The sequence below is a fragment of the Verrucomicrobiota bacterium genome (assembly GCA_016200005.1).
GTDB lineage: Bacteria > Verrucomicrobiota > Verrucomicrobiia > Limisphaerales > PALSA-1396 > PALSA-1396.
Genome location: JACQFP010000086.1, coordinates 1 through 115,343 on the forward strand (window position 1 = coordinate 1; position 115,343 = coordinate 115,343).

A 115,343-nucleotide genomic window follows, 5' to 3' on the forward strand; every position below is an offset into this window, starting at 1 on the left:
CTGGCTCAGCGCCGCCGGCGCCGAGCCGAAAATAAAAAACAGAAAACCGCCAGACCAATAACAAAAAACAACATAACCATGACCGCCCCTTTGTAGTGTAATTAAACCGCGGCTGAGGTCATTGATTCAAAAACGCGCCGTTATCCACCGATCGATCAGCAATTCGACGTAACAACAGACCTGTCACAGTCGATTCACACTTCAATTTTGCAACGTGAAAACCACGAGCCAGTCCTCTTTCACGACGCGGCAACATCTTTCGCACAAATGTTTCTGAAACCCGGTGTAGTGCTCAAGCCACCAAAACGCCGGCCAGGCAAAAGCAATGTATTGCGCGCCGGACTTGCGCAATCGCTCCAGCTCGCGGATCGCAATCGCATCATCTTCTGGTGGACCCCAATAGTTTCCGTTTTTTTCCAGAAAAGGAATCAAGCGTGTGTGTGGCAATTCTGTGCGCAGTTGCTCGTCATCCACAAGTATGAACGGCACCGAGGTTGGAATCAGTCGGACCAATGCCTCGCGGCATTTTTGCAAGCGACGGGTGTTGGTTTGGTTCATCGGCATCGGTGGCGTACAGACTGGCACCGGCACGCTGGCTTTCACGATCACTGCCAGTAACGTCGCACGGTCGATTACTTTCACCGTTGCATTGTCGAATTGATGAAAATCCTTCGCTGCCCATAAGCTGCGATGTCGCTCTAGTTCATTGCCGCACAAATCCTCCTGCCAGGTTTCGTATTTCGGTGTAGTGACGATGACGGCCTTCCGGGCTTTCTTCAGCGCCGCGCGTAACAACTGGAACCCTGCTGGCTTTGTGAAGTGTTCGATCACATCGCCAATGAACACGAGGTCGTATGGAGGAAGTTTTTTCATCAGCGCGCGCGCGTCGCCCACAAAAATGTTGTTATAGAGATAGCGGTGCATCGGCGTCAGATAATCGGCATGCCCTTCAATACCATCAATCCGCACGCGCCAATTTCGGCGCTGGTATCGCGCGGGATCTTTCTCAGCTTCGTTGATGTCGGTGTATTCCCGAAACAGGTGGCCCCATTTGCCGAAACCCACGCCGACATCCAAAATTGACTTAGGGTTGAATTGGCGAATCAGATGGATGACGGTCGGAATTGTGTTGGGACGACTGCTTGGCATTGGAGTTGAATTTATTCCAACATGAATTCAGTGGCAATTCATTAACGGAGGAAACTCACTGGCGATTGGATCGAAACGACTCAACCACGCGCTCATAAAGTTCGACGAGCTGTCGGTTCAACTGAAGAATGTCGTAGCGTGCCCCGACAAACGCCCGGCCCGCCCGGCCCATTTCTGGCCAGACTTCCGGATGCGCAACGAGAAATTCGATCCGCTCCGCCATTGCGACGACGTCGCGCTCCGGCACGAGGAATCCGGACTTGCCCGGCAACATTCCTTCCGGCAACGCGCCGTGTTGAGTCGCGATGACCGGCAGACCGCAGGCTTGGGCTTCTTGCATAAACAAACCTTGACCCTCTTGATCGCCTTCGACGCTAACGCTGCCGAGCAACGCGAGATGAGCCTCGCGCAGGAGGTCGCGAATGAACGCGCCGTCGCGCGCACCGTGCATTATCACCACGTTCCTCAACCCAAGCTCGGCGATGAGCTGCTCCAGCTTGTTGCGCAACGCGCCTTCACCGACGATGTCGTAGCGTAATTCAGGATGGCGCTCGCGGACCTTGGCGACGGCTCGCAACGCGAACTCGTGCCCTTTGATCTCGACGAGCCGCGCGACCGTGAGCAACCGCACGGGCTCATTCGGGCGGCGCGTGCGTTCGGAAAACGGAAATGCTGCGAGATCCAACCCGACTGGCAGCAGTTTCAATTTGGAAAGCGGACAACCGAGTTGCGCCACCCGATTGTGCGTGAACTCGCTGTTTACCGTCACGGCATCGGCGGTGCCAAAAAGTTTTTCATACACACCCACGCCCTGTTTACGCGGAAACGTGGTGAAGTCATAGCCATGAAAGCTCACCACGAACGGCGCGCGCCAGAGTTCACGCGCGAAACGAAAGCTGTTGCCATTCGGCCCGAAGTGGGCGTGCAGCACGTCGTAAGGGCCGCGCTTCCCCAAAAGTTTCGCCAGGCGATACAAGATCGAAAGACTCGCGGCCTGAAAACCGTATTCCGACCAGCGCAGCGTTTGAAGGGCGAGTCCGGGTTTGCGCGCCAGGCAGCCCAACAGCGGCCAGAGAGCGCGTGCAGCGCGAACTGAGTTGTGAACCGAAGTGCTCGCGCCCGGAATCCAGATCCTGCCCGTCAACGGCCAGACCGGCAACTCCCAGGGAGCGCACTCAGGCGGCAGGTCCATGAAGGTCGTTCGCTCCAACAAGCGGTGGCTTGCGACCTCGGGTTGCGCGGGTGTGTCGTTCGGCGCACGAGTGTCCGCGAAGATTTCAACCTCGTGACCGAGATCGAGCAACCCGGTGATCTGCCGCAAGATGAAGGTCTCCGAAATGACGGGAAAACTGCCGACAAAGAACGCGATGCGCAACGGGCGGTCCATCACGTTGCCTTCAACTGAATCGACTGAAACACTTCCGCGTAACGGCAGCGGCCCGCCAGCGCACCGCGAAACTGGTTCAGTCCGATCACGGCCCGTTCGTAATCGAACTCATTCAACTGCGAGCGATGCGCCCTCAAAGCGCGCAGCTTGCGCGGCATGACCGCTGTGATGTCTTCCACTTGGTCAAATTCCGCGAGTGGCGTCCAGACTTCGTAAGCGCGCAACTCCGGTTTTGAAATGCGACAGCGTTTTAACGCGACCTTCAGCACCGGGAGCGCGGCTTGGTGATCGGGATGTCCATCTTGGGGATGTGGCAGGTAGATGAGTTTTGGCTTCTCCTGTTCCAACACCAGACGCAGCGCCGCCGCAACTTTGACGAGATGCTCGCCCAACATCCAGTCCGGCTGGCGCAAAAAAAACAGTTCTTCCAGCCCCAGCATTTTCGCCGCTTTACGCGCCTCGGCTTCGCGGATTCTCCAGGCTTCTTCCCGCGGCAAACGTTTGAGGCCGAGTTCACCCGAAGTCAAAAACACGGCTGACACGCGATTGCCCTGGCGCACATGCAGACAGACAGCGCCGCCGCAGCCGATGACTTCGTCGTCCGGGTGAGGCGCGATGATCAGAACGTTCATGACTTTTTCTTCGCCGCCAACTGCGCGTAAAGCGCCACGTATTCGCGCGCCATGCGTTCCGCCGAGAAACCATGCATCGCCCGGTCATGAATTCTCCTCCGGTCGAGCGCGAGGCAATTCGGAATCACCGAAACGAATTCCTCCCTCGTCGCGGCCATGCAGCCCGAGACACCTTCCTCCACAATTTCCGGCACGGCACCGAGTTTCATGGCGGCGACCGGCGTGCCGCAAAGCATCGCTTCCACGAGCACCAAACCGAAGGCTTCGGGGTATTGAATCGGGTAGAGCAAAGCCCGTGCGCCACCGAGCAAACAATCGCGTTCCTTGCCGGTCACATAGCCGACATAGTCCACGTTCTTGCCGTCCACGAGCGGCTGAATGTTTTCGCGGAAGTAGGGATTTGACGGCCCAGCCATCACGAGGCGTAACCCGAGTTTCCGCGCGGCTTCGATGGCCAGCAACGGGCCTTTGCCTGAAACAAAACGACCTAGGTAGCACACGTAGTCCTCCGGTTGTTCACGCAAGGTGAACTGCGCCGTATCCACGCCGTGCGGAATTATTGCCGACGGCTTGAGCGCAGGAAATGCGCTCCATTGATGACGCGAAATCGCCGTCACGCACGACTGCGGCGCGGCGCACCAAAGCTTCGCCGAATCATCATCCGGCACGATGTGCGTGGTGTGCACCATCGGCGCGCGCGCGAATGGTTGCAGCGGAATCCCCCAGAGATACGCATGACTGTGCAGCACGTCGAAGCGATCCGATTGTTCAACGGCCTTGCAGAGATTCACCCATTCGCACAGATGCCAGTCCTCCAGCGCTCCTTTTTGCGCGTAAGGACCAGGCATCGTGACCACCACTTCGCCATCCGCCTCTGAACCCGCGATGCCGAAGACGGTGACTTCGTGGCCGAGTCGCGTGAGTTCACGCGTCAGCAGCCAGATCAACGACTCGACGCTGCCCCCGGTTTCCTGGCGGACCGGAGCTGACAGCGTGGAGATTTGGGCGATGCGCATGTTCAGTTCATGGCCGCGTCCAGCAACTGCGGCAAGATTTTTTCCGTCGCGAATAATTCCTCCGCCAAGCGACGCGCGGCGCGGCGGTGCTTTTCGTAATCGGCGTTGGTCGTCTCGATACAGCGCAGCGCGGCATCCGGATCCGTGAACGTCAGCAGCCCCTCGCCCACGGGCAACCAGTCGGCCAATCCCGTGTCCTCGATCAACACCGGCCGCCCGCTGGCAAGGTAGCACACACTGCGGTCGCTGAACCAGCCGCCGCGCATGGCGACGTAACCGTTCTTCGGCACGCTGAATTCGCCACGCGATTGCTGAATGAACTCGCGATACGATTGCGGCGTGCGCGAAACGATTTCGCCGTGAACGGTTTCCCAGCCGTGACTTGTGAGCGTTTCCGGCTTGATGCCCATTTGCGCGATGCAAAACTTTTGCGCCGTGCGTTTTGGCAAATCGAAATAGCGCGGGAATTCCTTGTCGCGCTGGCCGTAGCTGACTCCTCGATGCGCGACTTCCTTGAATCCCTGCCAACGCATGACCGAGGTGAAATGCGTCGCCGACGTGTCCACCACCGGCCACTCGGGCAGGTAAACAGGCGGAAGCGTTTTCAACCACGGGCCGCCGTCGTTTGGGATCGCGCAGTCTGGTGCGCCGAGGCGTTGCGCGTATGTGAACCGACGTTCCACATGCGCAATGCCTTCGGCCAATCCTGCGTCACCATTGGCGATGGCGATTTGCGTGAAGCCCGGGTCAACATCAATGAACGCGCGGCGCCGCGGCAGCTCGTATTCCTTGCGCCAGTTCCAAAACGGAGCGGCCCGCATGATGAGCAGATCAGCGCGGGAACAGATTTCCTGGAACTGATCGAGCGGCATGCCGACCGAGCGGTAGTTGTCGCGATAAATCCAGCGGTCACCGAAACCGAACGGTTCGAGACAGGCACGCACGTAGGCAGCGGGATAATCGAGTTCGTGCGTCCAATCCTCCTTTTCCCAGATGTAAACCCACGAGGACTTGCCGCAATCTTCGAGATAAACCACGTCGTGTCCGAGCGCGCGCAATCCGAGGAGGTATTGCAGGCCGGCCCACGCCTGCCCGCCGAGGCCGGAACGACCAATGGTGCCTGCAAAAATAATGGTCATGAGCAGTTAGAGATAATTCTCCGGCAGATCGAGCACCACGCGGCGCCGGGCCAATTCACGCAATTCTTCTCCAACGCCACTGCCGTTCAAGCCCTTCACCTGCGACTCCGTCAACGTCAGTCGTTCGGGCAGGTAGCGCCGGCAGGCGGCGAATTCTTCCGCGTATTCCGGTGAAGGGAACTGGAGCGTCCAGGAATTCGCCGAGCCGTTGTCCGCGCGCCGATAAAGCGGGTTCAACACCGGCCGCCGTACGAACGGATAGTCGCCCGGCAATTGGTAGTCACGAAACAAACCTTCCAACTCGCTCGCAATGGCGATTAGCGTCGGCTCAGTAGCCAGCTCGGCATCGGCATGATCCAGTGACAGCGCAATCGGACGATCGGCCAGAATCGCGTTGAGCACGGCACTCTCCGCGAAAAGCCGCGCGGGAATTTCCTCGAAAAGACCTCGCCAGTCCGCCGGTTCGAGCGGCGATCCGGCGGAGGCGTTTTCACAAAGCGCGTTGTGCAAAGCAGTGACCACGATCGCGCCCTCGCGACCGACGAGCCGGGTCATTTCGCCAGCCGCCAGCCGGCGCGGCCAGACGTAATGGAGCGCGTCCGCGCAGACGATGAGCGAAAAACTTCTGCGCGCGAATGGCAGCGGCAGGGCGGCATCGCAACAAATCGCGCGGCATTCTGGAGCGACAAACTGCTTTGCCAGCCAGAGCTTCCAGAACTCCAGGTCAGCCAGCCAGACTTCGCCGTCTGGAGCGAGGTTGCACAGCGTGCGGGTGAGATGACCGGCCCCGCCGCACAAATCGAGCATTCGTCCCTCGGTGCAGCGCGTGTCCTGGCTGAGCGCGTACAACAGACTTTCACTCACCAGAAAAGTCGGGTCGGAAAAACGGTAGAGGAAATAGTTGCCCTCGGGATTGGGGCTGAGAATTTCCAGCGCCTGCTGGCAGGTGAACGACCTCGTGTCGCGACGCAAGGCTTCAAATTGTTCCCGTCGCCGCCCTTCCAAGCCAAGCAGTGTGAAGAGCGCCTCATCCGCCTTGCCGACGTCCAACAAACCGAGCGCCGCCCGTGCCGTCTGCCCGGTCCGCAGGTAAGGAATGCCGGCCACGACCGGATAAGCGCAGCACGCGCAGCCGAGCAGGCCCGTCTGCAACCTGCCTTGCACCATCTCCAGTGCGGCGCTTTGCTCCAGCTTCAATTGGCCGCCGCAGAAAGGGCAGTGCAATAATTTCAAAGAGGCGAGTTCCATCAGTTCCTTCTCACAACCCGGCGCGCTTCATCAGGCTGTCCAACACCTTCTCCGCGGCGAAATATTCCGTCGCGATTTCGGCGGCGGCACGGCAGTTGCCCTCGTAGTCGCTTTCAACGGCATCCACGGCGGCGAGAATATCGTCCATCGTTTTGAAACCAAACAAACCTTTACCACTCGGCAGGAACTTGCTGAAGCCGGTTTCTTGCGTGATTACGGGCCGACCCGCGGCAAGATAACATGCGGTGCGATCACTGAACCATCCGGTGTTTGGGCGGACATACTGATCACGCGCCACCGTGAATTCACCGCGCGATTGCTGGATGTATTGCCGGTAGAGATCAGCGTCACGTGAAATCTCCACCGAGCCGGTCTGCCGCCAGCCGTGGTCGCGCAAAAGCTTTTGCACGTCCTCGCCCACGCTGGTCGCCAGTTCAAAAGATTGCGAAGGACGGCGTCGCGGCAAGTCCAGAAACTTTTCGAACTCGCGATCCTTCGTCCAATGCCACGTGTCACCGCGCCATTCCAGATTCTTGCCCTTGTTGTGCCACGTTGTGATCGTGGTGTAAGCCGACCCGCCCGTTGGACCGCCCGCGTTCCAAAGTTCAATCGCCACCGGCTGGCGCGTCGGCAGCCACTTGAATTTCTCGATTGGCGTGTCGCAATCCGGCGCGCCGAGGTTTTCGCCAAAGCTGAAGTGCGTGTCATGCGCGGCCAGCATGTCAATCATTCCCTGATCGCCTTTCGCGACCTTGACCTGGGATGCGAACGGGTCGGACTCCACGTAGATGCGGCGTTTGATGACGCGATGTTCGTCGCGGATTTCCTGCGCGCCGGTGACATTGAGGAATGCGTCGGCTTCGCGATAAAGCTGGAGGATTTGCGCTTCCGTCATGCCGTAACATTTGCCGTCAGGATATTTTCCGCGAAACGCCCAACGACCCGCAAATCCATGCACTTCGAGGTAGGGCAGGACCATTTTCAGATTACCGGTCACGTCGGGACTGAACTCGTTGAGGACCGGGTCGTAAATCCAGCGGCCCGAATCCTCGACGTAGTAAACATCGTAGCCCAGTTTGCGCAGGCCGATCAGGTAATGGAGAAACTGGTAGGCCACGCCCGCCAGCGGATACCAGAACAAGATGCCGAATACTATGATTTTGCCTTTGCGTGGAGTGGTAGTGGGCATCGGATCGTGAAAAATTAAGTCGTTGAAGTGCTGGTGGGCGAATCGGGATCGAGTTGGCGAATGACCCGGGCCGGATTACCCGCGACAACCGTGAAAGGCGGCACGTCGGTCGTCACTACCGAACGCGCCCCCACCACGGCGCCTTCGCCGATTGTCACGCCCGGCAGAATGCAGGAATCAAATCCGACCCAAACTTTGTTGCCGATGCGGATCGGTTGGGTGGGAGCATAGTTGACCGCATGGCGTGGTTTCCGGGTGTGCACGCGTTCCAATTCTCGTCGCCTCGCTTCCGTTTCGAGCGGCAGCCGTCTCGTGTCCATTAACACAACATTCCAGGAGATGAGGCAATAGTCGCCGATGGATATTTCCGAGTCGCAAATGATGCGTGCGCCGTTCATGAGCGTGAACTCGCCGACGCTCACTCGCGCCCGCGGACCGAGGTCGAACATGACGCCAAGGTAAATGGATGCCCCGCGCCCGATGCGAACGGCGTCGCTCGCCGCACTGCGGCAGAGTTGGAAACTGTAAGTCGTCTCCAGGTAAGCCTCGGCGTCCACGGACACGTTTTCGGGGACTCGCCCCGGAAACCAATCCCACGGCAATGTGCGGTCAGCGTTCAAGTGTTTTGGCCGATGATTTGCGCCGGGTTGCCCAGGACGCGGGCACCCGGCGGCACGTCGCGGGTGATGAGCGAACCGGCTTCGATGAAAGCTCCCGCGCCGATGTTCACGCCTTTGAGGATCGTGGCGTTTGGTCCGATCCACACGTCGTCACCGATGATTACCGGCTTTTTGGCAATTGCTGGCCGTGGCCGTCCCTTGCCGAGAGGGGAACAAGCGATGGCGTCCGCCACGCGTTCGGCGGGCGCAAGCGGATGAAAATCCGTGTCGGCCAACGTCGTGTTCCAACCGATGACGACGTAGTTGCCGATCCGCAACTCCAATTCACAGAGCAACACCGCGTTGGTGAAGTAGCAATAATCCCCAATGCTGACGCGGCCTTCGCGCCCGATGGCAAAGTGGACACCATCCATCGTGCAATGCGCGCCGACGACGAGCGCTGGATCCTGTTTGCTCAGGAAACGTTTGAACGCGTAATCGGCGGTGACAAGGGAATTGAGCCCGAGGCGAACATTTGGGGGCAGCGGGCCGTGTGTCCAACCGGTCGTGATGGGTTGTGGTTCGCTCATCGGTTATCCGCTGTCACTGGTTGCCTGATTGAAGCTCGTGAAACCGCGCATACACGCCGCCGCGGGTGATCAATTCCGCGTGCGTCCCGCTTTCCGTGATCTGTCCATCCTTCAATGCCACGATGTGATCCGCGCGCCGCACCGTAGAGAGCCGATGCGCGATGATAAACGTGGTGCGATTGCGGGTCAACCGCTCCAGCGCCTCCAGCAAGCTGCGTTCAGTCTCAACGTCAAGCGCGCTCGTCGGCTCGTCGAGGATCAGGATGGGCGCGTTCTTGAGCAACGCCCGCGCGATCGAGAGGCGTTGCCGCTCGCCGCCGGACAACGTGCCACCACGTTCGCCAACGACCGTGTTGTAACCATCGGGCAATCGCAGGATGAACTCATGTGCATTCGCGGCCTGGGCGGCGGCTTCGATCTGCTCAAAGCTGGCGTGCGGGCATCCATAAGCAATGTTCTCAGCCACCGTCATCGGAAACAAAAATGGCTCCTGCAAAACAAGGGCGACCTGACTCCGCAAGCTTTTCAACTGGACATCACGCACATCATGTCCGTCCACCAGTACCCGCCCCTCCCACGGATCAAAGAACCGCGGAATCAGGCTGACCAGACTACTCTTGCCTGCGCCCGTTGCGCCGACGAGTGCCAGCGTCTGGCCGGGAAGCACGTCGAGCGAAATGTTCCGCAGCACAGGGCGCCCAGGCTCGTAGCCGAAAGTGACGTTTTCCATCTGCAGATGGCCGCGCGGCGCGCTGAGCGGCGTGGCCCCCGGTTTATCGGCGACTCTGGTTTCAGTTTGCAGCACTTCCCAAACGCGCCGCGCACTGCCGGCCGCACCCTGAATAGTCGAACTGGTGTACATGATTGATTCCAACGGCGCGTATAGAGAACCGAGATAAGACAGGAAGGCAATGATCGCTCCCACGCTCAGTTGTCCAGCCAGAGCGTGCTGCGTCCCGAACCACAAAATCCCTGCCGTTCCCAACGCAGTAGCCAGACCGATCAAAATCTTGAACTGCATCTGCACGCTCGTCAGTGTGAGTGTCGCGGCGATCGTATCGCGGGTGGTCTGCGCGAAGCGCTGGTCATCGTATTCTTCACGGCCGAATGCCTGCACGACCGGAATGGCAGCGAACGTTTGCTCGACCACTTCATACATTTTGCCCTCCACTTCCTGTTGCTTATAGCTGAGGTCCATCATCGGGCTGGCGTAGCGATGGAACACAAACATCATGCAAGGCGCAACCGCCAGCGACAGCAACGCGAGCGTGGCATCGATGTGCCAGAGAATCCAAAACATGGCCGCAAGGCTGACGATGGATGACGCCACCGGCAGCAACGCGTCTTTGACGATGATCGAGGCGCAGGCGCAATCGGAGGTGACGCGACGGATGTTGTCGCCAACCGATTTCCGCGCGTGAAAGTGAAGCGAGAGTTGCTGAAGCTTGGCGAACAAATCACCGGCCAAATCATAAGTCATCCGCTGGCCGAGGCTGATGTTGCCGTAGGCCGTTGCCAGACCGACCGCCCAACTCAACAGAAAAATCAAGACGGTGGCAGCGACGCTCCAGCCAATCAGATTGAACGGTGTCGCAGCACCAGGCAGCGACTCAACAAAACCAGCCAATCCTGGCGGCATCACTTTCCCCTGTAGCACATAGTCGATGAGGAAAACCATCGGCCACGGTTTGAGCACATCCAGACCAACTTTGAGGAGCAGACTGCCGATTACCGCTACCAGCGGTGTCCAACGGCGCAGCGCATAACCCATCGCCCAGCGGCACAAGCGCAGCAGCGTCAGATCAGCATTGGAGATGTTGTGAGTCATGATTCCAGCGCCACGGCTGCGATTGGCGCTCCGGCTTCGTTTTGAATTTGGTGGAGATGCGCGTAGTGGCCCTGCTGCGCGAGCAATTCACCATGCGTCCCGCTCTCTACAATGTGACCCTGCCCGATCACGGCAATACGATCCGCGAATCGCACGGTCGAAAGTCGATGCGCGATGAGGAAAGTGGTGCGGCCATTCATCAAGCGCCGTAACGCTCCGATGATCAACCGCTCCGTCTCCGAGTCGAGCGCGCTGGTCGGCTCGTCCAGAATCAGAATGGGCGGGTCCTTCAATAAAGCGCGGGCAATCGCCAGGCGCTGCCGTTCGCCGCCGGACAGCGTGGTGCCGCGCTCGCCGAGCACCGTGTCATAGCCTTGCGGCAGAGCGGCGATGAATTCGTGGGCATTGGCGGCGCGCGCAGCCGCTTCAATCTCCGCGCGGGTTGCGCCAGGACGTCCGTAGGCAATGTTCTCGGCGACTGAAATTGGAAACAGAAATGGCTCCTGCAACACGATGCCAACCTGGTCGCGCAAGCTCTTGAGCCTGACGTTGCGCACGTCGTGACCATCAATCAACACCCGTCCTTCCCACGGATCGTCGAAACGCGGTACCAGGTTCACCAAAGTCGTCTTGCCCGCGCCAGTCGCCCCGACGATGGCAAGGGTTTGCCCGGCTGGCACGTCGAGCGAAATGTTTTTGAGCACGGGCCGGCCCGGCTCGTAGCCGGCGGTCACGTTTTCCAATTGCACCCGTCCGCGCACGGGCGCCAGCGGCTCGGCGTCCGGCGTTTCAGACACTTCGGGCGCTGTGTCGAGCACCTCCACGACGCGCTGCGCGCTCGCGCTCAAGCCCTGGAGCGTCGTATAAAGATTGGCGAACACTTTCATCTGGGTCTGTAAAGAATTCAGATAAACAAGAAATACCAGAATGCTGCCGAGGCTGAGCGTTCCGCCGAGCACATGGCGCGCGCCAACCCAGAGAATCACACCCGTGCCCAGCGTGGTGATGAGGCCGGAACTCAGACTGTTGACGCTGCCGATCAACGCGCTGCGCTGTTGTGACCGGATGGCCGCATCAGCAAATCTCTGAAAGCGGGAACTCTCCCGTTCCTCCTGGGCGAAGGCCTGCACCACCGGAATGCCGGTCAAGGTCTGCTGGATGTGCGCCTGAATGCGGCTCTCAATCTCCCGTTTCAATCTGGCGGCGGCCCGCAATGGTTTTCCGACAAGGAACGAAACTCCGACCATGAACGGCGCGGTTGCCAACGCCAGGAACGTGAGCGTTACATCCAGTTGCGCCATGAGGAAAATCATCGCCGCCATCGTGAGGACTGCATGGGCGGGAGCGAACAGGAGCGTATCGACGACTTGATACACACACCAACTGTCCACGGTGACGCGGCTCATGTGATCTCCCACCGCCGTGCGCTTGTGGAAAACCAGTGAGCGGCGTTGAAGTCGCGCAAAGAGGTCTTCGGCCAGGTCGTACACCATGCGGCGGCCCGCGGCGATCCAGGCCCAGGTGAGCGCCGCGTCCACCGCGCAGTTCAAAGCGAACAAGGCAAGCCCGCCAACGACGATCACCACCAACAGAACCGTAGGCGTGGGACTGAGATTTAATGTGTGAAAGCCATTTTCCAGAACGACTGGCAAAGGAGTTGTCCCCAGCACATGGTCGATGAGCAGTTTCATCGGCCAGGGTTGCACGGCGGCGAGGGCGGCCGCCGAGAGCGTGAGGACGAAAATCCGGATCAAAGAGGCCCGCTGTCGCCGCGCATATTGGAGAAGCCGCAGGTAATTATGCATGTGCTGTCTGCGGTCGGTTTAACATGGGCCGGCCAAAGGAACAAGCGCGCGCGCGTTGAGCGCCCGGCACGTCTCCCTGAGTTCACTGTGTTTGCACGCGATAGAATCTTTGCCCAGAACCAACGTTTAGGTTCGTTACACTGACCGTCGCGCCGGTGCCCGGCAAGTTCGTAACGGTTCCCCAAGTGGACGCCGGCAAGGCATCGGCGTACTCGACAATGTAGTTGTGACCGGACTGGGTCAGGAAGGAGAATACAAAGTCACTCCCGGTTTTCATTGGATTAGTGATGGTAACAGGCAGGGCGTCTGACGCGCCACCTTGGAGCGTGGCCGACTGCAAGGTGACGTTGCCAAAATCTTGATCGTAAAGAAACAACGACCGGTATTGGACGATGAGACTTTGACCAGATGAAGCAGCCGAGTAATCCAGCGTGTAAACCACATAGTTATCGCCATAAACATTACTCACCGAGGTGTCAGTGTAGGCTTGCGCACTGAAGTCGCTCAAATAAGCCTGAAAATTACCCTTTGCTCCATACAATCCCGCATAAATCTTCAATCGACGGGGTGTCGTATCGGCAGGTGCTATGATTTTGAACCCATTCCCAACTCCCGTGATGAAGACTCCCGTCGGTGTGTCCGTTGCGCTGGCAGTGGGGGTTCCGTCGCTCCAGGAAAAGACAGTGTAGTTATTGGAATATTGCTGCGCAGCATTTGTGCCCAACACGGTGAAGTCGCTGATTTTTTGCGTCACCACGCTCTTGTGATCAAAACTGTTGGAAGCGACCAATCCCCAATGGGACCAGTCCGCTGTGCCTTCAGACGTCAGATTCACAGCGCCTGGCGGCACGGCGTTGCTTCCCGAAAGAGAGCCGCCCGAGGTGTTCACAAATATTTCCACGGGTTGGGAATACGAAAAGTCTGCTTGATTGTCCGTGGCCACAGCCGTCAACACATGATAGCCGGCTGGAACGTTGTTCCACGTAAAGCTGTAAGGACTACCGGTCATGTCTTCGCCCAATTTGTTGGCCCCGTCGTAGAATTCAACCTTGGTCACTGATCCATCCAAATCGGAGGCATCCGCGTTGATGGTGATGTTGGCTCCCGCAGTGTAAGTGGCATTGTTCGTCGGACTGGTGATGGAGACAATCGGCGGGTTATTGGCCCCCACCGCAGTCAGAGCAGCCGACTGCAGGGTCACGTTGCCGGACGGATCGAAGAAAGTATTGAGCTTCCATCTGATGGTCAGGGTCTGGCCGGCTGAATTGGCGGCATACTCGATGGCGTAAACTGCGCTCTGACCACTGCGAACATTGCTCAATGACGAATTGCTGTAGGCCGTGGCGCTTCCATCGCTCAGACTGGCTTCAAATTGACCCTTGGCCGCGTAGGCTCCGACATACACCTTCAAGGTACGGATGTTTGTATCAGCCGGGACAGTGATTTCAAATCCGGTGCCAATTTGAGGTGTTCCATAAGCCCAGACTCCGGTGGTTGTGTTTGTAACACTGGTCGTGGGCGTGCCATCACTCCAACTATAGCCGTTGGCATTATCACCGAATTGATAAACAAAGACAAAAGCATTGGTCTCGTTGGTCGGGTAGAGAGCCGTGAAGTCGCTGATCAGCGGCGTCACCCCCGTCTTTCGATCCAGGCTGGTTTCGGTGTAAAGGCCCCAGTGCACCCAGTCCAACGGCCCGGCGGCACTGAGATTGATGTCCGCTCCAGCCGCGATGTCAGCGAACGTCCCGGTGAGCGTTCCTCCGGGGAGTTCATTGGCACAATACCAAATGAGTGCGGCAATCGCTAATGCCTTGAAAGAGAATCGTGGCTTGTGAAACATACGAGTCTAAGAAACTTAAACTGCGGAAAGTCCGGGCTACCACTTCACCGCTTGCACGTGCCAGTCGAAGAACAGCTTGTTGCGCACGGCACCATGCACCGGTTTGTTTGGCAAGTCGGTCCACCAGGTCACGGAGGGATTCAAACTCGGCACGGCCTGATCCACGTCCGTGATTGCGAATATCTGGGACGGCCCTACGTAGGTGTCCAAGTCCGAGTATCTCACAGGCGGAATGGCCGGAGCACCGCCCACTTCCGGATAGCCAAACGGCGGCACCCGGTTCAGCGGGTTCGGATCGAGATCATCATTGAGAAGATAAATCTTCCGGCCCATCAGGGAACTCGCATCCGGTGCAAAATGCGCGTAGCCCGGACAGACAAAGGTCTTGGCGATGACGGTCTTGCCGGACGGCACCGGCTCGCCGAGGTACGTCGCGATGTAATAGATCAGTTCATCGCCTGAATTCTTGTCGTAGCTGGCCCGCGCTCCCGCCCAAACCGGGCCGGGCAGTTTTTGCTGGCTGTCATCGACGTAAAGTTGCAGCGCGATCCCGACCTGTTTGAGGTTCGACATGCAATTGATCGCGTAGGCTTTTCGCTTTGCGCTGGCCAGCGCCGGCAGCAGCAACGCCGCCAGAAGGGCAATGATGGCGATGACCACCAGGAGTTCAATCAATGTGAATGCAAAGCGCCTGCGCGAAGAACCAAACCGAGCCTTCCTTGATAATGTTCTCATAAACACAGTGTGCTTTTGCAGCTCTCTCCTTATTACTTATCAATTCCTGCTTACACCCGATACAACGAGCTTCTTGCGTGAAACAAACAACGCATACTATTTATCACAAAATCCCGGCCGCGCAAATCAGAATTGAGTGAAAGTTTCCAACGCTTCAAAAAGATTTGCCGCGCAGGAGGCTTTGGCGTAAACAACCGCCATGCGATTCCTTCGCCGAAATCAGTATCTGCTCTGCTTTCTGGCCGTGCTGGTTTTTTCCTGCGTGATGGTGCTCAGGCAGCTTATGGCCAATCAGTCGGCGCATGTTGAAATGCGCGAAGATTTCCTACTGCTTCACGATCGGGGCGAAGCAAAAGCATCCGAACGGCTCTACCAGTTGCTGATCCAACAACTCCCCGACTTGAGCGACAAGAGCCTGGTGGACGACCTGCAACGCACCAGCCTGCTGGTGGATTTGAAAACCCCTGACCTCCAAAATTTGGTTTGGAAGTATGGCGTGAGCGTGAAAAGGGAGTTGCAGAAAAGATCGGAACGACGCCTCTCCCGCGCTCTTGAGCGCGCGGAAAAGCAGTAGGACGGGTCGCCGCCGTCGCGGCCGTGAATTGGGGAATTTGAATGTCCGGTTCAACTGATACCTCGGCGAGAGTGAGCGTGGACGGAAAATTCTTTCGTCTCGGCCCTCGCAAATTCCACGCGAAAGGAATCACCTATGGGCCTTTTGCGCCAAACGCGAATGGGGAAATGTTTGCGACTCCGCAGCAGACCGCGCGCGACTTCAAGCTGATCAACGAACTCGGCGCCAACTTTCTCCGCGTCTATTACGTGCCGCCCATCTGGTTTCTCGATCTGGCAGCGGAACACGGACTCAAAATTCTGATCGACATTCCCTGGCCGAAGCACCTCTGCTTTCTCGATTTGGAACGCTCCCAGGAAGAGGCTCGCCAGACGGTTCGCCAGGCGGTGAGCGTCTCCAAAGGTCATCCGGCCGTCTTGGCTTACAGCGTCGTGAACGAGATCTCTGCCGAGATTGTGCGTTGGAGCGGCGTGGCTCGCGTGGAGAAATTCATCGATGAACTGGTTGACGAGGCGAAAGCAGTTGACCCCGGCTGTCTATGCACTTTCACCTCGTTTCCGCCGACGGAATTTTTGCGGTCGGAGAACATCGACTTCGTTTGTTTCAATCTCTATCTGCACGAGCGAAAACCTTTTGAGGGTTACCTTGCGAGACTGCAAACTCTTGCTGGCGCCAAGCCGCTGCTCCTGGGAGAGTTTGGGATGGATTCCATCCGGGAAGGCGAAACCGCAAAATGCGACTTCCTGAACTGGCAGATTGAACTGGCTTTCCGCGCGGGTCTGGCCGGCACCGTCGTATTCAGCTTCACTGACGATTGGTTTCGCGGCGGCCTGCAGATTGAAGATTGGGGGTTCGGTGTCACCACGCGCGAGCGACAGCCCAAGGAATCCTTTCATGCCGTCCAGCGTCAGTATCACCTCGCACCGCATTATCCGTCGGCGCGAACGGTCAAGGTTTCGGTCGTCGTGGCCACCTTCAATGGCGCCCGCACGCTGCAGAATTGTCTCGCCTCACTCACCCGGCTGAATTACCCGGACTACGAAGTCATTCTCGTGGACGACGGTTCGACGGATCGGACGCCGGACATTGCGGCTGCGTTCCCTTCGGTCCGCTACATCCGGCAAACCAACCAGGGTCTCTCCGCGGCGCGCAACACCGCCATCCAGGCGGCCACCGGGGAGCTTGTGGCTTTCACCGATGACGATTGTCGCGCCGATGAAGACTGGCTTTATTATCTGGTCAACGATTTATTGCGCGGCGATTTCGTGGGAATTGGTGGTCACAACTTTCTGCCGCCGGAAGACTCGTATGTGGCCGCCGCCGTCGTGGTGTCACCGGGCGGGCCGGCGCACGTCATGTTGACCGATCGCGAAGCCGAGCACATACCGGGATGCAACATGGCTTTTTACAAATGGGCCCTGGAACAGATCGGAATGTTTGATCCCCAATTCCGAAAGGCCGGGGACGACGTGGACGTCTGCTGGCGTTTGCAGGACAGCAATTTCAAAATCGGATTCAGCGCCGCCGGGTTTGTCTGGCACTACCGCCGTTCCACGGTAAAAGCCTATCTCAAACAACAAACGGGTTACGGTGAAGCCGAGGCGCTCCTCATTCGCAAACATCCGGAACACTTCAATTCGTTGGGCGGCGGCATCTGGCGGGGGCGCATCTACGCGCCGTCGTATTCTGGTCTGCTCCTGCGCGGCGCGGTAATCTATCACGGCGTTTTCGGGAGCGGCTTTTTCCAACGCCTCTATGCGCCGGACCCGGTGCAACCGCTCTTGTTTTGCACTTCGCTTGGCTACCAGGTTTTCCTCAACCTCCCGCTCTTGCTCCTGGCGATTTATTTTGACGCGTTCCTGCCGCTGGCGGGCGTCAGCCTGGGACTTTCGATCGGCGCCTGCGCATTGGCCGCCGGACAGGCGAAATTGCCCAGACAAAAACGGCGGCTTTGGTCCCGCCCCCTGGTGGCGCTCTTGTTCTTCCTCCAGCCCGTGGTTCGAGGGTGGGCACGCTTCAAGTGGAGCTTCAATCTTCTCTCGGGACAGAAGCCCGTGCCGATTCAACCGACTCAGCCAGCCCGGGCCTGGGAAACGCCGGAAACCACCGTGTATTGGTCGAAGGGCGACGTGGACCGTTACCGCTTCCTTGACGGCATCTTGTCGAAACTGGAGCAGGCCGGTTGGAGTTTCAAGACCGACACCGGCTGGACCACCTACGACGTGGAAATACCCACCAACCTCTGGACCCGCTTGAGACTTACGACGGTCGGAGAAGAATTGGAACAGCATAAACGAACCCTGCGTTGTCGCGTTCGCGGCCTCTGGTCATTGCCGGCGAAGCTCGTCTTTGGGATTGCGACTTCCGGCGTGCTGGCACTCATCGCGATGTTTGCCGGGACGAATCCATGGATGTGGATGAGCTTGACGGCGTTGCCGTTGATCGGTTGGTGGTTTGAAGATGAAAGGCAGGAGTATGAAAGGGCTTTGACGGTATTGATCGACGCGGTTGCCCGCGAACAGGTGCTGGTGAAACTCGAACCGACGAATCCGGCGAAGACTTAAAACCTGTTTGAGGTTTGCCGATTCGTCCTGTTACCCTTTTCACATGTCGCGCGATTATGTGCTGCAATCCTTCCGTTCGCCCGTCCATTTGCAGATTGATTATGCCAAGGAACTCAACCCGCAACAGCTCGCGGCCGTGACCGCGCCGCCGGGTCCAGCGCTCGTCATCGCGGGTGCGGGTTCGGGCAAGACCCGCACCCTGACCTATCGCGTCGCCTTCCTGCTCGAACAAGGCATCCCCGCCGACCGCATCCTGTTGCTTACGTTCACCAATAAGGCCGCTCGCGAGATGATGCGTCGCGTGGCGGATTTGTTGGGGAAGGAAATGCCGGCGTTGTGGGGCGGGACGTTTCATTCCATCGGCAACCGCATCCTCCGGGCGCACGCGGACCTGATGGGTTACCAACGCGATTTCACGATCATGGACCGCGAGGACGCCAAGGATTTGATCGATGCCTGCGTGGGTGAGGCGGAAATCGACGTGAAGGCCGCGCGTTTTCCGAAAGGAGAAGTGCTGGGCGATATTTTTTCGCTGGCGCTCAACACACACGAATCCATCCCGGACATCTTGGATAAACAATATGATTACTTCGCCACGCTGGCGCCCCAGATCGAGGACGTGCAACGGCGATACGCCGCCCGCAAACGCGCCACCAACGCGATGGATTTCGACGATTTGCTTTCGCTCTGGCTCAAGCTGCTGCAAGACCACGCCGAAGTGCGCGAACATTACCAGCGTCGGTTTCAGTTCGTCCTGGTGGACGAATATCAGGACACAAACCAGCTTCAAGGCGACCTCATCGACTTGCTCGCCGGGCGGCATCACAACATCATGGTGGTCGGCGACGATGCGCAAAGCATCTACGCCTGGCGCGGCGCGAATTTCCAAAACATCCTGAAGTTTTCCGAACGCCATCCGGAAACCAAAACTTACAAAATCGAAACCAATTACCGCAGCACTCCAGAAATCCTCGACGTCGCGAACGCCGCCATAGCGCGCAACCTCAAACAATTCGCCAAGCACCTCGCGCCCGTCCGCAAATCCGGGATGAAACCAGTGCTCGTGACTTGCGTCGAAGCAGCGGAGCAGGCCGCTTTCGTGGCCCAGCGCGTATTGGAACTTCGTGAAGAAGGCATTAACCCGAACCAGATGGCGGTGCTGTACCGTTCCCACTTCCACGCGCTGGAACTGCAACTGGAACTGACGCGGCGCAACATCCCGTTCAGCATCACCAGCGGCATCCGCTTCTTCGAACAGGCGCACGTCAAGGACGTGGCCGCGTATCTGAAACTGGTTGCCAATCCGCGCGACGAACTGAGTTTCAAGCGGCTGGTTCAACTGTTGCCCGGCATTGGACGAAAAGGAGCGGACAAACTCTGGAACGAGTTCAGTTCAAAATTCAAAATTCAAAATTCAAAGCTGAAGAGCGATCATCCGTTGGCCGATGCCATGCAAGCTTGCGCCACCGGCGTCCCGAAGAAAGCTGCCGTGGCCTGGGCGCAATTCGTTGCCACCATCGCTCAACTGGAAGCCGAGCCTATCCGAGGCAAAACCGCCGACATGATCAACGTCGTTCTCGAAGCAGGCTACGAGGATTACTTGCAGGAAACCTACGCCAACTTTCGCAACCGCCTGGAAGACCTGGAACAACTGGCCACGTTCGCGCGGCAGTTCGAGTCGTTGGAAGATTTTCTGACCCAGCTCGCCTTGCTGACGAACGTGGAAGCCGAAGACAATCAACCGGCGGACAACGACCATGAAAAAATCCGCCTCTCCACGATTCACCAGGCCAAGGGGCTGGAGTTCGACGTGGTCTTCATCATCATGCTTTGTGAAGGACTGTTTCCATCCGCGCGTTCGCTGGAGAATCTGGAAGGAGAAGAGGAGGAGCGCCGGCTTTTTTACGTCGCCATCACGCGGGCGCGCAACGAACTTTATCTGAGCTATCCGCTGATGCGGGCAATGCGAAGCAGCACCGGTGACCTGATGCAACAACCCTCGCGTTTTCTCGGCGAAATCCCCAAAGAACTGATCGACGAGTGGAATCTCAAGCCGTTCAATCCGTACGGGTGATCAACCACATCGGCGACACTTGGTTGCCGCAATCACCTCTTACGACCCTGCCCGCACGGGAACTGGCGTCGCAACCGGCACCGCGTTGGTGTGCGGAAAATCGGTGGACAAATAATGGACCAATGAAGTGATCTGTTCCTTGTTCAATGGACCGCCGTGTTCTTGGGCAAACGCGGGCATCAGTGTGCCGGCTTTACCTTCGGTGACCCATTGCGCCCAATAAGCCGGCGTCGTGGGTACTTTGGGCACGTGCAGATCCGGCACCATCGTGGCGCGATGCTCGGCATCGTGGCAAATGGCGCAACCACCCTGATAAAGTTCCTTGCCCATCTTGGCGACAGTCGGCTCAACATGGCATTTCGCACAATCGCCTTTGAAAACCGCCTGCCGGTCGGCCATCGCCGCGCGCATGTTCTGGCTCCGGTTCACCGCACCCGCCACCTGCGGTGGTTGCGGCGGCGGTGTCGGAATGTTGACTTTGACCAGCAACGTTTTCACGCCGGTATTGCCGGCCACGGTGACGGTCTTGATCACGGTCCCGAATTTGCCCGCGAGGTTGACGGACACATCGATGGCTCCGTTTGTCCCCGGCGCAAGATGCCAGGGCTGCGGCGGCGTCTTGGCCAGCGTACAACCACAGGAGGTGCGAACGCTGTCGATCACAACTTCCGAGGGCGAAACATTCGTCAGGTTGAAGGTCAAATTGGCGGTAGGCTCGCCGAGTTTCGCAGTGTATTCCTTGCTGTCGGCATCCCACACCAAAGAACTGGCGGCGAGCGTCGGCGCGCTGGCGATTGCAGGCGTCGCAGTGAGGGGAGTCACGGGCCGGCTCGGCTGCGTTGGGAGCGTCAACAGGACCGGCGGTCTTACCGGGGGTTGCGGTCTTTCAGGACCGGGTGCGAAAGGTTGCGCCAGCACTGCCGTGGTGGCAGCCAACCATAGCGCCGCCAATACTTTGCCGATACGTCTGTTCAGTTGCATAATCTCATTGAATGTAGCGAAACCCTAACCGATCCAAGCCAGTTTGACGAGAAGATTTTGACGCGCCTTGCCTCCCGGTTCGATTTTGACGAAGCCATACCGCGTGATTTGTTTCTTGAAACTCAATCCGCTGTCTCAGTCCACATAAATCAGTTCGTTGGCCAACAGCAATATTTGCGCGTATTTCTGCCAGGCGTCTAGGTGCCCGGTCGATGATGATGGCGCGGCATTTTGCGATTCGGCAAATTGATGCGCGAGTTTGATTTCATCATTGGTCGGGTCGCGTTGGAAGGCGAGTTCGTACAGCAGGCGGATGCGTTGCTCCTCAGTGTGCGCCGCCTTGAAGTCGGGCCGCGCCACGAGATGTTTTGCCAGTTGCACCACAAAGGGGCTGTTCATCAGGAACAACGCTTGCTGGGGAACAGTGGTGAAAAAACGCTGCGGACTCGTGGTGTCGGGACTCGCAAAGTCAAACGTGCGATAAAGGTTTGGAAGATTTTGACGGTCGATGTAACCATAGACCGTGCGGCGCGTGCTGAACGGCTCGGTGATGAGATCGACGGAGTGCCCGCCCGCAGTAAGGTCAAGTTTCCCGGCCACGGCGAGCAAGGTATCGCGCATCGCCTCAAAGTCGAGGCGGCGACGATTCATCTTCCAGAGCAGTTGATTGCCCGGGTCAAGACTGGCGTTGCGCGGGTTGTCGTCGCTGCATTGCTGGTACGTGCTCGAAAGCACGATCCAACGATGCAGTTTTTTCAACGACCAACCTTCGTCCATGAGGCGCGCCGCGAGGTAATCGAGCAACTCCGGATGGGTCGGTGGCTCGGAACGCATCCCGAAATCGCTCGGCGTGTGCACCAGACCCGCGCCGAAATGCTCCAGCCAGATGCGATTCACGATCACGCGCGCGGTGAGCGGGTTGTCACGGCTGGCAATGGCGCGGGCCAGTTCCAAGCGGCCGCTTCCTTTTTGAAACGGCTTGCGAGCGCGGCCAGCGACGACTTCCACAAACTGGCGCGGCACTTCCGGGCCTTGATTGCCGGCATTGCCGCGAATGAAGACATGCGGTTCGGTGGGCGTCGCGTTGTCCACCAATGCCATCGCTCGCGGCGGCGCGCCGGGGTGCGTGGCTTCCAACTCGTCCAGTTTTCTGCGGAGCGCGCGCACTTTCTGGATCGACTTCACATCGAACAATCGCTCCACCTCACCGTCCGAAATCCTTGCGGGCGCATCGTCCGCGTAAAGCACCTGTCGCAACGCTTCCTGGTCGGCTTCTGGCAATGTCGTCGGAGCAGGACCCTTGGTTTGGCCCTCTGGACCAATGATCTTTTTGTTCGCTTCGCATACCTCCTGCCAGCTCTTGTCGGCCTCATCGAGTAATTTGCCGTAGCGTTCCGCCACTTCCTTCATCGAAGTCGGCGCGTTGCTGGAAAACGCTTTTGCTACGAGCGGGTTGATGTGTTTGCTCGCGTCCTCATTGGCGGCAAATCGCGCAGCCAACTCCTTGGCCCGCGCGGGGAATTCGCTTTCGGACAAATCCGCAAAGGCAAACCACGGGGCAAAAATCGGATGATGTTGCTTCCTCCAGTTTTCCAGACTGCTGACCCAATGTTGCGCCACTCCGGGGTCAAGTTTGCGTTCGCGCGCCAACCCCTCAGCCTTCGACTTGTCCGCCATGCGCGCCGTTTCCCAAGCCGTCAGCAGATAATCACCGGCGCGTTGGCGCAGTTGCGCGCGGGCGTTGGCCGCCGTGGTCGCGCGATAATCATTCAGTTCGTCATCCCGTTTTTCTCGTTCCGCCAGATATTCATTGTAAGCCGGCGGTTGCGTATTCTTTCCCAGCAACGGTTTCTCCGACGGCTCGGAGGAGCTGGCGAAAACTCCATAGAGCGAATAATAATCCTTGGTCGGAATCGGATCGAATTTGTGATCGTGGCAACGCGCGCAGGCCACCGTCAACGCCATGGTGCCGCGCATCACGACGTCGATGCGGTCGTCGATGATGTCGGGTTGGTTGTTCAGGAATCGCCGGCCCAACGTCAGAAAACCGAGCGCGGCGAGCGGACGCTTGTCTTCACCGAGGTCCAACTGATCAGCCGCAATCTGCTGAATCAGAAATTGGTCGTAGGGCAGATCTTCATTGAGCGCGCGGATAACGTAATCCCGGTAGGTGTAGGAATACGGATAGCGCCGCTCCTCGTCGCCGGCCAGGTAACCCTTGGTGTCCGCGTAGCGCGCGACATCGAGCCAGTGGCGTCCCCAACGCTCACCGTATCTGGGCGACGCCAGCAAACGATCAACCACTTTCGAATAGGCTTCGGACGATTTGTCGGCAACGAACGCTACAACTTCCTGCGGCGTCGGCGGCAGGCCCGCCAAATCAAACGTGACGCGTCGGATCAAAGTGCGTCTGTCCGCCTGGCGCGAAGGTGACATGTTTTTGGCCTCCAGCTTGGCGAGGATGAAATTATCAACCGGTGTCTGCACCCAGCGCTGGTTCTTAACGACGGGCACTGCGGGTCGCTTGACCGGCTGAAAGGCCCAATGTTGTTGATTTGAGAGTTGAGAGTTGAGAGTTGAGAGTTTGTCGGCGCGTGGATCGGGCGCGCCCATTTTCACCCAGGCTTCAAGGTCGGCGATTTTTTCGGCGGAGAGTTTCTTGTTCTTGGGCGGCATCTGCAAATCCTTGTCCGTGTATCGCACGGCCTTGATCAGCAGACTTTTCTCCGGATCGCCAGGGACAATGGACGGGCCGGTGTCGCCGCCCTTGAGCAAATTGTCGCGGGTGTCGAGCCGCAAACCGCCTTTGATTTTTTCACTCTCTGCGCTGTGGCACTTGTAGCAGTGGTCCACCAGCAACGGACGAATCTTCTTCTCGAAAAACTCGACGCCAACAGCGTCAGGCTGCGTTGCCTGCGCGCCTTCCGCCATGGACAACCACAACATGATACCGCTGAGAACTGCGAACTCGATTGACAATCGTAATCTCACTGAACACGCAAAATATTGCCGACATGCCGCCAAAAACAAACTGTTTTCGTTTTGTTTTTCGGGGAGTCTCCACAATCTCAAAATCGCGCATCGGAACCATGAACCACACAAGCCAACCTTTTGTCGCATATGCGACAAAAGGTTGGCTTGTGTGGGCCGGCCACCGTGCACAATCGTTGCGTACTCTGTTCAGCACCGTTGGGATGAGAATTGAGTTTGGCCGGTGCCGCCGACCCAGGGTCGTGCCGCTCTCAGTTCAATCGCATCATTCCAGCTTCAGGCTTGCTGACGAATGTGCACCCAGGTGTGGACGTGCGGTTCGCCGCGGAAATACCAAATCATCGCCGGGCCTTCGATCTGCCACACGTCCCACACGCCGTCGTTGCCGATGTCCTGGTTCTTGTAGAACGACATATGCAGGTTATCAAATCCGTTTGCCTCGACCAGCTTCAGCGCCTCGTCCGCGTCGGCTTTGCGGAACGGCGCGAGCACGTCAGCCATGACTTTGCGAACTTCCGCCTTCTGGTCGCGGGACAACGCGCTGAGCGGAATGCCGGGCAAACCGGCTTTCCTGCCGGTGAGCTTGACGGTGTCCGTGCCCGTCTCCTCGCGCGCGTCGCCCAGCAGCGCCATCTCCCGCTGTTTGCCGTCGAGCATTTTGAAAACTTCATTCGCGCGCAACGCCTGATACCAATAAATGTTTCCCGGATGATTCGGCTTCTCGTTGAAACCCTGCGCCGCGTGCCCGTAAAAAATCGGGCCGCCAAACGCCGCGCCTTCCACCGAATCGCCGTCGCAACGCCGCGTGACGTGACGTCCGGTCAGGACGAACTCGAACTTGCCCTTGCCCGGCTCGCCAAACAGCGCAATCGAAGAGCCGCCAAACCCTTCCCTGCCGGCGTCGTGCTCCACCTGCTGCATGACCTTCGCCGCGTATTCGGGACTGTGCAGGTCCAGGAAGATTTCGCGGATCATGGCCTGTTGATCGGCGTTGAAAAATTGAGCAACCGCCTTGTCCGTGATGTGCCAGTTGTTATCGACCTTGGAACGCAACGGATGATCGAAAGGAAAAACCACCACCTTCCGTTGCTCTTCGGTCAGGCTTTTGTACAACGTGGCGACCAATGTTTCCGCTTGCGGTTTTCTGACTACGATTGTTTGAAGGCGTTCGGCCGCCAATGCCGGGAGCGCTCCGGTGGCCGCGACCGCCAGCCCGCTCACGGTGGTTTTGAGAAATGTCCTGCGGGTGATTTCGCTGCAACAGTCGCAGCCCTCGGAGAAAAGCGGAGGTGTCATGAGGAAACTTTACCGCAAAATCGCAACGCCGCCACAACAATTTCGGACGCTCCGAATGTGGCGGCAAGATTAAGTCGGAGGATTGCGCCAATCAAAAGGTTCAACATAAAGGCGTCAAGATGCCCAAGGGCATGGAAAGCTGGAGAGCTTTTTTGCGTCTCTGTGACTTTGGCGACTTGGCGTCACGATCGCTTCTCGATTCCAAAATTGATGATTCCAAGCGAAATCAAACCTTGACGTCCACCCCGCCCGTAACAACCCTGACGGCATGAGCGCCGGCCGGAAAAAGGTCTTCGTGATATTCGCTCAAACAGGCAGTAACAACCATAGTTTTGATCTCAAGCTAGATTCATGAGTGAGAAATCAGAAATGAAGCCATTTTCTCTCAACTTTACCCCATTATTTTTCACGGTTGTAGCGGGGATCATCGTTGCACTGTTTGCCTGGTGGCTCAACAGCGAGAAATTCGATTTAAGATACACGCTTTCCGAAAAAATCCCTTTGCGCTTTGGCGGCGCGTCGGAAGAAGCAGTTCAACAAATCGAGGTGAAGAATCTAAGCAAGAGGCCGATTGAAAGAATTCAAGTAAAGTTGCCTCCTCAGTTGACGACGTACGAAGTCTCGAAGAATTCACAGGCCGATCAGTTTGAGCATTTCAAGAACGCGCAGAGCGAGGAGTTCATTTACCCGACGTTGCCACCGCAAGGTTCGTTTCGCATCGTCTTCAAGACACCTGGGGAGGGAGTTGCAAAGAGCCAAGTTCAGGTTACCCACAACAAAGGAGAGGCAACGTACGCATTGGAGACGGGAGGAAGATCAACATCTGTCTTTGCTTGGGCTGCATTGCTTGGCCCTGCCATTTGGCTCTTTTTGTCCTTCTTTTCACTCAGGTCGACACTCATCGACTCTTGGAGCTCCGACGCAGAATACCGGAGCGAGCGGGTTGTAAGACGGTCGATTCCGTTTTACATGTCCAACGAGAAGTGGGCTGAAATCCGTACCAAGGCAATTGCGAACCTTGGGAAATACCCTTATGAAAGTGTGCATGATGATATCGAGGATTTGAGTTGCTATAAATGGCTTAACCGCGAAAAGCCGAATTTCCTGTCAGGTGATGAGTGGGACGTGCTGCGGAAAGCTTCGACAGAGCGTCTTCGTGCAGCTTTTGGCAAACGCTTGGAGAGTTTTTGGTCTGGTGATGAAGTTCCAAGGTATCTTCGAATCAAGAAGCCAGTGCAATATGCTTCTGGCAAATGGGAAGAGTTGCGCGTCGAATTACAGGAGAAGTTCCTTCGCAGAAGAGCCAGCGAGGGGTACGATAACCCTGTCCTAAAGTTACAGGAAACCAAGCCCGAGGGAATAGAGCAGCCTGAATGGACCAAGAGCCAGGCAAAGCTCATTCAGCGTTTGGCCTCCCAACTATATGACGCGGCGCTACGTGAAGACTCTCCACTGAGCTACGTCAAGAAGCAAAACCTGAACGTTCTCCCTAAAGACACTGCTGACGAATTGCTGAACAAAGCATACAAGGCTGAACTGAAAAGAATTCCGGACTTGGTCGTTGACGCGAACGCGGAAAAATTCCTCGGTGACGGAAAACCAGCATGGATGTCCGATGAAGATTATTCGACATATAAACAAAAAGCTGAACGTACGTTGCGAGTTGCAAAGAAGGACGTCCTCAATGGTCTCCTTGAACGCATACTCTTTAATGTTCAGCTACCCAAGAAGGAGTTGGAAGTGCTTGACTCCGAATTGCAAGAAAAGCTAAGAAAAATGGACGAAGAGATCAGGCTCGCGAAAGAGAAGAACCGTTCCGAAGCCGAAAGAATTTCAAAGGAATCCCAGGAACTCGCAAGCGACAGAGAGAAAGTTCTGAAGCAATTGCAGATCTTGAATAACCTGTTTACGGATCCACTTTCGATTGATCGCGTTGAATCCTACGATAACCCCTTCGCGTCCGGTAATTTCGAATTATTGAGGAAAGTTTCAATGACTTTACGCGCGGCGGACAAGCGTTGAGAGTTTTCCAATATCGGTTTGCAAGGGTTCGCGTCCGAACATTTACGCCAAAAGTTCGGGGATGACTTTCGCTTCGCTCACGACGGCGTCGGTCAGACTGTCTTCCCGACCTTCGTGCGGATGCGTCAGTTTCAAATGATTCAAACCGAGCGCCTGAAGCAGCGTCGCGTGAAGATCGTAAACCCGCACCGGGTCCTGCACGGACTTGTAACCAAAATCGTCCGTGCCGCCGTGCGCGTATCCTTTCTTGAAACCACCGCCGGCCAGCCAGAGTGAAAACGCGTGGCGATTGTGGTCGCGACCGTCCTTGCCCTGGGAAATGGGCAGCCGGCCAAACTCGCCGCTCCAGAGGACGATGGTGGAATCCAGCAGGCCGCGCTGTTTCAAATCGAGCACGAGCGCGGCGCTCGGTTGATCGGTCATCAGGCAAAGGTCTTTGAGTTTTTCGGCATTTTTATCGTGCGTATCCCACGGCTGGCCGCTCAAATAAATCTGCACGAAACGCACGCCCTGTTCGACGAGCCGCCGCGCCATGAGACAACGCTTGGCGTAATTGGCGGTCGCGGAATTCGCGTGGTCGAGGCCGTAGAGTTTTCTGGTTTCAGCGGACTCCTGCGTGAGGTCCAGCGCGTCGCTGACCGAGGTTTGCATCCGGGCGGCCATTTCGTAATTGCTGATACGCGCCTGCAATTCGGAATTCTCCGGGTGATCGCGCAGATGCGACGCGTTTAGTTTCTCCAGCAGGTTGAGCTGGTTCGCCCGCGCGGGCGCCGGGATGTCTTCCGGCGTGGACAGATTAAAAATGGGCGAACCGGATGAACGGATTTGTGTGCCCTGATAAATCGCGGGCAGCCAGCCGCTCGTCCAGTTGCGAATGCCATCGACCGGCAGTCCCGCCGGGTCAGACAACACGACGTAAGCCGGCAAATCCTGTCGCTCCGTTCCCAAGCCGTAAGTGACCCACGAACCCCACGTGGGCCTGCCTCCCTGAAATTTGCCGCTGTGAATGATGCGCAGCGCGGACTCGTGATCGACGGAATCCGTGACCATCGAACGCACCAGCGTGATTTCATCGGTGATGCCAGCGACGCGCGGGAGCAGTTCGGAAAACTCCGTTCCTGCCTGGCCGTGCTTTGCAAACTTGAACGGCGACTGCAAAAGTTTGCCGGCCTGCTTGTCGAAATGAATTTCCAGGTCTTTGCCCGGATAATCCTGTCCATCGCGCTTGTTCAATTCCGGTTTGGGATCGAACAAGTCCATCTGACTCGGCCCGCCGTGCTGGAACAGGCAGATGACGGCCTTGGCCTTGGCGGGAAAATGCGGCGGCTTGGGAGCTAGCGGGTGCGCGGCCTGGATGAGTTTGGTGGCCGGAGCAGCGCGCCCTTCGAGCGCCAGCAAATGAGAAAGCGCGAGCCAGCCGAGTCCGCCGGCCGTGTAGCCGAGGAACGCGCGCCGGTTCAACTGGAACTCACGGTTTTTCATGGTGAATACTTTCACAGTTTAACCTGACGCGGCGTAGCCGCAACCAAAACCATTCTATCTTCAAGACGGGGTGGCAGCGAAGGTGCAAGCAGCGCGTCAAACAATTTTCTGTCGAAACCCAGGATTTACCACTATCTTCGGCAAGCAATATGTGCTGCAACCCTACGGTTGAACTTGTCGGTTCGAAGCTTCTGGCGAAATTCTGCGCGATCGTTTTGCTCGCTTCGGGCGTCGTTGACGCCGCCCAAAGCAGTCCAGCGACAGCCGGGAAGGCAGCCTTTCGCGCCGGTGCCGCGACCAGCAACGTCACGCCCCCGCTGGGTCTCTCCATCAACGGCGGTATGCAGAACGTCACGGCGCGCCACATCCACGACGAATTGCATGCCCGTTGCCTCGCGCTCGACGACGGTCAAACGCGGCTCGCGCTCGTCGTGGTGGATAGTTGCATGATTCCGCGTGAGATTTTCGACGCGGCCAAACAGAAGATTCAGCAACAAACCGGAATTCCTGCTGACCACATCTTGATGTCCGCCACGCACACGCACTCTGCGCCTGCCTCCACCTCGGTGTTCCAAAGTGACCCCGACGAGGCATACGAAAAATTTCTGGCGACGCGAATCGCCGACGGCGTCCGGCGCGCCGTCAACAATCTCGCGCCGGCGAAGATCGGCTGGGGCTTCGGGAAAGTGCCCGACCAGGTTTTCAATCGACGTTGGAAGATGAAACCGGGCACGGCGCTGAAGAATCCGTTTGGTGGAATCGATCAGGTGAAGATGAATCCCGGCGTCGGCGATCTCAACCTGCTCGAACCCGCCGGACCGACGGATCCCGAACTCTCGATTGTTTCAGTCCAGTCGGCGGACGGGCATCCGCTGGCGTTGCTGGCGAATTATTCGTTGCACTATTGCGGCGGAGTTGGCGCGGGACACATCTCGGCGGATTACTACGGCATGTTCGCCGACCGCGTGCAGCAATTGCTCGGCGCGGACCGGCAGGACCCGCCGTTCGTCGCGATGATGTCCAATGGCACGAGCGGCAACATCAACAACATCAATTTTCGTGGCGGACAACCCAAACAACCGTCTTACGGCCAGATGCGGCTGGTGGCCAAGGAGGTCGCCGATGAAGCAGGGCGCGTTTACAAAACAATACAGCATCAAGGTTGGGTGCCGCTCGGCGCGGTCCAAAAAGAAATCCAGCTCGGCGTCCGCCTGCCGTCCACAGACGAGGTGGAGCGCGCCAGACAAATCATGGCCGAGTCCAAGACACCCGTAATGCAGACGCTGGAACAAATTTATGCACGTGAAACGGTGCTGATAAGTTCCTATCCGCCGCAAGTGCCAGTGATTCTTCAAGTGTTGCGCATCGGCGATTTGCGCATCGCGGCCATCCCGTGTGAGGTGTTTGTCGAAATCGGGCTTGAACTGAAACAGAAGAATCCGCCGATGTTCACCATCGAATTGGCCAACGGTTACCACGGTTATTTGCCCACGGTGGAGCATCACAAGTTGGGCGGCTACGAAACCTGGCGGGCGCGCTCGAGTTATTTGGAGCTCGAAGCCGCGCCGAAGATTGTGGACACGATGACGGAATTGTTCGGACGGTTGAAGTAACGACACGCGTCCTTGTTTGTCCGTCACCGCACAATTTTGACCCGCCACGACTGTCACCCGCAAGCTTGCTGCTTCCGCGCGCAACTGCTATCAACACCACCTCTTGACGACGGAAATTGTCAATCCCAGGTCCTCAGTCACCGGCACCGGACGAAAAGTCTTTCACGTTCGCGGCCTGACGAAGGTTTATGGCATGGGCGAGGCGGAGGTGCATGCGCTGGCGGGCGTGGACCTGGATCTTTACGAAGGCGAACTCGTCGTGCTGCTCGGCCCGTCGGGCAGCGGCAAAACGACGTTGCTGAACAATCTCGGCGGATTGGACCTCCCGACCGCCGGCGAATTGCGCTATCACGATTTCGACCTCACAACCGCCGACGAAACAGCGCTCACGCGTTTCCGCCGAGACTCGGTGGGTTTCATCTTCCAGTTTTACAATTTGATTCCCAGCCTCACGGCGCGCGAGAACGTGGCGCTCATCACTGAAATCGCGCGTGATCCGATGCCACCGGAAGACGCCTTGAACATGGTGAACCTCGGCGCACGGCTTGATCATTTTCCCGCGCAACTTTCCGGCGGCGAACAGCAGCGCGTAGCCATCGCCCGGGCCATCGCCAAGCGCCCGGAAGTTTTGCTCTGCGACGAACCGACCGGCGCACTCGATGTGCGCACGGGCATCGTCGTGCTGGAAGCCATCGAGCGCGTGAATCGCGAACTGGGCACGCTGACTGTCGTCATCACGCACAACGCCGTCATGGCCGACATGGCCGACCGCGTGATCAATTTATCAGATGGCCGCGTGCTCAACGAGCGTCGCAATTCCAAACGCGCCGCCCCAAGCACCTTGAACTGGTGATGATCTCCAACCTCGATCGCAAACTGCTGCGCGACCTGAACCGAATGAAAGGCCAGGTGGTCGCGGTTGCGCTGGTCATGGCGTGCGGACTGGCCATGCTTATCATGGCGCGCAGCCTGATTTATTCGCTGGAAAGCACGCGGCAGGAATATTACGAGGCGCATCGGTTCGCGGAAGTGTTCGTGCACTTGAAACGCGCGCCCAACGCGCTGGCCGCGCGCCTTGCGGAAGTGCCCGGCGTCGGCACCGCCCAGGCCGGCATCTCCGTGCAGGTCACCCTCGATCTGGAGGGCCTTGATGAACCGGCCAGCGGCCAGGTGCGTTCGCTGCCGGATTTCGGCACGCCGGAATTGAACCGGCTGTTCCTGCGCAAGGGAAGCTGGCTCCCACCGGGCAGCCGCGGCGAAGTGCTCGTGAGCGAGGCGTTCGCGGAGGCCAACCAATTGCATCCGGGCGACAAGCTGGCGATGTTGTTGAACGGACGGCGAAAAGAATTCCGCATCGCCGGGATTGTGCTTTCGCCGGAAATCGTTTTTGAAGCGCGTCCCGGCGCGGCGTTGCCGGACAACCGCACCTACGGCACGTTCTGGATGCCGTATAAGGAAATCGCCACCGCGTTCGACCTTTACGGCGCTTTCAATTATCTCACGCTCAAGCTTGCGCCCGGCGCCCTGCCGCGCCCGGTGATCGCCGAAGTGGATCGCCTGCTTGAACCCTACGGCGGGCGTGGGGCGTACAGCCGGGCCGATCATCCGTCGCACATCCGCGTCTCGGACGAGATCCGCATCTTGCAAACACTGTCCATTGGATTCCCGCTCGTGTTTCTGAGTGTGGCGGCGTTCATGACCAATGCGGTGTTGTCGCGGTTGCTGACCTTGCAGCGCGAACAGATAGCCATCCTCAAGGCGTTTGGTTTTGCGAACCGGCAAATCGTCCTGCACTACCTCAAGTTTGCGTTCGTGATGGTGGCGGGCGGCGCGGCGATTGGCACGCTGGCCGGGGTGGCGCTGGGCCATCGGCTCGTGGCGATGTATCACATGTTTTTTCGCTTCCCGGATTTGTATTTCCGGTTCGACCGCTCGGCGGTGGTGCTGGCGCTCGCCGTGGGCGCAGGCGCCGCGTTGCTGGGCGTGTTCAGTGCGGTGCGGCGCGCGGCCAAACTCCCGCCCGCGGAAGCCATGCGGCCCGAACCGCCGGCAACTTTCCGCCCGGCGCTGGTCGAGCGAACGGGCATCGGTCACTTGTTCTCCCTATCGTTCCGCATCGCTGTGCGGAACCTGGAGCGGCGTCCGGCGCAGGCGTTGTTCACCGTGGCCGGATTGACACTGGCCACGGGCATTTTGATCGTGCCGAATTGCTTTCGCGACAGCGTGGCGGAGATCCTCGGTTTCCAATGGGACGTGATCGAACGGCAGGACATGGACCTGGGCTTGTTCGAGCCGGCCGGCGTGCAGGTGCGCGACCTGCTCCGGCAACTGCCCGGCGTCCTCACCGTCGAGCCGTTCCGCGGCGCGGCGGCGCGGATTCGCTTCGGGCATCGCAGCCGGCAGATCGGCATTCGCGGGTTGCCGTCCGACACCGCGCACAGTCGCGTGATTGACGCGCATTATCACGAGATCGTGGTGCCGCCGGAAGGACTCATCGTTTCCGCCAAGCTCGCCGAGGTGCTGGATGCGCGGGTCGGCGACGAACTCACGGTGGAATTCCTGGAAGGCCGCCGGCGCGTGCGGACCGTGCCGCTGCTGGGCGTGTCCGAGGACCTCACCGGGATCGGGGCGCACATGGACCTGCGGGCGTTGAACCGCTTGCTGGGCGAGGGTGACGTGATGAACGGCGCGAGCTTCACCATTGACATGGCGCGGCGCGCGGAGTTTTTGCACGCGTTGAAAGAGATTCCGCGCATCAGTTGGGTGGGCATCAAGGAAACGTTGCGCGAGAATTTCCGCCGGACCACGGCGGCCAGCATCAACCTCATCCAAAGCATCTATCTTACGTTTGCGGTCGTCGTCGCGTTCGGAGTGGTGTACAACAACGCCCGCATCTCGCTGGCCGAGCGGGCGCGGGAACTGGCCACATTGCGGGTGATCGGATTCTCCGAACGCGAAGTGGGCGCGGTGCTGATCACGGAACTGGCCATCCTCGCCTTGATCGCGTTGCCGTTGGGGCTGCTGCTGGGCACGGGTTTCGCCAAAGGCATCGTCAGTGCGGTGAACACGGAGACGGTGCGGTTGCCGGTGATTTTCACGCTGCACAACTACGCCTTCGCCACAATGATCGTGGCGCTGGCCTCGGCCATTTCGGCGCTGTTGGTTTTGCGGCGTTTGAAGCAACTCAATCTGATCAGCGCGTTGAAAGCGCCTGAATGAAGAAAGCAAACGGATCAATCATGGGTGACCGCCACGATTTTGGAATTGCGCATTGGAGCCACAGACCCAATTGGGCTAATGTTGTCGCGCCAGCGTCTTGGACTGCGCCAGTCCTCTGGCGCTTTCAATTGGAGGATCCGCGTTTCAAAAGCGCCAGAGGACCGGCGCAGACCAAAACCTTGCGGTAGTTCGGATGGTTCACGGAAGTCCAGCATTGCTCATGACCTCAACCCCATCTCCAAGTCCCGCTCCGACAGCGGCCCGGCGCAACCACCGCCGCCCGAAACGCTGGTTGCCCTGGCTGGGCGCGGCGCTGCTGCTGGCGCTGATCGTCATCGGCTTCTTGCCGCGGCCGCTTCCCGTGGAAACGGCGCGCGTCACACAAGGCGCCCTGCGCGCCACCGTGAATGAGGAAGGCAAGACCCGCATCAAGCAACGTTATGTCGTGTCCGCGCCGGTCACGGGTCATCTGCGGCGGATTCCCTTCAAGGCTGGTGCGGAAATCGAAGCGGGCAAGACCGTGCTGGCCGTGATTGATCCCGTTGCACCGGCGATGCTGGACGCGCGCAATCGCGCGCTGGCCGAGGCGCGGCGCGACACCGCGGCGGCGAACCTCGACCGCGCGCGTGAAGCACAGCGGTTCGCCGCGAATGAATTGCGCCGCATTGAGAAACTATTTGCGGACAAATCCGTTTCACAGCAGGACCTGGAGAACGCACAATGGCGCGAGACATCCGCAGCGAAGGATTTGACGGTCGCCGAAAGCGCGTTGCGCCAGGCTGAGACCGAATTGAGAGAGTTCCCGTCCGGCGAAGGTGCGACGACGAATTGGGTTCGCGCGCCGGTGGAGGTCACGTCGCCGACGAGCGGGAGAGTGTTGCACGTGTTCGAGGAGAGCACACGGGTGGTCGCGGCGGGAACGCCGCTGGTGGATGTTGGCGATCCGGCGGATCTGGAAGCGATCATTGAAGTTCTTTCCCGTGATGGGGCCGCGATTGGGCCGGGCGCAAAGGTGGAGCTGGAACAATGGGGAGGGGGGCAACCGTTGGAGGCGCGTGTAAGGTTGGTTGAACCGGCCGCGTTCCTGAAAATCTCGGCGCTAGGCGTCGAAGAACAACGCGTAAACGTGGTGGTGGATTTCGTCACACCGTACGAACAGCGGCGCAATCTGGGCGACAACTTTCGGGTGGAGGCGCGCATTGTGGTATGGGAAACCGACCGCGCGCTTAAAGCCCCCGCGGGGGCGCTGTTCCGGCGCGGGCAGAACTGGGCGGCGTTTGTGCTGGCCGGTGGCCGGGCGGAGTTACGCCGCGTGCAGGTGGGGCGCACCAGCGGCAGCGAGATGCAAATCCTCGATGGCTTGAAGGAGGGCGAGGAAGTCATTCTCTACCCTGGCGACCGCGTCCACGAACGGCAACGCGTGAGACCAATCCAGGTTGCGCAGTAGCGTCTGGAGCGCAAGCCATCCCCGCTCGTAGCGGCTTGAATGCGGGGAACTCATGAGGTTGCATCAAGTCGCGGAACGCTGCGGACGGGGACCGCCCCTACACGCCCGCAAGCCTGCTGCTCATCGCCGGCAGCAACGCGTTGCCCAGCCTGGCGTTCACGGCGGCGGCCGGCGACACGCCGACGGTGTGCGTGCCGTTCCAGTTGCTCGCCACGGCGGCGGACGCGGATGGCGTGGTCACCAACCTGGCCATGCTGCTAGACGGCGCCGCCATCGCCAGCGGAAACCCCGAAAGCTTTCGGGGCTGTCACCCACGGTGGAGCTGGACTTTCCGGGCGCATACATGTTCACCGCGCACGCGGATGACAACGCAGGCGGCGTATCCGTTGCACTGGATCATCTCCGGCGGCTTCCGGACGAACCGCGTGTTCAAGCTCTGCATGGCGGGTGAGACGAGCCGCAGCTACCAAGTCCTCGCCAGCATGAACCTGGCCGCGACCAACTGGCTTCCCATCGGCGTGATCGAATCCACGAATGGAATCTGGAGATTTCTGGATACTGGAGCGAGCAATCAGCCGTTGCGCTTTTATCGCGCGGAGCAATTACCGTAGGACAGCGCATCCTTGCCTGTCTCCCTTTTCCTGCCATCAATTTTCCTGTCATAGCTTTGTGCGCGTCTCGCCTGTCTCTGTTTTTGAATGAGGTGTGAGACAGGCTGGAAGCACTGTCCTACGTTTAATCCAGCACAAATTTCCGATGCTTCGCAAAGACGCCCCGCAGCGACTTCGACAATTCATCCTGGATTTCCTGCAGCTCGCGATACACCGCCACGTTCTTCTTGTTCGGTTGTGCCGTTTCCGTCGGGTTGAGTTGCACGAACTGGTCGGTGATTTCTTGAATCGAGATTTTTGCGCCCTGCTGGCGTCGCCAACACCAGAGCGCCTGCAATGCCGCGCCATAAGCCGCGCCTTCACTCACTTTCAACGTCACGACTTCCGCATCAAAAATATCCGCCATGATTTGTCGCCACGTTTTGGACTGCGCGCCGCCGCCGGTGGCGCGAATTTGCGTTGGCTTCACCCCAAGTTCCGCGAGCCGGCGCAGACCGTAATTCATTCCCAGCGTCACTCCTTCCATCGCCGCGCGCGCGAAATTCTCCGGGCTCCAGCTTTTTTGATTTACTCCCAGCAAAACGCCCGTTCCATCCGGGACATTCGGCGTGCGTTCCCCTTCCAGATACGGCAACAGCATCAGGCCGCCGGCGCCAATGGGCACGCGGTCAATCGCGGCGGAGAATTTTTCGTGCGTCCAGCCGATGTAATTACGCATCAGTTCCGTGGCGACGGTGACGTTCATCGTGCAGAGCAACGGCAGCCAGCGATTGGTCGAATCACAGAACGCGCCGACCTCGCCTTGCGGATCGATGACCGGTTTTTCCGCGCAGGCGTAAATCGTCCCGCTCGTGCCGAAGCTGGCGGTGATAACGCCCTCGCGTGTGTTGCCGGTGCCGATGGCCCCCATCATGTTGTCACCGCCACCGGCGCTGACCAGCACATCCGGATTCAAATCGAGTTGTCTCGCGGTTGACGCCTGCAATCGCCCGGCGGGTTGATCGCTGGAAATAAGAAATGGCAGTTTGCCGGCGAGTTCGCGATCGATCGCGTCGAGGACGGCGCCCGACCATTTGCGTTTGCGCACGTCAAGCAATGCCGTGCCGCTGGCGTCGCCGTATTCCATTACCTTCTCGCCGGTGAGCCAGAAATTCAGATAGTCATGTGGCAACAGGACGGTGGCGAGTTGCCGATAATTTTTCGGCTCATTGTTTTTTAGCCAGAGAATTTTCGGCGCGGTGTAACCCGGTAACATTGCATTGCCCAAGGCTTTGATTGTTTTCTTAAGTCCGCCCAACTTCTCCGTGATTTCTTCGCACTCCGCGGCGGTGGAAGTGTCGCACCAAAGTTTGGCCGGACGGATGACTTCACCGCTTTTGTCGAGGGGAACAAACCCATGCTGCTGGCCGCTCACGCCGATGGCCTTGACTTCGACGGCGATGGCCTTGGCCTGTCGCATCGCGGAGCGAATGGCACTGCCAGTGGCGTCACGCCAGGTGTGCGGGTGTTGTTCCTTGGCGCCGGGCGGCAGGTCGGGAATCAAATCATAAGCCTGCGCGGCGGACGCCAGCACTTTGCCGTCCCGTGAATCCACCACCAAAACCTTGGTCGATTGCGTGCCGCTGTCGATGCCGAGAATGAGTGCTCGCATGACAGAATGATTAACCGCGAAAGACGCGGAAGGCACGAAAAACTTTCCAGCAGAGCGCCGCCACCGCGTTCGGAATTCCGTCCTCCAGGCGGTTTTACACTCGGGCCGCGTGAACGCGTTACTTCAAACCTCCCGCTTGTATTCAACCCGTCGAGTTTGCATACTCAGTTGCAGTTAATGATCACGAACGACAAGTCATTCAGTCGCTGGACGCTGCTATTTCTTCTTTTCATTCTTCACTGTTTCTCTTTAGTCGTTCCGTTGCGTGGCGTTGAACTGCTGCCGCCGGGGTTTCGTCCGCTGCCGCTTGGTGTTCATGCGTTGGTCGGCGGCAAAGTTGTGGTTAAGCCGGGTGAGGTTTTCGATCCGGCCACGATCGTCATTCGCGACGGCTTGATTCAAGGGGTGGGCAAAGATGTGGTCGCGCCGCCGGACGCGCGGATTTGGGACATGAAAGGGCTGACGATTTACGCGGGCTTCATTGATCCTTACTTGATGCCGACGGCAACCAATCCGCCGGTCTCGACCAGCAAGACCGAGCCAATTGGTCTGACTTCCGGCATTAAATTCTTTGGCGTGCCGGGCCAGGAAACCGATCCGGGCAGCCGCGGTCCGGGATCACAAATCTCCACGCTCACGCCTGAACGTCGCGTCGCGCAAAGCTATTCGTCCGACGCCAAGACACTTGAGTCGATGCGCGAACTTGGCTTCACCACCGCGAACGTTGTGCCGGCAAAAGGAATTCTGCGCGGCACCAGCGCGTTCGTGGCGCTCTCGGACACCGAACCGAATCGCGCCATCATGAAGCCGGATGTCTTCCAGCACATCGCCTTCGACACTGATGACCGCAAGGAGGGCGAGTATCCCGAATCGTTCATGGGCGTCGTCGCGGCGGTGCGGCAAAGTTTTTTCGACACGCAACATTACATCCTCGATCACGCCGATTATCTGAAAAAGCCGGAGGGTCGCAAGCGTCCTGAGTTCAATCCCGCGCTGGAAGCGTTGACACCGGCCAGCGAAAAGAAAATGCGCGTGGCGTTCGAGCCGGGCAGCGTGTTGATGGCCGACCGCGCGGCGCGGGTCGCGGGCGAATTGAATCTGGATTTTGTCCTGGTCTCAAACGGACAGGAATGGCGTCGGCCTGATCTGGCCAAGCGCACGGGCGCGCCGTTCATCGTGCCGGTGAATTTTCCCGAGTTGCCGAAACTGCCGGACGAGGACGATTGGGAACAGGTTTCGCTGGACGAATTTCGCGCGTGGGATTGGGCCGCGGAAAATCCCGCGCTGCTACGGCAGCAGGGATTGGATGTGGCGCTGACGACTTACGGCCTCAAGGAGAAAAAAGATTTCCGAAAGAATCTGCGACTGGCGTTGGATCGCGGGTTATCCGAAGCGGACGCGCTGGCGGCGTTGACGACCATTCCCGCAAAACTGTGCGGATTGGAAAAACTGCTGGGCACAGTGGAAACCAACAAGCTGGCGAATCTGACTGTAGTGGACGGGAAGGGTTATTTTGATCCCGAATCGAAAGTCCGCGAGGTGTGGATTGACGGGCGCAACTACCACGCGCAAGCGACCAAAGAAGGCGAGAAGGAAGCGAAGAAGGAGGATGCGACGGAAAAAGACAAAGAAGCCAAGGCCAAGGCCGAGAAGGAAAAGAAAGTAACCGAGTTGAAGGAGCTTCAGAAGAAGCGCGTGGCACGCTCGCCTCTTGAGGGGCGTGGGTCGATTACGAATCCACCGGCAGTCACAATTCATAACGCGACAATCTGGACGTGTGGAATGCAAGGGCGTTTGGAGAACGAAGATGTCACGATGAAGGGCGATAGGATTGTGGCCATTGGGAAAGAGCGAATTAGGATGATCTCCGACATCGTTCCATCACTGCTGGAGATGGACGGTCGCGGTCTTCACATCACCCCCGGCCTGATCGACTGCCACAACCACAGCATGATTCTTGGCAACGTGAATGAAGCTACCATCCCGTCTTCGGCCATGGTGCGAATCGGCGATGTCATCAATTCGGAGACGGACAACATTCACTGGCAATTGGCTGGTGGGGTAACAGTGGCGAATGAGCTGCACGGTTCGGCTAATCCCATCGGCGGACAAAACCAGGTCATCAAACTGCGCGACGGCGCCAGCCCGGAAGGGCTGAAGTTTGAAGGCGCGCCGCCCGGAATCAAGTTCGCCCTCGGCGAAAACGTCAAGCAATCCAACTGGGGCGACAAGAACATCACGCGCTTTCCGCAAACGCGCATGGGCGTGCCGACGTTCATGGCCAATCGTTTCATTGCCGCGCAACAGTACCTCAAGGAGATGGACAACAAGAATGGCAGTGTTCCACCGCGCCGCGACCTCGAACTCGAAGCCATTGGCGAAATCATTCAGGGGAAGCGTTGGATTCATTGCCACTCGTATCGGCAGGATGAAATCCTCGCGTTCTTGCGGACGATGGAAAGTTTCAATGTCAAGGTCGGCACGCTCCAACACGTCCTTGAAGGCTACAAGGTCGCCGATGAAATCGCGAAACACGGCGCGGGCGCATCCACGTTCTCCGATTGGTGGGCTTACAAGTTCGAGGTCTATGACGCCATTCCTTACAACGGCAGCCTGATGCGTGATCGTGGCGTGCTGGTGTCCTTCAACTCCGATTCCTCCGACCTCGCGCGCCGACTGAACACCGAAGCGGCCAAGGCTGTGAAATACGGCGACACACCGGAGGAGGAGGCGCTCAAGTTCGTAACGATCAACCCCGCGAAACAACTCCATATCGATCAACGCGTCGGTTCACTTGAACCGGGCAAGGACGCGGACTTCGTGGTCTGGTCCGGTCCGCCGCTAGATTCACGCAGCGTGGTCTTGCAGACGTGGATTGATGGGAAAAAATATTTCGATCGCGCGCTTGATGCGCAACGAACGGCGGCGCTTGAAAAAGAGCGGACTGACTTGCTGGCGAAGGCGAAGAAGTTGGCGAAGCTTTCCGGCGGTGGTGGAATTGGCGGCGGCGACGGGGACAAAGGCGATGATTCATTTTTCCGCGTTGCGATTGAGCACAAGTACGATGGGAAGGAGCGGCATTGCCTCGATGAAGGAGGCAGCCGATGAAGTTTTCGATTTACGATTTACGATTTGCGATTTGCGGCGTGGTGGGCGCGGGTCTGTTGAGCGCCACGTCGCTTCAGGCGGAAGCTTTGCTTCTGAGCAACGCCGTCGTTCATACCGTCACGGGCAAGACACTTTCGCCCGGTCAGGTTCTCGTCAAGGATGGCAAGATTGATGCGGTCGGCGCGTCGCTGGTAGTTGGCGGCGTCAAGGTTGTGGACTTGAATGGCCAGCATCTTTATCCCGGTCTGATCGCGTTGAACACCTCACTGGGTTTGGTCGAAATCGGCGCGGTTCGCGCGACGCGGGACACGACGGAAGTCGGTGAGTTCACACCGGATGTTCAGTCATGGACTGCCATCAATCCGGATTCGGAGTTGATTCCGGTGGCGCGGTTCAACGGCGTCGCTTACGCGCAGCCGGTGCCGCAGGGCGGCATAGTTGCCGGACAATCCGGTCTGGTGGTTTTGGAGGGCTGGACTTGGGAGCAGATGACAATCAAGAGGCCCGTGGCGTTGCATCTGTTCTGGCCGCAGATGGAACTGGACACGCGTCCCAAGGAGGAATGGGAGGACAAATCAAAATGGAAATCCGTTGAGGAGCAGGGGAAGGAGCGACAGAAGAAATTGAAAGGGCTGGACGATTTCTTTGCCGAAGCGCGCGCTTATGAGAAGGCCCGTCAGGCCGCCGGCAAGAATGGCGTCGTTGATCCGGGCTTGAGTCCGTCCTGGGAAGCGATGCGGCCCTACGTTCGCGGCGAACTGCCGTTGATGGTCCACGCGGATGAGATTCGCCAGATCAGAACGGCCGTTCTTTGGGCGCAGACCAACCAATACAAAATGATTCTGGCCGGCGGACGCGACTCTTGGAAAGCGGCGGACCTGCTGGCGACCAACAAAGTTCCTGTCGTTTACGATCAGGTGTTCGGCCTGCCACCGCGGGACACAGATGCTTACGACATTCAATTCAGGACACCGGAAATTCTGCACAAGGCCGGGGTGAAAGTCGTGTTCAGCGTTGGGCCGGGCGATGCGTCATTGGTTAAGAACATTCCTTACGCTGCGGCGCAGGCTGTCGCGTTTGGGCTGCCGGAGCTTGAGGCGCTCAAAGGCATGACGCTTTATCCCGCGCAGTTGCTAGGGGTCGCGGACCGGCTCGGCTCGATTGAGGTCGGCAAGGAGGCGACGCTGTTTGTGGCCGACGGAAACATTCTGGACATCCGCTCCAACGTGAAGCGGATGTGGATTACCGGCAAGGAAATCAGTTTGGAAAATCGACACACACGGCTCTACGAGAAATACCGCAACCGGCCATTGCCCAAATGATTTTCAGCAGGCGGTGATCGGTTTTCGTCTTGTCTCGTCTTCGCTTAAAATTTTTGTTTGACCCGATTTACTTGTGGTTGCAATTTTAAAGGCATCTACCCAAAACCCAGGCCGACATGGGAAGTCTTGGTCGCCTCTCCAAGCGACCGGGCGAAGCAGTCAACACAATGGGTGAAGAGAAAGGAAAATTGGTATGACATCAGACAACAAAGTCAAATGGTCGTTTGAAGCTGATTACCTTCAGGCCTGCAGTTGTGACTATGGGTGCCCGTGCGAATTCGAAGCGCCGCCAGCGCGCGGCTTCTGCCAGGGCCTGGGAGCGTGGAAGATCAACCGCGGCAATTACGGGGACGTCTTGTTGAATGGTCTGGCGCTGGCCTTCGCCCTTCATACCCCGGAAGAAATGCACAAAGGCAACGGCACCGGCGTTTACTTCATTGATGAGAAGGCGACACCTCAACAACGCGACGCGCTGCAAAAAATCGCCACGGCCCACGATGGCGGCATGCCTTTCGAGGTGTTAAAGGCCGTCATCACCAAGTGGTTGCCGCCGCAGTTCGTGCCCTTTCGATTCCACCTGAACGGCAAGAACAGCAGTGTCAAAGTCGGCAACGCCCTCACCATTGCCTGTGAACCGATCAAGAATCCGGTGTCGGGCGAACCGGAGAGCGTTCGTATTGTTCACGCAACGGGTTTTATTTTCAAGGATGCGGAAGTCGTCTCCGCCCGCGAATGTGAGAGCACCGTGGCGGATTTTGCCTTCTCGTGGCCGAACAAAGCGGGATTCGTTTCGCAGATCAAGTACGGGAATTGATTTTGTTCGCACGGGCCGAAGCACAGAAAGTTGCGATCGCTGGTAACAAGAAGGCGTTTCCATTGTACCGAGGAATTCCAGATATGAAAACTTCAACTCATTTGTTCATAACTACACTCCTGGCTGGTTTCACATTTGCCGCGCCAGGCGCAAGTGCGCAAGTCACCACCCACCCGAAACCCGCCCGGTTGTTGCCCGGGCTTGGCAGGGTGCATCATCCGGTTTCGACCAAAAGCGGAACGGCGCTACGCTATTTTGATCAAGGCCTGGCCCTGGTCTTCGCGTTCAATCACGAGGCTGCTGTCCGCTCCTTCAAACGCGCCGCCGAATACGATCCGGACCTGGCGATGGCCCAGTGGGGCATCGCGTTGGCGCTGGGGCCGAACATCAATCTCGATGTCGATCCAGAGCGCGAGAAAGCGGCCTACGAAGCCGCGCAACAGGCCTTGTCCCTCGCCGCCAAAGCGCCGGAGCATGAGCGGGCCTACATCGAGGCGTTGACGAAACGGTATTCCATTGATCCCAAAGCGGACCTGAAGAAGCTTGCGGTTGATTTCAAAAACGCCATGGGTGAAGTGTCGAAGCGTTATCCCGATGACTTGGACGCCGCCACGCTCTACGCTGAGAGCGCGATGGACCTCCGACCCTGGCAACTTTGGAGCGCCGATGGTAAACCGGCGGAAGGCACGGAGGAAATCGTAGCTGTGCTGGAATCTGTGCTGCGACGCGAACCCGATCACCTCGGCGCCAATCATTACTACATCCACGCCGTTGAAGCCTCACCGCATCCGGAGCGCGCGCTGCCCTGTGCGCAGCGACTCGAATCGTTGGCGCCCGCCGCAGGCCACCTCGTCCACATGCCGGCGCACATCTACATGCGTGTCGGGGACTATGCCGCCGCCGCGCGCCGCAACGAGTTCGCTGCGACTGCCGATCAGGAATACATCCAGACTTGCGGCGTGCAAGGCGTTTATCCGATGTTATATTACAGTCACAATCTTCATTTCCTCGCCATCGCGCATGGCTTGCAGGGACGTTTTGCCGACGCCAAGCGAGCGGCGGACAAACTCGCCGCCCATGTCGGACCGCACGTAAAGGAAATCCCGTTGCTTGAAGGTTTCATGCCGACGCCGACTCTGATCCTGGTCATGTTCGGCCGTTGGAATGACATCTTGAGATCACCCGAGCCGGCTCCGGAAATGAAGACCACCACAGCCTTGTGGCATTTCGCGCGCGGCATGGCGGCCGTCTCGACCGGCAAACTTGAACAGGCCCAGAAGGAGCATCAGGCCTTGGTCGCTGCCAAAAGCGCAATTCCCCCCGAGGCCATGTATGGCCCGCTCAACCGCGTGAGTGACATTTTGAAAATTGCCGATGGGCTGCTCGGAGCGAAAATCGCCGTCCCGCACCGCGACACGCAATCCGCCATCGCACTACTCGAACAGGCCGCCCAAGTGGAGGACAGCCTCAACTACACCGAGCCGCCCGACTGGTATATTTACAGCCGGGAGGCGCTGGGGAGCGTGCTGTTGGCGAATCGCGATTATATCAAGGCGGAAAAAGTTTTCCGCGACGATCTGGAACGCAATCCCCGCAAAGGCCGCGCGCTTTTCGGGTTGTATCAAAGTTTGAAGGCCCAGGGAAAAAACGACGCCGCCCAATCGGTCAGGACCGAATTTGAAACCGCGTGGAAAAATGCCGACACCACGCTGAGAGCAGAAGAAACCTTTTGGAACAACCCGACACGCCTGGTCCTACAGACCGCGCCGTGAACTGGAACACGTCCCAACACCATCGGAAAGAACCTGGCGGAAATCACCAACCCAACCAGAAAGGAGAAAACAAGAATGAAAACGGCAAATGGAAAAATTATTGTGCTCGCCAGTGTCTTGCTGGCATCGACCCCCGGTGTGGCGCCGGCGCAAGACCCGGTGCAAGTCGCGCCCGAAACCTACAAGGTGGTGCTCGACACCCCGCGCGTCCGTGTGCTCGAAATCAAGCTGCCGCCCGGTGGCAAGTCACCGATGCATTCGCACCCTGCTTTTATCATCTACAGTTTCAATGCGAACAAAACGAAATTTACTTTGCCCGACGGTACCACCCGCGAGGTGTCCATGAAGCCGGGTGAAATCGCCTGGAGTGAAGCCACCTCTCATGCTGCCGAGAATGTGGGCGGCACCGCGGCCCACATTCTCAACATTGAACTCAAGGAGCCGCCGGCCAAGACCAAAATCTCGCTCCAATCTCGGATGGATCCCGTCAGGGTGAACCCGGGGAAATACAAAGCTGTGTTCGAAAACGAGCGGGTGCGTGTGCTGGAGTACCGCGACAAGCCTGGTGATAAGGCCCTGATGCACTCGCACCCCGACCACCTTGTTTATGCCTTGAGTGATTTGCAGCGCCGATTCACTTTTCCCGACGGCAAAACCGCTGACCTCAGGCAGGAGGGTGGCAGCGCGGTCTGGGTAAATGCCGAAACCCATGCCGGGGAAAATACCGGCCAGACCGACACACACGTCTTGATCGTGGAATTGAAAGACCAACCCGCCGCACACACTTCCTCCGCATCAAGTGCATCGGCGGGTGCGATGAGTGTGCGATTCCAGGATGCGAAATGGGAAAAGATGCTGCCTGAACTCGAAAAAGATTCACCGGAGATTTCCATTCTGCGGGTGGACCCGAAGACACAGGCCGCGCAGCTTCTTATCCGCACCCCAGCCGCGATGCATGTGCCCAAACACTGGCACGCGGCCAATGAGACACACACCATGATCATCGGCACGGCGACTTTCGAATGTGACGGCGAGCGGGTGACCCTCGGCCCGGGTTCATTTAATTACATTCCCGGCAAAATGGTTCACCAGGCCTGGACCTCCGCCGGCAGCGTTGTGTTCATCACCGTGGACCACGCTTGGGACATCAACTGGGTGGAAGGCCCGCCGAAAGCGTCGGATGTGGGCGTTGCTCCTCCCGACCCGGCAAAGTAAGGGACGGCGCCATGAATGCAGAGTCCAATGGCATCCCCCCATTTTCCTGGTGGCCTTGTTTTTGGCAACCAGTGCGAAGAGTGTGCAGGAACCGGACGTAATGAAACCCGAAGTTCGTTTCGGTAACGTCGCCGACGCGGAGGAAAGACCCTATGTTAAGGACACATCTGTGTGAATTGCTGGGCATTGAGGTGCCGATCCTCTCGGCGCCCATGGGCCCGAACATCAGCGGCCCGGAACTGGCCGCCGCCGTGAGCAATGCCGGCGGCCTGGGCATCATGCAGGCGCAATTGGCCCCGCCGCCGTTGTTGCGGCAGGAGATTTATCGCCTGCGCGAATTGACCGACAAGCCCTTCGGCGTGAATTTCATTTTGCACTTTCCGCACCAGGAAAGCATCGCGGTTTGCCTGCAAGAGCGCGTGCCGGTCTTGATGTTTTTTTGGGGCGATCCGTCACCGTTCGTCGCGCGGGCACATGCGGCTGGCGCGAAAGTGCTTCATCAGGTCGGCTCGGTTGAGGGCGCACGTCAGGCCACTCGCGCGGGCGTGGACGTCCTCGTTGCCCAAGGCGTGGAAGCGGGCGGCCACCTCGCGGGCGAGGTAACGACGATGGCACTGGTGCCGCGGGTGGTGGATGCCGTCGCGCCGACACCGATGGTGGCGGCGGACGGCATCGCCGATGCGCGCGGACTCGTGGCTGCGCTGGCGTCGGGTGCCGAGGCGGTCATGCTCGGCACACGATTTCTGGCGACCCCCGAGGCCAACGCGCATCCGGTTTACAAAATGAAACTCGTCGCGGCCACGGAGGAAGACACGGTGCGCACGACGTTGTTCGGGCACGAATGGCCCAACGCGCCGCATCGCACGCTGCGCACGCCGTTCGTGCGGGAGTGGCTGGGGCAGGAAGCCCGGGCGCAGGAGTCACGGCCCGATGAACCGTTGATTGGCCAGACGCGCGTTGCGGGTCAAACGATTCCGCTGCCGCGTTTCATGGGTTTGCCACCGTGCGCCGATGCGAGCGGTGACGTTGAGTCCATGAATTTTCTCGCGGGCCAGAGCGTCGGCCTGGTGCACGAAATCAAACCGGCCGCCGCAATCGTCTGCGAGATGGTCGAGCAGGCAACCCAGATCATCGGGCAGCGTCTCAATAACGCGCTCGGCGCAGCGAGCGTGTGAGGCTTGAACTGCGACCAGATGAGAGACCGCCGAGAAATACGGGAGCGGCGAATTTATTCGCAACCGCGCAATGGAATTTAATCTGAGGCAAACATTATGAGCAATCCCGGTGATGATAAAGTCTTCAACGGCTCGATTCCGAAGCTTTACGAAACGTATCTGGTGACGTTGATTTTCGCGCCCTACGCAGCAGACCTGGCGAATCGACTGACTTCGCGAACGCCTACCCGCGTGCTCGAGATGGCCGCCGGCACGGGTGTCCTGACTCGCCGGCTGGCATCCGTTTTACCCGAAAGCGTCTCGGTCGTCGCCACCGACCTGAATCGGCCGATGCTGGAACTGGCTCGCGCGATTGGAACCAAGCGCCCAGTCGAGTGGCGTCACGCTGATGCCCTGCAACTACCCTTCGCGGACGAAACGTTTGACGCTGTCGTGTGCCAGTTTGGTGTCATGTTCTTCCCTGAAAAGTCGAAGGCGTTTTCGGAGGCGCGTCGGGTCCTCAGGCCGGGAGGCGTCTTTATTTTCAACGTGTGGGACCGGATCGAAGAAAACCAATTTGCTGAAACCGTGACGGTGGCACTGGAACCGCTGTTTCCCAAGGACCCACCGCGCTTCCTGGCTCGCACACCCCACGGCTATTACGACCGTTCGACCATCGAACGAGACCTTGCCAAAGGCGGTTTCACTGCGTCACCGCAAATGGATACCGTTGCCGCCCGCAGTCGGGCAGAATCTCCACGCATCCCGGCGGTCGCCTACTGCCAGGGGACGCCGCTGCGCAACGAGATTGAAGCGCGCGACGGCTCGCAGCTCGGCGAAGCAACGAAGCGGGCGGCGGAAGCGATCGCCCGGCGATTCGGGCGCGGCGTTGTGGACGGGAAGATTCAGGCGCACATTGTGACCATGGAAAACTAGTTGGCGGTTGAAACATGCATCTGTACGAAACGCATATCCCGGTCGCAGATACAAACGTTTCCGAGGTTTTTTACCGGGAAGTGGTGGGGTTGCCTTTCGCTTATCGCGATCCGACCCGGGACATTGTGTTTATGTGGGCGGATGAGAAAAAGAAAGGCATGATCGGATTGTGGGGGCCGACCACGGGATTCGGACGGCAAAACGGGATCATTACTCCATGCCATTTTGCATTCGCGGTTTTGTTCGAAGAGTTGCTGGGCGCAATCGAGAAGTTGAACGAATGCGGAATCGAAACCCGCGGATTTGGTGGCGAGCCGTGCGGCGAACCCAGTGTGATTGGGTGGATGCCCGCGGCGCAAATCTATTTTCGCGATCCGGACGGGCATTCGCTGGAATTCATCTCAATTCTGCCGGACCCACCAAACCCAAGCTTTCATGGGCCTTACTCCGAATGGAGAAAATTGACCACAGACTAGCTTAGCGAACGTGATTGCGTGTTCTGCGTGGCGAACTAACGAAACAGCCGTCCGGGTGTTTGTGTGATTGACGATTGGCGATAGCGGACCAACGATTGTGACAGATTTATGACTACGTTTAACGACGCCCTCGAAACCATCTTGAAGCGCGATCGCGCAGTCGTGCTGCTCGGCCTGGCAGGTGTGACCGCGCTGGCATGGAGTTATCTCTTCTACGACGCGTGGCACATGCAACACCCGGAGACCGGCCTGGCATTGTGTTGTGTCCCACAAACTCACGCCTGGACGGCGCGCGAAGTTTTTTTCCTGTTCCTGATGTGGACGTTGATGATGGTCGCAATGATGGTGCCGTCGGTTGCGCCAATGGTGTTGATGGTTGCCAACCTCAATCGAAAACGGCGGCTGCAGGAAAACCCGTGTGTCCCGACGGGAATGTTTCTGCTGGGCTATCTGGCGGTGTGGACGATTTTCAGCGCGCTGGCCGCCCTCGCGCAATGGGCCTTGCACGCGACCGCGCTGCTATCACCCATGATGGTCAGCACCAGCCCGATCCTCGGCGGCCTTCTGCTGATTGCCGCCGGCGTGTTCCAATGGACGCCGCTCAAGAACGCCTGCCTGACTCATTGCCGCTCGCCGTTGAGTTTTCTGATGACCGATTGGCGCGAAGGCAGCCGCGGCGCATTCTTCATGGGGCTCAAGCACGGCGCGTACTGCACCGGTTGTTGCTGGATTCTGATGGCTCTGTTGTTTGTGGCCGGCGTGATGAACCTGTGGTGGGTCGCCATTCTCGCCATCTTTGTGCTCGTGGAAAAAATCGCGCCGAAAGGGCTTGTGATCGGCCGGAGTGCCGGGGTGTTGTTCGCGTTTTGGGGCGCGTGGTTAATCGTTGATCGAATGATTTGAGCTGCGATGATTGCTTCAGGTTGAGCGCTGCGGTTTCTCGAATCCCAACTCACCCAACCACGGCAGTCGCCGGCGCACGGCGGGTTTCAAGCCGAATGGTTCGATGGCGTGCTGGCGGATGTGAGCGATGGCGTCGTCCACCGAGTCCGTTGCATAAATCAACTTGAGGTCCTCGGGACTGATGGTGCCCGCGCGGGCCATCTTCTGGATGAAGCCGGTCAGCCCGTGCCAGTAATCCGTCCCCATCATGACGATGGGAAAGTGTTGAATCTTGCCGGTCTGAATCAGCGTCAGCGCCTCGAACAGTTCGTCCACCGTGCCCGCCCCGCCGGGGAAGACGACGAAAGCGTAACTGTATTTGATGAGCAACGTTTTACGGACGAAGAAATAGTACAAGGTCACGGAGCGGTCGAGGTAGGAGTTTGACTTTTGCTCGAAGGGAAGCTCGATGTTGCACCCGACAGAACGTCCGCCCGCGTCTTTCGCGCCGCGATTGGCGGCCTCCATGATGCCCGGACCGCCGCCGGTCATGATCGTGAAACCGAGCCGCGCCGTCGCCGCGCCCATCTGCCGTGCCAACTGGTAATACGGATCACCTTCGCGCGTACGCGCCGAACCGAACATGGTGACGCATGGCCCGACGAAATGAAGCACGCGAAATCCGCGCAGAAAATCCCGCATCACCCGGAGCAGGGTCACCAATTCACTGGTGCGCGAGCGCGGCCCTTCGAGCATCAGCCGATCGGCCTCGCCACTCGCGGCACCGGGCGCGGCCGCATTCGCCGGGTGCGACTCGCCCGCCCGGTGGTCGTTGGGAAACTCGTCAATCTCTGGTTTCATGCTCCCCCAGATTACGGTGGCGCCCCGGCTTTGAACAGCCCATCTGATCGGGGATTTCGGAATTTGAAGTGAGCCGCCCAACGGCGGCTAGGTAATCGTTTTGCCCGCCCTGGCGAGCAACAGCGCGCCCACGGGCACCGCGTCTTCGCCCAGTTGCGCAAGACAAACACGCGGTCCGGGGGCAAACGCCTCCATCACGTAGCTGCGCAGCGCATTTTCAACCGCCGTCCGCAATGGCTCGCCCACCAGCGACAATCCACCGCCCATGACGATGACTTCGGGATGAAACAAATGCACGACGTGCGACAAGGCAAAGGCCAGGTCCTGCGCCGTCTCCTGGAGAATCCGCCGGGCCGCTCCGTCGCCCTGCAGCAAGGCGGCAGCGAGGTGTTTCGCCTCGCCACCGGGGCTTCCACGGACGAACCGATTAAGCGCACTTTCCGGCTCGGTTGTTTTCAGCGCGCGAATTTTTTCGTCCACCGCCCAGCCCGAACAGCGGGATTCGACGGTCGTCTTGTCGCGTTCCAGCAGCACGTGACCAAACTCCACCTCGCCCGGCTTTGCGCCGTGATAGATTTTCCCGTCCACCACCAGTCCCCCCCCCACGCCGCTACCCATGTTGAAGTAGAAAGCCGGGTTGCATCCGCGGCCTGCGCCGCGCAAGGCTTCACCAAGCGCCGCTGCGTTCGAGTCGTTCTCCACCACCACGGGCGCGTTGGTGAGCGAATGAAGCCAGTCGCCCAGTTCAAAATCCGTCCAACCTTCGACCTGGTGCGAGCAACAGATTTTTCCCGTTCGCCAATCCACCGGCCCGCCAAAGCCGACGCCAATGGCGGCGAGCTGTGTGCTTTTCAATTCGCCAAGCGCCGATTCGATCTGACGGCGTATGCCGACGCCCCCTTCGGCTGGATTCACGCTGACGCGATGACGTTGAATGATGCTCGCCTGCTGGTCGCCCACCACGATTTGCAATTTGCTGCCGCCGATTTCGATGGCGAGATACACTTGCTTCATGCGTTTTATTCAGCCACAGATCGGCGAAGAGGAAACGCGGAAAAATAGGGCGGAAGGTGTCAGGGACACAAAACCGTTGACCCGTTGCGGCTGTCCACTGTCCTTAAATCCTGCGTCAGAAGGGTGCGAAGTGTCGCTAAACTCCGCAACCGCTGAAGCAGTTGTTGGGGCAAACATATCTTACGGCTTTTGCAGTTGCCGGATGCTGGCGATCAAATAGTCAAGGGCTTCGCGGGTTTGGCGCGGGTTGATGGGAAGCGTGACGAGGCGCTCGGCCATGGCTTCGGCCACGGGGAATTGTCCCTTCTTGAAACCACGTTTCCGAAAAGCGGTTGAGTAATGCAGCGGGGTGTAATGCGTGCCGACTTTGATGCCGCGTTCGTGCAGCATCGCGTAAATAAAATCGTCGCGGCTCATTCCGAATTCGGCGGGAATGATTTGCACGGGGTAAAGGTGGAAGACGTGTTTGTTGCCCGGCGCAACCGTCGGCAACGTCAATCCCGGCACGTCGCGGAGTCCAGCAGTCAGATAGGCGGCGTTGTCGATGCGGCGTTGGTTGAGCGTGTCGAGTTTCTTCAACTGGATGATGCCGACGGCCGCCTGCATGTCCGTCATGCGGAAGTTGTAGCCGCAGTCATCGAAATCCTGCCACCAAAACCGTTTGCCCATCGGGAACTTCGTCTCGTCGAGCGAACAATATTTCGTGCTCTTGCCATAGACGCGCGTGCAATGGGAACGGTAGAGCGCAATTTTTTCAAACAGCGCGGCGTCGTTGGTGACGATCATGCCGCCCTCGCCCAGCGTGGACATATTTTTCTGTTCGTGAAAACTGAAGCAGCCGGTCGTCCCAATGCTGCCGGCCTTGCGTCCTTTGTATTCCGCGCCGACCGCGTGGCAGGCATCTTCAATCACCGCAAACCCGTGTCGCTTGGCGAGCGCGAGAATGGCGTTCATCTCGCAGCACTGGCCATAAAGGTGGACCGGCAGCACGGCCCTCGTGTTGGGCGTAAGTTTCTCCTCCAGCTTTTTCGGATCGAGGTTGCAGGTAACAGGATCGATATCAACGAAATCAACTTCAGCGCCGAGCGTCGCACCGGCGGCGGCAGTGGCGATCCACGTCAACGGCGTGGTTAGGACGCGGTCGCCGCGTTTGATGTCGAGGGCGACGAGCGACAGGAAGAGCGCCGCGGTGCCGTTGCTGCAGGCGCGGGCGTGAGTCGTGCCGCAATACGCGGCGAAGTCCTTCTCAAACTGGATGCACGCGTCACCGCTCGTTGGCGCGCCCTGGCGCAACACTTCGATCATGGCGCGCTCTTCCTCCGGGCCGTATTCGCTGCCGAATTTGATTTGCAGATCGTGTTGAATCTTCATGCGCTCAAGGCGAGGTGATTCTTCTTGATTGCAGCGCCAACGCAAGTCCTTCGTCGAGACTGAGCATCGGCGTCTTAAGTTCGGCGCGGGCCTTGGTGTTGTCGAGCGAAACATTTCTGGGTCGGGGCGCGCGGCCCGGCATGTCGCTGGAATCCGTGGCGATGATTTGCTGTTTCGGAAAACCGAGACGCACAGCAATACGCTGCGCCATTGCGAAACGGCTGAGACTGTCGTTGCCGGCGAGGTGAAAAATGCCGGAGTGACTACCTACGGCCAGTTCGATCAATGCGCGCGCGACGGTGATGACATCAACCGGTGTGCGGATTTCGTTGGTGGGGAAAGTAACTTCGCGACCGGCTTTGAGCGTTGGAATCATGGTCGCCAGAAAAGAGTTGCCCTGGCTCAGCATCGGCAATCCGACGACGAGCGAGAGGCGGGCAATGATGCCGCTCGCGCCCAGTAGTGACACGATTTTTTCGGCTTCAACCTTGGTGGTTGCGTAGAAGTTGACGGGCCGGGGCATGTCCGTTTCACGATACGGCGCGTGTTCGCCATCGAACACCGTATCGCTGGAACAGAAAACCAGTTTGGCGCCGCTGCTCGCGCAGAGGTCGGCCAGCGTTTGCGTGATCCCGACGTTCACCTCACGGGCGATTTGCTGATGCGTCTCGCAATAATCAATGCTGGCCAGCGCGGCGGTGTGGATCACGGCGTCAGGTCGCACGCTCTGAAAAGTCTGACGGAGTTGTTCGGCCTCGGCGGAGTTGACCACGTGCCAATGCAAGTTCCTGCGCGGAGACGGGCCAGATTCGCGGGACAGCGCGTGCAATTCGCAATCGGGGTCAGCCTGCCAGATGACGTTGCTCGCCACGAAGCCATTGGCCCCGGTAATGAGGATGCGTTTCGCCATGCTATCCGTCCGGCCGCTTGCCGGCGTCGGCCACCGCTGCGTCGGCGGCACGATGTTTCTTGTGGGCTGCGTGGACGTACCAGATGACGACGACCATCGTCAAAAGAAAGACGATGCTCATGGAAAGCGTAAGAATGTTCGCGTTCCGAATGGCGACATTGATGTCTTTGTTTCCCATGATCCGGCCAATGACCTCCTCCTGGACCACCGGGCCGAGGCTGCCCACGCCGTTGACCAACCCGGCGACGGCCACGCCGTTTCGTTCGCCCGCGACTTGCACCGAAGCGGCGCCGGCGAGAATCGTGTCCGGGCCGTAGATCATGAATCCCACGGCGCCGAAACAGAACGCGAGCGCGTACGGATTGGCGCCGAACACGACGACCAGCACGTACCCGAGCACCATGCCGATGCCCATGATGAAACAGAGGATCTGCCATTGACCGCGAAACCAACGATCCAACGCCCAGCCCGCGATGATGGCCCCGGCCAGTCCGGCAAAATCGAAAATGCCGGAGTAATACGAAGCGCGCCCGACATCCATGCCTTGCAAATTCAAAAACGTCGGCAGCCAGGAATCCAGCGCATAGCGGAGAAATTTGACGGAGAAATAGCTGATGCCCATAATCATCACCACGGGGTTGACTGCGAGATGGAAGTACTGTCGAAGGGTGATGTGTTCCTCGGTGGACACTCGCACGGTGCGAGTGTCCTCCGTTTCCGGCTGGACGATGGGCGTCAGTCCCACGTCCTGGGGTTTGTTCCGTTGCCAGAAATAAATGATCCACCAGATGCCGACGGTCAGAATCGTGCAGCCGAAAAAAGCGTAACGCCAACCGTATTTCGCGAGCAGGTAGCCGCCAATGCTTTTGACCAGCATGTTGCCGACAAGATAGTTCGTGGACCAGACGCCCATGATGCTGCCGCGTTCCTTTTTACGCAGCCATTCCGACACGCCGCCGACGCAACCGGGCCAGCCGGCCGCCTGCGCCAGTCCATTCACGAACATGAACACGAGAAACGTCCAATAGGAATTGGCGATGCCAAAAACGAAGTTGATGACAATCGAAGCGCCCAGCCCACCGAGCAACAACACGCGCGGTCCCCATTTTCGTCCGATCATGCTGCTTAAGAACTGGCCGACCATGTAAGCCACGAGGTACGCCGTCCAGATGTGCGCAATCTGGCTGAGGTCCACGTTGAATTCCTTGGCGAGGGGATTCTTGCAAATGGTGAAAACCTTCCGCGTCAGATAAAATCCCGCGTAGGCAAAGTAAGTGGAGATCAAGATGCGCCAGCGCCAGAGGGACTGCTCGCGTGAGAGGGAGTCGCTCGTGGCAGACATCTGGGCGGTTTGCATCCGGGAATTAAAAAGGCTTTCGCCCAGGCTTCAAGCTTGGAGTTTCAAAGGTGAATTGCGTGACGGCTTGGTGATTGGTGATTGGACATCACGACAGCGCGTAGATGTGGGTGTCGAACGGAGCGAAGGAGTCGTGCAGTTTTCCTGGCGTCCATTCCACCGCGCGTGACTCGAACAAAACCTCGCAACGGCGAAAATGTTTCAGACCCGAAACTGTGACCTCGACCGGATTCTTGTCCGCGTTGACGGCGATAAGAACGACGCCGTTTTTCGTTGGCTTGGCGGTCCATTCGATTCCACGATCCAGACTGTGGCCGGTGTCGTGATACTCCGGGGAAAGATTCAGCTTCGCTTTCCGCGCCGCTAGAGCCTCCTTCAATTCACTCAACTCGCGCGCGACGGTTTTCAAATCGTTCCACAGTGGCGCTTCCGGCGGCGCGTAGGAAAGCCCCCAGTAGAGAAGTCCGTTGACGCCGTGAACGACAGATTGCCACGCCATGAAACGCAATTGTTGGCGTGTCGGATACAAAGTCATTTTCGGATCTCGATCTTTTTCCCGCAGGTTCTCCCAGGCAAATGCCTGCAAGACGGTGAACACGACGCGTTTGGCGCCGGCAACCTCGCGCATCTTCGCGGCGTATTGGCCAACCTGGCTGATGTGCGGATTGAGGAAGTCTCCTTGCTGACCGTCCGGCCACAGCGCGTAGAGTTCCCGAATACCCGGTGGAATGACGGGATAAATGTCCGTTGCCACGATGTCAGCGCCGTCGTTGTAACGCCGCAACGTGGACACCAGATTCGTCGGAGAATGATTCAAGTACAACGGATGCGCGGGATCGAGCTGTTTGACAAAGCGATACGACTCGATGATGTCGGCCGGAGGCACGCGCGCTTCGGTTTTTTTCCAGACAAAGGTAGGTTCGTCTTCGGTTTCCCAAAACAGCAGGGCCGGTTCATCTTTGAGCGCCAGTACCGTTTTGCGGATGCGGGCCTCGGCTTCCGCACGGTTGTGCGGCGAAATCGAACCCAGCGACGTCCAGCCGTAGAGTCCATGTTCGCGCGCCTTGGCGAAGTCGGCGGCGTTTGCCGGCAAATTCACGAGGTTGAATCCGGCGTTGCGGGTTTCTTCCAGAGGATTCGGGGCATTTGGCAACGAGTAAAGACCGAGGATGAATTCGCGCCGACCATTCACCACCAACATGCCGTCCGAATCCAACCGCACCGAACTGGCATTTTCGGCTGCCGATTTGGATGCGCTGGCGATCAGCCCACGTTCGCCGGCGCAAAGCGCGGATACCGCAATCGTCTTTAGAAATGCGCGTCGATTCATAAGTTGTTAGACTGACCGGCAAAGAATGGTCGCAAACGAAACCAGCAACCCAGCCTTCGGCCACCCTGTCTATGAACTGCGTAGCGCGCCGGTTCATGGCACCGATGCGCGATTTCGAGATTATGGCGGCTATCCATGAAGTTCGATGCTTTCCATTCCGTCGAATACGCGCGGAGCGTTTGGAGTGCGGCGACTTGTCGCCGCTGTTGCACGGGGCGTGTGGGGAAGGTACGCCCGCTCTGGAGCAAGCCCTCCCCAAAGCGGCGACCAGTCGCCGCACTGCTATGAGTTGGGTCAAGGCTGGTGAGGCGCTTGGCCAGTGTTTGTTTTTTATTAATAGCTGTTCTTGCCTTTTTCCTTTCCGGCGTGGGCCGAGTTGTAAAACGTTTTCTTGGCGCGGTCAACGGCGGCAGCCGTTGCTCTTCCTGCTATCCGTGCTCGCCCAATCTCCAAAGCGGGTCGTTGCCAACCCCAGTGCGGCTGCGGGCGCGCGCCGTTTCAAATCGTTTCGGTCTGCCTTCATTCAAAGTTTCAGTCTTGTATCGTGGCGGTGGGCAAACTTCAAGCCGCCGCGCCGACCATCGTCCAGCCGAAGGTTTCCGGGGGCACGCGATCGGTGCGCCAGCGCCACAGGTCCACCGCCATTTGCCGCGCCAGGGCCACGATGGCTTTCTTCTTCGCGGCCTTCGTCGCCTTCGGATTGCCCAACACGTCCTCCCATTTCTTGACCAGCGCACAGTCGCGTTGCCACACCACCAGCCGCCAGGCCAGTTCCACCAGCGCGGTGCGCCGCCGCACGTTGCCGTGTTTGGTGATGGGCAAGAGGTGCGTGCTCTTGCCGCTGGCGCTCACCCCGCCGCACAGGCCGGTGTAACTGCCGACTTGGCGCCGGTTTCGGAAACGATGCCAGTCACCGATCTCGCGTTCGACCACTTCGTAGGTCAGGCCACCCAAGCCTTTGGGACGCCGGGCGGGCGCGGCGGCTTCCAAGGCGGTGGTGGCCGCGTCCAGTTCGGCGGTCAAGGTGGCCAGCACGCGGCGGAAGCACTCCAACCGTTCAACCAGCCAGGCCGGGAGTTGGCGGTTGAGTTTGGACCAGCGTCGATCCTCCCACCAGCCCTTCTTTTCGCGCCGGCCCTGGGTGAGCAACAGGCTGCGGCCTTGCGCCGCCACGCGCTTGACCTCGCGTTTGAGTTGTTCCCGCTGGCGGCTTTCGCTGCGCTTTTGTTCCTCTGCCGGCGTGGGCACGCGCACGGTGGCCAGGGCGTGCGGGTTGCCGGCCACGTAACGATCCAGCCGCAGGGCCAGTTGTTTGGCGTCGCTCTTGTCGTGGTTGACGCCCTTGTGCTGTTCATCCAGGCAGACGGGTTGGACGACCAGGTTGTGGACGCCCAACGCCACCAAGTCGCGGTGCAGCCCATAGCCGAAGGGGCCGGCTTCGTAGCAACTATGCACCGCCTCGGCCAGCGGGAGCTGGGTCTTGATCCACGCCAGGAACTTGGCCGGCGTGAACTTTTGAGCCGGCTGGGGCGCGCTGTGGTCCAGGAGCCGCACAACAACGATGGTGTCGGCGTGAACGTCCAGGCCCAGTTTGAGGGTTTGCGGTTTTATGATTGCGGCTTGCGCCGCGCCAACTGCAGAAGTATTCAGGTTTTGTTTGATCATAGTGGTGGTGGGTGTAGCGCCTTTGCGCCCACCCGCCAACTACTCATGTCATCTCCGAGACGCTTCGCGCACCCGCATTCCCTTTGGTTCAGGGGCGCAAGTCGTGTGCGAAGTCCGGGGAATTCTCTCCTTGACCGGCGTCAAGGCGTGTTTCTTTCCGGCGCTTCACCCTGCTGTCAAAACAAGGCAAATCTATGAACCGCAATATTCCATTCAACCGCCGCAAGTTCCTCAAACACATTTCCGCCGGCACTGCCGGCATCGCTGCCGCGCCGTGGCTTGCCCGTGGCGCGGCGGGCGCGAAGGAACGCCTCAACCTCGGCCTCATCGGCACGGGCGACCGCGGCTCGTACTTGATGAAGGAAATCATCGCGGCGAGCGGGAAGTGCAATGTGAACATCACCGCCGTCTGCGACGTGTGGAGAAAAAATCGGGAGGCTGCGGCAGCACAGGTGAAGCAACATTTCGGACGCGAGCCGAAGGGGTTCACGCGGTTTGGGGAATTGCTAGCGTCGCCCGACGTGGACGCCGTGGTGATCGCCACGCCGGATTTCAGTCACGGCCCCATTCTGGTCGCGGCGCTGGAGGCGGGAAAGGATGTCTATGTCGAAAAACCGATGACCATCGACATCGCAACGGCCAACCAGGCGCTCGACCTAGCGCGCGCGAAAGACCGCGTCGTGCAAGCCGGCACGCAGCACCGGAGCGAAGGCCGCTACCGCAGCGCGGCGAAATTCGTGGCCACGGGCGCGCTCGGCAAGCTCAGCCGCATCACCGCCGCCATGGCAGTGAACGCCCCGCGATGGGCGCGCAAGTACGACGACTGCCACGAAGCGGACGTGGATTGGGAGGCGTTCTGTCTGGGTCGGATTCATCGGCCATTCAACCCGCGCCTGCTCCGCTGCTGGCAACTTTTCCGCGACACCACCAATGGCATCGCCGGTTTGTGGATGACGCATTACGCCGACTCGGTGCATCTGATCACTGGATCAAAATATCCGGCCAACGCCGTGGCCAATGGCGGCATCTATGTGTGGCGCGACGGACGCGAGCACACGGACACTTTTCAGGCGCTGCTCGAATATCCCGAAGGTTACCTTTTCGATTGGGGTATGTTCCTGGGCAATTCGGCGGGCATCCACTTCACCATGCACGGCACCCAGGGCACGCTCGACCTGGAGGCGTGGTCCTTCTCGACGGAAGGTGCGGCGGAAGTGAAGGTGGGCGAGGCCAAGACCACGAAATTAACGGTTGAACCGGACGTGAGTCACATGGAGAACTGGCTGCAATGCCTCCGTTCGCGCGCGAAACCGAATGCCGATATCCAGTTCGGCCATCAACATGCCGTCGCCACCATCATGGCCGCGACCGCCCTCGAAACCGGCCTCCGACAAAAGTGGGACTCCGCAAAACGCGAGCTGGTCGCGGGATGAACTGATGATACCATCAAGTTCATCGAATGCACTCAGCAGACGCCAGTTCGTTCACACCGTCGGGACAGCGGCAGCAGCGTTCGCCTTGCCTTGGCCCGCGCGGGCTGACCCGCTTATGAAAGTAAAAATCGCCAAAGTCGAAAGTTTTCCCATCAACTATCCGGTGGTTGGCCGGTTCAAGTTCTTCGAAGGGCCAAAGGGTCGCCCGTTGGGTCGGGCTGCCGTGGTCGTGAAGATTACCGCGGACGATGGCACCGTCGGCTGGGGCCAGAGCGTCCCATCGCCCCGGTGGAGTTACGAAACGTTGGAGACGGTTTACTCCACGCTCACGCGCCACCTCACACCGGAGTTGCTCGAACGCGACCCGTTTGACATCGAGGGCATCCACGCCGCGATGAGCCGCGCCATTGCGCCGTCGTTCTCCACCGGCCAGCCGATTTGCAAGGCAGGCGTGGACCTCGCGCTGTTCGACCTCATGGGCAAGCTGCTCAAGCAGTCCGCCGCACAGCGATGGAATCGCAAAAGCCGCGACCGTCTCACATTGAGCTGGACACTCAATCCGCGCACGCCCGACGAAGTCGAACCGCTCATCGCGCAAGGCCGGGCGCGCGGCTACCGACACTTCAACGTCAAGATCGCGCCCGATCCGAAATTCGACCTTGAACTTTGCCGCCTCGTGAAACGCCTCGTGCCCGACGGCTTTCTTTGGGCCGACGCCAACGGCGGCTACGACGAAGAGACCGCGCTGGCCGTCGCGCCCAAGCTGGCGGACATCGGTGTGCCCGTGCTCGAACAGCCGCTCCCAGCCAATCGCCTCACCGGCTATCGCCGCTTGAAGAAGCAGGGCGCGTTGCCCATCATCATGGACGAAGGCATCGTGTCGTCAGTCGAGTTGGAGGAATTCATCAAGCTCGACCTGCTCGACGGTGTGGCGATAAAGCCCGCCCGTTGCGGTGGCCTCACCGATGCGCGTCGCCAGATTGAAATCGTCCAGGGCGCCGGCTTGATGTTTCTCGGCAGCGGCCTGACCGACCCGGACCTTGCCCTGGCCGCTTCGCTCGCGCTCTACGGAGCTTACGATTTGAAATATCCCGCCGCCTTGAACGGCCCGCAGTTCCTCAGCGGCAGTATTCTCAAGCAGCCGTTCGAGGTGAAGGACGGCGAACTCGCAGTGCCGACCGGACACGGCCTGGGCGTCGAAGTGGATGAGGCGAAACTGCCGGAGTTGCTGGTGAAGGACGTGTGAAATCCGAAATCCGAAATCCGAAATCCGAAAGAAGCCCGAAATCCGAAGCCCGAAAGTTCGGCCTGGGGGATTTCCCGGGGAGTGTCGAGAGAAGCGCGCGAGGACAGATGGCGTTGTGCGGTGCGAAAGGCCTTCGGATTTCGGGATTCGGATTTCTTTCGGATTTCGGATTTCGGATTTCGGGCTTCATCTTCCCGCTCGCACTGGCAATTCATCTGAGCTTCGCCCTCGCCTCGCGTGCTGCCGAGCCTGCGCCCCGTCCCTCCTTCTTCTTCACCAACGTCACCGACAAGTCACTCGCCTTGTTCGAAGGCAGCCGGCCCGTGTTCGTTTACAACCACGGCGTTCTGCTCCAGCCTGGTGTGCCCGCCGACCGCGCCCGCAGCACTTACGTGCATCCGATCTACGGTCTCGATGGCGAGGTGCTCACTGACGATTTTCCGAAAGACCACTACCATCATCGCGGACTTTTCTGGGCCTGGCCGCACGTCCGCATCGGCGAACAGCACTACGATCTTTGGGCGCTCAACGGAATCGAGCAACGCTTCGAACGCTGGCTCGCGCGCGAGGCCGACGCCAGCGGCGCGACACTCGGCGTGGAGAACGGTTGGTTTGTCGGTGATCGGAAGGTCATGCAGGAACGGGTCTGGCTCCACGCCTCGCCGTCGGGCAAAGACGAACGCGCGCTGGATGTCGAATTGACGTGGACGCCCGTCGGCGCGCCGCTCACGCTGGAAGGCGCCGAAGGCAAGAGCTATGGCGGATTGACACTCCGCTTCGCGCCCCGCACCAACACCGTCATCACCACGCCGCTGGGGCAGGGCGATAAGGACCTCAGCATCACGCGGCTCCCGTGGGCCGATCTCTCCGCGCGCTTCGCCGGACACGCGCAACCCAGCGGCGCCGCCATTTTCGTCGCGCCCGAGCATCCAGACTTTCCGCCGGAATGGCTCACGCGCCACTACGGCGTGTTGTGCCTCGGCTGGCCGGGTGTAGTTCCGAAAACATTTCAAGTCGGCGAAAACATTCGATGCCGTTACCGTGTGTGGATTCATCGCGGCGCGCCGGACGTGGAAAAGGTAAAGCAAGCGTACCGGGCGTATGCGGAGCCGCAGCCCGTGAAGCGGGAGGGGAAATGAGGTAGTGGTACAGTTTGAAGTTTTACGACTCGCCGCGCGCAGCCGATTTCCTTCTCCGCATCGGATGGGGAGAAGGTGGCCGCAGGCCGGATGAGGTGTCTGCACGCAAGGAATCGAACTCCATTTACATTCAAGTAATCGCCGGCCGTAGCCGGGAAATCGCCGCTGACATTCCGGCAACCTGGCCGGTCTGGTCATCGAGCTAAAGCCGCAAACCAGAAGGTGAATCGCGCTAGCGGGAAAGCTCCGTTGGGTCAATTGACTTTGGTGAAAACGCGTGAGTCATCGTTGCCGCTCTGGAGAAGTCCAGCGTCGGCGAGCCAAATCAGTTTTGGATGAAACCATGCCGCAAGGAAGGGTCGAATCGAAGCCTCGACTTCATTTGAACCGCTGATGAACGCTGATTGACGCCGATTATTTTCCCGCGCACACTCGCCGCATAATGACGACGCGAGCACTCAGTCCCGTGGCGCACTCAATGAGGAACAGCAGAAAGTCTCAAACCTCGGAGAGGTAGAGAAAGGATGCAATGTCATCAAAAAAAGAAGCCAAAGCGAAGAAAGTAGCCGCAGAATTCACACTTGCACCAACGGACATAGATGCTGGCTTGATGTGGCTTGAAGGACTTGGAGAAGCAAAGTTTCGGGATTCCGTGCTTCAAGAACTTTTTCGGAAAATGCGTGAAGAGGGGGAAATCGAATGGTTCGAAAACATCCACGGCAGATTGGACAAGGGTGTGGACTACATTCTAGTCACGCAGTCGTCGCTGGAGAGAAAAGTTCTGGGAATTCAGGTTAAGGGAAAACAAATTAGCAGAGCGGGAGGAAATGGTTCGCTCTCGGCCGTAGATATAGCGGGCGAGTGTGAGGCGGCAATGAAGCATGAGTTTCAAGTGCAGGGAGCGAAGCGGCGGCTTGACTCAATCGCCGTGTGGTCTTCGGCCCATATTACGCCCGATGCCGAAGAAGAGTTTACAAAACCCGGCCTCGCGTATCGCATACAGGTTAAGAAACCCAGAGACGTGTTTTCCCTGATCGAACAATTCGCGCCAGCACAGTTGGGCAATGTGCCTCAGCTTGCGCTTGTGAAGTATATCAAGGAGCAAGCCGATCCAGAGCCAGAAGCGGTCCGTGTGTTTGGATGTCCGATAAATCCCAAAATCCATTTTCTCGAACCCGAGCTTTCAGAGTTTGCTCCAGCTTCTATGGAGAGCATGAAGACTGAAGGCGGGCATCTCCGGCCAAAGAAGTCTTCGGCCACACTAGATAAAATACTCGAAGACAGCAGACATACAGCACTGTTCGCAGGCGAATTAAGCGGAAAAAGTTATTTGCTAAAAAGGTGCAGGGCCGTTTTTGCAGAGCGCCGAAAACTTTCAATTCTTTTAGATGCGACCCAGTTGACAGAGATTCCTCGCTCTGCGCAACGGTTGGTTTCAGACGCGTTGGAGTTTCTTTCTCCGCAACAAGCCGAATCATTCGCGCGGGGTGCGGGCGTCGTGCTTCTGATAGACAATGTTGACCGGATTCCTCAACCTGTCCGTGAATGGCTGTTCGCCCTCGACTCAAGGCAATTCAGGGTTATTGCAACCGGCAGGTCAATTCTTGTGCCACAGCAAGTCGCCACGGTTTACATCACAGGAACGAAACTGGGCAGTCTTCCAAGGTTTTTGCGAAGCCTGAATGTGCAACACAGCAAAGGACTCTTGGACCGGGCTCAGTCTTTTATTGAGCGGACTTTGGCAACTTCACGCCTGCCAAAGAATGCATTCACCATTTCGATCATGTTGCAGGAATGTCAGCATGGAGGTTCAAAATTCAGCACGCCAACGATGGGGCGGCTGATTGAGCGATTTGTAGAACTGCAATTAGGGTCGCATTCAGATGCGACCTTCATGGTGGACTTTGAAACCAAGCGCGACTTCCTCTCTCATTTGGCCGGGAGGGTTCAATCAGGGATGTCTTTGGTAGAATTCCGCCGGAGGCTCGCACGGTTTATTGAAGCCAGCAAACATCCGCAAAGCGTAGAGGACTTTATCCAGGATCTTCGTAAGAGCGGAGTGTTTGTCTTCTGCGGGGACAAGGTGAAGTGGGCTCACCCGGCGTTTAAGCAATATTTTTGGGTTCGTAATTTGGTAAGCAACGGAAAGCACGAACTGATTGCAAAGGCACTTTGCCAGCGATTTAATCCAACCTTGGCTGCACTCGCTGGGTCACAAATAAAAGCCAAGGACCTTCCGGCTTTGATTCAACCTTTGATAGATGAAGTTTCCAGGACACCCCTTCCGAGCCTGCAATCTTTAGTTCCGGAAATAGCTCAAGGTAGCGGCATCGGCGGAATCATGTCCGATGAGGAAGAAGAGGCATTGCTCACGGATTTGGAATCTTCAGACCAGAATGCACAGTCAAAAACAAAGCATCCTCTGGCTCGGCTTGCAAAATCATCGATGTTTGGCGAGCGAGACGACGAGGAAGAGGAGAAGCCAACCAAAGCTGAGGCCGTCCCTCAAATTGATGAAAAAACCAAGGCGCTGATTCGCAAACGAGTCAGCGCGTGGATGGAAGAGGTGTCACAGACCCGGCTTGAGTTTGCCTTTAATTTGGCTTCCGTGCTGATGAACGCCCGAAAAGCGAAGCACGAGTGGAAGCAGCGAGGCCTTGAGGCGGTTCTTCAAAAGTCACGGGCATTCGGAAATATCTTGAACAAGTTTTTTCTCGTGGTTTTTCCGGAGCGAAAGGATCTGGCATTCAAAGCGCGCTGGAGTTCACTTTATGCGTTGCTTCATATCGCCGACCGAATGGTGGGCGACCCATTTCTTTTAAATGTTTTGCGTGGCATGAAAAGTGGCGCAAAAACCGACGAAGAACGATTGCAACTTCTCGACTTGCTCCTCTGCTGTGGTGATGACGTCGGCGATGAGATCGTTGCGGTTTTGAAAAAGGCAAACCGTTTGGATATTACATTCGCGGTCTATGTCCGAATCGTCGGGATTTACTACTTCCGTTACCACCGCGACGTTGATCGAAGTTCCCTGCGGAAACTTCTGAAGGATATCCGCATAGCTGACAAGTCAAACGCATTGCCAAACGTTTAGGCTTAAAAGGGTCATGGAAGGGCTCAGTCCTCACTTTTGACGCTGCTTCCGTTCCTTCGGCGCACTGCTCGTTCCCGCCTTCGTTTCATTTCGGCGCGGCAAGCTGGGCCCTCGCGTCCTGTAGAGCGGCGGCGTTTCGGCCAGGACGAGCGCCAACTGGTCCTGCGGTTCGTCGCGTTCCACGCTGCCGTTGAGTTCCACGTCAATGGCCTGCCCTTTGAATTCAGGATACAGCGCCGCCAAGCGCGGAATCGCCTTTTCCGCGAGCCGGAAATACTCGGTGTCGAGCTCCAGTCCGGTGGCGGTGTAACCAACCGCTTGCGCGGCGGCGATGGTCGAGCCGGAACCCATGAAGGGATCGAGAATCGTTCCCTCGCCCAACGGCAGGAGCGACCGCACAATGATGCGCATGAAGTGCTGCGGTTTGAGGCAGGGATGGTTTGAAATCGCTTCTTCGCGTTTGGGAGTTCGCCCGCTCGGGATGGCATCAGGCAACGGTTTGTCCGTGGAGAGGCGGCGCAGAGCGCCGGTTTTCCATCGTCGCAAATTCTCAGCGACGGTTTTTGTGTCAATGGGTTTGCGGAAAAGCATCCACGGCTCGTATGCGCCTTTCGGGCTGACGCAGACTTCGGGGAATTCGGCTTCAGCGTTCTTGGGCCGGTCGCCGCCGCGAAAGCTGTAGTAGAGGCGCATAATGGCGGGACGCACTTCAAAGCCGGCCTCGGTCATCGCGCCTTGCACGTGATGTTGAAGGATTGGATGGCCGGCGACGCAAACGTGCGCCCCGGGCACCAGAGGATTCATCAGGAGCCTGCCCCAATCGCGAAAGTAATCGCGCAAGTGCTGTTTCTGCTCGTCGGTCAGGACGGTAAAACGCGGCAATGGATCGCGATGGCTGCCCCCTACTTTGGGCGGCAAGCGCCAGACGCCGCCGCGCCCTGCGCGGAGTTTGGTCAGCTCTTTCTCGGTAAACTCCAAAATGCCATAAGGCGGGTCGGTACAAACGGCGTGCAATGAATGGGTGGGACAACGCCGCAGCCATTCAAAGCAGTCGGTTTGTTCGATCTGATACATTGGCGACTATTTCAACTATAGGCGAAAGACAAGCAAGCCTTTATTCTGTATCAACTAAAGGCGAAATGGACGCGAAGACCATTCTTGGCCGCTTTGTCCGCAAGTTGCGCGAGCAAAAAGAACTCACCCAGGAACAACTGGCAAGCAAAACCGGCATCACCTACCAGTATCTCTCCGGCATGGAGAACGGGCGGGAGAACTTCTCCATAGACATCCTCGATTCGCTGGGCAAGGCGTTGGATTGCCCTTTACCACAGTTGGTGGCGGCAGCCTATGCACCAGCCGCAATCGCTTCCGGTGTCCTGGTGGACAAGACGCTTTTTCGCCCGAAGGTTCCGTTGCCGCCTGGCATGAAGGTTTCGCACTTGGAGGCTGCCATGAACGCGACGCAAAGCATCATCGCCCGGATCAATGCGAACCTGGTCGCTAGCGGCGCGAAGCCGTTGCTGGAATACATTCAAGGGAACAATTTCAGCGGGCTGGTTTCGAATGTGTTGTGTGACGCGCTGCACGACCATTCGCCTTACAAACACAATTCCCACCAAGCTTATCCCGATCTGATCAACCCTTCCGTGAAAGAACTGGGCAAGCCGGCTGGGTTGGAGGTCAAGTCCACGATCCAGATTGGCAAGGGCGGGGAAAGTCACAACGGACATTCGGGCTGGCATCTCGTTGCGTGCTTTCTGATTGAGCCGCAGACCGGCAACATTCGTTTCATCCATCTCATGTTCACGGTTCTCAACGGGCACAGTCATGCTGCACCTGATTGGACGTACGTAGGCAGCAAGGTGAACGAAACCACCGGCAGCCGGCGAACCGAAACCTACAACACGACACTGATCGGAACGACGAAGCTGCGGGATGGTTCTGTTTTCCTCGATCCGAACGCCGTGAACTTCAAACGATGGCGCCAGCAGAGGCGCGGGCCTGTTCCCGCTTATTCGATTTTCGCTGCTGCTTGATTTCTATCGGACAGCCACTTTCACAAACTTCCGGATCATCGTAGCGACCACCCATCTGTAGAAAGAATATAATCTTATCCAAGCTCCTTCCGCTCCCAAGGCAGCGTTCAGGCGATGCGTCGCCGTCGTTTGGAATTCTCGGATGCCTTTGCCGAGGCCCTGCAGGGACAACGGTCAGCAAAGAAATTAAGCCGGCAAGCCCCACCGCTGCACTAAATCAAACTTGAAGTAACAACCCGACGCTTGAAAGAGCGCCGGGGATTTCTTTTGAAACGTCCAGATGCGCCAAGCTATTTGAGAATGTACCACTACCGGAAATGACGATCGCGCTCATTGCCGCGTTGTTGGCCCTTTGTGCGAACGCCTTCTTCTCATGGCGTCTCCGTCGGGAGCTGGCGCAGCAACTCCGCGGCTTCACGAAAATTCGGCTGCAATGCCAGCGCTCGCTCCGCTGCGCGGCGGGCTTCGGCAGTCTGCCCCAAGCGGACGTGAATCGTGGCCCGCGCGTACGGCGCACGCGGGCTGTCTGGTTCGATGGTCTCCGCGCGTAACAGCGCCTCGATGGCCTCGGTTTCGCGGCCTTGAGCAGAGTAGCCGAGACCGAGGTTGTACCAGCCCTGCGCGTGCTGCGGGTCCAGCTTCACGGTTTGCTCCAGGGCCGCGACGGCGTCGGTCAGCCTGCCGGCTTCGTTGAAGGCCAGCGCAAGTTGAAAGCGGTAACCGGCGTCGCCCGGCGCGAGGCGGCAGGCGGCTTCGAATTCGCGCACCGCGTCGGGGGCGCGCCCATTGGCACTCAAGCAGACGGCCAACGCCTGGCGGAAGGGCGGCGAATTGCCGTCCCAATTCACGGCCCGTTGCAGCCACGGCAGCGCAGACGCTGCATCGCCGCGCTCCATCAGGAAGCCACCGAATCGAAGCGCGCCCACCGGCTGATCGAGATTGAAGGCGAGTTCGCGCATGAAATCCTGACCGGCGGGTGAATTGGTATTCAACTCACGAAGCAGCACGCCAGCCGCCGCCAAGCGCACCGCGCGGACGCTATCGTTCAGGAGATGGCGCAGGCTCTTCGCCGCCGCCGTGTCGCCGGATTCAAAAAGTGGTTCGAGTGATTGCGCGGCTTCGGTGCGCACCAGCGGATCGGCATCGCCGACGCGTTCGAGCAGGGCCGGCTTGACTGCGGTTTCCGTGGCCCACCGGCCGAGCAGTCGGGTCGCGGAGGCCCGCCAAAGCCCGACCTTCTCCTCGTGCGCCAATTGCAGGAGTGCGACCACAGCGTTGCTGTCACCTCCACGCGCACTGGCGATCGTCCGTGCGCGGGTGCGCGTCGGGCGGTTCATGCGCGGGCCGTACCATTTCTCCACCGCGGCGAGCGACCAATCCACGCTGCGGCTGACGTGGCAGCGGTTGCAGGCGTTGGGGATGTTGTGCTGCCGCGTGAGCAAGGGATCGGGAATTGTGAAGCCGTGATCGCGCCGGGCGTGGCGTTGCATGTAAGTCGTCTGCGGCATGTGGCAATCGACGCAATGACTGCCAGGCGTGTCGGCCTTGTGATGTGTGTGCGACACGGGATCGATTTTCGGCGCGGGCGCGACCGGAGGGCTGTGGCAGCGCAGGCAGAGCGCATCGCCGCGCACGAGGCTCTTGCTCGAATGAGGCTCGTGGCAATCGAGGCAGCGCACGCCGGCGGCGTACATCCGGCTGCTGAGAAAAGAAGTGAACTCGTAGTCCTCTTCGCGCACTTGACCGTCGGGATGGAACACATCCGACCCATCGGGAATTGCCAGTGCGAAGTGATCGAAGAAGTTTTCGCCCGGCGTGAAGTCACCGGTCAATTCGCCGCGCCGCGCGTGGCACGAGCCACAGGCGTCGAACATCTGGTTCTTGTCGAGGCGAGGCGAGGTCGGATCCTTCGTCGTCGAGGCGCGATGTTGCCGCTGCCACGCCACATGCGCGCCCAGCGGGCCATGACAGGCTTCGCAGCCAACACCACGTTCGGCCATGCCCGTGGCGTATGAGTCAGTCGCGGGGCTATAGTTTTTGCGGAGCCGGGTGTTGTGACACGAGGCGCACATCGAATTCCACGTCATGCCGCGGCCGGTCCAATGTCCCCATTCGCCGGGGCGCCGGTCTTCGTCGCCATAGACGTCGAACCACTCGGCCTTGTGCGGATCGAAACTAAGTTCGCCCACCTGCCAGCGCCCGCCGCGGGCCGGGAAAAGAAATTGCCGCAGGGGATCGACGCCGAGAACACGGGCAGGCGTGAAGGCGGTGGTTCCTGCTTCAAGACCGGCAGTGACGAGTTCAAAGTGGCCGTCGCGCGTGCGCGCCTCGGAGTTTTGCGAGCCGTGTCGGATCGACCTCGGCGGCTCAAACGCGGCGCGGTCGAGATTTGCATCAACCGACCGCTCGGCCAGCGCATGGTGCGAATTGGTCCAATGGCTGTAAGCTTGTGCATGGCAATCGCGGCAACTTTCCGAGCCGGCGTAAGTGGCGAAAGTCTGCTGGTCGTTGGCGGTTTTGAATTGCGCCCGCTGTGGCGACGAATTTGCGGCGGGCTGCGGCCTGTTTCCGCCGCTCCTCATTCGACCGATCAAAACCCCAGTTGCAACCAGAGCTAGCACCGCCACCAAACCAAGCGCGAACCAACGCCGCGAGGGAAGTTGCTTCTTGGAACGAGCTTTGGCGGAACTGGATTTTCTTCTCTGCCGGATCATCGATTTCGGCGCGCGGCGGCGCACGGCTCAGTGCCAGACTTCTCCCTTCGTCGCGTCGCCCGGCACATCGAGCACTTGGAGGCTGGACACCGTCTTCATCGTCTTGTGGTCGGCAAAGCTCCAGACCACCTGCTTCTGGGGCGTCACCTCGATGACGTGCGGGCCGCTGCCGAATTGCCCGTGGCCCTGCCAGTTCGACATCACGGTGTTGCTGTTGGGCAGTCGGTGCAGGCCGGTCATGAGTTTCAAGCTGATGTCGGGCAAGTCACGGCTCTTGATTTCCCAAACCGTCCGGCCATCGGCGCCCACCTCAAACACCCGCGCGCCGTCCTTCACCAAGTCGCCGCACGCGATCAGGGTGTGGCCGTTCGGCAGACGCACGACACTGTGCGGGCCGCCCGCGGCGGGAATCTCGCGTGCCACCTTGCCGTGGTCGTCGTATTCGCGCACGACCTGGTCGCCATAGTGCGCGACGAGGTAGTGGCCATTGTGCAGCCGCCGGGCGTTGCGCATGTAGAGATGGCCGCCGTCCTTTCCTTCCGGGAGCAGCCGGATTTCCTTGGCAATGTTTCCCGACGGCTCGACTTCGAGCAACCGGCCCGCATTGCACTCGCCGATGAAAGTGTTGCCATTGGCGAGGCGCTGGCAGGCGTATATCTCACTCTTCGACTCGTAATTGAAAACGACCTTCTTCTCCCGCGTGACTTCCTTCACACCGTGGCCGGTCGTGAAGAGGAGGTTGCCATTCGGCAGCACCCAAAGTTCGTTGCAACTCGGCGCCGGATGCTCCCACTCCACCTGACCGTCGGCGGCCACGATGAAAACCTTGCCCTGAACGTAATCCGCGCAGGCGAAGTGATGTCCTTCGGCAAACGCCGGCCCGGCGAAGTGGAACAAGAAGCACATCCCAATGGCGCAAACGATGCGAGGCGAAGCGGATGAAAGAGATTTCTTCATGGTGTGCAAGGATTTTGTTTTTAGCATGGCCTGATTCATAGGCGAGTCTTGTCCACTGCAACACTCACCCCCTTGACCTGCATCAAGAATTCACACCGAAGCCGGTCCTGCGCGACACGATTCCATCAGTTTGCTTAACAGCAGGCTGCCAAAGCGCGTGCTCAGACGATTTGACCGGGGTCAACGAAGCCGGACCCCGCGCCGCTCACGCTCAAACGCAGAATGAAGCTTTGAAACGCCTTGCCCCATGACAACCAATCGCCGCCAGTTCCTCGCCAGCACCGCAGCCGCCCTCGCTCTTGGAAAGTTCGCGCCGCTCTTCGCCGCAGAAACAAAGCCCCGTTTCAAAATCGGCGCGTGCGATTGGTCCATCGGCAAAATGGCCGACCCGGCGGCGCTGGAGGTCGCCCAGCAGATTGGCCTCGACGGCGTGCAAGTGAGCCTCGGGACGTTGGCCAACGACATGCACTTGCGGCGCCCCGAGGTGCAGCAACGCTACCGGGACGCGGCGAAGAAGTTCGGCGTCGAGGTGCTGTCGCTGGCCATTGGTGAACTGAACAATATTCCCTACAAGAGCGACCCGCGCACGATTCCTTGGGTCCGTGATTGTGTTGATGTCGGCCGTGCGATGGGCTGCCGCGTCGTCCTGCTCGCGTTCTTTCACAACAACGATTTGCGCAACGACAAAGCCGGGACGGACGAAACCGTGCGCCGGTTGAAGGAAGTCGCGCCGAAAGCGGAGCAGGCCGGCGTCATTCTCGGCATCGAAAGCTGGCTGAGCGCCGAGGAGCATCTCGGGATCATCGAGCGCGTCGGCTCGCCGGCGGTGAAGGTCTATTACGACGTAGCGAACTCCACAGAACGTGGCTACGACATTGGGAAAGGGATTCGCTGGCTGGGCAAGCAGGGCCAGATTTGTGAATTCCACATGAAAGAGAATGGGGCTCTGCTCGGCCAGGGCAAGGTGGACTTCAAGAAAGTCCGCGCCGCCCTCGACGACATCGGCTACCGCGGCGCGATGCAAATCGAAGGCGCCGTTCCGCCCGGCGGCAAGCTCGTTGAAAGTTACATTCGGAACCGGAAGTTCTTGAGGGAAATCTTTCCCGCCGACGCATGACCTCCGGGCAGAGTTTAATCAATTGCAGTAAGTGCCGAGGATGCGGTCGCAGCCTGGAAAAGATTTTTTCCGGCAAAGCCCGCTGGCTCGAGATTCATGTGCGGCCCGAAAGCCCGAGGAATTTCGTGCGGCGATTGAACTCTTGCCGGCAGCCCTGTGGAATAACCGCAGCCCAAGCCGGCTCTCGCTCGCGCGGCCCTATTCCACAGGGCCAGCGCAAGCACGAGCATGGTTATGGCTGTAAGAACGGCTGACGAGTTTAAGAACTCCATGGGGGAAACCCGGCGGAATGCAACAGCAGCGGGAATCGATTGCACGTCTTCTTGCTGCATTTGTCGGCCCGCCCGCCGATGCAAATCTTATCAAGCCTTGATCCAAGTCAAGTAGTCGGCGCGCGCCGCGTAGTCCACTTGTAAAGCCTCGCGACGTGTTTCGCGCGTTCGCCCGTGCCGCCTTGTGTCCGTTTGGAAAACGATGCAACGAAGCCATCCACATATTCCGTTGAACAGCCGCAGGACGATTCAGTTGCCGGACATGACTTCGTGGCTCTGTGGCCTGATGATCGTGGGGCTGGCTGGTTCGACGTCGGCCGAGACGACGAAACCAACCGCAGGCTGCGAGGAGAATCCAACGCACTCCTTCGCCATCCCGGCGTGGGCGTTTGACCGCGGTAACGCGCAGACCTTCACGAAGGAATGGGCCGACGCCGGGCCGATGGTTGCGTTCGGTGGCGAGTCGCCGGTCTTCGTGGTATATGAGATTGAGTTCCCGAATGCGACCGACTACCGGCTGCGCGTTCAATACGCTGCGGCGGACAAACGTCCGGTGGTCCTTTCGGTGGACGGCCGCATGATCACGAACGTATGCCGGAGCGCAACGGGTTCGTGGAACACGAGCGGCGCCGGGTGGGAGGAAAGCGCATTGTTCCGGCTGACCGCCGGGAAACACACGCTCAGGCTCGAGCGCGCCAGTGCCTTCCCGCATGTGATGAATCTGCGCTTCGACTCCGCGCTGCCGCTGCCGACCGGCTGGGTGGTCAACCGGCCCAAAGCGCGCAAACTTTCCGACCCGGCTCCGGCTCCCACCCTCACGCTGCACGAACCCGGGGTGAACCTGCCCGCGCTGCGCCGAGCCATCGAAGATCTCGCTCGCACGTTTGGAGAAAGCTACCGCGACGGTCCTCGCTTCTTCGCCCGACTCGCGGAGCTTGAGTCCGCCGTCGCCGCGCAAGAGGATGTCCGTCAGAAGTTCATCGCCCTCCAGCGCGAAGCCTTGCTCGCAAATCCGCTGCTGGACTTCAAAGACGTTTTGCTGGTCAAACGACGCGCCAAGTCCCCCTCGCTCGGTCTGCCACAAAACTGGGAAAGCAACTGCTCCCTGCCCAGGAGCGGTTATGACGACGAGTTGTGTGTGTGGTCACGGAACGACGCGGACGCCGAACCGCGCACGGTGTTCAAGCCGGGAAGAAAATTTATCGGTGACGTGGACCTGCATTGGGATGCGGACCGCGTGTTGTTCTCGATGCCCGGCACGAACGGTCGCTGGCAGGTTTTTGAACTCGCACTTCAGCCGGGAGCTTCGCCCCGCCAGCTCACTGGCGAGCAGCCCGACGTGGACAGCTACGATGCCTGTTATCTGCCGAACGGCAAGGTCGCCTTCACTTCCACCGCGATGTTCGTCGGCGTGCCGTGTGTGAACGGCAGTGCGCACGTCGCCAACCTCTACGTCATGGACGCCGATGGCCGGAACATCCGGCAGCTTTGTTTTGATCAGGAACACAACTGGTGTCCGACCGTGATGAACGATGGTCGCGTCCTTTATGCGCGTTGGGAATACGCCGACACGCCGCACTCGAACTCGCGCATGCTTTTCACCATGAACCCCGACGGCACGAGCCAGGCCGCGTATCTTGGCAGCGGTTCGTATTGGCCGAATTCGTTCTTCTACGCGCGGCCGATTCCGAATCATCCCACGAAGGTCGTCGCGGTCATCGGCGGCCACCACGATCACCCGCGCATGGGCGAACTTGTTGTCTTTGATCCACAGCAGGGTCGGCTCGAAGGCGAGCCAGCGGTGCAGCGCATTCCCGGGTTCGGTAAAAAAGTCGAGCCGCTCATCCGCGACGGGCTGACATTGGAAAGCTGGCCGAAGTTCCTTCACCCCTGGCCGTTGAGCGAAAAATATTTTCTCGTCGCGGGCAAACCCTCGCCGCGCGCGCCGTGGGGAATTTACCTTGCCGACGTGTTCGACAATCTCCTGCCACTGAAGCAGCTTCCAGACTTCGCGCTGCTGGAGCCCATCCCACTGCGCAAGACCACGCGCCCGCCGGTCATCCCTGAGCGCGTGAACCCGGCGCGCACCGACGCGATCGTGGTGTTGCAGGATGTTTATGGCGGCGAGGGGATGCGCGGCGTTCCGCGCGGCACGGTGAAGGCGCTGCGCCTGTTCACCTATCACTACGCCTATCAGGGAATGGGCGGTTTGCTGGGCGTGGTCGGCATGGACGGTCCGTGGGACATCAAGCGCGTGCTCGGCACCGTGCCGGTCGAGGCCGATGGCTCGGCGCGTTTCCGCGTGCCGGCGAACATGCCCATCTCGATCCAACCGCTCGATGCCGAAGGCAAGGCGCTCCAGCTCATGCGCAGTTGGATGACCGCGATGCCCGGCGAAACCGTGCAATGCACCGGCTGCCACGACCGCCAGAATTCCGCGCCGCCTGCGAACTCGTTCCTCGCAATGGGCAAGCCGCCGTCGGACATCACGCCGTGGCGCGGACCGGTTCGGGGTTTCAGTTTCGCGCGCGAAGTGCAGCCCGTCATTGATCGGAATTGCGTCAGTTGTCATGACGGCAAGCCGCAACCGGACGGCAGCACGCCTCCCAACCTGCGCGGCGACGTGAAACTGGCCGACTGGAGTTCGGTCACGCCCGGCAACGGCGGCTACGCGAAGACGGCGGGAAAATTTTCGGTGGGCTACGCGGCGCTGCATCGCTACGTGCGGCGGCCGGGCATTGAAAGCGACTTCCACGTGCTCGAACCGCTGGAGTTCCACGCGGACACCACGCAACTTGTGCAAATGCTGAAGCAGGGGCATTACGGCGTGCAACTCGATGCCGAGGCGTGGGACCGGCTGGTGACGTGGATTGATTTGAACACGCCCTATCACGGCACGTGGGGCGAGGAAATCGCGTCGCCCGGAAAGCAGCGCGAGCGTCGCCGCGACTTGTTGAAACGCTACGCGAATTTGGATGATGATTCGGAGGCGGTGCCGGTAGCTGCCGGAGCGAGCAAGCGAGGTCCGGCTGAACATCAGCGCACCACCCACGCTGAAACCCAAGCAGCCGCGCATGCCGGCACGCTGCCCACAGTTCCCGGCTGGCCGTTTGGGGCGGCTGAGGCCAAACGCCGTCAGACCGCGTCCGGCCCGTCCGACAAACGCCACTTGGAACTGTCGCCCGGCATCAGCCTGGAATTGATGCGCGTTCCTGCTGGCGAGTTCCTTATGGGCAGCCAGGACGGTCCGCCAGACGAACAACCCGTCTCCCGCGTCCGCATTGCGGAAGCCTTCTGGATGGCGCAGTGCGAAATCAACAACGCGCAATTCGCCTGCTTCAACCCGGCGCACGACAGCCGCGTCGAGGACAAGAACACTTACCAGTTCGGCATTCACGGTTATCCGGCCAATGAACCTTCGCAGCCAGTCGTGCGCGTCTCCTGGCAGGAGGCCATGGCGTTTTGTCACTGGCTCGCCGCCCGCACCGGCCTGCACTTCACTTTACCGACCGAGGCGCAATGGGAATGGGCCTGTCGCGCCGGCGCCGCCACGCCGTTCAATTTCGGCCCGCGCGACACCGACTTCTCCGGCCACGCAAATTTCGCCGACGCCAAACTACGCGAGTTCGCCAGCGATCCCTACACTGTGGACAAGCCGCTCGCCGACGCCACGCCCTATGACGACTGGATTCCGAAAGACACCCGCTTCAACGACGGCGCGCTCCTCGCCGTGGCGCCGGGACGCTACGCGCCGAACGCGTGGGGTTTGCAAGACATGCACGGCAACGTCGCCGAATGGACCCGCTCCAGCTATGCGCCTTATCCATGGGCGACGGACGGTCGCGATGACGGGAGCACCACCGGCCGGAAAGTGGTGCGCGGCGGTTCGTGGCGTGATGTTCCCGCGCGAGGGACGGCCAGTTTTCGCTTGAGTTACCAGCCGTGGCAGCGGGTTTACAACGTCGGCTTCCGCGTGGTGTGCGAAGGTGAATGGAAAGGGACCGCTACGACCGTCAGCACCGCCGGCGCGGGCCACGGGCAGGGCGTTTCGGCAAAGTGATTATGCATCAGCAAGCAGTCCAGCCAGTAAGAAATGCCGCGCGCGCAAACGCACGACGCACACCCACCATTTGGCGGCTTGGCCTTGCCGCGTGGTTTCTCTTTTGCATGCTTGGGGCGTGGATCGCCAACTCGGCTGAGCCCGCCAATCCCGTTTTCTACACACCGGCGAAGCAGAACTCCTTGCTGGCGCCCAGCGTCGTCACAGCCTCGGCCGAGGGCGGCAAATTTTACGTGGCGTGCGAAGCCACCGCCGAGGTTCTCGTCTTTGACTCGGTTGCAAAGAAGGTCACCGCCCGGATCTCCGTGACTGCTTCGCCTTCGGGGCTGGCGCTCTCCGAGGACGGCGCGCGGCTTTACGTCACCTGCGCCGGGACGGCCAGCACCGTGTGCATCGTGGACTTGGCGAAGCGCAAAGTGATCGAGCGATTGCCGGCGGGTTACCAAGCGCAATCACCGGTGCTCAGCCGGGACGGACGGACGCTTTATGTCTGCAATCGCTTCAACAACGACGTGAGTGTCTTCGACCTTGCGACGCTGAAAGAAGTCCGGCGCATCGCCGTACCGCGCGAACCGTTTTCCGCCGCGGTGACACCAGACGGCAAACACCTCCTCGTCGCGAATCACATCCACGCCGGACGGTCGGATGAGGATGTTGTGGCGTCCAGCGTGAGCGTCATTGATCTCGCGGCGGGCAAGGTGCTCAAGGAAATTCCTCTTCCCAACGGAAGCACGTTGCTGCGCGACCTCCGCATCTCGCCAGATGGCCGCTACGCCGTCGTGGCGCACATCCTTGCGCGCTTCCATCTGCCCACCACGCAAATCGAGCGCGGCTGGATCAACACCAGCGCCGGCAGCATCATTGACCTCGCGGAGATGAAACTGCTCAACACCGTCCTGTTCGACAACATTGATTCCGGGGCGGCGACTCCCTGGGCGGTGGCGTGGACGCGCGATGGCCGGCAACTGCTCGTCACACACGCCGGCACACACGAGTTGAGCGTGGTGGATTTTCCGGCGCTGCTCGAGAAGCTCGGCAAAATGCCCGCCGTGGTTGATCCCGGCAAACCTGTGGACTACACCGCCGCGTCGCGCACGGCGGCGGATGTGCCTAACGACTTGTCGTTCCTCGTCGGCGTGCGCCAGCGCCTCAAGCTGCCCGGCAAAGGTCCGCGCTCGGTCACCGTCGCCGGCGGCCACGCGTGGGTGGCGAATTATTTTTCCGACACGCTCAACGAAGTGGACCTCACCGCCGACCCGATGCGAGTTGAATCATTTCCGCTCGGCGCCGCGCCCCAGATGACGACCGCCCGGCTTGGCGAATTCTACTTCAACGACGCCACGATTTGCTTTCAAGGCTGGCAGGCGTGTTCGAGCTGTCACTCGCACGATGCGCGCGTGGACGGAATGAACTGGGACAACCTCAACGACGGCATCGGTAATCCGAAAAGCGCTAAAAGTCTTTTGTTCGCCCACCAGACGCCGCCTTCGATGTGGCTCGGTGTGCGCTCCAATGCTTATGTCTCCGTGCGCGCCGGTATTCGCTTCAGCCTCTTCACCGTGCAACCGCCCGAAGTTGCAGATGCGATTGACGACTACCTCAAATCGCTCAAGCCCATGCCCAGCCCGCATCTGGTCAAGGGCAAGCTGTCGCCGGCCGCCGAGCGTGGGAAGAAGTTGTTCTTTGACGAGAAGGTTGCCTGTGCCGATTGCCACAAGGGCGCGTTCCTCACTGACATGAAGCTGCACGACGTCGGCACGGTCGGGAAGTTTGACCAACCCACGGATCGCTTCGACACACCGTCGCTCATCGAAGTGTGGCGCAGCGGACCGTATCTGCACGACGGCCGCGCCGCGACCATCCGGGACATTTTCACGACGTTCCAGCGCGAAGATAAACACGGTGTCACCTCGCATCTGACCCCCAAACAAATTGACGACCTCGTCGAATACGTGTTGTCGCTATGAAAACTCGTCCGCTCGGAAACTCCGGTCTGAATGCATCTGTGGTCGGCCTCGGCACTTGGGTGCTCGGTGGCGGCAGGGCTTGGGGCACGGACGCCAACGACGCCGAGTCCATTCGCACCATCCACGCGGCGCTTGATGCGGGCATCAATCTCATCGACACCGCGCCAGCCTACGGTTGGGGCCGCAGCGAAGAAGTGGTGGGCAAAGCGCTCAAGGGACGACGCGATGGGGTCATCCTCGCCACCAAGTGCGGGCTGTGGACCGATGACGACCGCGGTTCGTTCTTCACGGAGTTCGATGGTCGCATCATGCGCCGCAGCTTGCGACCGGACACAATTCAGATCGAAATCGAGCGCAGCCTGAAGCGACTCGGCGTGGATTGCATTGATCTTTACCAGACGCACTGGCCCTCCGTGCCGCCGGACTTCACACCCATCGCCGACACGATCGCCTGCCTGCTCAAACTGTGCGACGCCGGGAAGATTCGCGCCCTCGGCGTCTGCAATGTTTCCTCTGATGAACTCGAGGAGAACCTTCGCGCCAGCGCGAGCCGCGTGGTGAGCGACCAGTTCCGCTATTCGATGCTCCATCGCGACCCGGAGAAAGACATTCTTCCGCTTTGCGCGCAGCGGAACGTCGCCACCCTCACCTACATGTCGCTCGAACAGGGATTGCTCACGGGCAAGGTGGGCATGGATCGCGTGTTCGGCAAAGACGAGTTTCGCAGCAACGAGGCGTGGAATCCGTGGCTGGCATTGCCGAACCGCCGGCGTGTTCTCGACCTGCTCGACGGCTGGCGCGATCTCACGAAAAAATACTCCTGCACACTTGTCCATCTGGTCATCGCCTGGACCGCAGCGCAGCCGGGCGTGACGCACGTGTTGTGCGGCGCGCGCCGCGTGGAGCAGGCCCTGGAGAATGCCGCGGCTGGAAACTTGCGTCTCGCTCCGGACGACCTCGAACAAATGCGCTGCGACGTCGAAGCGCTCGGCGAACCGCTGCGCGAAAAAGCCGAACTCAGGACCTGATTATGAAAACATCACGACTCCAACTCACGGCGCTCGCCTTTTTGCTGGCGGGCTTCAGTACTTTTGCCGCCGCAACCTTGGGCGATGCGAACGCGTGGCAGCAGTTGCTCGAAAAAGAGTGGTTGCTCGAAGCGCAACTGCACACCGAGGGGCAGCAAGCCGCGACCCTCTCGACCCGCGACGACGCGGCGGGCGGCTGCGATGGTGTGACGAACGGCAAGTGGGGTTTCCACACGGCCGAGGACAACCATCCGTGGTGGCAGGTGGATCTCGGAAAAGTTTTTCCGTTGTCGCAAGTCCGCGTCTGGAATCGCGCGGAGAGCGAGGACATTGCCGCTCGCGCCGCGAACTTCCAGATCTTACTGTCCAACGACGGCGCGGAGTGGCACGAGGCTTATCGCCATAATGGCCGCGTGTTCTACGGCTACCGGATGCCGGACCGTTCGCCGCTGGTGGTGCGATTGACCGACACGGCGGCGCGCTTCGTTCGCATCCAGCTTCCGGCGCGGACGTTTCTCCATCTCGATGAAGTGGAAGTCATCGGCAAGTCCGGCGGCAATCTCGCGCTCCGCAAACCCGCCGACCAGAGCAGCCTCAGCCAGTGGTCCACAGCCCACGCGCGCAACGATCGCCCGGTGGATTGGGTGGCGGAAACGCGCCGGGTGCTGGCAAATTGCGAGCGGATGTTGAGCGGACCTGGCGTTCTCCCTCTCCTAGCGGGAGAGGGCCGGGGTGAGGGAGAGCCAAGGTCACTTCTCAAGAACTCACGCGCCTTAATGAAGCAACTCAGTCTCCTGAAACGAAGACTCTCCACGCTCCCCGCCAACGCTTCCGCTCAATCCCTCTACCTCGAATCCCGCGCGCAGCAACGCCAGTTCGCCCTCGCCAGTCCGCTGCTCGACTTCGACGCGCTGCTGTTTACCAAGCGCGTGCCCGGCAGTTACAGCCACATGTCCGATCAGAATTACGGCTGGTGGTCGCGGCCTGGCGGCGGCATTTACATTTTGCGCGGACTGAAAAACGGTCCAGCCACCACCTCGGCCCGTGGGATAGGCGCGAGCAACAACGATCCGGCGGCTGGCGATGTTATCCCACGGGCCGAGTGCCTGACTGACGCCGCGTTCAAAGAGCCGGGAAGTTTCATGCGCCCCGCGCTGTCGTTCGACGCGAAGAAAATTTTGTTCGCCTGGTGCAAACATTATCCGGAACTGGCGAAGGAGAAGGACAAGTTGAACAAGGCCAACGTGCCCGAGGACGCCTTCTACCACGTTTTTGAAATGAACGCCGATGGCTCCGGCGTGCGCCGGCTCACCCACGGCAAATACGACAACTTTGACGCGCGCTATCTGCCTGACGGCCGCATCGTCTTCCTCTCGACGCGGCGCGGGCAGTTCCTCCAGGTCGGCAAGGCCAGCGCCGCCGCCACGCTGGCGAAGAACGATCTGCCGGATTGCTACGTGCGCTGCGGCGGCGACGCCAGCCGGCCCGTGGCGGTTTACACGCTGCACACCATGAACGCCGACGGCGGCGACCTCACGCCGATTTCCCCTTTCGAGATGTTCGAGTGGGAGCCGAGCGTCGCGCGCGACGGCACGATCCTCTATTCGCGCTGGGATTACGTGGACCGCGACAACATGCCCTACATGAGCCTCTGGTCCATCAATCCCGACGGCATCAACGCCCGGCTCATTTATGGCAATTACACGAAAGCCCCGCACTGCACGTTCGAGCCGCGCGCGATTCCCGGTTCGGACAAAATCATCTTCACCGCTTCGGGCCACCACTCGCAGACGATGGGCAGTCTGGTGTTGCTCAACCCGGCGGTCGGCACCGAAGGCGAAGCGCCCATCACACGCCTGACGCCGGAGACGCCGTTCCCCGAAATCGAAGGCTGGCCGCGTGCGTTCTACGCGAATCCCTGGCCGCTCTCCGAACGCACGCATCTCGTCGCGTGGGGCGTGGAAGAGGAAATGCGCGAAGGCAAGGAGCGCCCGAAGAACGGCATGGGCCTTTATCTTTTCAACACTGACAGCGGACTTGAATTGCTCTACCGCGACCCGGAAATTTCCTCGATGTATCCCATCCCGCTAAAGCCGCAGCCGCGTCCGCCGGTGATCGCGAGCAACGTGAAATGGGACGGCCCGCAGGAAGGCCGCTTTCTCGTGGCCGATGTGACGCGCGGATTGAAGACCGTTCAGCGCGGCGACGTGAAGGCGCTACGCATCATCGCCATCCCGGCCAAGACGCAGCCGTGGATGAACCAGCCGGTGATGGGCCTCACTCACGACGATCCCGGCAAAGCGGTGCTCGGCACGGTGCCGGTGGAGGCGGACGGCTCGGCGTACTTCCGTGTGCCGTCGGGCGTGGCGTTTTTCTTCCAGGCGCTCGACGCGCGCGGCATGGCGGTGCAGACGATGCGCAGCGCCACCCACGTTCAGCCCGGACAAACCTTGAGTTGCACCGGCTGCCATGATCCGCGCAAAGACACACCGCCACCGTCCGCCTCGCCGCTCGCGTCCTTGCGCGAGCCGTCCAAGATTACCGTCGGGCCGGAAGGCTCTTGGACGATGCGCTTCGACAAACTCATCCAGCCCGTGCTCGATGCGCAATGTGTGAGTTGCCACAACCCGAAGAGCGACGACGTGGAAGCCGCAAAGTTTGATCTCACGCCGGAGCACGCCTACAAATCACTCACGCTGGCTGGCAAGCCGAGTTTGAACGACCTCGTCGTGTCCGCCTACCGGGACGGCGTTTCAACCGAAGGCCACAATCCCGCGATCCAAAGCGCGGTCCTGCGCAAGCTCGCCGATCCCGCCGGTCACGCCGGCGTAAAGCTCGACCGCGCCAACCTCGACCGGTTCGTCACGTGGATGGATACTTACGCCCAACGCACCGGCACGTTCAGTCCGGAACAGGAGCAGGAGTTGGAACACCTGCGCCGGGCCTGGGCGGAATTGCTGATCGAACCACCCGCGCGACTGACGGCAGCGAGCAAGCCGGATTAATGCGCGATTTGCAAAAGTGTGTGGCGGCAGCCGTCTAGCCAGGCAAAACTTGCGCGATTAGTTCCGGCGCGTTGGTAGAGTCGCAGCGTGAATCCGGTCGGCGGGCGCCCGCCCCCACGCAAGGCGGTACGACTGACACCACGATCGGTGGGTAGGCCGGATCAGAGCGCGAAAGATATTATGACCACACTTGAACCAAAAACTCCAACGCACGTGTGGCGCACCATCACAAACCCGGCACTTTGGTGCTTCCTGATGGCGACCTTGCCGGGTGTGGCAGAGTTAACTGCCGCTGATACGTCCAACTCTCCCCGACGTCTCAAGCGCTCCGAGAGCTTTCTCGGCATTCACTTCGATTTCCACGCCGGCCCGGATTGCACCGAAGTCGGGAAAAACACGACGCCAGAAATGGTCGCAGCGATTCTCGACAAAGTGAAGCCGGACTACCTTCAAATTGATTGCAAGGGGCACCCCGGATTTTCGAGCTACCCGACGAAGGTCGGCAACCCGGCGCCGGGTTTCGTCGGCGACCCGTTGCGCGTCTGGCGCAAGGTCACCGCGGAACGCGGGGTCGCGCTCTACATGCATTATTCCGGTGTGTGGGATTCGCGCGCCATTCAACTCCATCCGGACTGGGCGGTCATTAACGCGGATGGCAAAACGAATCCGAACGCCACGTCCGTCTTCGGCCCTTACGTGGATCGATTGCTCATTCCGCAGTTGCGTGAACTCGCCGGCGAGTATCACGTCGATGGCGCGTGGGTGGACGGTGAGTGTTGGGCCACGGTGCCGGATTACGGCGAGGCTTCGGTCAAGGCGTTCACCGCAGCCACCGGATTCACCGACGTGCCGCGCAGAAGGAGCGATCCACATTGGTTCGAGTGGATGGAGTTTCAGCGCGAAGCCTTCCGGAAATATCTCCGCCATTATCTCGCCGAGGTGAAGCGCACGAATCCGGATTTCGAAATCGCGAGCAACTGGGCTTTCAGCGAACACATGCCGGAGCCGGTCTCCGCGCCGGTCGCGTTCTTGTCCGGCGACTTCTCTCCAGAGAACAGCGTCAACTCCGCGCGTTTCTCCGCGCGTTGCTTCGCCAATCAGGGTAAACCGTGGGACCTCATGGCGTGGTCGTTCGCCAATGCAAAGAACGTGCCGCGCCATTTCAAGTCGGCGGTGCAACTGCAACGCGAAGCGGCGCTGGTGCTCGCGCAGGGCGGCGGTTTCCAGGCTTACTTCTCGCAGGGTCGCGATGGCTCTGTGGAACTGACCAAGATGGATGTGATGGCCGAGGTGGCAAAGTTCTGCCGCGAGCGACAGAAACTTTGTCACCGCGCCGTCGTCGTGCCGCAGATCGCCTTGCTCTACTCCCGTGCGTCGCACTACCGCCAGAGTCCGCAGCTCTTCACGCCAAACAGCCCAACGGTCCGATCGCTGCGCGGCGTGCTGCAAGGCTTGGTTGAATCGCGGCACTGCCTGCAAATAATAAGCGAGCATCACCTGCACGGCCACATGTCCGACTGGCCGCTCATCGTCCTGCCGGAATGTGAATACCTCGACGCCGACTTCCGCGACGAGCTTGTTGCTTACGTGAAACGCGGCGGCCGCCTGCTCGTGGTGGGACCGAAGGCCGCCGCGCAATTCGTGAAGGAACTCGACGTGGTTCCTGATGACCCCGAGCCAGTCAAGACTTCGATCCGTCTCGAACACGGAGCGAACAAAGCCGATCTGGCAACGCTGTGGCAAGGCGTGAAGCTGGGGCGCGGGGTCAGAACTTTCGGCGCGTTCCGATCCACGGATGAAACGAACAGCCCGGCCCGTCCGGCGGCCACGATTACGCGGCTGGGCCAGGGAAGCATCGCCGCCGTGTGGTTGAATGTCGGCGAACGTTGCGCCGATGGGAAGACGCCGGCGGCGCGGGATTTCCTCGACGCGATTGCAGGAGAGCTTTTTCCAAAGCCGATGGTCGAGGTGAGCGGTTCGCATAACGTGGACGTCTCGCTCGCGCGCAACCATGGCAAGCTGCAGGTTCACCTGGTCAACACTTCCGGTCCGCACGCCACACAGCCATTCGTGGATGAAATTGCGCCGGTGGGTCCGCTGCAAGTGACGCTGCGCGCCGGTTCACGCCCGAAGCGCATCACGGTCGAACCCGGTGGTCGGTCGCTAGAATTCAAGCATGCCAACGGCGAGACGCGCTTCACCGTGGCCGAGGTGCCAATTCACAACGTCGTGGTGGTGGAATAATTGAACCATCAGATCAACCAACTTCAGATGAACGCCGGCAGCATTCCCGGACGAGCGGTCGCGCTTCGGGTTCTTCTCGTCTATTCCAACCGCACCCGCATCCTCGAGCCGACGCCGCCGATCGGCCTGAGCTATGTCGCCACTGCGACCCGCGCTGCCGGACACGCCGTTCGGTTTGTGGATCTGATGGTCAGCCGGAATCCGGAAGCCGACCTGCGCCGGGCGCTGCGTGAGTTCAAACCGGACGTGGTCGGTATTTCCGTGCGCAACATCGACAACGTCGTGGCCCAGCGCGTGGCGTGGCATCTCGATGAACTCGACGCCATTCTAGCCACCGTCCGGGCAAACAGCCCCGCCCGCATTGTTCTCGGCGGCCCGGCGATCTCAATTCTCGGACCGGTCGCACTGGAAAGGCTCGACGCTGATTTCGCGATTGTGGGCGAAGGGGAGGAGGCGTTTCCCGAACTTCTCTCCGCTCTCGCGGGGCAGCGCGAATTCGAAGGCATCAGCGGGTTGTGCTATCGCGACGGCGCGCGCATCAAATCGATTCCGCCGGTGCATCAGGAGACCTTTGGAAGTTCCGGCATGGGTGACTGGGTCAAATGGCGCGCCTACGAACGGGGCGGCGGCACCTGGGCCATTCACACCAAACGCGGGTGCCCGCTGCAGTGTCTCTATTGCAACTATCCCGTGATGGAAGGCCACCGCCTCCGCCAGCGAGCCGCCGCCGACGTGGTGGATGAAATCGAGCACGTGCTCGCGACCATCGGACCGCGGACATTCGAGTTCACCGACTCGACGTTCAACGTTCCCGAAAGCCACGCGCGCGGGATCTGCGAGGAAGTCCTCCGCCGGAAACTGCGCGTAAACTTGTCCGCCGTGGGCATCAATCCGCTGACACTTTCCGAGGAACTGTTCACCCTCATGAAACGTGCCGGTTTCATCTCGCTAGTCATCACACCCGACAGCGCGAGCGCGGCGATGCTTGGCAACCTGCGCAAAGGCTTCACCGTCGAGCAGGTGCGGAACACGGCGCGCTGGGCGCGCGAATCCGGCATACGTTGCACCTGGTTTTTTCTGTTTGGCGGCCCCGGAGAAACCAACGCGACGGCCGAGGAAACCGTGTCGTTCGTAGAGGAGCATTTGAATTGGAAGCGATTCCTGACGGTGATGATGACCGGCGTGCGCATTCTGCCGGGCACCGATCTGGCCCGGCACGCCGTGGCCACGGGCTACATTGCGGCGGACCGTGATCTTTGCGAGCCCATGTTTTATTTTTCCCCGGCACTGGACGAAGCGTGGTTGCTGGGGCGGATCAACCGCGCCAGCGGACGCTGTCCGACCATCGTGCATGGCGCGGAGGAAAACGGCTCGACCGCCGAGCGCTGGTTCAATCAGGCGCTTTACTGGCTCGGCGCAGCGCCGCCTTACTACCGTTTCCTGCCGATGTTCCTGCGTCTGCCCCCACTGCCCACGCTGCGTGCGCGCAACACTGACGTCGGGCTTACCGCCAGCGAACACCGGCGCTGAAGGCCGTGGCTACGCCGTGCGATGTGGGCAACTGATGCCAAACTCACTCGGCCCAATCCGCACAGAGCAATTCGGCCTGTTGCAAGACGGTTTGCGTGGCCTTCTCCTGCTTGTCGGGCGGATAGCCGTATTTGCGGAGGATGCGTTTAACCATGACGCGGAGCTTGGCGCGGACAGATTCTTTGGCGGTCCAATCAATGGTTACGTTCTCGCGAATGGTTTTCAGCAGTTCGCGGGCGATGAAGCGGAGGTTTTCGTCGCCCAATACTTTCACGGCGCTGTCGTTCACTTCGAGCGCGTCGTAAAAGGCGACTTCGTCATCGCTCAGGCCCAGACCTGCGCCACGCTGGGCGGCTTCGCGCATTTGCTTCGCCAACGCAATCAACTCTTCGATGACAGCAGCGGTTTCGATGGCCCGGTTCTGGTATTTGCGGATGGAAGCTTCGAGCATTTCGGAGAACGAGCGCGACTGGATGAGAAACTTGCGCGAGCGTATCTTGATTTCGTTGTTGAGCAGCTTTCGCAGCGTTTCGACTGCGAGGTTCTTGTGCGGCAAATTCCGAACTTCCGCAAGGAACTCGTCAGACAAGATTGAGATATCCGGTCTCTTGAGGCCGGCGGCTGCGAAGATGTCCATCACTTCATCGGATGCGACCGCACGCGAAATGATTTGCCGGATGGCGAAATTCATCTCGTCGTCTGACTTCCTCTTTTCACCATCACCTTTTGCCAGCACCGTGCGCACGGCCTGAAAGAATCCTACGTCGTCACGAATCTCGATGGCCTTCTCGTGCGGCACGGCGAGTGCGAAGGCTTTGGACAAATCCGTGACTGCTTGCATGAATTTTTGCTTGTGTTCTTCCGGCTTCGTTTCCTCTGCGGCTTTCGCGAGCAAATGCTCCTGCGCGGCGGGCAGCAGGCTTAACTTCTGCGCAGGCGTTCCAGTCTTCCACGCCGACCAATTGAAACCGTGGAAGAAATCGCAACATCGCTCGTAGTGCATCCGCATCGCCACCACGGCTTCTTCCTGGTCAATCGCGGTCTCGCCCGTGCCGCCGCTCTCCGTGTAAACCGCCAGCGCTTCTTTCAACTCTTGAGCGAGACCGAGATAATCCACGACCAACCCGCCCGGCTTGTCCTTAAACACGCGGTTTACGCGCGCGATGGCTTGCATGAGGCCGTGACTGCGCATGGGCTTGTCCGCGTACATGGTGTGCAGGCTGGGCGCATCGAAGCCCGTCAGCCACATGTCGCGCACGAGCACGATCTTCAACGGGTCTTGCGGATTCTTGAATCGCTTGGCCAGCGCCTCGCGCCGGGGTTTGTTGCGAATGTGATCCTGCCACGCCAGCGGATCTGACGCCGATCCGGTCATCACAATCTTGATCACGCCTTTGTCGTCGTCCTTGTGATTCCAGTCGGGGCGCAATTTGCGGATGGCCTCGTAGAGTTCGTGGCAAATGCGCCGGCTCATGCAGACGATCATCGCCTTGCCGTCCATCACCTCCAGGCGCGCGTCCCAATGCTTCACGAAATCCTCGGCGACGAGGCCGAGCCGTTTCTCCGCCCCGACTACCGCCTCCAGCGCCGCCCACTTCGTCTTGAGCTTTTCCTTGTGGTCGAGTTCTTCGCCTTCGGTGGCTTCCTCGAAGTTCGGGTCAATCTTCGGACGTTCTTCCGGCTTCAACTCCAGCTTCGCCAGACGGCCCTCGTAATAAATCGGCACGGTGGCCCTGTCTTCCACCGCGCGCTGAATGTCGTAAATGGAAATGTAGTCGCCGAAGACCGACCGCGTGTTGGCGTCGCTCTTCTCGATGGGCGTGCCGGTGAAGCCGATGAACGAGGCGTTCGGCAGCGCATCGCGCATGTGCCGCGCGAAGCCGTCGATGAAATCGTATTGGCTGCGGTGCGCTTCGTCGGCAATGACGACGATGTTGCGCCGGTCGGAAAGCAGCGGATGGCGACCGCCTTTCTCGTCGGGAAAAAACTTGTGAATGGTGGTGAAGATCACGCCGCCGCTCGCCACCTTGAGCAACTCGCGCAAATGGTCCCGGCTGGTTGCCTGTTGCGGTTTCTGGCGCAGCAATTCGTGGCAGCGCGAAAAAGTTCCGAAAAGCTGGTCGTCCAGATCGTTGCGGTCGGTCAGCACAACCAGCGTAGGATTCTCCATCACCGGTTCCAGCACGAGCTTGCCGGAATAGAAAACCATCGTGAGCGTCTTACCCGATCCCTGCGTGTGCCAGACCACGCCCACGCGCTTGTCACCGGTTTCGCCGCCAGGCTGCGGCTTCGCGAAATAACCCCCATCGGGCTCTTTCAAAACCAATTCGCCGACACCCGCAGCCCGAATGGTTTCTTCCACCGCCGTTCTGACCGCGTGGAATTGATGATAGCCCGCCAGCTTCTTGATGACATCTTTGCCATCATCCTCGAACACGATGAAATGCCGGACGAGATCGAGAAACCGGCGCTTGTCGAACACGCCGCGCAACAACACTTCCAGTTGCGGCATCGAAGCGGGAGCGACCGTCTCGCCCTCAATCGTGCGCCACGGCATGAACCGTTCTTTGTCCGCGCTGATTGTGCCGATGCGGGCTTCGATTCCATCCGAAATAATCAGCACGGCGTTGTGAATGAAGAGCGAGGGAATCTGCTGCTTGTAAGTCTGAAGTTGATTGAAGGCCGCCCAGATGTCCGCTTGCTCATCCGCTGCGTTCTTCAATTCAACGACACCGAGCGGCAGGCCGTTGACGAAAACCACGGTATCAGGTCGGCGGTTGTGCTGACCTTCAATGATCGTGTACTGATTCACCGCCAGCCAGTCGTTCGCCGCCGGGTCGTGCAAATCAATCAGCCGGACAATCTCTGCGCCGATGCTGTCATCTTTGCGCCGGCACTCGACTGTGATGCCATCCACCAGCATCCTATGAAACGCGCGGTTGTTGGCGATGAGCGATGGATGTTGCGGCACTGTGACTTTGCGGAACGCCTCTTCCAGTGCATCCGTTGGCAGCGTGGGATTCAGTTTGCGCAGCGCCGCCCGCAACCGTTCCGCCAGCACCGTCTCACCGAAGCCCGCTCGTTCTGCCGCCAGTTCACCCGGCGCAATCTCCGGCCCGTGCAACACCGAATACTCAAGCTCGCCGAGCCACGCCAAAGCAGCGTCTTCGACAACGGACTCGGTAAAGCGGGAACTCATCAGGTCTTCGATTTGTCCCGCAATACCATTTCGGTCGCATCCTGACTGCCGATTTCTTCCGCGACGTGCTCCGCGAAGTGCTCGAGTTCATTCTCGCGGACGAGTTGCTTATGCCCCGGAATCTTGCCCAAGAGATGGATCGCGTTCTCAAACGCCTTCCTGGTTTCATCCTGGCGCGGCTCGCCCAGCAGGAAGTGAATCTTGAATTTCTCGCGCGAGTCATGCAGCGCCACTCCGCGGCCAAGCCATTTGTTCGCCTTCTCACGGATGCTGCCCGGATCAACCAGATCAAATGAGACCGGCTCGTACAGATGCCAGATGTCATTCTTCCACGCGAAGCGGAAGTCGTATTGATAATCTTTCGTTTCAATAGTCTTTTCCGCCAACTTTTCTGCCGTCTTGCCAAGCCTTGCTTTGAACGGTTTCGCAATTTCCTCGTCGCTCCGGCTCACCTGTTCCGCTCCCGCGACGTATCGTTCCACCAACCGCTTGAACAATTCGTCCATTGCCTTCGCCGCATCTTCTGTGAAACCGCCGCCCTGTTCAGACCATTGCAGCGAACTGTCGTCCGGTGGCAGCACTTGACGGACAATTTCCTTGAGCGCAGTCACTGGTGGAACATTCAAGCCATCGCGAATCTCCCCGCCAAGTTGTTCAAACCGATTCGCCATGTAACGCATCAAGGCGCGAAAATGCAGATGATCAATCTTCAGAAAAATTGCATTCAGCCGTTCGTACGAGGTCGCGAAGCGCGCTTCGAGAAACCGTTGCTCGGGTGCGTAGAGCACGACCCCGATGTTGGCAAACTCGCCGGTCGCCACGTCATGGACGTAGCGAAGTATGATGGTGCTGTAGTTCGTTTTCATCGTAGTAAGTGTTTAATAAACTGTATCAAAGATTCCCTCTGTTCGCGAGCCTCGCGCAGATATTCCATAATCCGGTCGCAAAAGTCGCTTTGGTTCCGCCACGCCGCCGGAATGGAGTCTGCATAAGTTTGAATCTGTTCGTCAGTCATTGCGCCAAGTGCTTCTTTGAACGGCCCGAGATCCAGCCGCCCGCCGCGCAGACTCCGATAGAAAATGTGATGGTCAAGAAACCCAAAGGCTTTGCCGTGATTCGCCACTGCCCACGGCTTCGGCGCTCCGCCAATAATCGGCACGGCCAAAAACCGAAAAGCCAATTCGTGGTCGTAAATGCCAAGGCGATCCGAACGCGCCCAAAGGTTGGGATTCACTGCCCGGCGATCCGCGTTCTGAATCAAAGTGTCAAAGACAAATACGTCCGCGGCTTGATCCCGTTGCGCGCCGTAAGGTTCACGTCCGGGCGGCCAAGTTGTAAATCCCGCACCAAGATGAACTGAACCAAAATTTAAGCCGGCACTGCCTTTTACCATCACCGCCAATTCTTTTTCAGCAATAATCATCTCGAACCCAACCGGCACATCCACCACGGCGGCTTGCGGGACATGTAATCCAAGATCATCGGCCAATTGAGCGGTGACCAACTCGGCGACCTGCGCTTTCTCATCCATCTCCCGTCCGCGAAACTTTACCACTACTTCAAACGTGTCACCGCCGGCGTTCTCGCAACCGAGCAACAGCGGGCGATTCCGGCCCGTGGACATCGGCTTGATGAACTGGGTGGCTGTGAGTTGGAGGACTTCCATAATCAAGTCACAGCCTTCACGAGTTTGGCGGCGGCGGGCACATCCACGGAGGCATCCCCCATCATCATCTTGTAGTGGGCAAGGTGACCCGACTTCTCGAAAATTGCCCGGAACACGTTGAGGTAGGTCTCGATCATTGAGGCATCAATCGAAACGTATAAATCGTCGAGGGCGTCGTGCGACCCGGCGTTGACCCACGAGAAAAGCGACTTGCAGATCTGCTTCTCCTTGCCCTCAAACATTGCACAAATCTTTTCGGGATCAACGCCTCCCAAAATCTTGAAGTAGTTCTCCAAGATTCGTCGCATGGTGTTCTGAATCGTCAGATTTGAGTGATCTGGCTTTCGAACCTCAGCCCACAGCAATTCGTAGGAAGTCTTGATGGGATTAGAGTTGTGCTTCTCCAGCTTTGATACTAACCCTGACTTGCGGACGACCCAGAACGTTTCTTCGTTCATGGCCTCATTAACACGCTTCGGGTTGAACGTGACCTCCTTGTGGAAATACACGTTGTGCGTGAGGACGAATATTTGCTTGATGTGCCCCGTTCCAGCCCGGACCTCATCGAACAGGCCTTTGATGAGGCTGCCGACTATAAACAGAATGTCGCTATCGAGGCTGGAGACAGGATCATCAAACACGACCACGCGGTCGATTGTCATTCCACTCTCCGAGTCGCTTCCCTTCAACAGGTGATAGAAGTAGAGGAAGGCAACGAATGACTGCTCGCCTTCGCTCAAGGTTTCCTTTGCGTCGGTTCCGTCCGGCCTGACCAGTTTGTAACACGTTCCGTTATCCGCCTTCGCAAGTGAAAAGCTTCGGAAGCCGAAAGATGACAAGAGAGCGTTAATTCCATCAATCGTTGGTTGAATGCTGGTTGTCTGTTTCTCCAGCGCCTGGATTTCGCTAGTCTTCGCTAACTTATCCGTCGTCGCGGACGCAACCTGTGCCGTCATTGCGGTTATGGCTTTGTTCAAGCCATCTCGTTTCGTCTCGTAGGCCGCCAGGTCTGCCTTGAGTTCCACTTCCAAGAGATATTTCCACACTTGCACCGTTAAATCCCGTCGTTCTTGCGCAAGATTCGCGACGATCTTGTTGTGACCGGCAATCAAAATATTCGCAGCGTCGATGAGTGCTTTTATCCGAGAGGCCACGTTGGCAATGGACTCCATCTCGATGATTTGGCTCGGCTCCTTCTTCTTCGTGGCAAGCCGCTGAGTGTTGACGGTGATTTTTGAGTCCAGCAGGGCCTTTTCCGCCTTTAGCTTTTCAATGTCGAGGAATTTGGACTGGGCGGTTATAATTGCCGCGATCTGTTGCTGAAGCCGCTCGGAATCGATCTTGTAGTTGGTGTCGAGCTCGCTGATCGCTTTGCTGTCCTTTTCAAACGCTTCGTCGAAATAATCATTCAGGCTCTTCGCGAATGCAACTGTCGTGCTCTGTTGGCAAAACGGGCACATCTTATCGTTCACGTCATAAAAGGTGAGGCCTTCTTTGACCCAATCGCTGTTGCCCAATTTCTTGATCATCGCCGCGATGTCCACATCCTCCTTGCCAATTACACGTTTCTTGAGAATTGGTTTGGCTTCATGGGCAACAACATCTGTCGTCTCAACGGCCGGGACGGATTTCTCAACCGTCGGAGTTGGGCCAAAAATTGTTTCTGCTCTCGTTTCAAGATTCGCCAAAGATTCCAGCGTAGCCGAATTGGAAGCCCGCTCTTGGAGGACTTTGCCCTTAAACCTGTCCGCGTTGTTTCGGAGTCCTTCGAAAGCGCCAGAGAGTTTTGCATCATGTTTCTGCTTTTGCGCCCAGCACTTGTCTTTAAACTCTGCATCGAGAGTCGCCAACTCACCCTTCTTGCCGCCAGACCCATCTTCGCCGTGCAAGCCAAGATTCAACGTTTCGATTTTATTTGCCAGCTTGTCGAGTTCGCCCTTTGCCACTGCAATCTTGTTGAGTGTATCGATGTTCTTTTCTCCGAGCGTGAAGATGCCTTTGATCTCGGCGGATTGATTGAAGTTCCTTGTAATGAAGTCGCGATTATAAACCAGCGCCTGCAACTTCGTCCCACCTTTCCAAGTTACACTGCAAGTTGGAAAGTTTCCCTCGTCAGCAATTACTCTGGTAATCGTCGTCTTGCCGGTGCCATTGGAGCCGAAGAGGAAATTGAAATTTGACAAACCACTTAGAATTTCCGGGGTGCTGTCAAAAGTCGCGATGCATGCGATTTGGATTGAATCTATCATACCGTGGCGTCCACAAGTTTGGCGGCGGCGGGCACGCGCAATTCGCCCGACAGCAGCTTCGGCAGCAGCGCGTCGCGCATCGCGGCGAGGGTGCGGGATTCAAGACGATTGTGTTCGGCTCTTTCGTAAAGCGGAGCGCAGGCCCGGTGAAACTGTTTAACTTTCTCCGGTTTGTCTGGCCACGGCAATTCCCACTTACCGATGATTTCAGGGCGGACGGCGGGATACGCGCCACCGTCGGCCTGATGCCCCAGATGCTGGGAAACTTCAGGATGCGTCAGCGCAGCGTGAATGAGACTCCACGGGGCTTTCGTCGGCGTCACGACGGCAAAACCGGTGGACGCGATGAGATTTGGTGAAGGGTTCAGGCAGAGAAAGTACGAACCGCGCTCAGGGCGAACGGTGGAGAGCACGGTGTCGCCGTGCCGCAGTCTGCGGCGAGCACGGCTCGGTTCTTCGCCACGCTGGAAGACTTGGATGCTCCCGATATTGCCGCGCGACACTTCGGAAATCTCGACGTATTCGATTCGGTCAAGCTCGTCGCCTTTGTTGAGCGTCCACGAATTGATGTCGCACAACTCTGAAATCGTCGCGTAGCGCCAGCCTTTAGGGAGGCCGGCTTGGGTGGCGTCCACGAACCAGTTCTGGAAGAGCGCCCGGGCCATCGCCTCCAACGTCTCGTTCATCCGCCGGTTCAACTCAATCTTGTCGTCCAGCGCGCCCAACACCGACGCGATGGCGCGCTGCTCGGAGAGCGGAGGAAGAAACAGCGGCGTGGTTCGAAGATGACCAAGATTCGTGTGTGGAACGCCTGTTTGAATGGCGTTGCGACGAATGTAGTCTTGCTGTTCTTCACTGGTAAAAAAATAGAAAAGAAATTTTGCGTCAGCCTTTGCAGAATCAACTGTGAGCTTCATCTGACTCTGCGAGATGACATAGCGGTCAAACGGCGCTGGGGGAACAATGGCCACTTGCCCGAGAGTTCCGCGTTGAGTGAAAATCAAATCGCCGGGCTTTGCGATATTCGCCGAGAGGTTTTCGGACTTATCGTTAGAAACAAAAACAAACTCCCCGCTGACCCATCTTCCAAAGCCCATGTTTTGCCCGCGAATAACTGGCACACCAGAAGGAGTGTAGTCACGAGAAACCAAATTAGAACCAAACGGTCCGCCAACCAGCGCGTTCTTCGATGGTGCGGCAATGTCGGCAATAGCTATTTTCCGCCACTCGCTCACGCCTTGCCTCCTTGCCCGAACCGGGTGGGGTGGTGGGTGGGCCGTGGCGGAAGCGCCGGCGACCGATGGGACGGAGGGAACGGATGAGTGGCTGGCAATGGGAATGAAGCAGCGTCAGCCATCATGCGGGCCTCCACGGTGGTTGTTTGGCGCGGGCGGCCAGCCGGGCGCGGGTCATGCGTTCGCGCAGGCCGCCTTCTTTCAGGAAATCCTGCTCCAGTCGGCGGAGTTGCTGGTCGAGCAGGTAGTTGGCCTGGTGAATCAGGCAGATGAGGATGTTGGCCACCACTTCTGCCGGGCGGGTTTCGATGAACTCACGAAAGTCTTCGTAGGAGAGGTTGTCTTTCTTGCCGAGCTTGCGCACGTAGAGGGCTTCTTTGGAGTTTTTATCCCAGAGCGCGTGCCTGTGCTGGCGCAGGTAATCCTGATAGTCGCCCAGCAATTCCTCCAGGCTGGCGCGGGCCACGTTCGTGAGCTTGATCTCGGCTTCCTTGGACGTGCCGGAGATGCGGCTGCCTTCGGCGATGTTCTTGTTGCCGCTGCGCGCGGCCTGCACCATCTGGTCGTGGGTGCGGGAGCGCTTGTCTATGAAGCGGTCGCAGAAACGCGCGGTGGCGTCGTAAATGATCTGGCTTTTGGGGTAGGAAAAGAGTTTCTCGTAGCCGCCATGCGGGGGGATGAAACCCTCTGAATGGGACGGAGGAAACGGAGGCGACGGATGGCTGGCATCGGTCGCCTTCGTTTTATCAGTCGCATTTCGCTTGCGCTCAGGCATGGCTCAGAGCTTTCAGGTTTGCCCGAATCGCCTTCTCCAGCTTCGCCGATTCACTGAATTGCTCCTCAAGCGTCGCGGTGAAGCGTTTCATCTTTTGCGCGAACGGTTCTCCGTCGTCCTCGATATCGGCTGCGCCCACGTAACGGCCGGGGGTGAGCACGTGACCGTGCGCACGAATGTCGTCGAGCGTGGCGGATTTGCAGAAGCCGGCGATGTCTTCGTATTTCTCAGCGCTTTTGTCGCCCCGCCATGTGTGATACGTGCCGGCGATTTTCGCAATGTCTTCCGAGGTCAGGTCGCGTTGAACGCGGTCAATCATCCGGCCGAGTTTGCGGGCGTCCAGGAAAAGGGTTTGGCCGCGCCGGTCGCGATGAGACTTATGCGACCGATGGGTCTTATCTCTGGTGAGAAACCAGAGACAGACGGGGATTTGCGTTGAATAAAAAAGCTGGCCGGGGAGCGCGACCATGCAGTCCACGAGGTCGGCTTCGATGATGGCTTTGCGAATCTCGCCTTCACCGGATTGGTTGGAGGACATGCTGCCGTTGGCGAGGACGAATCCAGCCATTCCCGTGGGCGCGAGGTGATAGATGAAGTGTTGCACCCAGGCGTAGTTGGCGTTGCCGGCAGACGGCAGGCCGAATTTCCAGCGGGCGTCTTCCTTCAACCGGTCGCCGCCCCAATCACTCATGTTGAAGGGCGGGTTGGCCAGGATGTAGTCGGCCTTGAGGTCTTTGTGCAGATCGCGATGAAAGCTGTCGGCGGGTTCGAGGCCGAGATTGCCTTCGATGCTGCGAATGGCGAGGTTCATTCGCGCGAGCCGCCAGGTGGTGGGATTGCTTTCCTGCCCGAAGATGCTGATGTCGCCCTTGGCTTTGCCGCCGTTCCCGTTGCCGTTCGCGTGGGCTTTCACGAATTCGACCGATTGCACAAACATGCCGCCCGAACCGCAGCACGGGTCGAAGACGCGGCCTTTGTATGGCGCGAGCATTTCGACGAGGAGCTGGACGACGCAGCGGGGCGTGTAGAATTGCCCGCCTTTCTTGCCTTCGGCGCTGGCGAATTCGCTGAGAAAATATTCATAGACGCGCCCGATGATGTCCTTGGAACGGCTCTCCTTGTCACCAAGCCCGATGGTGGAGACGAGGTCCATGACGCCGCCGAGGCTTTGCTTGTCGAGATGCGGGCGGGCGTATTCCTTGGGCAGGACGCCTTTGAGCGAGGGGTTGTCGCGCCCGATGGCGATCATGGCGCTGTCGAGCAGCTTGCCGATGACGGGGTCTTTGGCTCGGCCTTGCAGGTAGGACCAGCGGGCTTCGGGCGGTACCCAGAAGATGTTGTCGGCGGTGTATTCGTCGCGGTCTTCGGGGTCAGCACCCTTTTCCTTTTGCAACTCGACGTGCTTTTCCGCGAAGGCGTCGGAGATGTATTTCAGGAAGATCAGGCCGAGGACAACGTGTTTATATTCGGCGGCGTCGAGGTTGCCGCGAAGTTTGTCGGCGGTGGCCCAGAGTGTGGCTTCAAAGCCGAGAGCGGAGTTATTCCTGTTGGAGTTCCCGGGTTTCGTCGCTCGTACCATGCCGCGAGACTAACGAAGCGGGAAAAATGTTAGAAGCAGTAATTGCAGAAACGAAGCACGCCACCCGAGGTGTTCACTTCAAGCGATAGCGACCGGATTTCAGCGTCCCCTCACGCTTGACCAAGCCAGCTTTCAGCAACGGCCGCAACAGGTCCATGGCGCCTTGTTTGGAAACCGCCAGCGCACCCCAAAGTTCGCTCGGACTCAGGCTGCCTCGTTCGCGCAATAGTTGGAGCAGTTGCTCCTGCCGCGGGCGGAGCACCAGTTTCTTGCCGCGCGACCGCGCCGAAAGTTGCTGCACCCGTTTCCACACCCGCTCCAACGTCGCCTGCAATCCCTCCGCTGTGTATTCCAACCAGGACGTCAAATCTTCTCCCGTCGTATGCACGGCCTGAAGCGCCGCGTAATAGCGCGGCCGGTCCTCCCAGTAAAATTCATCCACCGAGAAAACGTGGTGTGAATCAAATCCGCGCCGGTACAGCTCCCACAACGCGAGCGCGCGACCCGTGCGGCCGTTCCCGTCGGCGAAGGGATGAATGGCCTCAAACTGATAGTGCAAAATCGCCGAACTCAATACCGGCGACAGCGCGCGGGACTCCTTGTTCCACCATTCCAGCAATTCAAACATCAATCCGGAAACATCCTTCGGCGGCGGCGGAACATGCGCGCCAACCCGCACGCGCATCGTGCGATACCGTCCGGCTTCCCCCTGATCCATGACCGCTCCGGCCATGATTTGGTGCAGCTTGAAAATGTCCTCGTGCCGGATCGATTTGCGCGTGGCCTGCTTTTCGATGTGACGCAGCGCCGCGAAATAATTGACGACCTCACGGCGGGCGCGGGCGTTTACGGCCACCAGTTCCCGGCCTTCTTCCACGGCCCGCACCTGTTCCAGCGTCAGCGGATTGCCTTCAATGGCCGTGGACGAGTGGGCGTTGCGCGTGCGGGCATCCTTCTGCAAAGCGGGAATCCACGGCACTTGCACTGCCGCGCTCAGAATCCGCTCCCGCACCGCCGTGATGGCTTCCACCCGGGCCAGCAAAGCCGGGGTGATGGTGAATTGCGGCTGATAACTCATGGGCCAAGGATAATCCGTCAGTCAAGTGTCGGTCAAGTTATGGGTCAAGTGCTGGGGAGTGCGCAGCTCGCCCGACAGCATCTTCGGCAGCAGCGCATCGTGCAGCGTGGGGAGACTCACGAACCGAAAAAATATTTGAAGCAGTAATTGCCGGCACGAAGTACGCCACTCGCGGCTATGGCCTTGAAAAGCCCGGCGTCTGTGAATCTTCTACACGTCGGCCACCGTCCATCCGGCCCGGTAGGTTCGCCGCAGGAAATGTTGGGCGTCAGAGTGGTTCAGGAAATTCATGCGCTCGGCGTCCCATTCGAGTTTCTGGCCCGGCACGCGAATTGCCACGGTGCCGAGCAGAATGGCTTCGGTCATCGGGCCGGATTGTGCAAAATGGGATTCGGTCTTTTCGCCGCCGAGACAGGCTTCGGCGAAATGGTGGTAATGGTTTCGGTCTTTCAGTTTTGGACGCGGGTAATCCTTGAACTTGTCCTCCGGCAATAGTTGCGGCCCGCGACCGAGCGTGTTGAGCAGCGCGCCCTCGGTGCCGATGAGCATGGCCGACTCCGGCGGATAATCCTCCACCGAGTAGAGCGCCCGCACTTCCTTGGGCGGATAAAACTCGCCGTCGAACCATTCGAGCGTCCATTCCTTCGACTCGGTCAGTTCGTTGCCGGGAAAAATCCACGTGATGTGGTCGCCCTGCGGCCAGGTGTCGGCGCGGCGCTCGGGCGAGTTCTGCCACGATTGCTGCACTTCGGCGGTGACGGACTTGGGCGGTTTCATGGCCAGACCTTTCCACACCGCGTCGAAGATATGGCAGCCGATGTCGCCGGACCAGCCGGTGCCGAAGTCCTGCCACGCGCGCCATTTCGTTTGATGATAAATCTCCGGCGCGTAGGGACGCATCGGAGCGGTGCCAATCCACAGGTCCCAGTTCAGCGACGCGGGCGGTGGCTGGCCTTGCGCCGGACGGGGGCCTTTGAGTCGATAATTCTCAATGGCACCGGGGCGGTTTGAACAGAGGTAGGCGTGTTTGATTTTGCCGATGGCGCCGGTTTTGAGCATGTGCACCGTGGTGCGGTCGCCGACGCTGGAGGCCACTTGTGTGCCAAGCTGGGTCACCACTTTCTTCCGCACGGCGGCTTCGGTGAGCGCGCGCACTTCGGCCACGTCGTGGCACAGCGGTTTCTGGCAATAGACGTGTTTGCCTCGCTGAATCGCCGTCATGGCGATGGCGAAATGGCTATGGTCGGGCACCGCCACGTTCACTGAATCGATCTTGTCGCCCTCCTTTTCGAGCAGCTCGCGCCAGTCAGAGTAGAGCCGCGCGCCGGGAACTTTCTCGGCGGCATGCTTGAGGTTGTTCGCGTCCACGTCGCAAAGGGCGACGATTTGCACGCGCGGATGTTGCAGGAAATTTTGCAGGTCGCCGAAACCCATCCCTCCAACGCCAATGCAGGCGTGGTTGAGCTTGCTGTTCGGCGATGCGGCACGGCCAAGCGAAGGCAGGATGAGTGGAGCCGCGAAGCTGGCCGCTGCGGTGCTTTTCAGAAACTGCCGGCGGGAAATAGAAGGAGATAGAGTTTTCATAAGAGATGACTTGGGAATGGCGCTACGACTTGGCCGCGGCGGCCGGTTTCGGTTGCAGGTCAAAGCGCGTCTGGCCGGGGACGGGGACCGGATAGGAATTGTCAGAGGCCAGGTTGGTCGGCGCGTCCATGCCGTCGTGGCAATCTTCCGGCCGCGGCGCATAGCAGAAGTTCGATTGGTTGACCTGCTCCCAGGAGACCTCCTGGCCGGTGTAACAGGAGAGCTGGCCCATCACCGTGATCATTGTGCTGCGCGCCATGTACTCGCCGTTGTTCAGTGGAGTGCCTGAGCGGATGGCCGCGAAGAGGCGGTTGTGCTCGACCTGATACGGGTCGCACTGGCCCTGCCAGCGCCAGTTGGTTGCGCCCGTGATGCGACAAGCCTTGAGGGACGCCTGGCCCTTGCTTCCGAAGATGAGGCTGGAATCCTCGTCGTAACAACCGGTCGTCGTCCGGCAGAGCGCGTAAACGCGCGGGCCGTTCTCGAACTCGTACACCACCGAGTGATGATCGAACACGTCGCCGTAATTCGGGCCGATCATCGAGCTGCGCCCGCCCAGGCCGTGGCATTTCACCGGCACTTTGTTGCCGAGCACCCAACTGGTGCGATCCAGGTTGTGAACGAGCGATTGCACCACGTCATCGCCGGAAAGCCAGCGGAAACGATACTGGCAGCTCAACTGCCATTGCAACTCCGTCAGGCCGGGTTTGCGCTCGCCCACACCGTAGGGCGCGCGCAGAAAATTTTCCTCCATGGAAATAATTTCGCCGATGGCGCCGTCCTGGATGCGCTTCACCGTCTCCGCGTAGCCGGCGTGATAACGGCTGTGCAAGCCGGACACGATGGAGAGCTTCATTTCGCGCGCGAGGTCGCAGGCCTGTTGCATGAGGCGGACGCCTCCGGGGTCGATGCCGTGCGGCTTTTCGACGAAGACGTGTTTGCCCGCGCGAATCGCCGCCATCGCGTGCAGGGGATGAAACTTCGCGGCGTTGGCAATCAGGACAACGTCGGAGCTTTCAATGACGCGTTTGTATCCGTCGAGACCAGTGAAGCAATGGTCGTCGTCCACCGTGACCTGCGCGCCCTTCTCCTTCATGATTGCTGTGCGCTTGGCCTGGATGCGATCCAGGAAGATGTCGCACATGGCGACCAAACGCGCGCCGGGGTCGGCGGTGAGCGCCTGCGCGGCAGCACCGGCATTACGCCCGCCGCAGCCAATCATGCCCACCTTGATGATGTCGCTGCCGGCGGCGTGGGCATACCGGCTCAGGTCGAGCGTACCCAGCGCGGCGGCGGCGACGGTGGATGACTTGAGAAACGCGCGGCGAGTGACGGCTTGGTTGGAGAAGGGAATGGTTTTCATAGGCGGGGTGGAGTTAAAGCACTTTGGTCTGGCCCGGCATGGCGATGGGATATTTCCCGCCAGCGTCCGGACTGACGGGCGCGGCGTGGTCGAGGGAACTGATCTGATCGAGACCGGGCGCGAGTTTAGTGTCAGAATTAAAAGCGTCCTTCCACCTGATCAACTTGCCGGACTCGACGGCCATGCGGCCCATGATGGCGGTGAAACAGGATTTGGCGGAGCGTTCGACTTCGTTGTAAGGCCGGTCATTGCGGATGGCGTCGAACAGCAGGTCGTGTTCGTTCTGGTAATGGTCACACCGCGGACCTTGGTAATCCCAAGCGACGTTCTCCGAGGATTGCTTGTGGCCTTTGAACAGGCGCGGCTTGTGGATGCCTTCGCCGAGGACGCCGCTGCCTTTCGATCCTTGAATCACGTCGCCAAAGAAATCGTGACAACCGAGCTGGTGCCGGCCTTGCGCGTGCATTCGCGTGCCGTCCGGGAACGTGAATTCTGCGGCATAATGATCGAACAGTTGATCGGCTTCCTGGCGCACCTGTCGTCCACCCATGCCTTGGACTGATTCGGGCCAGTCGTTTTTCGCCCAACAGCAAACATCGATGTTGTGGATGAGCCAGTCCACGATGAAGCTGCCGTTGAGCCAGGTGAAATTGCTGTAGTTGGCAATCTGATGCGCCAGTTCGCTTTCGCCCGGTTTCCGCGCGACGAACCCCACCGGCCCGTGCATCCGATACGCCCAGCAGGTGATCACCTCGCCGATGGTGCCGTCGTGGATGCGTTGGATGGCCTCTTCCAGCGGGCGGTAATGCCGGCTCATCAAACCGGTGGCGACCTTGAGATTTTTTTGCGCGGCCAGTTCGCCGGCCTTCAACACCCGGCGAATTCCGGGCGCGTCCACGGCAAAGGATTTTTCCATGAACACATTCACGCCTTTCTCGACGGCATATTCGAAGTGAATGGGGCGAAAGGCCGGCGGTGTCGCAAGGATGACCAAGCCGCCTCGGCCGAGCGAATCGATGGCGTGCTTGAAGGCGTCAAAGCCGACGAACTGCCGCTCGGGCGGCACGAAGACTTGGGAGGTGAACCGCGGGCCGAGCGAGCTGAGGGCGTTGGCCACCTTGTGCGGGAAAACATCGGCCACGGCCCACAACTTCGTTGGTCCCGAAGTGGAGAGCGCGTTCAACGCGGCGCCGGACCCGCGTCCGCCGCAGCCGACGAGCGCGATCTTGATGGCGTTATCCTCGGCACAATAGCCGGCGCGCGGCGCGGCCAACGTGGCGGCGAAGGCTGCTCCGGCGACCGCTGTGCTTGAGGTTTTAAGAAACTCGCGGCGCGAAGTGAGTTGAGGCTGGTTCATGGCTTTGCCTTTCGGTGCGGGCCGACAGGCGTCCACGATCGCGTGGAGTGCGTCGTCGGCCGTTGCGACAACGTTACGAAGCGGGGCGTGCAAAAGTCTTGATATGAGTCAAGACTCTGAGGAATTGCGCGGGAGGGCGGTGGCGCTTCAGCGGGTTGGTGCGGCTGGCTCTCGACCCGCCGACCAGGCTACGGCGCGGCGCAAGAGTTCCGCGGTACCGGCCACCCGCAACGCCTTCACATCGTGCCCGAGCGGCGTGAAGAAAACACGGCCTTTGCCATAGCGATGCACGAAAGCCATTGGATGGTCGCGCTTCGTCAGTTTCGACTGCGCGGTAGCTAAGGTTTCGACGGCTTTGGCGCCCGTGAGGCAGGTGTAAAGCTCATCGTCGGTTTCGAACGAGCGATCCAGGCCGGCGGTGATGGGGTGGCTACCGTTTACAACTTCCACGCGGAACACGCCGCGTGGATCATGAGTGTTCGTGCCATCCCACACGCGGCCGAGAAGATTGGGATACTCATTCCAGTTGCTGAACGCGCCGCAGGCGAAGTGGATGCCCACCAGTCCGCCACCGCGATCCACAAAGGAACGGAGGTTTTCCTTCGCCTTGGCATCCGGCTCCGGCTTCTCCCAGTTCATGAAATGCAGGATGAGCACGTCGTAGCTCGCCAGATTTTTCGCGCCGAGTTGATACGGGTCCTTGAACACATCCACCTTGATGCGCGGGTCTTTGGCCAGTTCCTCTTGCAACACGGGTGTCGTCTCCCACCAGTGATGTCCCGGATAATCAATGCCCGTGATGATGAGCGCGCGAATGGTGTCCCCAGCCGATGCCGGGTACGCCAACGCCAGCAGCGCGATGCCGACAAACGCTGGCGACAATCGAAGTACTCGATCCAAGACTGAAGCCTGACGGGAGAAAGGAGTTTTCATTATCTGGTTCCGTTTTGGAATTTAACTTCAATCAGCGCACAACGGGACGCCGCGGTCTCCGCGACTGCGGTAATAAAGCATTCCAGTCACGTGGAAACATGGTTACTCCGGACGTTCCATTTCTTTGGACACCTGCCCGTTGACCACGGCGGGTGCCGGGTTCGAATTGAGAGGTGAGAAAGCCACCGCCTCGATCTCCACCAACAGTTCAGGCCGGCAAACGTCCGCCTGCAGGTAGATGGCCGGAATCCGCGGAAGGCGGCGTTCGCACACCTCGTGGCACTGTTCGTAGTCTTCCCTGCGCTTTACGTACACGCGCAACTTTGCGATGTCTTGCAAAGTCGCGCCCGCGCCGGGCAGGCCGTGGCGGGCGAAGTTTTCAGGCGCGATGAGCCGCTCGATGTTTTCAATGGTCTGCTCCGTCTGGCGGACGATGTCGCCGGGGTGGCAGGTCTGGGAATTGACGACGCTCGCGGTGCCGGACAAGAGTGTGGCAACGAAGTGGCCTTGGACCACCGCCATGGCGCGCGAGAACTTTGGACTGTGCGGCGAGTGTGTCGCGCGGTAATTGTAGGCTGGCGTTTGCAGTGGATTTTCGAGTGGCAGCAGAAAGACGTCGGGCCGCTGCGAATCCAGTGCCAGGCAACTCATCGTGATGGTGGTTCCGCTCGTGCCGATGCCGGTGCTGGCAGGGTAAATCGTCTCTGGTGCGCAAGCGGCGCGCGCTTTGATGCCGAATTGGATGTCGCGGTAAAAACCCGTCCGGGCGCGGTTCAATTCCTGGTAGCGCTGGCGGCCAGCTTGGCCGGAGTTGATGTGATTGACATAAAGCCACGTGCGCACCACTTGATCAAAGCCGACGCCGGCCTCGGCCAGGCGGGTTTGCATTCGATGGAAGGCGGACACCGATTCGGCGTAAGGGCCGTCCGAGCCGGCGTCACCGCGAATGCCGCCGCAGTGAATCCATCGAATCCCGTCCGACTCGACCGTGAGCAACTCCGGACCGAATCGTTGCACGGTCACGCCCGGTCCGCCCAGCGCCCACAGTTCCACGCCGAGCGCCGCGCCGCCGCACGGCGGTTGAACCACGAACGTCGTCACGGGCAGCGCTTCGCCAAAGCGGGCGCGCAGCAACTCCTGGCATTCCGCCTCGTCCGCGCCGTTCCCCAGAAAGACCATCATCGTGGTCGCCGTGAGCGGCGTCGGGTGGTGTTTGACGATGCACGCCACCTGCGCGAACAATTCTTTGGCCTGCTCGCGAAAACCACCTTGCACACGCGGCATAGCCATCACCGCCATCCGGGCCAGATGCCCAAGGTCAACCACCGCGTGGCGTTCGGGGCCAATCTTTAGTTCACAGGGCGTTCCGCAAGGCGCCGGGATGCTGCATGGAGTTGGGAGGCTCAACCGGCATTGGACCGCAGCGGGCAAACTCTGATGGACCGGTCGCCCCCTGGTCAAAGACTTGGGTTCGCGAATCGCGCCCGGCGGAGTTTCGATGGGCCTCGGTGCAGCCATTCTTCAGTATGACGCAGACCATCGGCGGGGAATCTTGACGCAGGTCAAGGAACCTTGGAGCTACCGGGCGTTTACTGGGACAGGTTTCGTTCGCAACGCTTATGCAAACCTGTTCCCGTCCATTGGCTGCGCGGCTCGCGCTTCTGCCGTGTCTGCTCATGTTGGCCTTGGTCATCTGGCCGGGCGAAACCCGTTGTGCAACGACGAATACAACGACGACTTCGGCAGCGGATTCCGCGGGCGTCAATCCCGACAGTCTCCTCGCCCGCTTTCTTGCCGGGCCAATGCGGTGCGTGGATGAAATTGTTTTTGCCGCCCGCGCATTGAATCAAACCGATGGCCATTGGTACGCGAACTTCGGCTACTACTCCTACGATCCGAATCGCAAAGCCTACGCCAACGGCACGAAGCTGTATCGTTTGAATCTCCGCACGCGCGAGCTGACGGCACTGCTCGTGGACGAGACCGGTGGCGTGCGCGACCCGCAGGTGAGTTACGACGGGAAGAGAATCCTGTTCAGCTACCGGCCCGGCGGCACCGAGCAGTATCACTTGTATGAGATGGACCTCGGCCAGGCTGAAGCAAATCCGAAATCCGAAATCCTAAATCCGAAATTGAAACAACTCACGAGCGGTCAGTTCGACGACATCGAGCCGACCTATCTTCCCGATGGCGGCATCATCTTTGTGAGCAGCCGCTGCAAACGCTGGGTGAATTGCTGGCTTACGCAAGTCGCCGTGCTGCATCGCTGTGACGCCGACGGCTCAAACCTCCGCGCGCTTTCCAGCAACAATGAGCACGACAACACACCCTGGCCGCTGCCGGATGGCCGCATCCTTTACACGCGCTGGGAATACGTTGACCGCAGCCAGGTTCACTTCCATCACCTCTGGGCCGCGAACCCCGACGGCACCGCGCAGACGGTCTGGTTCGGCAATCTGCATCCCGGCATCACGATGATTGACGCCAAGCCCATCCCCGGCAGCGACAAGATCGTGGCCAGCTTCAGTCCCGGTCACGGCCAGCGCGAACATGACGGCGTCATCACGGTCGTTGACCCCAAGGGCGGTCCGGACGCGAAAGAGCTTGCGAGAAAAATCAGCACTAGTTCGCGCTTCCGCGATCCGTGGGCATTTAACGAAGACTGCTTCCTCGCCGCCAGCCGCGACACGCTCGTTCTCATGGATGCCACCGGTCGCACAGAGGAACTCGTCAAACTCTCCGCCGCCGACCGCGCCGCCAAACTCGAATGTCACGAGCCGCGTCCACTCGCGCCGCGCCCGCGCGAACTTGTCATCCAGCCGCGCACCAAACCGGAGGATTCCACCGGCCGCATGCTGCTTGCCGACGTGCATCACGGCCGCAACATGACCGGCGTGAAGCCAGGCGAAATCAAAAAGCTTCTCGTACTCGAAACTCTTCCCATGCCCATTCACTACACCGGCGGCATGGAACCGATCAGCTACGGCGGCACGTTCACGCTCGAACGCATCCTCGGCACCGTGCCGGTGGCAGCGGACGGCTCGGCTTACTTTGAAGTGCCGGCGATGCGGAGCGTCTTCTTTGTTGCGCTGGACGAAAACGACATGGCGGTGAAACGGATGCAGAGTTTCACCAGCGTCCAGCCCGGCGAAATCCTGAGCTGCGTCGGCTGCCACGAACACCGGGCGCAAACGCCGAGCGCGGGTTTCCACGAAACCCTGGCCGTCCGCAAACCCGCCGCCCGCATCGAGCCCATCCGCGATGCGCCCCAGGTCTTTGACTTTCCGCGTGACGTGCAGCCCATCCTCGACGCCCTTTGCGCCGAATGCCACGGATACGAAAAAACTGCGCGCGGCGGCCCGCGCGCCGGACGCCTGATCCTGACCGGCGACCGCGGCCCGCTCTACAGCCATAGTTACTACATGCTCACCATCGCGCGCCTCTTTGCTGATGGACGCAATCAACCCAAAAGCAATTACGATCCGCGCGCCCTCGGCAGTTCCGCCAGCAAACTCCTCACGATGCTTGACGGCTCGCACTACGGTGTGCAAGCGACGCCGCATCAGAAAAAAATGCTGCGCTTGTGGATTGAATCCGCCGCCGCGTATCCCGGCACTTACGCCGCGCTCGGCTGCGGCATGATTGGCAATTATTCCGAGAACAACCAGATCAACACCGGCGCCGATTGGCCCGCCACGCAAGCCGCCACAGAGGTCATCCAGCAACGATGCGTGGGTTGTCACGATGAACCCAGCCGCCGTCTCCCGCTTAATCTCGCCGATGAACGTGGCGTTTCATTCTGGCAACCCAGCCTCGACGACCCGCGTCTGCTCACGAGCCGCCATATCGTGTTCAACCTCACGCGCCCGGAAAAATCCATCATGCTGCTCGCTCCGCTGGCGAAGGCCGCCGGCGGCTGGGGCGCTTGCCGCGATTTGAAATCAAATCAGCCCGCCGCTGTCTTCGCCGACCAGAACGACCCCGGCTATCGAGCTTTGCTCGCGCTCATCAACGCGGGAAAAGTTTACCTCGCCAAGGACACCCGCTTCGACATGCCCGGCTTCCAGCCCAGCGCCGATTGGGTGCGCGAGATGATACGCTACGGCGTGCTGCCTGAATCTATGAAGCCGGAGGAAGTGTCGGATGTTTACGCCGTTGAAGAAAAGTATTGGGAATCGCTATGGCATCGGCCCGTTTTCGCCTCCACGCATTCCCAAGCGCAGAATCAGTAACAGCAGCCGGAGAGGATGTTGCCTCGCGCTTCCGTGGAAGGGTGAGGTGGAATCCAAGCCGTCCTGCCTCCGCGGGTTGCAAACGCCACTACTGACCCTGCCGATGCCTTGGCAGATACAGGTGGTCAAACACATAATCCGCCACCTGTCGGCCTTGCGTGATGCCCTCGGTCTTGTCGAAGGCCCAATGGATGCCGAGGTAAATCCGGCTCTGGCCATTTTCTTCCTCAGCCTGGGAGAGCGATGAGAAGCTGCGCGGGAGCAGCGGTCGTACATTTCCATTGTTGTCTCGCGTGACGCCGTTGAATTCTTCCGACACGAACGTGAAGGCAATGTCGTCTGTTCCGTAGAAGCGGCGCAGCGTTTGAAAGACGGCGCCGCCAAATCCGGCATGGCCCGACGGATAAGCTGGGAAAGGCGGCGTGAAGTTTGGGCCTTGGAGATTGCTGGCGGGGGCGCCCAACGGTGAGAACGTCGGATCGCCAAGAGTGTCCGGGTTGCCATCGCCGGCACCCGTGGGGCCGGTGCCCGGGTCGGATTCGCGGATGCCGGTGATCGGGCGCCAGAAATCGTAGTAGTACTTCGACTCCCAGACGGCCAGGCCCGCTTCGGCCATTGCCACGTTGATCAAAGCCAGCAGCCGCGTAACTTCGACATCATCCGAGCCCATCTGGTCGGCGAGATGCAGCACCAGTTGATTATACAACCTCGGCGGCGCGCACAGGCTGGGCGTTCCGTCGTAGGCCCAGAAAATGCCGATGTAGGTTTGCTCCAAGGTGCGCTCGGTGGGTGTAACCACGCCGTCGCCGCCCAGCCGTTTCACTTCATGGTAAGCGGCCGTGTATTCCGGGCTGGTCAGGGCGGGCGGCGGTGGAATGCGAAACTGGCGGGACGATTGCATGACGAACGGAAGGCACTCGCCCCAGTGTCCGCCCAGAGCGAGGGGAATCAAGCTGATCGGATCCTGTCGCCAATGACCCGGCAGGTCGCTCGTGGGATGATCGATGCCAACGCGCGGTTCGGCGGTTTGCGAACCGTCGTTGGCGCGGAGGGCGAGAATCGCGGCGGCGGCGCGTTTGCCGAGGTTGATGCCATTCGCCCGGGCATTTTTATTTTTAACCTCTGCGAGGTCTTCCGCCAGTCGCGCGTCGAAGCTTGTCGCCTGGGAAGGGAACAATGACACCAGCGTATCATGCGCGGCTTGACTGATGGCGGCCTTCATCGAAAGTGGGCCGGAAGGCGCCCGGACGCCGGTATAGCTTTCGTACTCGCCAATCGCTGAATTCACCGTGTCGAACATCGCGATGTGAACAATCGCCATCGCCCGGCTCGCGCGGCAAGGTCCGAGTTGTTCGCCGAAGACGCGAAGCTCACCCGGCGCCACCGGAGTGTGATCGAGCCCGCTGGCATCGATCGCGATCTGGTTCCAACGACGGACCGCGTCGAGCCCTTTTCGCGGTCCATGTCTGGGACTGTTGACGAGGGGCGGAGCAGCTTGGTAGCGCGGCCCGAAGGCGGCACGAAGTCCGTCGGTTGCGACACTCGCGAAGGTAGAGAGGGCGAGAGCCAGGAATATAATTGAGAACGGTTTCATTGGGGTTTTTTTTTCGGGCCGGTGGTTGACGAACGACATTCACGGCGTGTGGCGATGGTTGAATTGTCGGCGAGGTTGGCATGGTTGGTCTGGAATTTCAAGACAAATAGCGTCTCTTTCATTCGTCAAACTTGACCGGCTGACAAGGAGTTGCTGGCGTCGGGGCTTGGCTGAGTGTCAGCAACATTCCTTTAACGATGTCCATCCAGCACCCTGACAACTCCGGCGTCGTGGAGTCAGGCTTCACGCGAATTGGACTGCTGCTGGTGGTGATGGTAATCCTCGCGATTCTGACGGCGTAGCTCCCGCCGCGCTTTCCAAAGCCAAGGCACGCGGCCAACGGACGGTATCCCGCGGCAAATCCTGGGAGTAATCTGCAATCGCGCGTCATTTACAGCCTAGATTACAGTGAAAAAATTCAAGCGTGCACCGCCGCCGCGCAGCTCATTTCGTAGGCCAAGCCCACGCGCTTGGTGACACGCTTTCCGAGCTTCAAGGAGGTTCAATCTTGCGCAGTAGATTCTGGCCACGTCATCCCGCGCGGTATAGGTTCAACCAACGCGATGACGCCGAGCCAACAACGCGCGATGATTGCTGCCGCGGATTGCGACGTCGCTTTCGACAATCTCACGAGGCAACTCTACGCCACGGACGCCTCGATTTATCAGATCGAGCCAAGGGGGGTCGCGTTCCCGCGCAGCGCCGAGCAAGCCAGCGCTGTGATTCACGCGGCAGCCGACGCTGGCCTCCCGATCACTCCGCGCGGTGCCGGGACGGGTCTGACGGGTGGTGCCATTGGCGACGGCTTGATCGTTGAATTCGCCCGGCACAACCGGCAGATCGCCGTGCTGAATCTGGAAAAGCGCACCGTGCGGGTGGGCGCCGGCGTGGTGCTCGACCAGCTCAACCAATTTCTCAAGCCGCACGGATTCTGTTTCGGGCCGGATGTGGCGACCAGTTCGCGCGCCACACTCGGCGGGATGATTGCCAACAACTCTTCCGGCGCTCACGTGCCGATCTATGGCACCACGGCGGACCACATCGAATCGCTAGAAATTGTCCTGGCGGATGGACGTATCAAAACCATCGGACCTCGCCGCGACGGGCTGAATCCGCAGCGTGAGTTGATCAACTGTTTGGTTCGTCAGCACGCCATGGAAATCAACCAGCGCATGCCACCGGGCTTGTTGAAACGCTGGCCGGGTTACGCTCTCGATCGCTGTCTGCGCGGGCCGGACAATCTCAACCACATCCTGTCCGGCAGTGAAGGCACACTCGCGGCCATCCTGTCGGCGGAATTGAAAATCGTTCCGCTGCCGCGCGACAAAGGTTTGGGTCTGATTTTTTTCGCCTCCGTTGCCGAGGCGATGCAGGCCACCGTGGAACTGCTCGACCTGAAACCCGCCGCGATTGAGCACATCGACCGGGTACTCTTAGACCAGACCAAAGGGCAACTCCAGTTTCAGGCCGCGCGCGACCTGCTCGAACTGGACGCCCGGCCGTGCGAATCGATTTTGATCGTGGAGTTCTATGACGACGTTGCGGATCGCTTGGAACTGCTCGCGAAACGACGCCTGGGTCTGCGCAAAACGATTTTGCGCGAAGCCGCTGAGATGAATCTGGTGTGGTCGTTGCGCAAGGCGGGACTTTCGTTGATCACCGGACGGAAGGGCGACGCCAAGCCCGTCACCGGCATCGAAGACACAGCCGTGAGACCGGCGCAGTTGCCGGCCTACGTCGCCGGTTTGGAATCGATCATGAAACCGCTCGGATTGAAGGTTTGCTATTACGGCCACGCCGCCGCCGGCCTCTTGCACGCTCGCCCTGTGCTCGACCTGCACAGTGCGACCGACTTGAAAAAATTTCGCCAGGTGTGCGACGAAGTTGCCGCGCTCGTACGCCAGTTCAAAGGCTCGCTCGCCGCCGAACACGGCGTCGGCATCGCCCGCACCGAGTTCATGCCCGCACAGCTCGGCGAAGAATTGTTGATGGTGATGCGCGAAATCAAGTCCTCGTTCGACCCGAAGAACCTTTTCAACCCCGGCAAGATCATCGCTGACGGTCGATTCAAAATTGACGCGCACTTGCGGCAGGGCGCGGACCACAAATTGAAATTGCCCTTCACTCCCTTGCTCGCGTTCGCCGCCAAGGACGGTTCATTCGTCCGCAATCTGGAGCAATGCAATGGCTGCGGCGGTTGTCGTAAGGACACGCCGACGATGTGCCCGACCTTCGTGGCGACCGGCGAGGAAATCATGTCCACGCGCGGACGCGCCAATGTCATTCGCGCGGTCTTGGAACGGCGCGGCATCGACGGCGGTGATCTGCTGCGCACGGCGGAATTGGAGGCCGCCCTGAGCAACTGTCTCGGCTGCAAAGCCTGCACGACCGAGTGCCCCTCGAAAGTGAACCTCGCCCTGCTCAAGGCGGAGTTGCTGCACGCGCGGCATCGGCGCGACGGCCTGCCGCTGCGTGAGCGGTTGCTGAGTTCGGTGGATGCGCTCGGCAAGCTTGGCTGCTGTGCACCGGGTCTGGTGAATGCCGCGCTCGATTGGCCGTGGCTGCGAGGATTCCTATCAAAGGCCCTCGACATTGCGGCGCGACGACCACTGCCGCATTACACGAACGAACGTTTCGACCACTGGTTTGCCCGGCGTCCAGTTGGACGGGCTTCTACTCGCGGAAGGGTCATTCTGTGGGACGATACGTTCGTGCGCTATCACGAGCCGCAGATCGGCAAAGCGGCCGTCGCGGTGCTGGAAGCGGCGGGATTTGAAGTCACGTTGTTACGGGAACGGCATTGTTGTGGCCGTCCCGCTTTCAGCCAAGGCAACCTGGATACAGCCGCGCGATTGGGACGACACAATCTGGATCTCCTGAATCACGATGGCGGTGAAGCGCCAATCGTTTTCCTTGAACCTTCCTGCTACTCGATGTTCGCGGAGGATTATCGCGAGTTGAATCTGTCCGGCATCAAGCACATCGTGAATCGTTGCTTCCTCTTCGAGCAGTTCATCGACGATTTGTTGAACCGTGAACCGGCGGCAATCCCGTTCAATCGACAGGCGGTCAGCATCGCGATCCACGCGCATTGTCATGCCAAGTCGTTGATGAACATTTCGTTCATGGCACGGCTGGCGCAACGGTTGCCCGGGCGAAAGGCGACGTTGTTGGACACCGGCTGCTGCGGCATGGCCGGCGCTTTCGGCGCGTTGGAATCCAAATACGAATTATCGCTCAAGGTGGCCGAGCCGCTGATCAAAAAGATCAAGCAACAACCTGAGGGAACAATCGTGGTCACTTCCGGCACCAGTTGCCGGCAGCAGATCGAGCATCTGACAAACGTTCGCCCGCGCCACATGGCCGAAATCATGGCGGAAGCGTTGACATTGGAAAATCGACCGGTGGCGGATGGTGTAACTCCGTTGGTGTGCTGAGAAGGAAGCTGACAAGACAAAGGAATCTTCTACACTCTGCCGCGTCAAGATGAGTGAAGCGTCATTATCGCCGGTTGTGCTCTTGTCGGCTTATTGCTTGCTGATTCTGCTGGCGTCGCTGGCGGGCGGCTGGATTCCGCTGTTTGTCCGGTTGACACACACGCGGTTGCAAGTGGCGACCAGCTTTGTCGCCGGTCTGATGCTGGGCGTCGGCGTGTTGCATCTGATGCCGCATGCGTGGCAGCAACTGCGCTCCATCGACCGCACCGCCTGGTGGTTGCTCGGTGGGTTTCTGTTGATGTTTTTCATCCAACGATTTTTTCATTTCCATCACCACGATGTCCCGGATGAATCGCCGGAAGGAAGCGCTGACGAACATCACCACGATGATCACGACCACGACCACCACCAGCACGAACGCACGCTGGCCGATCAATCAGCAAGTCAGTTGTCGTGGAGCGGTGCCGCGCTCGGATTGACGTTGCACACGTTGATCGACGGCATCGCGCTGGCCGCGAGTGTGGAAGCGGAGGCTCATGGTAGCGGAGGTGGACTGCTGGGGCTGGGCACGTTTCTCGTCATCATCCTCCACAAACCTTTTGATGCAATGGCCATCGGCACGCTGATGGCGGCGAGCGGCTGGTCGAGAGGTTCACGACATTTTGTGAACGGACTTTTCGCGCTGGCGATTCCCGCCGGAGTATTGCTGTTTCACTTCGGAGCGGGTCAATTTTCCGACGCCGGCCACATCTTTCTCGGCGCAGCCCTGGCTTTTGCGGCCGGCACATTTGTCTGCATCGCGACGAGTGATTTGTTGCCCGAACTGCAGTTCCACGCGCACGACCGCGTCAAGCTATCCTTCGCCCTGTTGGCGGGCCTGATTCTGGCCGCGGCCATCGGCAAATTCGAAACCACCGGCCACGAACATCATCATCCGCCCATCGTCTGGCCCGACCAATCCGTGCCGTGAATCCTGAGTGACTCAAACGGTTGCCCTACTTGAACCGGGTGATCTTGACACGATAATCAGTCGGCCCTTTTTCAAGATGTTCCCAACCGAACGCGCCGGGGAATTCGGCGGCGAATTGATAGTAAAGCGGGACGGGGTCGTGGTCATTCAACAGGATGAAATGGTCGCCCAACGGCAAGTCGCGCCACGTTTGCATGATCAGCTTGTGTTTGATGGAGCAGGGAATTGGGCGCACATCCATCACTTTGTCCGCGCCGATGTGCGGCTCTGTCTGCGTCGTCATTTAATTTCCTTTCGTTTGATTGCTCCGGCCGGTTTACCAGGCGATGCCAACACGAGCGCGGCCGTAATCGCTCATCATGGCGGGATTCCACGGCGGGTCCCAAATCAGTTCAACCTCCACTTCCTCCACGCCTTCGAGATTGAGCAAGGCGGTTTGCACGCCCCAACTGAGGCTCTCGTGCATCGGACAACCCGGCGTGGTGAGCGTCATCTTCACCGTCACCTTGCCGCCGGTCAGGTGGATGTCGTAAATCAAACCGAGATCGACGATGTTGCAATCCAGCTCGGGATCGAGGACCTGCTGCAAGGCTTCGCGAATCGTGGTTTCATTCACGTGGGTCGTTGTCATAGATTGCCTTTCAACGCTGGCCGCAACCCCAGCGGCTCGATTTTCGGTTGGAACAAATGCAGCAGGATTTTCCCCATGTTCATTGCAAACAACACGAGACTCGCCGCCAGCAACGAACAACTCCATTGCACTGCGCTTTCATTGCCCGAAACAATTGACACACTGGTTGCTGCCAATCCCACGACGAACATCCAGTAGCCCAACGCTTGCAACCGCGGCGAGTAGAGATCGGCCAACGATGGAATCTTGCTGCGGCCGATTTCCCGGCTGTAACGGGCATACCAGACCAGGAACGGAACAATTTTGTAGAGCATGCCGAGGATGGCGAACGTCACCACGCCGATCAACGCGAGGAAGCCATAAACATTTTCCAACTGCGTCGAGAAGCGGGTCATCGGCAGAGTCGGCCAGCAAAGAATGATTCCCAGCAGCGACAGCGGCAACAGCAGGCTGATGGCGGTCAGAAAATATTTCAGCCCCCAATCAAGATGCCGCCGTTTGCGCGCGCGCAACATGGCCCGCATCTCCACGCCGTAAAAGGCCAGTCCGGAAATGACGACGAACACGAACGCCAGTTTCCAGGGACTGCCAAACAAAATGGTCAAGAAAAGTCCCAGCAAGCCCACATTCAACAGTCCAATCGACCAGGCGGCGCGACGATGACTCTGCACTTCGCCCAGCGCAAACATCGGCACGAGTTTGTAGGAGACGGCCACCAGCATCATCACGAAAAATCCCAGGCCGCCGAGATGGGCGTGGGCGTGCATGAGCGAAATGGCATAGAACGGACTGATCTGCGGCCAGCATTTGGCGGACACCATGAACAGACCCGCGCACAGGGTCATCAACAGCCAGAACAACGCTGAAGCGATGCCAACAGCGACGACATTCCAGCGCGGGATGCGCGCCAAGGTCCGTCCCAGGTTGTACACAAACAGAATGACGCCGATCCCGAAGATCGAACCGAAGTGGCCGACCTGTTTCATGTTCCAGATCCAGAACATCCAGATCATCCCGGCGAACCCGATGACGTGCAGAACAAACTGCCAGCGCGCCAGCCGTTCACTGTGCAGTCTGGTTTCGAGCGCCACGGGCACGAGTTGATACATCGCGCCCATGACGATGGACGAAATCCAGCCGAGCGTGAACAGGTGCGTCACAGCGATGACATACTGGTTGTAATGATACGTCGCCAGAATGTCCGGCCGTAACACCAGCCACAGAATACCGCTAAACAACGAAAGCATCCCCGTCACCACGAATCGCAACGGCAAACTCACCGACGGCGCGAGGGCGCCAGCGACACCGACGGCTTTGGCTGCCGTGCCGATGGGTTTGGCCAATTTAGGAGCGGTGGATATGGGTAATGAAGCTTCCATCACTTTGTTCCTCCGTCGTCCCGATGAAGCCCCGTTCCTCTAATTGCGCGTAAAGGTGCATCGGACGACGATCCGTCCGTGCGCGCAACTCCGCCCCGGCGGGTAAATCACCCAGAGCCTCCAGGATGACGACGAGCGGCTGCGGCGGCTCCAATCCGCGCGCGTCAACTTCGATCATTTCGTTGCAGGCACAGGCACACCGGGGCGCGTCTTGACGTGATGGCGAGGGTTCTACCGCTTTTTCCGAAACCGGCGCGGCGGTTGAACTGCGCGAGAACAACACTTCCCAATCACCGCTGTTGCTGGGTTTGGCCTCGTGAGAAAAACCCTGTCGCGCCAACACACCGAACAACGGCACCGGCTCGAAG

General features: G+C 59.3%; 79 protein-coding genes (1 of these 79 running past the window's edge). 33 read left to right on the forward strand and 46 right to left on the reverse strand.

Features of this window, described 5'->3' with window-relative positions:
• Positions 1–201: 201 nt before the first annotated feature.
• From HY298_26970 to HY298_27030, 13 genes are all read right to left on the reverse strand, one after another.
• Positions 202–1,149 carry a class I SAM-dependent methyltransferase gene (locus HY298_26970; protein ID MBI3853884.1) on the reverse strand — a complete coding sequence of 316 codons (948 nt, stop codon included), beginning with the start codon at positions 1,147–1,149 and terminating at the stop codon, positions 202–204.
• 55 nt (positions 1,150–1,204) lie between these two features.
• The gene (locus tag HY298_26975; GenBank protein MBI3853885.1) at positions 1,205–2,536 is read right to left on the reverse strand and encodes a glycosyltransferase; all 1,332 of its coding nucleotides are present in this window, start codon (positions 2,534–2,536) and stop codon (positions 1,205–1,207) included.
• On the reverse strand, positions 2,536–3,168 hold the full coding sequence (locus HY298_26980; protein MBI3853886.1) for a PIG-L family deacetylase: 633 nt from the start codon (positions 3,166–3,168) through the stop codon (positions 2,536–2,538). Before HY298_26980 ends, HY298_26975 begins: the two co-directional genes overlap by 1 nt.
• Positions 3,165–4,184, reverse strand: coding sequence for a glycosyltransferase family 4 protein (locus tag HY298_26985; GenBank protein MBI3853887.1), 1,020 nt, complete (start codon positions 4,182–4,184; stop codon positions 3,165–3,167). Before HY298_26985 ends, HY298_26980 begins: the two co-directional genes overlap by 4 nt.
• Positions 4,185–4,186: 2 nt before the next feature.
• On the reverse strand, positions 4,187–5,323 hold the full coding sequence (locus HY298_26990) for a glycosyltransferase family 1 protein (protein MBI3853888.1): 1,137 nt from the start codon (positions 5,321–5,323) through the stop codon (positions 4,187–4,189).
• Between the two features lie 6 nt (positions 5,324–5,329).
• The gene (locus HY298_26995; GenBank protein MBI3853889.1) at positions 5,330–6,571 is read right to left on the reverse strand and encodes a class I SAM-dependent methyltransferase; all 1,242 of its coding nucleotides are present in this window, start codon (positions 6,569–6,571) and stop codon (positions 5,330–5,332) included.
• 10 nt (positions 6,572–6,581) lie between these two features.
• Positions 6,582–7,760, reverse strand: a complete 1,179-nt coding sequence (locus HY298_27000; GenBank protein ID MBI3853890.1) for a hypothetical protein — start codon at positions 7,758–7,760, stop codon at positions 6,582–6,584.
• A 14-nt stretch (positions 7,761–7,774) separates the two neighbouring features.
• Positions 7,775–8,209: an acyltransferase gene (locus HY298_27005; protein MBI3853891.1), complete on the reverse strand. Its 435-nt coding sequence runs from the start codon at positions 8,207–8,209 to the stop codon at positions 7,775–7,777.
• Between the two features lie 167 nt (positions 8,210–8,376).
• Complete coding sequence (locus HY298_27010; GenBank protein MBI3853892.1) at positions 8,377–8,793, reverse strand: acyltransferase; 417 nt, start codon at positions 8,791–8,793, stop codon at positions 8,377–8,379.
• A gap of 169 nt (positions 8,794–8,962) precedes the next feature.
• Entirely contained in the window at positions 8,963–10,720 is a 1,758-nt protein-coding gene (locus tag HY298_27015; protein MBI3853893.1) for an ABC transporter ATP-binding protein, read from the reverse strand.
• Positions 10,721–10,773: 53 nt separating this feature from the next.
• Positions 10,774–12,582 carry an ABC transporter ATP-binding protein gene (locus HY298_27020; protein ID MBI3853894.1) on the reverse strand — a complete coding sequence of 603 codons (1,809 nt, stop codon included), beginning with the start codon at positions 12,580–12,582 and terminating at the stop codon, positions 10,774–10,776.
• Positions 12,583–12,664: 82 nt separating this feature from the next.
• Complete coding sequence (locus HY298_27025; GenBank protein ID MBI3853895.1) at positions 12,665–14,425, reverse strand: Ig-like domain-containing protein; 1,761 nt, start codon at positions 14,423–14,425, stop codon at positions 12,665–12,667.
• Between the two features lie 36 nt (positions 14,426–14,461).
• A complete protein-coding gene (locus tag HY298_27030) occupies positions 14,462–15,100 on the reverse strand; it encodes a Type II secretory pathway pseudopilin PulG-like protein (protein ID MBI3853896.1) in 639 nt (212 codons plus the stop codon).
• A 259-nt stretch (positions 15,101–15,359) separates the two neighbouring features.
• Here HY298_27030 and HY298_27035 point away from each other — a divergent pair, with 259 nt between their 5' ends.
• The 3 genes from HY298_27035 to HY298_27045 are packed head-to-tail and all read left to right on the forward strand — an operon-like array spanning position 15,360 to position 20,372.
• Entirely contained in the window at positions 15,360–15,734 is a 375-nt protein-coding gene (locus HY298_27035; GenBank protein ID MBI3853897.1) for a hypothetical protein, read from the forward strand.
• Positions 15,735–15,775: 41 nt separating this feature from the next.
• The gene (locus HY298_27040) at positions 15,776–18,298 is read left to right on the forward strand and encodes a glycosyltransferase (GenBank protein MBI3853898.1); all 2,523 of its coding nucleotides are present in this window, start codon (positions 15,776–15,778) and stop codon (positions 18,296–18,298) included.
• 43 nt (positions 18,299–18,341) lie between these two features.
• On the forward strand, positions 18,342–20,372 hold the full coding sequence (locus tag HY298_27045) for an ATP-dependent helicase (GenBank protein MBI3853899.1): 2,031 nt from the start codon (positions 18,342–18,344) through the stop codon (positions 20,370–20,372).
• A 39-nt stretch (positions 20,373–20,411) separates the two neighbouring features.
• Here the strand turns inward: HY298_27045 and HY298_27050 are convergent, their stop codons facing one another.
• The 3 genes from HY298_27050 to HY298_27060 form a co-directional block, all read right to left on the reverse strand.
• A complete protein-coding gene (locus HY298_27050; GenBank protein ID MBI3853900.1) occupies positions 20,412–21,353 on the reverse strand; it encodes a DUF1573 domain-containing protein in 942 nt (313 codons plus the stop codon).
• A 135-nt stretch (positions 21,354–21,488) separates the two neighbouring features.
• Positions 21,489–24,299, reverse strand: a complete 2,811-nt coding sequence (locus HY298_27055) for a PSD1 domain-containing protein (GenBank protein ID MBI3853901.1) — start codon at positions 24,297–24,299, stop codon at positions 21,489–21,491.
• A gap of 321 nt (positions 24,300–24,620) precedes the next feature.
• Positions 24,621–25,640 (reverse strand): DUF3500 domain-containing protein, encoded by a 1,020-nt coding sequence (locus tag HY298_27060; GenBank protein ID MBI3853902.1) that lies wholly within the window; start codon positions 25,638–25,640, stop codon positions 24,621–24,623.
• A gap of 351 nt (positions 25,641–25,991) precedes the next feature.
• Here HY298_27060 and HY298_27065 point away from each other — a divergent pair, with 351 nt between their 5' ends.
• Positions 25,992–27,662 (forward strand): hypothetical protein, encoded by a 1,671-nt coding sequence (locus HY298_27065; GenBank protein ID MBI3853903.1) that lies wholly within the window; start codon positions 25,992–25,994, stop codon positions 27,660–27,662.
• A 42-nt stretch (positions 27,663–27,704) separates the two neighbouring features.
• Here HY298_27065 and HY298_27070 read toward each other — a convergent pair whose 3' ends face one another.
• Complete coding sequence (locus tag HY298_27070) at positions 27,705–29,144, reverse strand: DUF1501 domain-containing protein (protein MBI3853904.1); 1,440 nt, start codon at positions 29,142–29,144, stop codon at positions 27,705–27,707.
• 149 nt (positions 29,145–29,293) lie between these two features.
• Here HY298_27070 and HY298_27075 point away from each other — a divergent pair, with 149 nt between their 5' ends.
• The 5 genes from HY298_27075 to HY298_27095 all read left to right on the forward strand — a co-directional run bounded on the left by HY298_27075 (position 29,294) and on the right by HY298_27095 (position 36,034).
• Positions 29,294–30,757, forward strand: a complete 1,464-nt coding sequence (locus HY298_27075; GenBank protein ID MBI3853905.1) for a neutral/alkaline non-lysosomal ceramidase N-terminal domain-containing protein — start codon at positions 29,294–29,296, stop codon at positions 30,755–30,757.
• A 193-nt stretch (positions 30,758–30,950) separates the two neighbouring features.
• Positions 30,951–31,610, forward strand: coding sequence for an ABC transporter ATP-binding protein (locus HY298_27080; protein MBI3853906.1), 660 nt, complete (start codon positions 30,951–30,953; stop codon positions 31,608–31,610).
• Positions 31,610–33,976 (forward strand): FtsX-like permease family protein, encoded by a 2,367-nt coding sequence (locus tag HY298_27085; protein MBI3853907.1) that lies wholly within the window; start codon positions 31,610–31,612, stop codon positions 33,974–33,976. Before HY298_27080 ends, HY298_27085 begins: the two co-directional genes overlap by 1 nt.
• Before the next feature lie 220 nt (positions 33,977–34,196).
• Positions 34,197–35,423, forward strand: a complete 1,227-nt coding sequence (locus HY298_27090; GenBank protein ID MBI3853908.1) for an efflux RND transporter periplasmic adaptor subunit — start codon at positions 34,197–34,199, stop codon at positions 35,421–35,423.
• Positions 35,424–35,563: 140 nt separating this feature from the next.
• Positions 35,564–36,034 carry a hypothetical protein gene (locus tag HY298_27095; protein ID MBI3853909.1) on the forward strand — a complete coding sequence of 157 codons (471 nt, stop codon included), beginning with the start codon at positions 35,564–35,566 and terminating at the stop codon, positions 36,032–36,034.
• A gap of 124 nt (positions 36,035–36,158) precedes the next feature.
• On the opposite strand, the gene xylB is transcribed toward HY298_27095, so the two are convergent.
• The gene (xylB, locus tag HY298_27100) at positions 36,159–37,685 is read right to left on the reverse strand and encodes a xylulokinase (GenBank protein ID MBI3853910.1); all 1,527 of its coding nucleotides are present in this window, start codon (positions 37,683–37,685) and stop codon (positions 36,159–36,161) included.
• Between the two features lie 177 nt (positions 37,686–37,862).
• On the opposite strand from xylB, the gene HY298_27105 reads away from it, so the two are divergent.
• The 9 genes from HY298_27105 (at position 37,863) to HY298_27145 (ending at position 49,385) form a co-directional block, all read left to right on the forward strand.
• Positions 37,863–40,793, forward strand: a complete 2,931-nt coding sequence (locus HY298_27105) for an amidohydrolase family protein (GenBank protein ID MBI3853911.1) — start codon at positions 37,863–37,865, stop codon at positions 40,791–40,793.
• A complete protein-coding gene (locus HY298_27110) occupies positions 40,790–42,115 on the forward strand; it encodes an amidohydrolase family protein (GenBank protein MBI3853912.1) in 1,326 nt (441 codons plus the stop codon). The genes HY298_27105 and HY298_27110 overlap by 4 nt, the downstream gene beginning before the upstream one ends.
• A 193-nt stretch (positions 42,116–42,308) precedes the next feature.
• Complete coding sequence (locus HY298_27115) at positions 42,309–42,929, forward strand: DUF1326 domain-containing protein (GenBank protein MBI3853913.1); 621 nt, start codon at positions 42,309–42,311, stop codon at positions 42,927–42,929.
• A gap of 83 nt (positions 42,930–43,012) precedes the next feature.
• Complete coding sequence (locus HY298_27120) at positions 43,013–44,701, forward strand: hypothetical protein (GenBank protein MBI3853914.1); 1,689 nt, start codon at positions 43,013–43,015, stop codon at positions 44,699–44,701.
• Positions 44,702–44,776: 75 nt separating this feature from the next.
• The gene (locus HY298_27125; protein ID MBI3853915.1) at positions 44,777–45,916 is read left to right on the forward strand and encodes a cupin domain-containing protein; all 1,140 of its coding nucleotides are present in this window, start codon (positions 44,777–44,779) and stop codon (positions 45,914–45,916) included.
• A gap of 152 nt (positions 45,917–46,068) precedes the next feature.
• The gene (locus HY298_27130; protein MBI3853916.1) at positions 46,069–47,091 is read left to right on the forward strand and encodes a nitronate monooxygenase; all 1,023 of its coding nucleotides are present in this window, start codon (positions 46,069–46,071) and stop codon (positions 47,089–47,091) included.
• A gap of 96 nt (positions 47,092–47,187) precedes the next feature.
• Positions 47,188–48,006 carry a class I SAM-dependent methyltransferase gene (locus HY298_27135; protein ID MBI3853917.1) on the forward strand — a complete coding sequence of 273 codons (819 nt, stop codon included), beginning with the start codon at positions 47,188–47,190 and terminating at the stop codon, positions 48,004–48,006.
• 14 nt (positions 48,007–48,020) lie between these two features.
• Entirely contained in the window at positions 48,021–48,482 is a 462-nt protein-coding gene (locus tag HY298_27140; protein MBI3853918.1) for a VOC family protein, read from the forward strand.
• 108 nt (positions 48,483–48,590) lie between these two features.
• The gene (locus HY298_27145) at positions 48,591–49,385 is read left to right on the forward strand and encodes a DUF2182 domain-containing protein (GenBank protein ID MBI3853919.1); all 795 of its coding nucleotides are present in this window, start codon (positions 48,591–48,593) and stop codon (positions 49,383–49,385) included.
• A 15-nt stretch (positions 49,386–49,400) separates the two neighbouring features.
• On the opposite strand, the gene HY298_27150 is transcribed toward HY298_27145, so the two are convergent.
• From HY298_27150 to HY298_27180, 7 genes are all read right to left on the reverse strand, one after another.
• A complete protein-coding gene (locus HY298_27150) occupies positions 49,401–50,120 on the reverse strand; it encodes a TIGR00730 family Rossman fold protein (GenBank protein ID MBI3853920.1) in 720 nt (239 codons plus the stop codon).
• A 192-nt stretch (positions 50,121–50,312) separates the two neighbouring features.
• Positions 50,313–51,239 (reverse strand): ROK family protein, encoded by a 927-nt coding sequence (locus HY298_27155; GenBank protein ID MBI3853921.1) that lies wholly within the window; start codon positions 51,237–51,239, stop codon positions 50,313–50,315.
• Between the two features lie 180 nt (positions 51,240–51,419).
• Complete coding sequence (locus tag HY298_27160; GenBank protein MBI3853922.1) at positions 51,420–52,610, reverse strand: DegT/DnrJ/EryC1/StrS family aminotransferase; 1,191 nt, start codon at positions 52,608–52,610, stop codon at positions 51,420–51,422.
• A 4-nt stretch (positions 52,611–52,614) separates the two neighbouring features.
• On the reverse strand, positions 52,615–53,520 hold the full coding sequence (locus HY298_27165) for an SDR family oxidoreductase (GenBank protein MBI3853923.1): 906 nt from the start codon (positions 53,518–53,520) through the stop codon (positions 52,615–52,617).
• Position 53,521: 1 nt separating this feature from the next.
• A complete protein-coding gene (locus HY298_27170) occupies positions 53,522–54,862 on the reverse strand; it encodes an MFS transporter (protein MBI3853924.1) in 1,341 nt (446 codons plus the stop codon).
• A 103-nt stretch (positions 54,863–54,965) separates the two neighbouring features.
• Complete coding sequence (locus HY298_27175; GenBank protein ID MBI3853925.1) at positions 54,966–56,207, reverse strand: hypothetical protein; 1,242 nt, start codon at positions 56,205–56,207, stop codon at positions 54,966–54,968.
• A 561-nt stretch (positions 56,208–56,768) separates the two neighbouring features.
• Complete coding sequence (locus HY298_27180) at positions 56,769–57,872, reverse strand: transposase (protein MBI3853926.1); 1,104 nt, start codon at positions 57,870–57,872, stop codon at positions 56,769–56,771.
• 194 nt (positions 57,873–58,066) lie between these two features.
• On the opposite strand from HY298_27180, the gene HY298_27185 reads away from it, so the two are divergent.
• From HY298_27185 to HY298_27200, 4 genes are all read left to right on the forward strand, one after another.
• Positions 58,067–59,305 carry a Gfo/Idh/MocA family oxidoreductase gene (locus HY298_27185; GenBank protein MBI3853927.1) on the forward strand — a complete coding sequence of 413 codons (1,239 nt, stop codon included), beginning with the start codon at positions 58,067–58,069 and terminating at the stop codon, positions 59,303–59,305.
• A 115-nt stretch (positions 59,306–59,420) separates the two neighbouring features.
• Positions 59,421–60,551 (forward strand): mandelate racemase, encoded by a 1,131-nt coding sequence (locus HY298_27190; protein ID MBI3853928.1) that lies wholly within the window; start codon positions 59,421–59,423, stop codon positions 60,549–60,551.
• A complete protein-coding gene (locus HY298_27195; protein MBI3853929.1) occupies positions 60,548–61,690 on the forward strand; it encodes a PmoA family protein in 1,143 nt (380 codons plus the stop codon). The genes HY298_27190 and HY298_27195 overlap by 4 nt, the downstream gene beginning before the upstream one ends.
• Before the next feature lie 529 nt (positions 61,691–62,219).
• On the forward strand, positions 62,220–64,784 hold the full coding sequence (locus HY298_27200) for a hypothetical protein (protein ID MBI3853930.1): 2,565 nt from the start codon (positions 62,220–62,222) through the stop codon (positions 64,782–64,784).
• Between the two features lie 30 nt (positions 64,785–64,814).
• On the opposite strand, the gene HY298_27205 is transcribed toward HY298_27200, so the two are convergent.
• Positions 64,815–65,858: a site-specific DNA-methyltransferase gene (locus HY298_27205; protein MBI3853931.1), complete on the reverse strand. Its 1,044-nt coding sequence runs from the start codon at positions 65,856–65,858 to the stop codon at positions 64,815–64,817.
• A gap of 65 nt (positions 65,859–65,923) precedes the next feature.
• On the opposite strand from HY298_27205, the gene HY298_27210 reads away from it, so the two are divergent.
• Complete coding sequence (locus HY298_27210; GenBank protein MBI3853932.1) at positions 65,924–66,820, forward strand: helix-turn-helix transcriptional regulator; 897 nt, start codon at positions 65,924–65,926, stop codon at positions 66,818–66,820.
• Between the two features lie 371 nt (positions 66,821–67,191).
• On the opposite strand, the gene HY298_27215 is transcribed toward HY298_27210, so the two are convergent.
• Positions 67,192–69,402 (reverse strand): tetratricopeptide repeat protein, encoded by a 2,211-nt coding sequence (locus HY298_27215; protein ID MBI3853933.1) that lies wholly within the window; start codon positions 69,400–69,402, stop codon positions 67,192–67,194.
• A 159-nt stretch (positions 69,403–69,561) separates the two neighbouring features.
• Positions 69,562–70,440 carry a hypothetical protein gene (locus tag HY298_27220; GenBank protein ID MBI3853934.1) on the reverse strand — a complete coding sequence of 293 codons (879 nt, stop codon included), beginning with the start codon at positions 70,438–70,440 and terminating at the stop codon, positions 69,562–69,564.
• Positions 70,441–70,738: 298 nt separating this feature from the next.
• Here HY298_27220 and HY298_27225 point away from each other — a divergent pair, with 298 nt between their 5' ends.
• The 7 genes from HY298_27225 to HY298_27255 all read left to right on the forward strand — a co-directional run bounded on the left by HY298_27225 (position 70,739) and on the right by HY298_27255 (position 85,714).
• Complete coding sequence (locus HY298_27225) at positions 70,739–71,608, forward strand: sugar phosphate isomerase/epimerase (GenBank protein MBI3853935.1); 870 nt, start codon at positions 70,739–70,741, stop codon at positions 71,606–71,608.
• A gap of 474 nt (positions 71,609–72,082) precedes the next feature.
• Positions 72,083–75,940, forward strand: coding sequence for an SUMF1/EgtB/PvdO family nonheme iron enzyme (locus HY298_27230; GenBank protein ID MBI3853936.1), 3,858 nt, complete (start codon positions 72,083–72,085; stop codon positions 75,938–75,940).
• 2 nt (positions 75,941–75,942) lie between these two features.
• Positions 75,943–77,907 (forward strand): beta-propeller fold lactonase family protein, encoded by a 1,965-nt coding sequence (locus tag HY298_27235; GenBank protein ID MBI3853937.1) that lies wholly within the window; start codon positions 75,943–75,945, stop codon positions 77,905–77,907.
• Positions 77,904–78,935: an aldo/keto reductase gene (locus tag HY298_27240; protein ID MBI3853938.1), complete on the forward strand. Its 1,032-nt coding sequence runs from the start codon at positions 77,904–77,906 to the stop codon at positions 78,933–78,935. The genes HY298_27235 and HY298_27240 overlap by 4 nt, the downstream gene beginning before the upstream one ends.
• A 2-nt stretch (positions 78,936–78,937) precedes the next feature.
• Positions 78,938–81,940, forward strand: a complete 3,003-nt coding sequence (locus tag HY298_27245; GenBank protein ID MBI3853939.1) for a discoidin domain-containing protein — start codon at positions 78,938–78,940, stop codon at positions 81,938–81,940.
• Positions 81,941–82,120: 180 nt separating this feature from the next.
• Positions 82,121–84,184, forward strand: coding sequence for a hypothetical protein (locus HY298_27250; protein ID MBI3853940.1), 2,064 nt, complete (start codon positions 82,121–82,123; stop codon positions 84,182–84,184).
• Positions 84,185–85,714, forward strand: a complete 1,530-nt coding sequence (locus HY298_27255; GenBank protein MBI3853941.1) for a cobalamin B12-binding domain-containing protein — start codon at positions 84,185–84,187, stop codon at positions 85,712–85,714.
• Positions 85,715–85,757: 43 nt separating this feature from the next.
• On the opposite strand, the gene HY298_27260 is transcribed toward HY298_27255, so the two are convergent.
• The 13 genes from HY298_27260 to HY298_27320 form a co-directional block, all read right to left on the reverse strand.
• A complete protein-coding gene (locus HY298_27260; GenBank protein ID MBI3853942.1) occupies positions 85,758–88,913 on the reverse strand; it encodes a type I restriction endonuclease subunit R in 3,156 nt (1,051 codons plus the stop codon).
• On the reverse strand, positions 88,913–89,779 hold the full coding sequence (locus HY298_27265) for a DUF3037 domain-containing protein (GenBank protein ID MBI3853943.1): 867 nt from the start codon (positions 89,777–89,779) through the stop codon (positions 88,913–88,915). Before HY298_27265 ends, HY298_27260 begins: the two co-directional genes overlap by 1 nt.
• A complete protein-coding gene (locus HY298_27270) occupies positions 89,776–90,579 on the reverse strand; it encodes a hypothetical protein (GenBank protein ID MBI3853944.1) in 804 nt (267 codons plus the stop codon). The genes HY298_27265 and HY298_27270 overlap by 4 nt, the downstream gene beginning before the upstream one ends.
• A gap of 2 nt (positions 90,580–90,581) precedes the next feature.
• Positions 90,582–92,828, reverse strand: a complete 2,247-nt coding sequence (locus tag HY298_27275) for an AAA family ATPase (GenBank protein ID MBI3853945.1) — start codon at positions 92,826–92,828, stop codon at positions 90,582–90,584.
• Positions 92,825–94,063 carry a restriction endonuclease subunit S gene (locus HY298_27280; GenBank protein ID MBI3853946.1) on the reverse strand — a complete coding sequence of 413 codons (1,239 nt, stop codon included), beginning with the start codon at positions 94,061–94,063 and terminating at the stop codon, positions 92,825–92,827. Before HY298_27280 ends, HY298_27275 begins: the two co-directional genes overlap by 4 nt.
• Before the next feature lie 121 nt (positions 94,064–94,184).
• Positions 94,185–94,838 (reverse strand): four helix bundle protein, encoded by a 654-nt coding sequence (locus HY298_27285; GenBank protein MBI3853947.1) that lies wholly within the window; start codon positions 94,836–94,838, stop codon positions 94,185–94,187.
• Complete coding sequence (locus HY298_27290; GenBank protein ID MBI3853948.1) at positions 94,831–96,417, reverse strand: SAM-dependent DNA methyltransferase; 1,587 nt, start codon at positions 96,415–96,417, stop codon at positions 94,831–94,833. Before HY298_27290 ends, HY298_27285 begins: the two co-directional genes overlap by 8 nt.
• Before the next feature lie 73 nt (positions 96,418–96,490).
• The gene (locus HY298_27295) at positions 96,491–97,495 is read right to left on the reverse strand and encodes a Fic family protein (GenBank protein MBI3853949.1); all 1,005 of its coding nucleotides are present in this window, start codon (positions 97,493–97,495) and stop codon (positions 96,491–96,493) included.
• 210 nt (positions 97,496–97,705) lie between these two features.
• Complete coding sequence (locus HY298_27300) at positions 97,706–99,079, reverse strand: Gfo/Idh/MocA family oxidoreductase (protein MBI3853950.1); 1,374 nt, start codon at positions 99,077–99,079, stop codon at positions 97,706–97,708.
• Between the two features lie 22 nt (positions 99,080–99,101).
• Complete coding sequence (locus tag HY298_27305) at positions 99,102–100,442, reverse strand: Gfo/Idh/MocA family oxidoreductase (protein MBI3853951.1); 1,341 nt, start codon at positions 100,440–100,442, stop codon at positions 99,102–99,104.
• A gap of 13 nt (positions 100,443–100,455) precedes the next feature.
• Positions 100,456–101,799: a Gfo/Idh/MocA family oxidoreductase gene (locus HY298_27310; protein ID MBI3853952.1), complete on the reverse strand. Its 1,344-nt coding sequence runs from the start codon at positions 101,797–101,799 to the stop codon at positions 100,456–100,458.
• Positions 101,800–101,946: 147 nt separating this feature from the next.
• Positions 101,947–102,732, reverse strand: coding sequence for a ThuA domain-containing protein (locus HY298_27315; protein ID MBI3853953.1), 786 nt, complete (start codon positions 102,730–102,732; stop codon positions 101,947–101,949).
• 102 nt (positions 102,733–102,834) lie between these two features.
• Complete coding sequence (locus HY298_27320) at positions 102,835–104,250, reverse strand: dioxygenase (protein MBI3853954.1); 1,416 nt, start codon at positions 104,248–104,250, stop codon at positions 102,835–102,837.
• Between the two features lie 101 nt (positions 104,251–104,351).
• Here HY298_27320 and HY298_27325 point away from each other — a divergent pair, with 101 nt between their 5' ends.
• Positions 104,352–106,964, forward strand: a complete 2,613-nt coding sequence (locus HY298_27325) for a PD40 domain-containing protein (protein MBI3853955.1) — start codon at positions 104,352–104,354, stop codon at positions 106,962–106,964.
• An 88-nt stretch (positions 106,965–107,052) separates the two neighbouring features.
• Here the strand turns inward: HY298_27325 and HY298_27330 are convergent, their stop codons facing one another.
• The gene (locus tag HY298_27330) at positions 107,053–108,597 is read right to left on the reverse strand and encodes a vanadium-dependent haloperoxidase (protein ID MBI3853956.1); all 1,545 of its coding nucleotides are present in this window, start codon (positions 108,595–108,597) and stop codon (positions 107,053–107,055) included.
• Between the two features lie 524 nt (positions 108,598–109,121).
• Between HY298_27330 and HY298_27335 the strand changes: the two genes are divergently transcribed.
• Together HY298_27335 and HY298_27340 are read left to right on the forward strand one after the other, a co-directional pair.
• Positions 109,122–111,995, forward strand: coding sequence for an FAD-binding protein (locus HY298_27335; protein ID MBI3853957.1), 2,874 nt, complete (start codon positions 109,122–109,124; stop codon positions 111,993–111,995).
• A 49-nt stretch (positions 111,996–112,044) separates the two neighbouring features.
• Positions 112,045–112,965 (forward strand): ZIP family metal transporter, encoded by a 921-nt coding sequence (locus HY298_27340; protein MBI3853958.1) that lies wholly within the window; start codon positions 112,045–112,047, stop codon positions 112,963–112,965.
• Between the two features lie 25 nt (positions 112,966–112,990).
• On the opposite strand, the gene HY298_27345 is transcribed toward HY298_27340, so the two are convergent.
• The 4 genes in view from HY298_27345 to HY298_27360 are tightly spaced (at most 33 nt apart) and all read right to left on the reverse strand, a layout consistent with a single transcriptional unit that may run on beyond the window.
• Positions 112,991–113,248 carry a DUF2249 domain-containing protein gene (locus HY298_27345; GenBank protein ID MBI3853959.1) on the reverse strand — a complete coding sequence of 86 codons (258 nt, stop codon included), beginning with the start codon at positions 113,246–113,248 and terminating at the stop codon, positions 112,991–112,993.
• A gap of 33 nt (positions 113,249–113,281) precedes the next feature.
• On the reverse strand, positions 113,282–113,596 hold the full coding sequence (locus HY298_27350) for a metal-sulfur cluster assembly factor (GenBank protein MBI3853960.1): 315 nt from the start codon (positions 113,594–113,596) through the stop codon (positions 113,282–113,284).
• A complete protein-coding gene (locus HY298_27355; protein MBI3853961.1) occupies positions 113,593–114,975 on the reverse strand; it encodes a cbb3-type cytochrome c oxidase subunit I in 1,383 nt (460 codons plus the stop codon). Before HY298_27355 ends, HY298_27350 begins: the two co-directional genes overlap by 4 nt.
• Positions 114,941–115,343: the 3' portion of a DUF2249 domain-containing protein gene (locus HY298_27360; GenBank protein ID MBI3853962.1), read on the reverse strand. 125 nt of this gene lie beyond the right edge of the window; 403 of the gene's 528 nt are visible here — the last part of the coding sequence; its start codon lies off the right edge, out of view — the gene reads right to left on this strand; it ends in the stop codon at positions 114,941–114,943. The genes HY298_27355 and HY298_27360 overlap by 35 nt, the downstream gene beginning before the upstream one ends.

Excerpts from the sequence above, each read along its gene's own strand:
- HY298_27150 (MBI3853920.1), bottom strand. The coding sequence starts at position 50,120 with ATGCTCGAAGGGCCGCGCTCGCGCACCAGTGAATTGGTGACCCTGCTC.
- HY298_27035 (MBI3853897.1), top strand. The coding sequence starts at position 15,360 with ATGCGATTCCTTCGCCGAAATCAGTATCTGCTCTGCTTTCTGGCCGTG.
- HY298_27290 (MBI3853948.1), bottom strand. The coding sequence starts at position 96,417 with ATGGTACGAGCGACGAAACCCGGGAACTCCAACAGGAATAACTCCGCT.
- HY298_27105 (MBI3853911.1), top strand. The coding sequence starts at position 37,863 with ATGATCACGAACGACAAGTCATTCAGTCGCTGGACGCTGCTATTTCTT.
- HY298_27295 (MBI3853949.1), bottom strand. The coding sequence starts at position 97,495 with ATGAGTTATCAGCCGCAATTCACCATCACCCCGGCTTTGCTGGCCCGG.
- HY298_27020 (MBI3853894.1), bottom strand. The coding sequence starts at position 12,582 with ATGCATAATTACCTGCGGCTTCTCCAATATGCGCGGCGACAGCGGGCC.
- HY298_26970 (MBI3853884.1), bottom strand. The coding sequence starts at position 1,149 with ATGCCAAGCAGTCGTCCCAACACAATTCCGACCGTCATCCATCTGATT.
- HY298_27025 (MBI3853895.1), bottom strand. The coding sequence starts at position 14,425 with ATGTTTCACAAGCCACGATTCTCTTTCAAGGCATTAGCGATTGCCGCA.
- HY298_27125 (MBI3853915.1), top strand. The coding sequence starts at position 44,777 with ATGAAAACGGCAAATGGAAAAATTATTGTGCTCGCCAGTGTCTTGCTG.
- HY298_27240 (MBI3853938.1), top strand. The coding sequence starts at position 77,904 with ATGAAAACTCGTCCGCTCGGAAACTCCGGTCTGAATGCATCTGTGGTC.
- HY298_27010 (MBI3853892.1), bottom strand. The coding sequence starts at position 8,793 with ATGGATGGTGTCCACTTTGCCATCGGGCGCGAAGGCCGCGTCAGCATT.
- HY298_27340 (MBI3853958.1), top strand. The coding sequence starts at position 112,045 with ATGAGTGAAGCGTCATTATCGCCGGTTGTGCTCTTGTCGGCTTATTGC.
- HY298_27090 (MBI3853908.1), top strand. The coding sequence starts at position 34,197 with ATGACCTCAACCCCATCTCCAAGTCCCGCTCCGACAGCGGCCCGGCGC.
- HY298_27165 (MBI3853923.1), bottom strand. The coding sequence starts at position 53,520 with ATGGCGAAACGCATCCTCATTACCGGGGCCAATGGCTTCGTGGCGAGC.
- HY298_26980 (MBI3853886.1), bottom strand. The coding sequence starts at position 3,168 with ATGAACGTTCTGATCATCGCGCCTCACCCGGACGACGAAGTCATCGGC.
- HY298_27300 (MBI3853950.1), bottom strand. The coding sequence starts at position 99,079 with ATGAAAACTCTATCTCCTTCTATTTCCCGCCGGCAGTTTCTGAAAAGC.
- HY298_27350 (MBI3853960.1), bottom strand. The coding sequence starts at position 113,596 with ATGACAACGACCCACGTGAATGAAACCACGATTCGCGAAGCCTTGCAG.
- HY298_27180 (MBI3853926.1), bottom strand. The coding sequence starts at position 57,872 with ATGATCAAACAAAACCTGAATACTTCTGCAGTTGGCGCGGCGCAAGCC.
- HY298_27310 (MBI3853952.1), bottom strand. The coding sequence starts at position 101,799 with ATGAACCAGCCTCAACTCACTTCGCGCCGCGAGTTTCTTAAAACCTCA.
- HY298_27305 (MBI3853951.1), bottom strand. The coding sequence starts at position 100,442 with ATGAAAACCATTCCCTTCTCCAACCAAGCCGTCACTCGCCGCGCGTTT.
- HY298_26985 (MBI3853887.1), bottom strand. The coding sequence starts at position 4,184 with ATGCGCATCGCCCAAATCTCCACGCTGTCAGCTCCGGTCCGCCAGGAA.
- HY298_27190 (MBI3853928.1), top strand. The coding sequence starts at position 59,421 with ATGAAAGTAAAAATCGCCAAAGTCGAAAGTTTTCCCATCAACTATCCG.
- HY298_27230 (MBI3853936.1), top strand. The coding sequence starts at position 72,083 with ATGCAACGAAGCCATCCACATATTCCGTTGAACAGCCGCAGGACGATT.
- HY298_27215 (MBI3853933.1), bottom strand. The coding sequence starts at position 69,402 with ATGAGGAGCGGCGGAAACAGGCCGCAGCCCGCCGCAAATTCGTCGCCA.
- HY298_27185 (MBI3853927.1), top strand. The coding sequence starts at position 58,067 with ATGAACCGCAATATTCCATTCAACCGCCGCAAGTTCCTCAAACACATT.
- HY298_27130 (MBI3853916.1), top strand. The coding sequence starts at position 46,069 with ATGTTAAGGACACATCTGTGTGAATTGCTGGGCATTGAGGTGCCGATC.
- HY298_27245 (MBI3853939.1), top strand. The coding sequence starts at position 78,938 with ATGAAAACATCACGACTCCAACTCACGGCGCTCGCCTTTTTGCTGGCG.
- HY298_27345 (MBI3853959.1), bottom strand. The coding sequence starts at position 113,248 with ATGACGACGCAGACAGAGCCGCACATCGGCGCGGACAAAGTGATGGAT.
- HY298_27135 (MBI3853917.1), top strand. The coding sequence starts at position 47,188 with ATGAGCAATCCCGGTGATGATAAAGTCTTCAACGGCTCGATTCCGAAG.
- HY298_27055 (MBI3853901.1), bottom strand. The coding sequence starts at position 24,299 with ATGTTGTGGTTGTCCATGGCGGAAGGCGCGCAGGCAACGCAGCCTGAC.
- HY298_27235 (MBI3853937.1), top strand. The coding sequence starts at position 75,943 with ATGCATCAGCAAGCAGTCCAGCCAGTAAGAAATGCCGCGCGCGCAAAC.
- HY298_27040 (MBI3853898.1), top strand. The coding sequence starts at position 15,776 with ATGTCCGGTTCAACTGATACCTCGGCGAGAGTGAGCGTGGACGGAAAA.
- HY298_27050 (MBI3853900.1), bottom strand. The coding sequence starts at position 21,353 with ATGCAACTGAACAGACGTATCGGCAAAGTATTGGCGGCGCTATGGTTG.
- HY298_27065 (MBI3853903.1), top strand. The coding sequence starts at position 25,992 with ATGAGTGAGAAATCAGAAATGAAGCCATTTTCTCTCAACTTTACCCCA.
- HY298_27205 (MBI3853931.1), bottom strand. The coding sequence starts at position 65,858 with ATGTATCAGATCGAACAAACCGACTGCTTTGAATGGCTGCGGCGTTGT.
- HY298_27335 (MBI3853957.1), top strand. The coding sequence starts at position 109,122 with ATGACGCCGAGCCAACAACGCGCGATGATTGCTGCCGCGGATTGCGAC.
- HY298_27075 (MBI3853905.1), top strand. The coding sequence starts at position 29,294 with ATGTGCTGCAACCCTACGGTTGAACTTGTCGGTTCGAAGCTTCTGGCG.
- HY298_26975 (MBI3853885.1), bottom strand. The coding sequence starts at position 2,536 with ATGGACCGCCCGTTGCGCATCGCGTTCTTTGTCGGCAGTTTTCCCGTC.
- HY298_27275 (MBI3853945.1), bottom strand. The coding sequence starts at position 92,828 with ATGATAGATTCAATCCAAATCGCATGCATCGCGACTTTTGACAGCACC.
- HY298_27060 (MBI3853902.1), bottom strand. The coding sequence starts at position 25,640 with ATGACACCTCCGCTTTTCTCCGAGGGCTGCGACTGTTGCAGCGAAATC.
- HY298_27080 (MBI3853906.1), top strand. The coding sequence starts at position 30,951 with ATGGGCGAGGCGGAGGTGCATGCGCTGGCGGGCGTGGACCTGGATCTT.
- HY298_27070 (MBI3853904.1), bottom strand. The coding sequence starts at position 29,144 with ATGAAAAACCGTGAGTTCCAGTTGAACCGGCGCGCGTTCCTCGGCTAC.
- HY298_27355 (MBI3853961.1), bottom strand. The coding sequence starts at position 114,975 with ATGGAAGCTTCATTACCCATATCCACCGCTCCTAAATTGGCCAAACCC.
- HY298_27120 (MBI3853914.1), top strand. The coding sequence starts at position 43,013 with ATGAAAACTTCAACTCATTTGTTCATAACTACACTCCTGGCTGGTTTC.
- HY298_26990 (MBI3853888.1), bottom strand. The coding sequence starts at position 5,323 with ATGACCATTATTTTTGCAGGCACCATTGGTCGTTCCGGCCTCGGCGGG.
- HY298_27170 (MBI3853924.1), bottom strand. The coding sequence starts at position 54,862 with ATGTCTGCCACGAGCGACTCCCTCTCACGCGAGCAGTCCCTCTGGCGC.
- HY298_27175 (MBI3853925.1), bottom strand. The coding sequence starts at position 56,207 with ATGAATCGACGCGCATTTCTAAAGACGATTGCGGTATCCGCGCTTTGC.
- HY298_27250 (MBI3853940.1), top strand. The coding sequence starts at position 82,121 with ATGACCACACTTGAACCAAAAACTCCAACGCACGTGTGGCGCACCATC.
- HY298_27005 (MBI3853891.1), bottom strand. The coding sequence starts at position 8,209 with ATGTTCGACCTCGGTCCGCGGGCGCGAGTGAGCGTCGGCGAGTTCACG.
- HY298_27085 (MBI3853907.1), top strand. The coding sequence starts at position 31,610 with ATGATCTCCAACCTCGATCGCAAACTGCTGCGCGACCTGAACCGAATG.
- HY298_27115 (MBI3853913.1), top strand. The coding sequence starts at position 42,309 with ATGACATCAGACAACAAAGTCAAATGGTCGTTTGAAGCTGATTACCTT.
- HY298_27315 (MBI3853953.1), bottom strand. The coding sequence starts at position 102,732 with ATGAAAACTCCTTTCTCCCGTCAGGCTTCAGTCTTGGATCGAGTACTT.
- HY298_26995 (MBI3853889.1), bottom strand. The coding sequence starts at position 6,571 with ATGGAACTCGCCTCTTTGAAATTATTGCACTGCCCTTTCTGCGGCGGC.
- HY298_27145 (MBI3853919.1), top strand. The coding sequence starts at position 48,591 with ATGACTACGTTTAACGACGCCCTCGAAACCATCTTGAAGCGCGATCGC.
- HY298_27200 (MBI3853930.1), top strand. The coding sequence starts at position 62,220 with ATGTCATCAAAAAAAGAAGCCAAAGCGAAGAAAGTAGCCGCAGAATTC.
- HY298_27140 (MBI3853918.1), top strand. The coding sequence starts at position 48,021 with ATGCATCTGTACGAAACGCATATCCCGGTCGCAGATACAAACGTTTCC.
- HY298_27325 (MBI3853955.1), top strand. The coding sequence starts at position 104,352 with ATGCAAACCTGTTCCCGTCCATTGGCTGCGCGGCTCGCGCTTCTGCCG.
- HY298_27320 (MBI3853954.1), bottom strand. The coding sequence starts at position 104,250 with ATGGCTGCACCGAGGCCCATCGAAACTCCGCCGGGCGCGATTCGCGAA.
- HY298_27270 (MBI3853944.1), bottom strand. The coding sequence starts at position 90,579 with ATGGAAGTCCTCCAACTCACAGCCACCCAGTTCATCAAGCCGATGTCC.
- HY298_27260 (MBI3853942.1), bottom strand. The coding sequence starts at position 88,913 with ATGAGTTCCCGCTTTACCGAGTCCGTTGTCGAAGACGCTGCTTTGGCG.
- HY298_27220 (MBI3853934.1), bottom strand. The coding sequence starts at position 70,440 with ATGTGCTTCTTGTTCCACTTCGCCGGGCCGGCGTTTGCCGAAGGACAT.
- HY298_27330 (MBI3853956.1), bottom strand. The coding sequence starts at position 108,597 with ATGTCGTTCGTCAACCACCGGCCCGAAAAAAAAACCCCAATGAAACCG.
- HY298_27225 (MBI3853935.1), top strand. The coding sequence starts at position 70,739 with ATGACAACCAATCGCCGCCAGTTCCTCGCCAGCACCGCAGCCGCCCTC.
- HY298_27285 (MBI3853947.1), bottom strand. The coding sequence starts at position 94,838 with ATGCCTGAGCGCAAGCGAAATGCGACTGATAAAACGAAGGCGACCGAT.
- xylB (MBI3853910.1), bottom strand. The coding sequence starts at position 37,685 with ATGCGAGCACTCATTCTCGGCATCGACAGCGGCACGCAATCGACCAAG.
- HY298_27160 (MBI3853922.1), bottom strand. The coding sequence starts at position 52,610 with ATGAAGATTCAACACGATCTGCAAATCAAATTCGGCAGCGAATACGGC.
- HY298_27110 (MBI3853912.1), top strand. The coding sequence starts at position 40,790 with ATGAAGTTTTCGATTTACGATTTACGATTTGCGATTTGCGGCGTGGTG.
- HY298_27015 (MBI3853893.1), bottom strand. The coding sequence starts at position 10,720 with ATGGGTTATGCGCTGCGCCGTTGGACACCGCTGGTAGCGGTAATCGGC.
- HY298_27045 (MBI3853899.1), top strand. The coding sequence starts at position 18,342 with ATGTCGCGCGATTATGTGCTGCAATCCTTCCGTTCGCCCGTCCATTTG.
- HY298_27210 (MBI3853932.1), top strand. The coding sequence starts at position 65,924 with ATGGACGCGAAGACCATTCTTGGCCGCTTTGTCCGCAAGTTGCGCGAG.
- HY298_27155 (MBI3853921.1), bottom strand. The coding sequence starts at position 51,239 with ATGAAGCAAGTGTATCTCGCCATCGAAATCGGCGGCAGCAAATTGCAA.
- HY298_27000 (MBI3853890.1), bottom strand. The coding sequence starts at position 7,760 with ATGCCCACTACCACTCCACGCAAAGGCAAAATCATAGTATTCGGCATC.
- HY298_27265 (MBI3853943.1), bottom strand. The coding sequence starts at position 89,779 with ATGAAAACGAACTACAGCACCATCATACTTCGCTACGTCCATGACGTG.